This window comes from Geomonas edaphica, assembly GCF_004917075.1.
GTDB classification, from domain to species: Bacteria; Desulfobacterota; Desulfuromonadia; order Geobacterales; family Geobacteraceae; genus Geomonas; species Geomonas edaphica.
Genome location: NZ_SSYB01000001.1, coordinates 1,264,869 through 1,380,211 on the forward strand (window position 1 = coordinate 1,264,869; position 115,343 = coordinate 1,380,211).

A 115,343-nucleotide genomic window follows, 5' to 3' on the forward strand; every position below is an offset into this window, starting at 1 on the left:
CCCGCCGCGGACAACCCCTTCGGCGTCACCCAGAAAGGAAGCGAGCTCTGCTACCAGTGCCACGATGCTACGAAACTCAAAATGGGGGGAAGCGTCGAGCACGCCCCGTTCAGCGGAGGGGACTGCCTCTCCTGCCACAACCCGCACACCTCGGAGTTTTCCAAGCTCACCGTCCGTGACGGCAACGCGCTCTGCATCGGCTGCCACAAGGAAAAGGGGGCCGGAATGACCGCCCCGCATGCCGCCGTCACCACGGGGAAGGGATGCCTCTCCTGCCACAAGCCACACGCGGCAGGGAAGAAGCTCCTGGTCGCCCAGGGGGCGGATCTCTGCTACGGGTGCCACGCCAAGGTGAAGGAGAGCCAGTCCATGAGCGACGTGCACTTCCCATTCGCCGAGGGTGACTGCACATCGTGTCACAACCCGCACGGCTCCAACATCCACGGTATGGTCAAGGCGCGCATGGACACGGTCTGCTACGGCTGCCACAGCGACAAGGAGAGCGCATTCAAGAAAAACCACACGCACGCCCCAGTGCTAAACGGCAACTGCGTGGCCTGCCACGCCCCCCATGCCTCCGCCCAGGGTGCGCTGCTCAAGGCTCCCGCGGACGACCTCTGCGCGAAGTGCCACGCAAAGCTCATGGAGCAGGAAACCGGAGGCTCCAACCACGCACCCTTCAAACGCAAGAACTGCCTCGGGTGCCACGACTCGCACGCGTCCAACACCCCCGGGATGCTGGCCAAGAAACAGGAGGCGCTCTGCCTTTCCTGCCATCTGGACATAGAGAAGGGGCTCAAGGGCAAGGGGAGCAAGCACGCCCCCCTTATGAACGGAGGGGAGTGCACCAAGTGCCACAACCCGCACAAGTCCAAGCTGAACCGCCTGCTGCTCGCGCCGAGCCCGGACCTCTGCCTCACCTGCCACAAGCAGATCAAGGAGAAGATGGGGAAGGAAACGCCGCACCAGCCTGCACAGAAAGACTGCACAACCTGCCACCGGCCGCACTTCTCCGCTGAGGGGTCCCTTTTGGCCGAGCCGGTCAGGACCACCTGCAGCGAGTGCCACGACCTGAAGTCGGAACAGTTCGGCAAGGACCACCTGAACATCAACCCGGACGGGATCAACTGCGTGAGCTGCCACAACCCGCACGCGTCCAAGGACTCCAAGTTCTTCAAGGACACGCTCCATCCCCCCTTTGCGGCACGAACCTGCGACGACTGCCATATCGTCGAGAAGCGCTGAGAGGAGTCAGCAATGAAGCAACACACCGAGATACTCATCATGATCCTGCTCGCCCTGCTCTACGTCGCCTCGGCCGCGGCGCAGGATAACGCCCTTTTGATGTTCAAGCTAAAACCCGGTGCGACAGGTAAGGTCTGCATGGACTGCCACGTCAATATCCAGGAGACGGTGAAAAAGCCGTTCGTGCACACCCCGGTCAAGTCCGGCGACTGCACCGGGTGCCACAACCCGCATACCTCGTCCCACGGTAAGCTTCTCGCCGCCGATTCGAAGCAGATCTGCGCGCAGTGCCACGCCACTGTCATCCCGGCGGACGCACGCAGCAGCCACAAGCCGGTTGCCGAAGGAAACTGCATGAAGTGCCACAGCCCGCACGCCTCTGAAAACAGGTTCAACATGCTGCGCGCAGGCAACGCGCTCTGTCTCGACTGCCACAAGGCCATGGGCGACACCCTCGCCAAGGTGAAGCACAAGCACAGCCCCGTAACCACCGGCTGCCTCACCTGCCACCTCCCCCATGCCTCCAGCAAGGCGGGCTTCCTGCTCAAGGACGAGGTGCCGGCACTGTGCACCGGTTGCCACAAGGTGGACAAGCCGATCTTCATCAAGCAGCACATGAACTACCCGGTGGCCAAGGCGCGCTGCACCGCCTGCCACGACCCGCACGGCTCCGACATGCCGAGCCTCCTCTACAACAACGTGCACAAGCCGGTAGCCAGCAAGATGTGCAGCCAGTGCCACAACGATGCCACCTCAAGCTCGCCGCTTAAGACCAAGCGCAGCGGCTCCGAGCTCTGCAAGGAGTGCCACAGCGACATGGTGAACTCCACCTTCGCGAAGAACAAGGTGCACTGGCCCCTGCTGGGCAAGCAGGGTTGCCTCACCTGCCACAACCCCCACGCGGCGAAAGAGAAGGGGCTGCTCAAGGCGGATCTGATCACCGTCTGTGGCAGCTGCCACAAGGACACCATCCAGAGGCAGGAAAAGTCGCTCACCAAGCACGACCCGATCCAAAACGGGAACTGCATGGCCTGCCACGACCCCCACGCATCGAACAGCCAGTTCCTGACCAACAAGCCGTCCATCATAGACGTCTGCGGTAAGTGCCACGACTGGCAGAAGCACTCCACCCACCCCATCGGGGACAAGATCAAGGACAAGCGCAACAAGAACCTGACCATGCAGTGCCTGAGCTGCCACCGCGCGCACGGAACCGAATACAAGCACTTCATCCCGTTCCCGACCACGAGCGATCTGTGCACCCAGTGCCATGACCAGTACAAGAGGTAAATAGCCATGTCTCGAATCTTCATGAAATACGCCGTGCTCGGCTTCGTGCTCCTCGCTGCCACCGGCGCGGCGGGGGCGGAGCGGCTCAAGCAGGTGACCGCGGTCTACCTGGACGACAAGGGGGGGGCACTCGCCGCCCCCGAGGGGATCGTCTGCGATGCCAAGGGGGGGATCGTAGTCGCCGACACTGGCAACGGCCGCCTGCTGAAATACAGCTTCAAGGATGCCGGCATCTCCGGGGGAAGCGAGGTGAAAGCGCCGCAGCTAACCGTACCGACCCGGCTGCAACTCGACTCCAAAGGAGACATCTACGCCCTGGACGGCAAATTGCGCCGCATCGCCCACCTGAAGGGGGATGGAAGCTTCGTCGGATACCTTGACCTGCATGGCGTCCCTGCCCCCGACCCTCAGATACGCAGCTTCAGGGTAGGGGCAAACGACCAGGTCTACCTCCTCGACATCCTCGGCCGAAGGGTCCTGGAGCTCGACCCAAGCGGCAACTTCCAGCGCCAGCTCCCCTTCCCTGCCGAAGCCGGCTTCTGCTCCGACCTCGCTCTGACCCGCGGGGGCGACCTCCTGCTGCTGGACAGCCTCGCCTCCGTGGTCTACGCGGCATCCAAGGGTGGGATCGAATTCAAGCCGCTGTCCAAGGACCTCAAGGAGTACGTGAGCTTCGCCACCTACCTGACCACTGACAGCCGGGGCACCATCTTCGTTATGGATCAAAACGGCAGTTCCCTGGTGACCCTCGGACCTGACGGCACCTATACCGGGCGACTGCTCGCCCTGGGGTGGAAGGAGGGGCAGCTCTACTACCCCGCGCAGATCTGCGTGAGCGACGGCGGCCTTCTTGGCATAGCGGACCGGAACAACTCCCGCGCCCAGTTCTTCGAGCTCATAAAGTAGGACATGAGGGGGGGACTCGCCCCCTCGTACTGCGGAAAACGCAAAGGATTGAATTATGAAGAGACGCATGCTTTGCAATGGATGGTTCGCCATCCTCATGCTGGCCTGGGCCGCCACCTCATGGGCGGCCCCCCAGCCCGGCTTCAGCGTGGCCTTTCGGGCCTACCAGCAGCACGACTACCCCACCGCACTCCGGCTTTTCAAGGCCGACCACGGCGGAGACTCGTGCTACCTCCTCGGCATCATGTACTACAGGGGAGAAGGGGTCCCCGCCGACAAGAAGGAAGCGATCCGCTGGCTCACCGAGGCCGCGGAAAAGAATCACCTCCGGGCCCAGTACAACCTCGGCATGATCTACGACAAGGGGGACGGAGTCCCGCAGGACCTGAAAGAGGCGGCCAAGTGGTACCGCATGGGGGCGGAAAAGGGGCATGCACAGTCCCAGTTCAACCTGGGGCTTATGTACACAAACGGAGAAGGTGTCCCAAAGGATCACGTCGAAGCGGTCAAGTGGCTGCGCCTGGCAGCGAAGAAGGGACACGTCAACGCGCGCAAGCTGCTCAAAGTCATGGGCGAGAAGTATTGACCGCGGCAACGGGACGATGACCCCAAGGAGGAACGAGATGAAACATTTTTGCCTGGCCGCAGCCGTGCTGATGATGCTGGTGGTCGCCTCAGGATGTAACAAGGCCTACGGGATCGTCGGTACCTGGGCCAACCCGCAGGTACCGGAGACGGTCCATTTCAAGGCCGACCATACCGGGGTGTTCGTCGTGAAGGGCTACCCCTCGCTGCAGTTCACCTGGCAGGACGACAAAAACGGGATGGTGAGGCTGGACATAGCGATCCAGGGAACGGTGAAATCGCTTTACGGCAAGCTCGACAACGGTGCCTTCGTCATCGCGGGGAACGGGCAGAAGGCGATCTATCGCCGGCAGGATGACCAAAAAGGTTAAACGGCATGAAGGTGCCCACGAAATTTTTGTCCGCACTTCTGTTGGTTGCGGCCGGAGCAGGCAACGCCCTCGCCTTTCACAGCGGCGGGGTCGCCGCCTGCGACGGTTGCCACACCGTACACAACTCCTCTGGCGGGATGGCGGCAAGTACCAAAGGGTCGGCGAATCAGTACCTGCTGCAGGGCTCGGATCCGAGCTCGACCTGCCTCATCTGTCACTCCGGCGCCACCCCGACCGACAGCTACCGGGTGGCCACGAACCCACCGCCTCCCCTGGGGCTGCCGCCGGTCCAGCTGACTCCCGGGGGAGATTTCGCCTGGCTGCAGAAAAACTACAGCTGGGTCGACCCCGCCACCGGTCTCGCCGTTTCCAGCAGCGGTGATGCCCACGGGCATAACATCATCGCCAACGATTTCCTGTATTTCCAGGACGCCCGCAATGCGCTGGCTCCCGGCGGCACGTACCCGTCTGCGAGCCTCAGCTGCATCAGTTGCCATGACCCGCACGGCGGGTACCGCATTCTCGACAGTAGCGGCGCGGTGGCCAAGGGGGGCAAGCCGATTGCCGGTTCCGGCTCCTACGGCGCCCTCCCCACGGCAAGCGAGGCGGTCGGGAGTTACCGGATGCTGGCGGGAGCCGGATATGCGCCCGCCTCGTACCCCCTGGCTCCTTTCGTCAACGATCCGCCCTCCGCCGTGTCCCCCGCAACCTACAACAGGGCTGAGAGCACCTCGGATACCCGTGTAGCCTATGGCCGGGGCATGTCGGAATGGTGCGGCAACTGCCACGCCGGCCTGACGCACTCCTCCTACCCCGGCGACACGGTGGCAAACCACCCCTCCGGCAACAGCGCCAAGCTCCCGACCGACGTTGTCGCCACCTACAACGCCTACATCGCCACGGGAAACCTGGGGGGGACCGTCGCCAACGCCTACACCTCGATGGTCCCCTTCGAGGAAGGGACCTCCGACGCGACGCAACTCGCCATTGCCACCACCTCGACCGCCGGCCCTTCCGTCGACGACAACGTGACCTGCCTTACCTGCCACCGGGCCCACGCCTCCGCCTGGGACAGCGCAACGCGCTGGAACTGCGCCAAGGGGGTCTACCTCACCGTGGCAGGCTCCTGGCCCGGAATCGATGCCCCCACCCTGCAGGGTCAGTCGGGGCCCGTCTCCACCGGCAAGACCATGGCTGAATACCAGCAAGGGATGTATGGGAGACCGGCGAGCCAGTACGCGACCAACCAGTGGTCCCTGTGCAACAAATGCCACGAGAACGACTCTTACAAACAGTAAATTTCACGGCGAACTTTCTACCTGCTACCCGTCCGTTCCGTGCTCCTAAAACAAAGCGCCCCTTGATCGGGGCGTTTTTCTGTCTCAAGCGCACAGCCATACCTTCTCTTCGCTAACGCCTCAAGTTATAGCCGTTCTCCCCGATGAGTCCATCATCGGGCCGAGAGAGCACCTTCCTCTTGTTGCCGCGGGAAAGGGGACAGGCTATGCGAGGAATGAAGGCTGCCATCGCTTTTTTGCTGGTGCTGACTGTCGATATCGCCGACGGGAATGCGGGCTTCCATAACGGCGGGACCGGGGCCTGCGACGGCTGCCACGGTTCGCTGGCGGCTGCCGGTTCTTCCGCTTTGCAGCCAGGCACCACGACGAGCGAGATATGCCTGCGCTGCCATGCAGCGGCACGACCTGAAGACTACCAGGTCGCTACCAGTCCGGCCCCTCCCCACGGGGTCCCCCTCGCCTCGCTCACCCCCGGCGGAGACTTTGCCTACCTGACCAAGCAGTACTACTGGTCCGAAGCCAACGGAGCGCGCGCGGTGAGCCCGGGAGAGCGGCACGGCCACAACATAGCCGCGCCGGCTTACGGTTACTTTCCCGATGCAACACTCACCTCATCCCCCGGCGGGACCTACCCCTCGGATGCCCTTTCCTGCATCAGCTGCCACGATCCGCACGGCAACTACCGGGTAACCGACAGCGCAGGCACTGTAACGGCGTCGGGTAATCCGGTCATCGGCTCCGGCTCATATGGCGCCTCCCCAAGCGCCACAGATGCCGTCGGGAGCTATCGTCTGCTTGCCGGCAGGGGATACGGTACCAGGGGCACGAGCCACGAGTTCGTTTACGACCCGCCCATCGCGGTCGCCCCGCGGGAATACAACCGCGGCGAAGATAGCGGTGATACCCGGGTCGCCTATGGCAAGGGGAGCAGCGAGTGGTGCCTGAACTGCCACGGCGGGCTGTCCAACTGGCAAGGGAGCGCCCATCTGCACCCCTCGGGGGTCGCCCTTGGTGAGGCGATCGCGAAGACCTACAACCATTACGTGAAAAGCGGCGACCTGAGCGGCAACGAGAGCGGCGCCTTCACCTCTTTGGTCCCCTTTCAAAGCGGCGACCTGACCGACGTGCGGCAACTGGCCTCGATCACCACCTCCCACGCCGGCCCCAAGCCTGACGACAAGGTCATGTGCCTCACCTGCCACCGGGCTCACGCCTCGGCCTTCGACGCCATAACCAGGTGGGACACGAAGGAGACGGTCCTCACCGTGAATGGCGGCTACCCCGGCACCGATGCTGTCAGCCAGGGGAGCGACCCTGGCGCCGCCGGCGGAAAGACCAGGGCGGAGTACCGCGTCGCCATGTACGACCGCGCCCCGTCGCATTTCGGCCGTTTCCAGCGCAGCCTGTGCAACAAGTGCCACGCCATGGACTGACCCGGGCCGGGTCAGGCCGCAGTTAATGGCGGCATTGCCGGCCCGCCATGCTATAATGAGCGCCATGGCCCCCTTCCCTCCCATGAGACGGACGATGTATATCGCGTTGCGACTGGTTCTGCTGATCTGCGTTTCGCTCTGGCTCACGTTCATTATCAACCACAAGAACTACGACTACGTCCTCAACAAGACCCTGCTCAGTATCCATACCAATCTCAAAACATCCAAGCTCACCAGCGTCCTTCCTGAAGCCGTCGAGTCGATGCTGATCCAAAACCAGAGAGGACCGCTCCAGGAGCTTCTGGACCGAAATTACAGCATCTTCGCCCTGGTGGTCACGGACTGCCGCACCGACGCCCTTTATTGCCCGGACCAGAAGGTGTTGATGACGACCTCCCCCAACCTCCTCGTCAGGAAACTTCCCGCTCGTGAGAACCTGGTCAACTATCCCTTTATCCTGCTGCGCCTGCCCGTTCCCGCCGACGCGTCCCGCTCGCAGGCGCCTCGCCCCATCATCGGAAGGCTCTACACGATCAGCACCATGCCGGAGAGCTTCGCGGACGATTACCAGGAGTGGCTGAAGGATCCCTTTGGCGACTACAGCCTGTGGAAGACCTACCTCACCACCACGGTGAACAGCCTGGTAGCCGCCCTGCTGGTGTGGGTGATTCTGGAACTCTTCATCAAGATAAAGTTGATCCAGGGAAGGGCCGCTCTGGAAAGGGAGCGCATCCTCATTGCCAACGCAGACAAATATCTGCGCCGGATGGAAGACAAAGAGGCCCAGATCGCCGAGCAGGAAAAGGCCTCTTATGCCCAGTTCGAGGTCCTTATCGGCCGGATCAAGGAGCTAGAGGCCACCCTGCACCATGACAGGGAGCAGCAGCTCGCGGCCGAAGCGATAATCCATTCCATCGAACAGGAATGGCAAGCGCAGGTGGTGCAATTCAGGGAACAGCTGGAACAGACGGGCCGGGAAAAGGCCGCCTTGCTAAGCGAGGTGACACGATACCGAAGCGCATCGGGAAAGGAAAAAGAGGAGGCGTCGCGAACCCTCACCAACGCGATCTCAACCCCCTTCGAGAACGCACTGGAACGCGAGATCAGGGAAACCCTCGGTTCCGCGACGAAGGCGAAATCGGGGGCGTGGAGGGTGCTGCACCAGGTTGATGTTGCGGTGGGAAAAGAGGTGAGCCGGTTCATTGACAGCGTGGTGATCAGCAAGGACTGCATCACGGTGATCGAAGCGAAGAACTACTCCGGCAGGATCTTCGCAGATGGGGACGTGGAGAATACCGCTTGGCACTGCCAGCCAGGGAACCGCACAGCAGTGGCGATCAAGGCGAGCTGGGGGGTGAACCCGTACCACCAGGTACGAGAGTATGTGATGACCCTGATGAACGTCGTCAACACCCGTGGCAGTTGGCGGCTGCCCGTTTATGGAGTCATCGTCTTCCCCGGCGGGGCTGACCTCTCCGGGGTAGGAGAGCGGCTCGGCAAATTCTATCGGGTGACCAGCAGCGACCGGCTCATCGCCACCCTGGACAACATCGAAGCGGAGGCCCGTCGCGAGAATGCCCACACGAAAAGGCCCCAGCCGTTGCAGGTCGAGGAGTTGGTCCTGGGGCGTAGAACCGTGAAAAATACCGCAAAGCTTGCGGCAAGATGATCTGACACCTGCTCACTATCAGCGTATGGATAACAAAACGGCCAGTCAGCTGTTTCAGCTGACTGGCCGTGCTCACCACGCACGAGACCATCACCCAGGTGTACCAGAACCTACCCGACATCGAACTGTTCCGCAGCTTCGGTTCCGAGACTGAGACAAAATATTAAGAATCTGCAGTGTAGTGAAGTCACCCTCTATTGAATTCGAAAAAAGAAGCCGCAAATACTAAAATGACTTGAGAGAGAGGAGCTGTGTCTGTAATGATTCGTGGGCTCTTGATCGGCGTCCACCATCGTACTAATAGATGACAAAGGACGCGAGCCAACTAAGACAGAGTGAAGTTGACAACCATAAAACTGGTAGTATCAGTTTAGCAAACCAACCCCACCGTGAGGACTGGGGCGGATAGTATAGGGTCTTCCTTCAGGAAGATGGTCGGGCTGCCACCGAATTATCTGCCGGCAACTCGGCCTTTTTTCTGCCCGCACGAAGCGCAGCATTTTAGAGAGGAGCTCGCTAAGCCGAGGACAACACTGTCGGCAAGCCAACAACTCATCGGCGCAGAAATGGAAAAGTCCCGACGGCCGGCACCGATCCTCACCGTCAACGCCCCTGAAGTGGTGGCGACGCCCATATGCGAAGCCTGTCGACCATCGTGCCGGTGATTGACGGGCGGAGCTTTTCACCTCTTTCAACTGCCCCATCTTGCATTTATCCAACACTAGCCTCCCGGCCTCCCGACTGCTCGTAAATCTTGCAACTGTCACTACCCGGTGGCCGCCTAAGCCCCGGCGCAAGTCTCTACGTGCGTCTGGACAAGCCCTTGAGCTGTCAGTGCCGGACCGTGGAGAACGTACCGTTTCTGGGAACCAACGGGAGCTGCACCGGCAACGATGGAGGCATTATGTCCAGCTCCGCGCTCTGGACCTGGGATTTCCAAGCCAACGCGTACTGTATTCCCTTGCCCGGTTTGGAATACGCACAGGCAGCATGCGCCCCGTTTAGCTCCGATACGCGGACGGAAGGAGGTGAAGGTACATCCCGCTAGAAACGGGTTATGGTGACGTCACCGGAGGGGAAAGGGAAACGGGAAAGAGTAGTGCCAAGAAAGGGGGATACGATGAGACTGCCGAATCGGACGGAAGGAAGAAAGCCTATTGGCACCGGAAACGTGACATCGGTAGAGCATGGCTTCGCTCCCATGGCGGCAAAGCCCATGTTGCGCAACCTGCTGGCCATGCTTCTTTGTGTTTCCATGCTCCTGCTGGCGGTCGTGCAGGCATGGGGGTCTCCGGGGCGGATGGTCCTGGTAAACGGAAAACTCCATCGGATATTGAGGAACGCTTACTCCAACAATGAACTGAGATACGCCAGGGGGCACGCCGACGGGGACTGGAAGTTCGACTCCGAGAGCATAACCCTGCCGGCGTTCACCACGCCCTGGCCGAGCCGCACCTGGATCCCCAAGTACGGAACCAATGCGGATGCCGTTGAGACGTTTGCCGCCGAGGGACTGGCCGTCTTCGATAACAAGATCTTCGTCGCCTTTACGGCCGACGCCGACGGCTCGAATCACAGTGCGGGGATGGACGCCTACGTTGCCGCCTTTGATCTGACGCCGACCACCGACGCCCCGGACGGTCACTGGCTCCTGTTTCCCGGCGGCAAGGGTGGCGGCAACACGGAGGTAGTACAGTACAACAAGGTGGCCATCGGCTCGGCCCGCGTCGACACCCCGGCCAAGGGGTGGGGCTCGGGGGCGGCGATCACCGTGTGCGACAACCAGCTTTATCTCTTCACCAATAGCGGGGTCTATACCAGCGGCGACGGCACATCCTGGACCTATCACGCCGTCCCGTTCACCACCAACGCCCAGCACGAGCCGCTGGACGCGGTGACGCTCAACACGCCTGACGGCCAGAGAATCCTTGTGGCCTACGGTTACATATCCGGCCAGCACTACTATTACGATCACCTGGACGCGGTGGATTGGAACGGGAAATTCGGCTCGCAATCCCAGTCCAAGATTCACAACGGCTCCAATGACGGCGGCCTGTACGACCCCAGCGGGCACTGGAGAGGACGGGTATCGCTGTCGGTTGGAACCAAGGCGAAAGGGAACGCAGGGGACAACGAGGATCTGGCAGCCGGTGCACTCGCCCCCGCGGTACAGCTCTTCGGACAATCAGGGGAGCAGTTCACCGCTTCCAACCACAACCCGGCGCGTCATGCGGAGTACGTTTATACCTCCATCGACGGCGGCTGGGGGACCTGGACCTGGGACAGCACGCGGGTCAAGTACTTCGACCACGTAAATCCCAGCCTCATGGTCTATCCCTGGTCAGAGTTCAAGTGCAATTCCAGCTATCCCGACAGGCAGGCGGTAAGACAATATATCGCTCTCCTTGGAGGTTATAACTGGTGGATCACCGAGACTCCCTTCGCGTTTGGTTCCGATTTCCTGGTCCCACAGCACATCGACGCCGTTCCGGCCTGTACCTTCGTCGATACCGACGGCAAAACGAAGCCCACGCCTCCTCCCGCCGGGATCGAAAACGTCACGGAAAGCATCAGCAAGAAGTACTGGACCCTCGTCGGGGTGATTCTGGGCTCGCCCCCCTTCAGCCGCCAGGGGCTACCGGAAGGGAGCAACCTCATCGGCGAGCTCTCCGGGGTGGACTTCAACAGGAGCACGACGAACACCACTGAAACCACGACGGTAATGGAGAATACGGCATCGGTATCGGTCGGCAGGAAGATAACGGTGGGGCTTCTCGATATGTTGCATTTCAGCAGGAGCTTCGATGCAACCTACAAGCACACATGGGAGAAGGAGTCTGGAACCAAGTCGAGCGTGACGGTCGCAATTTCGGACGAACTGGGAACCGGAAAGCAGAATTACAACGTGATCGGCACCCGCGGCTGGGCGCTCTTCAGCGCACCCCACGTGTACGTGCAGAACTCGACGTTGTATGCCTACGATTACCGGACCGACGCCTCCATCGGGGGTACGGCGCTGATCGACCAGGGCACGGGCTACCAGATGGACCTGCAGACCATTTCCACCAAGGGCCGCCCGGACTACGTGCTGGAGGACTTTGATCTGCGGGATCCGGTCTCCAAAACCGCGGAGTACCCGGAGGGCACCAAACCGTGGTTCAAGGGGATGGGTTCTTTCAACTACGGCGACGTGTACGACAACGCCGCGAACCTCGATTACTGGATGGCGCCAAAAAATCTCGCCAACGGCGAAATCCTGAACTGGCAGAACGATGCCCGTTGGGAAACGAGGGCGGGGGACGGAGGCACGACGTGGTATCCGTGTAAATCCACGACTTCCACTTGCACCACCGACGTACTGGCCACCAGTTCCAGCAAAAGGACGATCGGCTACACCCTGGCCACGGAGAGCATGACCGGTTCGGGACACACCAACGAGATCCAGGTGAATGCCGGCATGAGCATGGGGGGGCAAGTCGGACTCAAGGGCTTCTCGATAGGGGCTGAGAACAACATCTCGGTCGGCTACGACGGGAGGTTCAGCTGGAACACCAAGACCACCACGGGGATCGGAACGACATTGGCGGCGTACGCCACGACCCCCGCCTGCTCGGACAGGAAGTGCTTTGACCGCATGAGGATCCGGACCTACTGGCTGCACCCGGTAGCAAGCGCTGCCGCGGAAGGCAAGGTCCCATGGGTTCCTACCGCCTACAGCAGCCAGTTGCCGTGGTGCCTCACCTGGAGAATCAGCATGGCTTGCCGTGTCGGCGAATACTGCGATGACGACGCCATCAGCATGGCGCTCTCCGCTCCCAATTCGTTCGGCGGCGGGATCAGCGGCACGGCCCTCCCTCCTGCCCGTGCGTTCGGCCGCATCGTCAACGGCACCGGCGGCAGCGATGGTGGCGCACCCTACAGCCACTATGTTGTCCAAGCCGGTCGCCTGGCTTGGACAGACGAGGATGGAAGGGAGCGGCGCATTCCTATGACTGCGGAACTCTTCGATCCCGCCAAAGGCGTCACCATCGAGGTCGCCAGCGGCTCGTGGTCCTCATCCGGGAATGGGTCCTGGCACCGCAGCGGGAAAGTCTGGAAGTTCCAAAGCAACCCCGGCGCGAAACCCAGCGTTAGTCTTAGCCTTGATTTCGGCTCGGCCACCTATGACCTCGCCATCGACAAGGCCGATTTCAACGGTCGCCTGCTGGCGGGCGTCACGCAAGCCAGGCTGGTGCTCGGAGTGAATCAACTGTACACCTTCTACACCGTCTTAAACCACGACATCAATCTCAGTTGGCGGTGGAACAAACCGGCCCCGGACGACCTCCGGGCGCATGTGACATCCTTTGAGGGGCGTTACGACAGCACCAACCAATCGGGGAAAATGTCGCTTGCCGGCACCTTGCCCGCCGTATTGCCTGACTTCGGCGACGTCGAAATCAACGTGAACGACCATCCGCTCGTCGTTCGGCTGATCACCATGGATGGGTTCCAGGAAGCCTTCGAAACCGGCGGGGTTTTCAAGTATGCGAAGGAAGGGGTGATCCTGGAGATAGATTTCGGGAAAAGGACATGGTCCGCGACCTTCAACGAGAAAGGGTTCCATAACCTTCTTGCGCCGCGGTGGGGTACGGTACGCGCGCGGTTCGTCGTGGGTGGCGTTCCCTGGCTGACGGAGGACGGTGCCGTCGTGGACTACAGCGCGCTCTTGGAGCTCCGCCACTAGGTGATCCGATCAGGAGGGGAGAGCCACCTGAACGTTCTCCCCTCCGGACTCGGTAAGGCACAGCCTCGCATCACTAGTCATACGGCAATTTCGCAGGGGAATCGACCATTACAGGATCAATTCAACAAAGAGAGGGGGCGACCGTCATATCCGAAGGGAAACCTCGAAAACCGGTGCACAAATCGACCAACTAGCCGCGCCAATTGTTAATTTGGATACCAAATCTACACATTAAGGGGTCAAAGTGACAAATCAGGGGCCAAAGTGACAAATTAGGGGTCAAAGTGACAGACTAGAGGGGTCAAAGTGACAAATTAGAGGAGTCAAAGTGCAGATTAGAGGGCAAAGTGACAAATTAGAGGAGTCAAAGTGCAGATTAGAGGGCAAAGTGACAAATTAGAGGAGTCAAAGTGCAGATTAGAGGGCAAAGTGACAGATTAGAGGGTCAAGTGATTCATTCGGGTGCTGATGCGCCCCCTCACCCCGGGTAAGTGCGGATGAGGGGGTAGAACTGTGGATTAAGGGTCAAGTTGAGACAGCTTAGACCAGGGTCCGAATTCATTAGCCCCACGGACTGCCCGCATCTTCAAATAGTTCGTCTTGGAGCGGTCCACGCCCGGCACCTCGATTCCTCTGCATCTATGGGAAGCGGTAAGCAGTCTCCAGTTTGCTTCGACCTTCGGGTCTCCGTCGCACCCCCAGATCTGGTATCCCTTTGCGGTCGCCACCTTGGTGGCCGAAGCAATAAGGTGACCGGTCTTCCGGTCGTAGGACAAGTCGAAGTCTTTTGGCGCAATGAGGTGGAGCTGAGCAGAGGGTGTGCTCGTGTGTGCGGAACCCAAAGACTCCAAAATTGTCGGGTCTTTGACGGCCAACAATTTCGCCACTCCGAAAAGGATCGTCATCTCCTGCTCGACAGCCTTCCTAATGGCATCGCACTCCTTCTGTTTCTCTGGATCGCCCTTCAATGATGCAGCGAAACTGGCCTCCAAACGTTCGTGGTTCTCCGCATATCTTTCCCTCGGCGAGAAGAGGGACATAAGGTACGCCCACTTATCCGGGGGCAACGCCTCCAGCGTCGCTGCGGATTTAATGATCAACTCGTGATTGCTCAAGTCGTTGAACGGCATAGCGCTAGACCTCCTTTGAGTTTGATTGGAGAAATCTTATCTAGTTTCCAAAAGATGGCAAGGGCACAGGCGATAACCATTTTCCTGCCGGTTCGTGTCCGCTTCGCTCGGGTCGCAGCCGGCGTTGTTGACAGGTCGCCGGGGGACACTGCTGATATTATGAGATTTAAAGTTGTTGAGTGATCCGGAGGAAGGAGATTCAGCGGAATGGACGGAATTAAATAAAAAAGGCACTCAGCTGAAAAAGCCAAGTGCCTTGTTGTGTTTTGGTTGCGGGGACAGGATTTGAACCTGTGACCTTCGGGTTATGAGCCCGACGAGCTACCAGACTGCTCCACCCCGCGTCATGAACAACTCGACCTTTATACAGTACCCGCCAGCTCAAGTCAATGTTTACATTGCCTGATCTTCTTTTTTCCTTGCTGGGAAGATGAAGTTGCCAACACGGCTGCGGGCGAATGATTATTCGCCCCTACGAGCCCTTCGCTTAATTACTTCTTTACTATAAGTCTTTGGCGAACGACTTCGAACAGGAAGATCCCGCCGGCGACGGATGCGTTCAGGGAGTTAACACCTCCCTGAAGCGGTATGCTCACCACTTCGTCACACCCCTTCCGGACCAGCGGACGGATCCCCTCCCCTTCCCCACCGATGACGAGGGTCACTCGGCCGGTGAAGTCCTGCTGGTATAGAGTGCTCCTGGCGGAACCGTCGGCTCCGTAGATCCAGAAGCCCGCTTTCTTCAGACTCTCGAGCGCTTGGGATATGTTGGTCACCTGCGCCACGGGAACGGTCTCGGTAGCGCCAGCGGAGGACTTCTCGACTACGGCGGTGACGCCTGCGGCGCGGTCCTTCGGGATCACGACGGCATGGGCGCCGGCGCAGGCAGCACTACGGATCAGGGCCCCCAGGTTATGCGGGTCCTGCACGCTGTCGAGTACCAGGATGAGCCCGTTCGGATTGCCTTCAAGTCCTTCAAGCACGTCGTCGAGATCGGCATAAGGAAACGGCTCGACCTTCAGGGCGACGCCCTGGTGGTGTTCGGTGCCGCATAGGCGGCTCAGATCGCCTTTTTCACGCTGGCGCACCGGGATCTTCTTTTCAGCGGCCAGTTTCAGGAGCTTCTCCAGGCGCTTGTCGGTGCTGGTGCCGGCTACGAAAAGTTCGAAGATCTTGCGTGAGCCCCTGACGGCTTCCATGACCGGGTTCAGGCCATATATGATTTCTTCTTTTGACATGGTTCCCTCAAAATAGGTGGAGCTTCCTCACATAATGGGGAAGCTCCTTCTGTTCTTCTTCGCCGTCCCTCAAGGGAACGGTGGTTGTTGATTGTCTGTACAAGCCGCTTCGCGCCCCTCCCTGTCCCTCCCCCTCCGGGGGCGGGAACCTTTGAGCAGAGCGCCGATTGAGTTTGGGCGAATGATCATTCGCCCCTACGGGTAAATCGGCTAGCCGGCTACGATCTCGTCGACGATCTTCTGGGCGGCTTCGGCAGGATTTTCGGCAGCGGCGATGGGACGGCCGATGACGAGGTAGTCGGAGCCTGCCTTGACCGCTTCGGCCGGGGTCATGATGCGCTTTTGGTCGTCGGCGGAGGCAAAGCTCGGACGGACGCCGGGGGTGACGACGAGGAAGTCCTTGCCGCAGGCTTCGCGGATGAGCCCAACTTCCTGCGGGGAGGCGACGACACCGTCGACGCCTGCGCTCTTGGCAAGTTTGGCCAGTTTCACCACCATCTCGGGAACCGGGAGATCGATGCCGATGCCGCGCAGGGTTTCCTCGTTGGAGGAGGTGAGCACGGTGATGGCGAGAACCTTCGGACGCGGCGTGCAACCGGAGAAGTTCTTGTCGAGGGTCTCCATGGTATTGTTCATCATCTCGTAACCGCCCATTGCGTGCACGTCGCAGAGCTGGACGCCCAAGTGGCCTGCTTCGAGGGCGGCCATGGCAACGGTGTTCGGGATATCGTGGTATTTCAGGTCGAGGAAGACCTCGCCGCCGCACTTCTGGATCATGCGGACCGCTGCGGGGCCGCAGGCGGTGTAAAGCTGCTTGCCGACCTTGAACATGCCGACGTGCTGGGAAAGGAGCTCGGCCCAGTACTGGACGTGACTGAATTCCTTGACGTCCATGGCAAAAATGATCTTCTTGATTGCTTCTTCTCTGGTCATCGATTTTATCCCTTAGACGATTTGGGCAGAGCTAGCCACGCCCTCACCCCTACCCCTCTCCCGAAGGGCGAGGGGATGTTATCTGTTTGAGTGTCAGACCTGCAACGCCTCTTTAACGGCTGCCTTCACCTTGGCTACGGCTTCGGCTATGGGCAGGATCTCCACTTCGCCGCTTCTTCTCTCTTTCAGCTCAACCTTGCCTTCTGCCAGCGTCTTGGCGCCAACCACAATCCTGAGCGGAATGCCGATCAGGTCGGCGTCCTTGAACTTGAAGCCGGGGCGCTCGTCGCGGTCGTCGAGCAGCACTTCCACGCCAGCTTCCAGGAGTTCGTTGTAGATCTGCTCGGACGCTGCCTTCACTTCGTCATCCTTCGCGGACAGCGCGGAGACGATGCAGTGGAAAGGTGCGATGGGGATCGGGAAGATGATGCCGTTCTCGTCATGGTTTTGTTCGATGCAGGCGGCGACGGTACGACCGATGCCGATGCCGTAGCACCCCATGAAGATGATCTGTTCCTTGCCGTTGGCGTCGAGGAAGCTCGCGTTCAGGGCCTTGGAGTACTTGGTCCCGAGCTTGAAGACGTGGCCGACTTCGATGCCGCGCCAGATCTCGAGCTTGCCGCTGTCGCAGCGCGGGCAGGGGTCGCCGATCACGACGTTCCTGATGTCGACGTACCCTTCCACGCTGAAATCGCGCCCGATGTTGACGTTCTTCAGGTGCATATCGGCGGCGTTCGCGCCGGTGACGAAGTTGTGCATCCCCTCCAGCGAGAGGTCGGCTATCACTTTCACCTTGCCGGCGAGGCCTACCGGTCCTGCGTAGCCGGTGGGAGCACCAGTCACCTTGAGGACGACGTCGTCCTCGGCCATTTCGATCTCGGCGGCGCCCAGGTGGTTCTTCAGCTTGATCTCGTTCAGGTCGTAGTCGCCGCGCAGCAGGGCAACCACCGGCTCGCCATCGGCGACGAGCACGAGGGTCTTCACCACCTGGGTCGCGTTGACGCCGAGGAACGCGGAGACTTCCTCGATGCTCTTCTGCCCCGGAGTGGCGATGCGCTCCATGGGACGGGGATCGGCGTGTTCCGCTGCCGCGCTCTTCCTGGTCTCGGCCTTCTCCATGTTTGCCGCGTACTCACAGCAGGAACAGGAGACGATGGCGTCTTCACCGGAGTCGGCAAGCACCATGAACTCGTGTGAGTAGTTGCCGCCGATGGTGCCGGTGTCGGCCTCGACGGCACGGAACCTAAGCCCGCAACGTTCGAAGATGCGGCGGTAGGCCTTGTACATCTTCTCGTAGGAAACGTCGGCACCCGCCTCGTTCACGTCGAAGGAGTACGCGTCCTTCATGATGAACTCGCGGCCGCGCATGAGGCCGAAGCGCGGGCGGATCTCGTCGCGGAACTTGCCCTGGATTTGGTACAGGTTAATGGGCATCTGCCGGTAGCTCCTGATCTCCTTGCGGATCAGGTCGGTGATGACCTCCTCGTGGGTCGGTCCCATGCAGAACTCGGCGTCCTTCCTGTCCTTGAAGCGCAGCAGTTCTTTGCCGTAGAAATCCCAGCGCCCGGATTCCTTCCAGAGCTCGGCCGGCTGCACGGCGGGCATGAGGAGCTCGATGGCCCCTGCCCGGTTCATCTCCTCGCGGACGATCTGCTCCACCTTGCGGATGGAGCGTAGCCCCAGCGGCAGGTAGTTGTAGATGCCGGCGGCGAGTTTCCTGATCATGCCGGCGCGCAGCATCAGCTTGTGGGAGATGACCTCCGCATCGGAAGGGGTTTCCTTAACGGTAGGGATAAAGTACTGGGAGTAACGCATAGTTCGACCTCTTTATGAATTTAAAAACGTTTTAAGCTTTCGACGTTGCCTTCAGGACTTCTTCAATGAGTGCGTCAGCCAGTTGGTCCTGGGGGACCTTGCGCAGGATCTCGCCGTGCTTGAAGAGAAGCCCCTCGCCCCTGCCGCCCGCTATGCCGAAATCGGCTTCGCGTGCCTCGCCGGGACCGTTCACCGAGCACCCCATGACGGCGACGGTGATGTTGCTCTCCACGTAGGCCAGGCGCCGCTCCACTTCCTCGGCGACCGGGATGAGATCTACCTGGCACCTGCCGCAGGTCGGACAGGAGACGAAGTTGATGCCGCGCTGTCTGATGCCGAGCGACTTCAGGATGTCATAGGCGACGCGCACCTCGTGTACCGGATCGCCGGTCAGCGACACGCGCATGGTGTCGCCGATTCCCTGGTGCAACAGGATGCCGAGCCCCACTGAGGACTTGATGGTGCCGGAGAAGACGGTGCCCGCCTCGGTGACGCCGATGTGCAGCGGGTAGTCGACCGCGTCAGAGAGTAGCCGGTAGGCCTCCAGCGTCCTCAGTACGTCGGACACCTTGATGGAGATCTTGATCTCCCGGTAGTTGAGCTCCTCGAGGATGCGGACGTGGCCGAGCGCTGACTCAACCATCGCTTCCGGGGTCGGGTGCCCGTACTTGACCAGGAGTTCCTTCTCCAGCGAACCGCCGTTCACGCCGATACGGATCGGGATTTGTCTTTCGGCGGCCGCCTTGACCACCTCGGCGACCTTCCAGCGCTCGCCGATGTTGCCTGGGTTGAGGCGCAGGCCGTCCACGCCGGATTCGAGCGCCTGCAAGGCGAGCTTGTAGTCGAAGTGGATGTCGGCGATGAGCGGCATGGGGCTCCCCGTCTTGATTGCTGCGAGGGCCTTTGCGGCATCCATGTCGGGCACCGCGCAGCGCACTATCTCGCACCCTGCCTCGGCAAGGCGACCTATCTGTTCCAGTGTCGCGGCAACGTTCCTTGTGTCGGTGGAACACATGGACTGAACCGAGCAAGGAGCGCCGCCACCGATCGGCACGTTTCCTATCATGATCTGCCGGGTGAGTTTTTTCATAGCGAGACATACTAGCTAAATCTATGGGGAAAAGCAAGGAGGATAACCCCTCCGCTGTTGCAGTAAAGGGGCTGCGACAGTCCGCAAATTCCCACGCCACTTATCAGCGGTGGGACTATACTGTGCCTATTGGAGGTAAAAGACACAGGAGGTAGCTGTCATGAGTAAACTCGATCTGCTCAATCCAACAAACAGCACAGTCATCTTCATCGACTTCCAGCCTCAGATGACTTTCGGAGTTGCAAGCATAGACAGGCAGACCCTTATGAACAACGTGATCCTGTTGGCAAAGGCCGCCAGGATCTTCCGCGTCCCCACCATCCTCACCACCGTCGAGACCAAGAGCTTCTCAGGCAACATGTGGCCCCAGCTCCTGGACATCTTCCCTGACAACGACATCATCGAACGGAGTTCCATGAATTCCTGGGATGATCCGAAATTCGTAGAAGCGGTGCAGGCAGCGGGGCGCAACAAGCTGATCATGGCCGCGCTCTGGACCGAGGTCTGCCTCGCCTACCCGACGCTCGATGCCATGAAGGCGGGGTACGAAGTGTACGCCGTGGAGGACGCCTCCGGGGGGACCAGCGTCGTCGCCCATAACGCGGCGATGCGTCGCATCGAGCAGGCGGGAGCCGTGCCGATGACTGCACTGCAGGTGATGCTCGAGTACCAGAGAACGTGGGCGCGCAAGGAGACCTACGACGACGTGATCGCGGCGGTGAAGGAGCATGGCGGCGCGTACGGCCAGGGGGTCGAGTACGCCTACACCATGGTGCACGGGGCACCGGCAAGCCGCACCGTTTCCTCGAAATAGTGAACGGCAGGCAAGGGATCAACCCCTTGCCTGCTTTTTTTCGGGAGGTGACGCAGATGAAGGGACCTGACCTGATTATATATAACGGCAGGATCAGCACGCTGGACGCCCAACGTCCCGAAGTCTCCGCCGTCGCGATCAGCGACGGCAAGGTGGAGGGTCTCGGCGGGGAGGAGCTGATCGCTGATGCAGACGAACATACGCAAAGGATCGACGCCGCAGGACGCCGGATAATCCCGGGACTGAACGACTCACATATCCACGTCATCCGGGGCGGACTCAACTTTAACATGGAGCTGCGCTGGGATGGGGTGCCGTCGCTGGCACTCGCCCTTGAAATGCTGAAAGAGCAGGCGAGACGGACCCAGCCACCGCAATGGGTACGGGTGATCGGCGGCTGGACCGAGTTCCAGTTCAAGGAGCGGCGCATGCCCACCCTGGAGGAGTTGAACCTGGCGGCGCCCGACACCCCAGTCTTCGTGCTGCATCTCTACGACCGCGCCCTGGTGAACCGGGCGGCGCTGCATGTGCTTGGTTACGGCAAGGATACGCCTGACCCGCCGGGTGGGGTGATCGAGCGGGACAGAAACGGCAACCCGACCGGACTTTTGATTGCGAAACCGAACGCCATGCTGCTATACGCGAGCCTCGCCAAGGGGCCGAAGCTCTCCTTCGAGGACCAGATGAACTCCACGCGCCATTTCCTCAGGGAGTTGAACCGGCTCGGGCTCACCAGCGCCATCGATGCGGGAGGCGGCTTCCAGAACTACCCGGACGACTACCGGGTGATCAACGAGCTCGCCGACCGGGGTGAACTGCCGCTGCGCATCGCATACAACCTCTTTACCCAGCACCCCAAAGGTGAACTCGCCGATTTTTCGGAGTGGGTGACCATGACGGGACCGGGACAGGGGGACGATTTCCTGCGCATGAACGGGGCGGGCGAGATGCTGGTGTTCTCGGCGGCGGATTTCGAGGACTTCCTGGAACCTCGCCCGGACCTCCCGTCGGATATGGAGGGAGAGCTCGTGCAGGTTGTACGACTTCTGGTCGAGAAGCGCTGGCCCTTCAGACTCCACGCCACCTACGACGAGTCGATCACGCGCTTCCTCGACGTTTTCGAGGCGGTGCACCGCGTGGTTCCTTTCGCAGGGCTCCGTTGGTTCTTCGATCATGCGGAGACTATCTCAGCCAGGAATCTGGAGCGGGTCGCCGCACTCGGCGGCGGTATCGCGACCCAGAACCGCATGGCCTTCCAGGGCGAATATTTCCTGGAACGCTACGGCGAGCGGCTCACGTCACACGCTCCCCCCATAAGGTCCATGCTGGAGATGGGGATTCCGGTGGGAGCTGGTACCGACGCGACGCGGGTGTCGAGCTACAATCCTTGGCTCTCGCTTTACTGGATGGTGAGCGGGCGAACCATTGGCGGAAGCATCCTTTACCCCGAACAGAACCGGCTGACCCGCATGGAGGCCCTCACCCTGTACACCCGCGGGAGCAGCTGGTTTTCCCAGGAGGAGGGGAAAAAAGGTTCCCTCGCTCCGGGCGCGCTGGCCGACCTCGCCGTGCTCTCGTCCGATTACTTCACGGTTCCCGAGGAGGAGATCAAAGGGATCGAGTCCGTGCTTACCGTCGTCGGCGGGAAGGTGGTGTACGGCGGAGAGGAGTTCGGCAACCTGGTCCCGCCCCTACCGGTGAGCCCGGACTGGTCGCCGGTGGGGCGGTACGGGGGGTATCACAAAGTGGATGGGCAAGCCGAGGTGCAGCCCCTGCATAGGGGGCACGCCCACACCTCGTTGCAGAGGGGATGGCGCTTCCCCCCCCCCAGATGCGACTGCTTCGTGTATTGAGGCGTCACCTGTGCGCGTAGAGACCTAGGAGCTCGGTCTGTGCCAGGATTTTTCCCCTCATGGCAAGGTCGAGCTCTTTTCTCGTGCTGTTGGAGGGAAGGTTCAGACGTTCGGAGAGTGCGTAGAGGCGGAAGTAGTAACGGTGCTGTCCGGACGGCGGGCACGGGCCGCCGTAGCCTTTGCGTCGCCAGCTGTTCATCCCCTGTTCGGCCCCGTGGGGAACGCTACCCTGCGCGATTTCCCTGGTGGCCGGATCGATATTCCAGAGCACCCAGTGCACCCAGGTCCCAGCCGGTGCATCGGGGTCGTCCACGATGAGGGCAAGGGATCTGGCTTCACCGGGGACTCCGGAGATGGCAAGCGGCGGGCTCGTGTCGGAGCCGTCACAGGTGAAGGCGGCCGGAATGCGGGCCGAGTGACTGAACGCGGAACTGGTCAGTTTCATCTGCGACATCTTTGCCTCCTTTGCCTGCAGCGGCAATGCGGCGCACAACATCCCCACCACAAGGAACAGCAGCTGCTTTCTCAGGCTGGCCATGGTCTCCTCCAAGGCTTAAATCTGTCTCGACTCGTCTCTCACCGACACAATGAGAGTTGCGCCAGCGTTAGTGTATCCCTCGGGGTCACCTATGCAAGGCAGAGTGGCAGCAATTCGGCGGTTGACACGGTTGGCTTTTCAATCTATGAAAGAAGGATGAAAAATACCAGCAAACCAAAGCATTTCACCGAGAACTCAAAACCTTCCCGCAAGGAAAACACTCCCGTTCCGAAGACGAAGAAGCTGGCAGCCAAGCCGGAACGGGCAGCGGCGGCCCCTTCCCGCGCAGAGAAACCTGCCCGTCCCGCAGCAGGAAAGCCACGCGACCAGCGAGAGCAACCCGCAGGAAAGACCTTCAAGAAGGCCGATGGCAAAGCGCCCGCCAAACAGGCAAAGGGGAAACCGGCGCGTCCGGTCGGTGCCAGGGAAGAGCGCCAGCCTGCGCTGCGTAGCGGCCAGGTGCTGGAACTCCAGATTATTTCAAACAACGAAGAGGGGTTCGGCATCGCCATCCACGAAGGGACCCGCGTTCTCATAGCTGGCGGACTCGCCGGTGAGACCGTCGTCGGGAAGATCACCTACGTCGGACGCAGGGAGTCCTTCGCCAACATCATAAAGCTTTTGAAGCGGTCGCCCGACCGCGCCCCCTCAGCGGCCTGCACCATGGGGAAGGCCTGCGACGGCTGCGGTCTCATGCAAATGCGCTACCCGGCCCAGCTCGCCTGGAAAAAGGAAATGGTGAGCCGCCAGATCCGCAGATACCCTTCCCTTTCCGGGGCCACCATACATGACGTGATCGCCTCACCGAGCGAGCTAGGCTACCGCAACACGGCGAAACTCGTCGTCGCCGGCAAGCACTCCGACCCGGTGATCGGAATCTACCGTCGCAACACGCACGACGTGCTGGAGATCGAGGACTGCGCGCTGCACCATCCGCTGATCAACAAGGTGGTTAAGGCCGCAAAGGCCGGGATCAAGAAGGGGAAGGTGCAGATTTACAACCCGAAGAGCGAGATGGGGCTCTTACGCTACCTGGTGGTGCGCGTGGCCGAGCCCGGCAACCAGGTGATGGTGGTCTTCGTGACCACGGACCAGGGCTACAACGAGATGCACCACCTGGCCAAGTTCATCCAGCAGGCAGTCCCCGAGGTCGCCGTCGTGGCACAGAACATCAACAACTCTACGGGGAACGTGATCTTCGGCCACAAGGACCGCTCCATAACGAAGGCGCAGAGTCTGAAGGCCTTCATCGGTGACAAGAGCTTCAACCTCTCGCCGCACTCCTTCTTCCAGGTGAACAGCGGCGCCGCCCGCATCATCTACGAGAAGGTGCGGGAGTTCGCGCGTCTCTCCGGCAAGGAGCGGGTGATCGACCTTTACTGCGGCATCGGCGGCATCTCGCTTTTCCTGGCGGACCAGGCACGTGAAGTGGTGGGGATCGAGGTCGTCGAGGCGGCCGTCGCCGACGCCACCGCCAACGCGGTGATGAACCGCGCCGACAACTGCAGCTTCGAGGCGGGCGATGCCGTGCATCTTATCGACGAGATCGGCGAAGAGGGGGGCGCGGACCTGATCGTGCTGAACCCGCCCAGGAAAGGGTGCGAAGAGAAGGTTCTAAAGAGCGTAGCGGCCATAAATCCTGCCCGTATCATCTACGTCTCCTGCTCACCGGAAACCCTGGCGCGCGACCTGGACATCCTGTCCCGTCTGGGGTACCGGACCCTCGAGGTGCAGCCGGTGGACATGTTCCCGCAGACGGTGCACGTCGAGGACGTGGCTCTCTTGGAAAAGGCACAAGACTTAAAGGCTTAACGCAAAGGCGCAAAACCGCCAAGACGAAAAGAGGTAAAAGACTGGCTTTGGGAATTTCTCGAAGCCTTTCTTTTGCTGTTGTTTTTCACTCCTGTTTATCTTCGGCGCGGCATCCTTCATTGTTTCTGAACATCTTTAACGCAAAGACGCGGAGCCGCAAAGACGCAGAGTATAGAGATGCCAGACTTGTTTTTTCCAGTTTAAGGTTTTCTTAGCGCCTCTGCGCCTTGGCGTCTTTGCGTTAAGTTTTTCGTCTTCAGACGAGGGTTTTATGGACCGGCTGATTGCGGCATTGAAGAGGTTCTTCCCGGAGCACCTGCACCCTTCCATCTTTCTGGTTGGCGGAATGGTGCGGGACGTCCTTCTGGGGGTGGATTGCCAGGATGTGGACCTCGTGGCTGCGGCTCCCGTCTCGGAGCTCACCGCGCTGGGGTTTCGCCTCGTCGAGTCGAAAAGCACCCCTAATATCTATTTCCGCTTCAAGGAGCCCTTCGGGAAGATCGAAATAACCTGGCTCCCGTCGCTCGACGCGCTCCCCGCAGACCTTTCCCGGCGCGACTTCACCGTGAACGCCATGGCCATGTCACTTGAGGGGCGGCTCGTCGATCCCCTCGGCGGCAAAGCCGACCTAGAAGGTCGCGTGTTGCGCTGCTGCTCCCCCGAAAGCCTTACCAATGACCCGCTGCGCATCCTGCGCGCCTTCCGGTTCGAATGCGAGGGTTGGCGGCTTGATGCTGAAGCGGAGCGGATCCTGAATGGACGCGACTGGACGGCATCCCTGCAGCGCATCCCGGTGGAACGGTTTTCCCAGGAGATGCTCAAGGCGCTCGCCAAGGATGATCCCTCCCGGTTCTTCCGCCGCATGCTGGAGTTCAACATCGGCGTCAACTTCCTCCCCGAGATCTTCAGAATGGCGGAGATTCCCGCAGGTCCTCCGCAACACCACCCCGAGGGTGACCTCTTCACGCATTCCCTGCAGGTGCTGGAACGGATGGCTGGACTGACACCGGCGCCCGTCGCCCGCTTCTGTGCCCTCTTCCACGATCTCGGCAAGCTCTACACGCCGCCGGAACTGCATCCCAAACACCACGGGCACGACACGCTGGGGGCCGAGCAGGTACCGGCCTTCTGCAGGAGACTGAGGCTACCGGTCGCACTGCAACGTGCGCTGCAGGCAACGAACCGGCTGCACAACAACGCTAATCGTTGGGAAGAACTGCGGGATTCGACGAAGATACGGCTCGCGCTGGATGCCATCAAGGGGGGGATTCAGGAGTTCCTACCTTTGCAGGTGGCGGCGGACTTTCATGCTTCCATGCCGGGGTGGGAGGTGGCGCTCGAGGTGGCTAAGTTGAACGCGGCGCAGTTGGGCATCGATCCGGCACTACTGGACGGTAAGGAAGTGCCGCCGGAGAAGTTGCAGCAGATCATCATGCAGCAAAGGGTGAGTCAGTTCAGGGTACGGATGGGGGGATGAAACCTTCCCTCACCCTGTCCCTCTCCCGTCGGGCGAGGGGACGCTTCTTGCTGCATTTCCGCAGAGGACAGCTTTCTCCCCTCCTTCTACCTTATCTATTTCGCATCGGCCGGGGTCACCGCTCGGTCATAGCCTAGTTTCAGAATCGAACTGTCGAAGATCATCTCGAACATGTGCTCGATCCTGAAAAAGGCGGCGAGAACGGTGGGGTCGAAATGAGCTGCCGGGTTGATCCGGTCGTCCCCGTTTCGAAACACATGGAGGGCTTCCTCATGGGTCATGGCCCCCTTGTAACTGCGGCGTGATCGGAGTGCGTCGTACACGTCAGCGACCTTAACGATGCGCCCCGAGATGGGAATCCGCTCACCCCTGAGCCGCTTGGGGTACCCGGTGCCGTCCCAGTTCTCGTGATGCGAGAGTGCGATCTCTCTGGCGATCCGAAGTCGCGGGGAATCGCCTATGATCTCGGAACCGTAGGCGGGATGCTGGCGTATCAGTTTCATTTCCCGCGGCGTAAGCCTTCCTTCTTTGAGCAGGATCTCGGTGGGGATGCGGATCTTGCCCACATCGTGCATCTGCGCCGAAATGGACATGTCGTTCACGAACTCGTTGTTGAACCCCATGTTGGCCGCAAGCGCGCCGGCGTAGCGGTTCACGCGGACGATGTGGCGGCCGGTATCGGGCTCGGCGGCCTCGCAGGCACGCGCGAGCGCCTGTATGGTGTAGGTGAACGCGTGCTCCGTCTCGCGCATCCCGTTGGAGACGGTCACCAGTGAACCGATCATGACGGCGGCACTGCGTAGAACATCCGCGTCGTACTCGGTTACCCTCCCCTGATAATTGAAGGCCTCTATTACCCCTTTCACGTCCCCGCTGATCCGGCAGCTTACGAAGTTCAGGATCGGCTCTTCCATCGCCTCAAGCACCTTGGGATGAAAAAAAGACTGGAATTCCTCGATGCTCGCGCAGATGTCGTTCCAGTTAAGCGCCACCACTTCGGCTCCACCTTCGACAAGAAGAAGGCTCCCGGCGTAGCTAGAACCAGGTTCGATGCTTATTGTCTCTGAGCGTTCAAGCAGTCGCTCGTCACGCAGATGAAATACCTGGCCGTTGCAGCAGGTGGCGTCGGGCCCTTCGTTGGCGATGAGGATGCCAGAAGGGCCGCGGCGGCCGTTTCCTCCAAGTAACTTGCCCAGCACTTCGTTGTATAGTTCGTCGCTGCTGAACTTGCGGCGGGTTAGATCGCGCAATGTGTCATCGGTGAGGGTGATGAGATCGAGGGTCTGTCTCAGCGCTAGTTGACACAGTTCAAGGGGCATGCGGCGATCCTCTCAGGCTTTGCTGCTTTGCTTTGTAAGAGTGGATTCTAGCTTACAGGTGGCATAGTGCAAGATTCGCCTGCTGCAGCCATCTGACTTGTCGGATTTTTCGGATCGGTATGACGGACTGGCTGCGTGCGCGCTAGCCTGCTAACAGGCAGGCGAGCTGACAAGCCGGCGGGCGACTGCGCGCCCAACGCGTAAAAAAAAAGGCCCGGCAGTTACGCCGGGCCTTTCCGTGCTACAGAGGTGATGCGATTAGGCCTTGGCCGCAGTCGCCTTCTCGAAACCAAGCTGGAACGCCTTCTTGTTCAGCTCCATGAAGGCTTCCGGAACACGGGCGAGAACTGCCTTCTCGGCCCCTTCCTTGCTGACCACGCCGGTCAGTGCCACCATGGCGCCCAGCGCCACGATGTTGGCAACGATCTCACGACCGACTTCGTTCTTGGCGGTGTTGATGATCGGGAAGGCAACAGTCTTGAAGTTCCCCTTGGGAAGCTTGGTCACCAGGTCGGAATCGACCAGCAGCACCCCGCCTTCCTTCAGGTCGTGGGAGTACTTGTCGCAGGCTTCCTGGGTAAGCGCGAGCAGCGCGTCGACGACGGTCGCCTTCGGGTAGTCGATCATGGTGTCGGAAACGATGACCTCCGACTTGGATGCACCGCCCCTTGCTTCGGGACCGTAGCTCTGCGACTGAACGGCCTGCTTGCCGTCGTAGATGGAAGCGGCTTCCGCCATGATGACGCCGGCGAGGATGAGACCCTGCCCGCCAGCCCCGGAAAATCTGATTTCATATCTCTGAGACATCTGAGGTTCTCCTCCTTTTTTATTTCTTGGCGCGCTCGATGACTTTCGCGTATTCGTCGGTGTAGTTCGGACGCTCTTCCTTGTACAGAACACCGGTCAGGATCTTGCCTTCAAGCTGCTCGGCAGTCATCTTCTCGGCGGCCTTGACCGGAACGGCGATGTCCTTCAGGCGGTTCATCATCTCGATAACCGACTTGAACTTGTTGCGGCGACCGTAGGTGGTCGGGCAGTCGTCCAGAATCTCGACCACGGAGAAGCCCTTGTGCTGGATCGCTTCCGCGATCAGCTTGTCGATCTGGGTCGCGTGGTACGCGGTGCCGCGGGCGACGAAGGTGGCGCCTGCGCCGATCGCCAGCTTGGCGACGTCGAACGCCGGGTCGGGGTTGCCGTACACGGTGGTGGACGCCTTGGCACCGGTCGGGGTGCAGGGGGAGAACTGGCCGCCGGTCATCCCGTAGATGTTGTTGTTCATGATGATGTAGGTCATGTCGATGTTACGACGGCAGGCGTGGATGAAGTGGTTGCCGCCGATCGCGGTACCATCGCCGTCGCCGCCCACGAGAATGACGTTCATCTCCGGCTTGGCCATCTTGACGCCGGTTGCGAAAGCGGCTGCGCGGCCATGCGCGGTGTGCAGGGTGCAGAAGTCCATGTAGCCCGGAAGACGCGATGCGCAGCCGATGCCGGAAACGATGGCGGTGTTGTTTTTCTGAAGACCAAGGGTGTCGATCGCGCGGATCAGGCCTTTCATGACAATGCCGTGACCGCAGCCCGGGCACCAGATGTGCGGCAGCTTGCCGGGACGGATGTACTTATCGTAATCAAAAGACATGTTACTTAACCTCCTTGATCTTTTCGAGGATCTGCCCCGGGTTGATCGGCTCGCCGTCAACGCGGAAGATGCCGTGGACCGCTGCCTTGCCTTCAGCGCAGCGCTTCACTTCGCCGGTGCACATGCCGAGGTTCATCTCCGGGGTGATGAATGCCTTCACCTTGCCGGCAAGAGCCGCGATCTGCTTCTCCGGGAACGGCCAGAAGGTCTTGATCCTGAACAGGCCAGCCTTGATCCCCTGCTTCCTCGCCTCGTTCACTGCAAAACGGGCGGAGCGGGAGGTGGAACCGTAGGCGACGATGGCGACTTCAGCGTCAGCAAGTTCGTACTCTTCGAACTGAACGATGTCGTCGACGTTGGCTTCAACCTTGCGCACCTGGCGCTCTTCCTCGGCCTGAACCCAGGCAGCCTTGGTGGTCGGGAAGCCGTCCTGCCCCTTGTTGAGGCCGGTCACGTGGAAACGGTAGTCGGTGCCGAAAGCAGCCAGCGGCGGTACGTCGCCGAAGCTCGTGTCGTACGGTTTGTACTCCGCCGGGGTGACGCTCGGAGCGGTCCTGTTGATGACTTCCAGTTCGCCCGGCTCCGGGAACACGATGCGCTCGCGCATGTGGGCCACGATTTCGTCCGGCATAACCATTACCGGGGTGCGGTATTTCTCGGCCAGGTTGAAGGCGCGCACGGTCTCTTCGAAGAGTTCCTGCACGGAAGCCGGGGTGAGGCAGATGGCCGGGTGGTCACCGTGGGTGCCCCACTTGGCGCACATGACGTCGGACTGGGAAGGGCCGGTCGGCATGCCGGTGGAGGGGCCGCCCCTCATGACGTTGACGATGACGCAAGGGGTTTCAGCAATGCAGGCGTAGCCGATCAGCTCCTGCTTGAGCGAAAGGCCCGGGCCCGAGGTCGCGGTCAGTACTTTAGCGCCGGTAAGGGAAGCGCCGATGACGGAAGCCATCGCGCCGATCTCATCTTCCATCTGGATGAATTTACCGCCGATCTTCGGAAGCTCGACAGACATAACCTCTGCCACCTCGGTGGAAGGTGTAATCGGATAACCGCCGAAGAACGTGCACCCGGCGTAGAGTGCCCCCTGTGCGGCAGCTTCGTTCCCCTGAAGGAATGCAACTTTTTTAGCCACTTTCTTACCTCCTAAGATTGTTTACGATACTTTGATTGCAAAATCAGGGCATCTAAGCTCGCACTGCATGCACTTGATGCATGCCTCAAGGTTCTTGACGCTTGCCACAAAACCCTTCATTTCCAAGACCTTGGTGGGGCAGAATTCCACACAGATGTGGCACCCCTTGCAGTACTTCTCGATGATCTCGATGTTAGCCGGTGTTTTCTCCATCAACGTAGCTCCTTTGACAAATTGCCCTCGCAGGCTGTGCAAATTGTGGGTATATAACACATAGTGTATACAAAATGCAAGTGCTCGAATTTACGCCCGAACCCTCACCTTTTGTAAAAAGGGGGTAGAGAGGGGAAACCTCCCTACCCCCTGGTAGTACCTGCTGCAGTTCTTTCTACTTCATGGAACCAACGAGTTCCTTAACCGCGGCGACGGACTTGTCCATCATCGCCTGCTCTTCTGCGTCGAGTTCGAACTCGAGGATCTGCTCGACGCCGTTCTCGCCCAGTACGCAGGGAACGCCGACGTAGAAGCCTTTCACGCCGAACTCGCCGTTCAGGTGTGCGCAGGTCGGCAGCACGCGCTTCTGGTCCTTCAGGATGGACTCCGCCATGCAGATCGCGGAGGAAGCCGGGGAGTAGAAGGCGGAACCGGTTTTCAGCAGGGCGACAACCTCGCCGCCTGCACCGCGGGTCCTCTTGACCATGGCTTCCATGACTTCCTTGGCCTTAGCCTTGTCCTTGTATTTCTTCTCGAGGAGTTCCATGACCGGGATCCCGTTCACAGAGGCATAACGGACCAGCGGCACCATATCGTCGCCGTGGCCGCCCAGGGTCATCGCGTTCACGTCCTTGACGGAAACGCCGAGTTCCCAGGCGATGAAGGTCTTGAAGCGTGCGGAGTCGAGGACGCCGGCCTGACCGATGACGCGGTTGTAGGGGAAGCCGGTGATCTTCTGGCACAGGGTCACCATCGCGTCGAGCGGGTTGGAGATGACGATGACGAAGGAGTTCGGTGCGTGGGCCTTGATCCCTTCCGCGACGGAGGTCATGATCTTGGAGTTGACCTCGATCAGGTCGTCGCGGCTCATGCCCGGTTTGCGGGGAAGACCTGCGGTGACGATGACGACGTCGGCGCCCTGGATGTCCTCGTAGCTATTGGTGCCCTTGAGGCAGCAGTCAAAGCTGTCAACAGAGCCTACTTCGGCGATATCGAGCATCTTGCCCTGCGGAAGGCCTTCCACGATGTCGAACATCACCACGTCACCCAGTTCGCGCAGAGCTGCGAGCTGTGCAAGTACGCCGCCGATCTGACCACCACCGATAAGTGCGATTTTCTTACGTGCCATGTTTTCTTCCTCCGTTAATAGAATGTGATTATCTTCCGGTGAAGCGAATCCTACGTTTACGCCTGTTAGTTGATCGAGTCAACGATCGCGTTCAGGGTTGCACTCGGACGCATCGCGGCCTCGGTCTTGGCATCACTCGGGTGGTAGTAGCCCCCCATGTCGACCGGCTTGCCCTGGGCGCCGATGAGCTCGGCGTTGATCTTCTCTTCGTTCTCCTGGAGTGCCTTCGCCACCTTGGCGAACTTGGCGGCGAGGCCGGCGTCCTTGGTCTGGGCGGCGATAGCCTCGGCCCAGTACATGGCCAGGTAGAAGTGGCTGCCGCGGTTGTCGATCTGGCCGACTTTACGCGCTGGGTTCTTGTTCTGATCCAGGAACTTGGTGTTGGCCACGTCGAGGGTCTCGGCGAGGAGCGCGGCCTTCTCGTTCTTGAAGGTAGCGGCCAGGTGCTCGAGGGAGACCGCGAGGGCAAGGAACTCACCCAGGGAATCCCAGCGCAGGTAGCCTTCCTGCTGGAACTGCTGCACGTGCTTCGGAGCGGAGCCGCCCGCACCGGTCTCGAAGAGGCCGCCGCCCGCGAGCAGCGGAACGATGGAGAGCATCTTCGCGGAAGTGCCGAGTTCGAGGATCGGGAACAGGTCGGTCAGGTAATCCCTGAGCGCGTTGCCGGTAACGGTGATGGTGTCCTTGCCGGCCTTTGCCCTCGGGAGGGTGAACCTCATCGCCTCGACCGGGGACATGATGTGGAGCTCGAGACCGGTGGTGTCGTGATCCTTCAGGTAGGTGTTCACCTTCTCGATCATCTGGGCGTCGTGTGCGCGGTTCTTGTCGAGCCAGAAGACGGCCGGAGCGCCGGTTGCACGGGCACGGCTGACGGCAAGCTTGACCCAGTCGCGGATCGGGAGATCCTTCGCCTGGCAGCCGCGCCAGATGTCGCCCTGCTCTACCTGGTGCTGGATCAGCACTTCGCCGGAGGCATCGACGACGCGCATGGTGCCGTTGAGCGGTGCTACGAAAGTTTTGTCATGGGAGCCGTATTCCTCGGCCTTCTGCGCCATGAGACCGACGTTGGAGGTGGCGCCCATGGTGGTCGGGTCGAACTGCCCGTTTTTCTTGCAGAAGTCGATGCACTCCTGGTACCACTCGGAGTAGCAGGTATCGGGAATCACGCACTTGGTGTCAGCGAGTTTGCCGTCCGGGGCCCACATCTTGCCGGAGTCGCGGATGACGACCGGCATCGAGGCATCGATGATGATGTCGTTGGAGGCGTGCAGGTTGGTGATCCCTTTGTCGGAATCGACCATGGCCAGCGGCGGCTGCTTGGCGTAGGTGGCCTGGATGTCGGCCTCGATCTCTGCCTTCTTGCCTGCCGGGAGCTTGTCGAGTTTCTTGTAGAGGTCGCCAAGGCCCAGGTCGGCGTTGACGCCGATCTCCTTGAAGGTCGCCTCATGCTTCTCGAAGACGTCCTTGAAGTAAACGGAGACGAAGTGACCGAAGATGACCGGGTCGGAGATCTTCATCATGGTCGCCTTAAGGTGCACGGAGAAGAGGATACCCTTTGCCTTGGCGTCGTCGATCTGCTCCTGGATGAACTTACGCAGCGCCCGAACGTTCATGAAGGAGCCGTCCAGCACCTCGCCAGCCTGCAGCGGGAGCTTCTCCTTCATCACGGTCACCTTACCCAGGTTGTCGATGAACTCGATCCTGGCGGTGGTGGCCTCTTTCAGGGTCACCGATTTCTCGGAGTGGTAGAAATCACCGGCGCTCATGTTGGAAACGTGGCTCTTGGAGTCGGAGGACCAGGCGCCCATCTTGTGCGGGTGCTTCTTGGCGTATTCCTTAACCGCCTTGGCAACGCGACGGTCGGAGTTACCCTCACGCAGAACCGGGTTTACCGCGGAGCCGAGCACCTTGGCGAAACGTGCTGCGAGCGCCTTCTCTTCGTCGGTTTTGGGCTCTTCCGGGTAGTTGGGGATGTTATACCCCTGGCTCTGGAGCTCGGCGATGGCGGCTTTGAGCTGCGGGATGGAGGCGGAGACGTTGGGGAGCTTGATGATGTTGGCTTCCGGCTTCTGAGTCAGCTCACCGAGGTAGGCGAGTTCGTCAGCGATCTTCTGCTCCGGGGTCAGGTTCTCCGGGAAGTTCGCGATGATCCTGCCGGCCAGCGAGATGTCCCTGGTCTCTACCTCGACGCCAGCCGCCTTGGTGAAGGCGTTGACGATGGGGAGCAGGGAGTAGGTTGCCAGTGCGGGGGCCTCGTCGATCTTGGTCCAAACGATCTTTGCATTAGTTGTCATGATCTCTCCTTGGTTTTTATGCAATGCACAAATACAAAATGGTGGGCAAAGCCACGCTGCATCGCCCGACATGGTGTTTTATCTGTCTGCGGGAGCCCGTCAACCGCCTGCCATCCGGGGCATCTGCCTCCCCTTCGCGGCGTCTCGCAAAATATATGAAGGATTATGGGATGTTAGCAGGATAACTTTGGATTTCAAATTTTGTATACAGTATACAAAACGTTTTTCACTGTCAAGGGAAAATCTGGAAGGAATCTCGTGAAGAAATAAATGGAGGTCAGCGTGAAAACGGGAGGGGGGTAAAGTGCGGAAGCCGCAGCGCACACAGGGGGAAAGGCCTGTTATTGCAGGAGTTTGCGCGAGAACACGGACAAGCGGACAACAGAGGCGTCCATAAAGAGTTGCGGAGGTCCTCTCACCTTCCTGGCACTAAGCGGCCGTCCGGAATCGTCTTTTTTTGATACCGACGAAATACCGTTTAAAAATATCGTCCTACACGGGGTTGGATCAGTGCAGCGGGTGCTCCTGGGCGTAGTGCCTCGCCTCGGCGTAATCGTCGCGCCCCAGGTTCCTGGGAACCCTTAGGATCTGGCCAGGCCAGATGTGCCGCGGGTCGCGGATCTGGTCGCGGTTGGCGCGATAGATCAGGGGCCAGAGATTCCTGTCGCCGTAGACCTCGGAGCGTGATGCGATAAGCGGGAGCGATTCCCCCCGACGCACCGACCAGGATGGAACGAGAACCGGCTCCTTGACCGGCGGCTTTGCTTTCTTCCGCTCAGCCTCGGCGGCCTCCTTCTGGGCCTTTTCGAGCGCCCGCGCCTTGGCGAGGCGTTCCTCCTCCATCTTGGCGAGCCGCTCCAACTCTGCTTGCCGCTGCTCTTCTGCAAGCCGGGCCTTTTCCTCAGCCAGAAGGCGCGCCTTCTCCACAGCCACCTCCCGAGCCAGGAGGTCCCCTTTGAGCAGGGTGAGCTGGAAGTAACGATCCGCCTCCTTGGACTCATCCTCCATCATGAAGGCGTCCCCCTTCAGGAACGCCTGAAGCACGCTGGCGTACTCGGCGGGGTACAGACGCTCTCCACCCTCGAACTTGAGCTGGTCAAGCTTGGCCGCGGCTTCCTCACGAAACCGCGGCGGCTGCGTTGCGCAGGCCGCCGCGGAAATAAGAAGCAGCAGGGTTATCAGTCGGGCCAAAAGCCTCAATGGCGGACGCCCCTTTATTGTTTGACGGCGAGACGGATACCCAGGTCGCGCAACTGCAGCGTATCGACGCCGGAGGGGGCTTCGGACATGAGGCAGGCGCCCTTCTGCGTCTTCGGGAAGGCGATGACGTCGCGGATCGATTCGGAGCCGGTGATGAGCATCATGAGACGGTCGAGGCCGAAGGCGATGCCGCCGTGCGGCGGGGTGCCGTACTCGAGGGCGTCCAGAAGGAAGCCGAACTTGCCGCGGGCGTTCTCCTCGGAGAGGCCGAGCATCTTGAACATCAGGGACTGCACCTCCTCCTGATGGATCCTGATGGAACCACCGCCGATCTCGTTGCCGTTCAGCACGAGGTCGTATGCCTTGGCGCGGCAGCGGCCGGGATCGCTCTCGACGTACTGCAGGTCCTCGTCCATCGGGGCGGTGAAGGGGTGATGCACCGCCGCCCAGCGCTTCTCCTCGTCGTCCCACTCAAGCAGCGGGAAGTCGGTGATCCAGACAAAGCGGTACTCGTTCGGATCGGTGAGCCCCATCTTGGCGGCCAGGTGGTTCCTGAGCTTGCCGAGGGAATCGTTGACGACCTTGGGCTTGTCGGCCACGAACAGGAGCAGGTCCCCTTCCTTGGCGTCAAAGGCCTTATCCATGGTGGCGATCTCTTCCGGGGTGAAGAACTTCGCGATCGGGGACTGCCACCCTTCCGCGGTCATCTTCACGTAGGCGAGCCCCTTGGCGCCGTAGATCTTGGCGAATTCGGTGAGGTCGTCGATCTCCTTGCGGCTCATGGAGCCCGCGCCCTTCACGTTCATCCCCTTGACGATGCCGCCGCCGTTCACCACGTCCGCGAAGACCTTGAAACCGGAGTTCTTGACGATGTCGGAGAGCTCGACGAGTTCGAGACCGAAGCGCAGGTCCGGGTTGTCCACGCCGAAGCGGCGGATCGCCTCCTGGTAGGTCATCCTCTGGATCGGGAGATCGACCTTCACGCCGCGCGCCTCGGTGAAGATGCGGGCCATGAGCCCCTCCATCACTGTGATGATGTCTTCACGGTCGATGAAGGACATCTCGCAGTCGATCTGGGTGAACTCGGGCTGGCGGTCGGCGCGCAGGTCCTCGTCGCGGAAGCAGCGCACGATCTGGAAATAGCGGTCGAAACCGGAAACCATGAGGATCTGCTTGAAGAGCTGCGGGGACTGCGGCAAGGCGTAGAAGTCACCCTTGTTGATGCGCGAGGGGACCAGGAAGTCGCGGGCGCCTTCGGGGGTGGACTTGGTGAGAAACGGGGTCTCGAGTTCGAGGAAACCGTTGTCGGTCAGGTACTGGCGGGTCAACTGGGCGACCTTGGAGCGCAGGATCATGTTCTGCTGCAGCTGGCCGGTCCTCAGGTCAAGGTAGCGGTACTTGAGGCGGATGTTCTCGTTCACGTCGACAAAACCGTCAAGCGTGAAGGGGAGCGTCTTGGAGGGGTTCAGGAGCTTGCACTCCTTGACCAGCACCTCGACCGCGCCGGTTTTCATCTTCGGGTTCACGGTCCCTTCCGGGCGGGCCGCCACGGTCCCTTTGATGGCGAGGACGTACTCGTTCCTGGCGCCCTCAGCCTTTCCGTGTGCGTCGCCGTTTCTTTCCGGGTCGAAAACCACCTGGGCGATACCGTCCCTGTCGCGCAGGTCGACGAAGATGAGACCGCCGTGGTCGCGCCGCTTGGAGACCCACCCCATCAGGACCACATCCTGACCGATGTGCTCGGCCCTCAACTCGCCGCAATAACTGGTTCTCTTCCAATCGCCCAGAAAATCTATCATGTAAACCCTCCTTGGTTTTATCTGCAGGGAAATAAATCGCGTAACTATAACTAAAAAGAAAATTTGCTTCAACCAAAAAGGAGCCCGCGGCAAGCCCTTTTAACAGGCACAGCGCGCCTCACGCGCGTCAGCGGAGCCAGATGCAGAGGCAGAAAAAGCCCGGCAGAGATCTCTGTCGGGCCCTTGAGGGTGGTTCTGGTAAAGGTCTATTCGGAGCCGCGCATCGATACGTAGGCGGAGCAGCGCTTCTGGGCGAAGTCCAGGTGCTCGAGCATGGCGCCGCGGGCACCGTCGGCGTCCCGGTCCCGGATCATCTCGTAGATCTTCAGATGATGGTTGAAGAGCAGGCGCTGATCCTCCTCGGTTAGGTAGACGGCGCGCCAGACATCGCGCTGGAATTCCTGCATAGCCTCGAAGATGCTCTGCATCATGTGCGACCAGACCACGTTATGGGTGGCGCGCGCCACCAGCATGTGGAAGTGGGCGTCGAAGTCCTCGGAGTGCTTCAGATCCTCGAGGTTCTTCCTCATCCCGTCGATCACCGCCTCGATACGCCTGATGTCCTCGGGGAGCGCACGGGTGGCCGCATACCAGGCGGTCCAGGATTCCATCCCCTTGCGCACCTCGATAACGTCCAGCGCGCGATCCCCGTCGATGCGGATCAGTTCGGTGAGTGGCATGGCCGCCGTATTTTCCACCAGGGAGCGCACCAGCGTCCCGCCCCCCTGGTAGGTCTCGACGAGACCGGAGGAGGTGAGGATGTTCAGCGCCTCGCGCACCGAGGGGCGGGATACCCCGAACATCTCGGCCAGTTCGCGCTCGGGAGGAAGCTTCTCTCCCGGGTTGAATTCACCCGCCAAAATGGAGCTGCGGATCTGCTCGGCGATCTGCGTCGATACCTTTTTGGGTTTAATCGGCGTAAATTTCATGAAGGCACCGATACTACATTAGATAAGCTAAGGCAACATAATTTTTGGGCTCTAGGCGCGCCGATGGCGTCAAATTGACGCACCTGACAGCGGCTTTTGGAGCCGGCTTCCACCCCTCTCTCAAGCGTCCATACTCATCTGCAGAAGCTCGGTCAGGTGGATCACCTTGACCGGCGGGGTCGCCTCTGAGAGTGCCTTTTTGAGCTGCAACAGACAACCGGGGTTGCTGGTTACGAGGTAGTCTGCGCCGGTCTTTTGTACGTTTAAAACCTTGCGCGAGAGCACCCGGTCCGACATCTCCGGCTTCTCGATGTTGTAGGTACCCGCCGACCCGCAGCAGGCGTCCGCCTCGGGGAGCTCGCGGAAGTCGATCCCCGGTATGAGGTTTATGATGGTGCGCGGCTGGCTGCGAATCCCCTGGCAGTGCGCAATGTGACACGGGTCGTGGTAGGTCACCTTTACAGGGAGCGGTTTCAAGAGCTCCTTAAGGGCGCCCGCCTCGCCGGCCAGAACCTCGGATATGTCGCGCACCTTGGCGCTGAAGGTGGTCGCCCCCTCCTCCCCGTCCAGGTGATGGCCGTACTTTTTGAGCTCGGCGCCGCAGCCGCCGCAGTCCGTCACCACGAAGTCGAGATCGTGCGATTCAAAAAGGTCCGTGTTGAAGCGGGCCGCGTCCTTCAGCCCCTCTATGTCATGCCCCAGCATGTTGGGTGCGCCGCAGCATTTCTGGTCCTTTGGCGTCACCACCTTGTACCCGAGGGCGGAGAGGAGGTTGACCGTGGCAAGACTTGCCTCGCTGAAGATGAGACTCATGACGCAGCCGAGGAAAAAGCCGGCCGTCCCCTTCTCCTTCCCCACCGCGGGGGTCACCTCGCTTATGGTCTGGCGCAGCGGCGCATCGGGGAGTTTCGGGAGGAGTCCCTCCATGCGGCCCAACGCCTCGGGGAACATCTTCAAAAGCCCAAGGGAGCGGACCACCTTCTGCAGGCCGGTTTTCTGGTACAGCCTGAGCGGCGCCGTGGCGGCCTCGAGGCGGTCCGGGTGCGGTACGAGCTTTCTGAGGACCATGTCCTCCATGAAGGAGAGCCCCTTCTCGTTTTTCCGCTCGCAGCGGAACTCGGCGACCAGTTCACCTGCGTTGACGCCGCAGGGGCATGCCGAAGCGCACGCCTGGCAATCGAGGCAGAGCGAGACGTACTCGAGGAACTTCTCGCTCTCCACGAGTTCCCCTTCCTGGAACTTGCGCACCAGCGCAACGCGACCGCGCGGCGAGGCGGTCTCCAGGAAGGTCTCCTTGTAGGTCGGGCAGTGCGGCAGGCACATGCCGCAGCGCATGCAGTTGATGAGTTTTACGTAATCCATGATGGCCTCTTTATTTGCTGAGCTTACCGCCAGTCCGCCAGTCCGACTGGTCCGACTGGTCCGACTGGTCCGACTGGTCCGACTGGTCCGACTGGGTCCGACCGGTCGCCGCTGGCGCCTGCCTAGAAGATCTTCCCGGGGTTCAGGATCCCTTTGGGGTCGAACGCTCCCTTGATGCCGCGCATGACACGCAGCCCGGACTCGCCCACGAGCTTCGGCAGGTATTTCTTCTTGGCAACCCCTACCCCGTGCTCGCCAGTAATGGTCCCCCCCATGGCAATGGTCGCCTCGAAGATCTCGCCGAACGCCTGGTGCGCCCTCTTGATCTCGTCCGGGTTCCGCTCGTCGGTGAGGCAGGTCGGATGCAGGTTGCCGTCGCCGGCGTGCCCGAAGGTGCCGATGAGCAGGTCGTATTTCTTCGCGGTGTCCTGGATCAGCTTCACCATCGGGGCAATGCAGCTCCTCGGCACGGTGGCGTCCTCGAGGATGGTGGTGGGACGTACGCGGGCCAGTGCGGAGAGCGCCACGCGGCGGGCGGTAGCGAGCTTCAGCGCCTCCTCGGGACTCGCCGCGGTCTGGAAGAAGGAGCAGTGGTGCCGTTCGCAGATGTCCCTGATCCCAGCCGCGTCCTCCTCGACCTGTGCCGGGTGTCCGTCCACCTCGATAAGGAGCACGGCGTCCACGTCAAGTGGAAGGCCTACCTTCGCGTAGTCCTCGACGCACTTGATGGTGGTGCGGTCGAGAAACTCCAGCGTCGCCGGGATGATGCGTGCCGCGATGATGTGCGAAACTGTGAGCGCGGCCTGCTCGAGCTGCGGGAAGTGCACCAGCATGGTCTTCTTGGTCTGCGGCTTGGGGATCAGCTTCACGGTGACCTCGGAGAAGATGCCCAGAGTCCCCTCGGAGGAGACGAGGAGCTGGTTCAGGTTGTACCCCGCCACGTCCTTCACCACCTTGCCGCCGGTCTTCAGGATGTCGCCGTTGGCAAGTACGGTCTTCAGTCCCATCACGTAATCGTCGGTGACGCCGTACTTGAGCCCCCTGAGCCCCCCGGAGTTCTCGGCAACGTTGCCACCCATGGTGGAGATGTTCATGCTACCCGGGTCGGGCGGGTAGAAGAGCCCCTTCGCCTCCACCTCGCGGTGCAGGGCCGAGGTGATCACGCCGGTCTCGACGGTTGCGGTCAGGTTCTCCTCGTCGATCTCGAGGATGCGGTTCATCCGGCTGGTCTGCAGCACGACCCCGGCGTCGAAGGAAATAGAGCCGCCGGAGAGGTTGGTGCCGGAACCGCGCGGGGTGACCCTGATGCCGGAACCGTCGCAAAGCGCCAGGACCCGGGCGATCTCTTCCGTGCTCTTAGGAAGCACCACGACGCCCGGCCTGCTCTGCAGCTCCGGCGTAGAATCGTAGCCGTAGCAGGCAAGCGATTCTGGGTCCGAAAGGGTATATTCCGCTCCGACTATCTCAGCGAGCGCCTTTATGAAACTGTTTTCCATGGCAATCGTTCCTTTCTTGCCGGGACCGCCTCAAGGGCATCAGTCCCCGGGTTTTGTGGTGAACCGCCAGAACCTGCCGTCAGTGCAGGAAAAGAGGCAGATAGTATGGTGCGACGAGCGCGGTGAACACGGCCGCGATGGCCATGGCGACGCCCCCCATCGCTCCGGCTGTTTCGTTTTCGAGAAGGGCCACGGCGGTCCCCTGCCCGTGCGAGACGGTGCCTAGGGCGAGGCCGCGAGCGACCGGACTTTTAACACGGCAAAGCGACAGAAGCGATGGCCCCATGATGGAACCGATCATCCCGGTGGCGACCACGAAGGCTGCGGTGAGACTCGCCTCGCCGCCGGTCAGCCGCGAGATCTCCACCGCTATCGGAACGGTCACCGACTTGGGTCCCAGGGAGAGGAGCACACGCTCGTCGAGTCCGAGTCCCCTTCCGGCAACGAGGGCGGCGGCCATGGTCGTCAGGGACCCCGCGACGACGCCGGACAGCACCGGGAGGGCGTGACTTTTGAGGACCCGGCGGTTGTGGTACAGCGGCAGTGCAAGCGCGACGGTGGCGGGTCCCAACAGATAGGTCATGACATCCTTCGCCGGCCGATACTCCTCCAGGGTCAGACCCGTGGCCTGCAGGAAGGCGATGAGGGCGACGGTGCTGAGAAAAACCGGGTTCAAAAGCGGGTGCCGGTAAGTGAGAAAAAGCCAGCGCGTCGCCAGATAGGCCCCTATGGTGAGCGCCACGAAAAGGATGAAGAGAGGGAGGTTGCTCACGGCTCCCTCCTTTTTTGCAGCAGTTGCACGGACATCCCGGTGACCGCCACGCCGAGCGCCGCACTTACCAGGAGGATGACAAGAAGCTCCAGGCCGCTTTGGCGCACAAGCGAGCCGAAGGACATGAGCCCCACCGAGATGGGAATGAAGAAGAAGGCGAAATGCTTGAGGAGGAACCCGCTAGCGGTCTCGATGTAGCGAGGTGTAACGAGGCCTGAGGTCAGCAAGGCGAACATGATCAGCATTCCCGCCACGTTACCCGGCAGGGCAAGATGCAGCACCCCGACCAGGTACACGCCGAGGCGAAAAACCAGCCACAACAGCGCGGTTTGCCAGATTATGTTCAGGAGGGTTCTTGCCATCGAGATGCTGCCTCTTGTGTGGCATCCGTCCCCTGCCGTCACGAAAGAAAATGGCGCGGGGAAGGGACGGACGGTAATGCAAATCTGCTGTAGTCGCCCGAAAATCCCCGGGAGGAATTCCTCCCGGGGAAGACTGCCGACTTACGGGATCATCCAGGGGAATACGTAGGCCTGCAGCGCCACGATGCATCCCATCACGGTGGTGAGGAACAGGGCGTGCTTCAGGGTGAAGCGGAACAGGTTCCCCTCTTCGCCTACGAGGCCGGTGGCGGCACAGGCGACGGCGATGGACTGCGGGGAGATCATCTTACCCATGACGCCGCCGCTCGTGTTGGCCGCGCCGGTCAAAAGCGGGTTCATGCCGAGCTGCTCTGCGGTCACCTTCTGCAGTCCGCCGAAGAGGACGTTGCTGGAGGTGTCGGAGCCGGTCAGGAAGACGCCGAGCATGCCGAGGAACGGAGACAGGAACGGGAAGAGCGCGCCCGCTTTCGTGAAGGAGATGCCCATGCTGGTGGTCATGCCGGAGGCGTTCATTACGAAGGCAAGGCCGACAACGGAGGCGACGGTGACTGCGGGCCAGCGCATGTCGTACAGGGTCTTGCCCAGTACCTTGAAGAAGTCGGCGATCCCCACACCGCAGATGAGGGCGGAGATGATGGCTGCGATGAGAATCGCGGTACCTGCCGCGGACATGAAGTTGAAGGTGAACTTGGCGGCGATCTTGGCGGGAAGCTGGTCGGAGAGTGCCTTGTCTAGCGCCTTGAACTGCGCCTTGTCAACCGCTTTGGATTCGACGATATCCTTCTGGAGTTTCTGCAGGTCCTTCTGTTTCTTATCCACCGCGTCGAAGGCGGCGAGGCGCTCGGCGGTCAGCACCGCTTTCCCGGCAGGAAGGCTCTGCTCGATCACGAGGAGTTTGTCCTCCAGTCTCTGCAGCTCGGTGAGACCTGCGGCGAGTGCCGCCTGTCTGGTGTCGGCGGGAGAGAGAGAGGCTGCTTGTTTGGCTGCTTCCTCCTTCACTGCGGCAACCTTCTTCACCCCGTCTTCGGGCTTGGAAACCTTCTTAACGATGGCGTTATCGAGTCCGGCGATCGGGAGCACCACCTTACTCTTATCAAGGGAGGTCTTGAGCGACGGGATGCCCCAAACAAGGACCATGATGGTCAGCGCCAGGTAGGGAGCCCAGGCGCGGAAGACCTGTGCACCGGTGTAGTCGTGGCTTTCCTTGCCGGAAAACTCCGGCTCGTGGTCGAAGGTCCAGACCGTGGCAGGCTGCCAGAACTTGAGCAGGATGACGAGGGCGGCCAGGGTGGCAAGCGATGCGGTCACGTCGGGGAGGTAGGGGCCAAGGTAGCTCGCGGTACCCCACTGAACACCGGCGAAGGTGACACCGCAGACGATGATCGCCGGGAGCACCTCGAGGGTCTTTTTGAGGCCGCACATGATGATGATTACGTAGAACGGTATGAACACGGAGACGAAGGGAAGCTGGCGCCCGACCATGGTGGAGAGTTTCATCAAGCCGCCGTCGTCGTACCCCATGACGCCGGCAAGCGCGACGACCGGAATCCCGATGGCGCCGAAGGCGACCGGTGCGGTGTTGGCGATGAGACAGACCCCCGCGGCATAGAAAGGCCGAAACCCGAGACCGACAAGCGTTGCGCCCGCGATGGCGACCGGCGTGCCGAAGCCCGCCGCCCCTTCGATGAAGGCGCCGAAGCAGAAGGCGATCAGGAGGGCCTGCAGGCGACGGTCACCGGTCAACCCGGCCAGCGAGGCACGGATGACCTCGAACTGCCCACCTTTCACCGTTATGTTGTAGAGAAGGATCGTCGTGATCACGATGTAGAAAACGGGGAAGAGGCCGAAGGCGGCGCCGTGGAAGGTGGCAAGCCCTGCCAGCTTGGCCGGCATCTGCCAGACGAAGATGGCGATGGCGACAGCCGAGGCGACTGCCAGCGGCCCCGCCTTGTGGGCCTTCATCTTGAAGACGGCAAGACAGACAAAGATGACGACGAGAGGGATGGCGGCAACCAACGCCGACATCGCGATACTTCCCGCGACGGGAGTGTAGCTCTGGATCCATGGCATGACTGTAGTTCTCCTTTGATTCGTGATGCTGGTATGGGCGGCAAAAAGATTGCGATTACGGGTGCATAAAAATCATCAAAGCAGCGCGGCAGCGTCGGTAAGGACTAGAGACCCTGCGCCTAAAAGCCAGGAGAACCGGCCAATCAAACCAGGTTATACGTTTTGGTCAGGCCAATTAACCACCTTTTTATAACAGTGTCAAGTTTTTTCGTATTCAGCGACTAAATGGCTTTACTTACGCTTTTTTTTGGACTAAAGTGCATTGGCCTTTTGGTAATATAAGTTATTTCATATGCCTTTTACGGGGGCTCCCGAACGAACGTATGACATAATAATAGAACAGCGTCGTGGCAGTTTAAAACGGCTTTAGCGACGTGGCGCCTGTGATGCTGTCCTCCCAGGCGGCCCCAGAGGCACGGCAGAGCATAAACTAGATGGAGGGAAGTCAGCATGTTTGAGCAATTCAAGACCCGGGCGACAGGGGTTGGCGCCGAGGTCCATCGTGTCGTCACCTGCAGGGACGCCGTCGACTTCATCCTCGGTTTCCTGAAAAAGGAAGGGGTGTCCGATCTATCCGGCAGCTATGCCGTCTGGGCCGATGGGCCGTTTCTGCGCGGCGTGGACCGCGAGCTTCTAAAACAGGTCCCCGGGCTCTCCCTCGAGGTAACCAGGGAGCGCGCGGCACAGGCGAAGATCGGCATCAGCGAGATGAGCTTCGCCGTCGCCGACACCGGTTCGCTCGTGCAGGATCAGAGCGCAGTCGACCAGCGCCTCGCTTCATCCCTGACCGGCATCCACGTCGCGGTTGTCCCCTCCGCGAATATCGTCAGCGACAAGACAGCCCTCTTCTCCCGCATCTCCCCGAAGACAAGCAGGTATATCGCCTTCATCACCGGCCCGAGTCGCACCGCCGACATCGAGCGCGTGCTCACCATAGGCGTGCACGGCCCCGAGCGGCTCATCATACTCTTTGTCGACGAACTGGGAGGTGCTGCGTAATGAAGAAGGAATTCAAGGCATCCATCAACCGGGCGCTCAACGACGCCAACCTCACCGGGGCGCTGGGCAAGTTTTCCGAGGCCTACCGGGTGAACCGGGCGAAGGCGTACGATGGGATCGACTTCGAGGCGCTGCGCGGCCGCATTGCCGAGGCGAAATCATCGGCGGCCTGCCACCTGGACGAGGTGGCGGAAGTATTCAAACAAAACGCCGAAGCGCTCGGTGCCAAGGTTTACCGGACCAGCGACCCGGAACAGGTCAAGGAGTACATCCTGCAGGTCGCGCGTGACAACGGCGTGAAGAGCGTCGTCAAGTCGAAGTCGATGGCGAGCGAGGAGATCCACTTGAACAAGGCGCTCCTCAATGCGGGGATCTCGGTGGCCGAGACAGACCTCGGCGAATGGATCATCCAGCTCGCCGGACAGACGCCGTCGCACATGGTCATGCCTGCCATCCACCTGACCAAGGAGGAGGTGGCGGAGATCTTCAGCAAGGAGGTCGAGGAACGCCTGGACAGCGATATCCCGCGCCTGGTCAAGGTGGCGAGAAACGAGCTCCGCCCCAAGTTCCTCGCCGCGGATATGGGGATCTCTGGAGCGAACATAGCCGTCGCCGAAACGGGTAGCATCGTGCTCGTCACCAACGAGGGGAACGCGCGGCTTACCACCACCCTCCCCCGCATCCACGTGGCCCTCGTCGGGGTGGAAAAGCTGGTTGAGAAGTTCGAGACGGTGGTACCTATCCTCGACGCGCTTCCCAGGAGCGCCACCGCCCAGCTCCTCACGAGCTACGTCTCCATCATCACCGGCCCGTCCCCGAACGACGACGGTTCGCTGAAGGATCTGCACATCATCCTGATGGACAACCGGCGCACCGAGATGGCGCGCGATCCCAAGTTCAAGCAGGCCCTGCAGTGTATCCGCTGCGGCTCCTGCCTGAATGTCTGTCCTATCTTCCGCCTGGTGGGGGGGCACGTATTCGGAAAGATCTACACCGGCGGCATCGGCACCATCCTCACCGCCTGGTTCGATGAGCTGCAGAAATCCGAGGAGATTCAGGGGCTCTGCATCCAGTGCGGCAACTGCACCGAGGTCTGCCCGGGAAAACTCGACATCCCCGAGATGATCCTGGAGATCAGGCGCCGGCTTGTCCTGGAGAAGGGACAGCCCCTGGCACAGAAGGCGATCTTCAGCGTGGTCAACAACAGGAAACTCTTCCACGGGATGCTGCGCGCCGCCTCGGTGGCGGGTAAACCGTTCACCTCCGGGAAGTTCATCCGCCACCTGCCCCTCTTTCTTTCCGACCTCACCGACGGCAGGAGCCTCCCCGCCATCGCGGAGAAACCATTCCGGGACATTTTCCCCGAAATCCGGCAGCCCAAAGGGGGGGAGAAGGCGGTATTCTACGCCGGCTGCCTGATCGACTTCGCCTATCCCGAGACCGGCATCGCCCTCGTTAAGCTCCTGAACAGGGCGGGGATCGAGGTCCTCTTCCCCGAGGAACAGACCTGCTGCGGGGCACCCGCCCTGTACAACGGGGCCTACGAGGTCGCAGCCCACAACGCGGTCGACAACATCAAGGCACTCCTGGAGGTGGAGGCCAAGTACGTCGTGTCCGCCTGCCCCACCTGCACCGTCGCACTGGCACATGATTTCGCGAAGACCCTGCAGGACCAGGGACGCAGCGAGTGGCTGGACAAGGCAAAGGAGCTCGCCGAAAAGACGGTCGACCTATCGACGCTGGTGAAACGCCTGGTGGAAGAGGGACGACTCAGTTTTGAGGAAGGGGAGGACCTGGGGAGGATCACCTATCACGACTCCTGCCACCTAAAGAGGACGCTGAAGGTGTCGCAAGAGCCACGCGAACTGCTGCAAAAGGCGGGTTACGAACTGGCCGAGATGTACGAGTGCGACATGTGCTGCGGCATGGGGGGCTCCTACTCGATGAAGCTCCCCGAGATCTCCGCCCCGATCCTGAAGCGCAAGCTGCATAACATCAAGGAAACCGGGGCCGCGCTTGTCGCCATGGACTGCCCAGGTTGCGTGATGCAGATCCGCGGCGGATTCGACCAGGACGGCGAGACGGTTCGGGTCCGGCACACCGCCGAACTCCTCGCGGAGCGACTCAAATAGAACTTCAGACGCCGAAAATGGAAAAAGCCGCTCAAAAGAGCGGCTTTTTTCGTTACAGCGGTGTGCGAAACGTTCACCCTTTAATCTTGGCTTCCTCCGGTTTCGCGAAGATGGCTTTGACTGCGCCGATTACCAGCATGGCTGCAGGCACCAGTTGGCCTGCTACGATGACTGCTGCAAACCCCATGAAGGCCCAGACCAGGAGGCCAGGCTCGTCCGCCTGTGCACCGTTGGCGGCAAATGCCGTTGTTGCAGATGCGGCTGTTGCGATGATCGTATTGATATATGTTCTCGCTCTCATGACATCCTCCTTTTGGACCTGTCGTTTTCTGCTGACTTACGATTAGCATCAAACATGCCAGCCCTTCAAAAAGAGTATGCAAAGAGTAAAAATTCAGTTAAAACAATCACTTAACAACAAGAAGCGCGGACCGACCACAGAGCGATTGAGCAGTAAGTTGTATGTTTTTTCCATACACCTCGCACCGCCCCGGAATGCCTTACACCGGTCATCCAGCGTAAGTGGCCGGGATGACATGCGAATCAAACTGACAGGAGGGTGTATATGCGCCGCATGCGGGGCGGTTGATGGTGTAGTAAAAACGGGAGTGTCTCCGGTGTGCCCCCTTCTCCGTCTATTTCGCCTTGACCATTTCCACCTCGATGTTGATGACGACCTCGTCGCCTACCGCAACGCCACCGGCCTCAAGCATCTTGTTCCAGATCAGCCCGTAATCCTTCCTGTTGATCGTCGTCGTTGCCGATGCCCCTCTTCGGACGTTTCCCATCGGGTCCTTGATCTCACCACTGAGGCCTTCCACCTGCAGCACAACCGGCCTCGTGACGCCATGCAGGGTCAGGTTTCCCGCAAGTTTGAACGCGCCACCGGCTCCCTTCATGACACCGGTCGACACGAAGGTCATGGTCGGATATTTGGCCACATCGAGAAAATCAGGGCTTTTGAGGTGAGCGTCCCTTTTGGCAACCCCGGTATCGATCGAGGTCGTATCTATGGTCACCGTGGTAGAAGACTTCGTGATGTCCTTGTCGTCTACGTTGACCACGCCGGAAACCTTGCCGAAGCCCCCCTTGACGTTCGATACCATCAGGTGCCGCACTTTGAACCCCACGCTGGTATGCTCCGGATCGATGTTCCACGTAGACGCGATGGCAAATACCGGTGCCATGATGAGAAACGCTGCGGTAAAGAAGCCCGCCACTCTTTTCATAGCTGTTCTATGCATCGTGTTCCTCCTCTTGAACGAAATGACGTTGATACACCATGGAAAGAATACCATTTCGATCCTATTTGTCCAAATGAAAGAGAAGAGAGAGTGTGGCTCTGAAGAGAAGGCGGGGGAGCGATCTGGCGGGTAGATGAGACAGGTTTAGCTGCGTCTGGTTGCGGCTTCAGCGAGGGTCAGGCGGTGCCTGTCCTTCTTTCCTCGCCGCTGTACGTCGTGTTGCGCTGTGCGCGTACGGGGTCGACACCGATGCGGACCCATCCGGATCTACGCCGGAATCGGGTTATGGCGCCGCTCTTGATCAGGGGCTCCAGCATGAAGTCTTTTACGTAGTCGTACCTGTCGTCGTTGTAGCTCACCTGAATGAGCATAACGGCCTCCATTGTGAGGAAAAGTCTGTCGTCGTTCGGCGATGCGCGCTGCGAGAAATCCTGACCATGCCACGGGAACTTTTAACACGGTTTCCTCAAAAAGTCCAAATTTAACGTATCAGGATTAACGCATATGTACCGCCAACCGCACCGCCAGAAACGACAACAGGGGAAGATCATTGATCTTCCCCTGCTTTGTATCGGATTGGCATTCACAACCTTTAAAGGAAAAGACTTCTATTCTCCCAGATAGGTGTAGGACTGCAGCGTCTTGTCGAGAAGCTCGAGGAAATGACTGCTCTCCTCGATGGAGACCTTCTGCAGCGAGACGTCCTTCTCCAGGTTGTTCCTTACCCGCTTCAGGATCTCCTGGGCGTCGTACTGCACGTACTTCAGGCTCTCCCAGGTCGCGTCACCGGTGATGACCGTATCGATCTTGTAGTTGGTCTTCTTGTTGAAGGTGATGTGCACCGCGTTGGTGTCACCGAACAGGTTGTGCATGTCGCCCAGGATCTCCTGGTAGGCGCCGATCAGGAAGAAGCCGATGTAGTACTGCTCGTCCCCCTTGATCTTGTGCAGCGGCAGCGCCTTGGTCCTGCCGTTTTCGCCCACGAAGCTGGTGATCTCGCCGTCGGAATCGCAGGTGATATCCGCGATGGACGCGAGGACGTCCGGCTTCTCGTCCAGGCGCTGGATCGGCACGATCGGGAAGAGCTGATCGATGGCCCAGGAGTCCGGGATGGACTGGAACAGCGAGAAGTTGGCGAAGTAGGTCTGCCTCAGGCTCAGCTGGAAGTTCTGCAGCTCGTCCGGGATCGGCTTCATCTTTTCGACGATGGAGTTGATCTTCCTGATGATCTTCGAGTAGATCCACTCCGCATTGGCCCGCTCGGCCATGTTTAGGTAGCCGAGGTTGAAGAGGCTCACCGACTCCTGGATCAGCTGGATGGTGTCGTGGTAATCCTCGCGCAGGGAGTGCTTGTCGATGCTCTTGTAGATGTCGACCAGCTTCTTGACCGTAGGAGAGAGTTTCTCCGTCTCGGTCAGGATGAACTCGAAGTCCGGCATGAGCGTCTGGGTGTTGTTGTTCAAAACGTCGGTGATCAGCACCGAGTAGTGCGCGACCGTCGCGCGCCCCGACTCGGAGATGATGTTCGGGCAGGGAACACCGGCATCTTCACAGATGTTCTTCACCTGGTAGATGACGTCGTTCGCGTACTCCTCGAGCGAGTAGTTCACGCTGGAGAAGTAGCTCGATTTGGAGCCGTCGTAATCGACCCCGAGACCGCCACCGATATCGAGGAACTCGAGATCGACGCCGAGCTTCCTCATTTCGGCGTAGATCCTTGTCCCCTCGATGAGGGCGTTCTTGATCTTGTCGATCTTGGTGATCTGGCTCCCGACGTGGAAGTGCAGGAGCTTCACCGTGTTCAGCATGTCGTTTTCACGGAGCATGTCGATCGCGGCGATGATCTCGGAGATGCGCAGGCCGAACTTCGCGTCCTCGCCGCCGGAGGTGGACCACTTGCCGATCCCCTTGGAGGAGAGCTTGACGCGGATGCCGAGCTTCGGGGTGATCCCGGTGCGTTTAGCCACCTCGACTATCTTCTCCAGTTCGAAGAGCTTCTCCACCACGATGGTGATGTCGTAGCCCACGCGGGTGGCGAAGAGGACCGTCTCGATGAACTCGGTGTCCTTGTAACCGTTGCAGATGATTGGGAGGTTGCTGCCGGTCACCATGGAGATGGCGGCGACGAGCTCCGGTTTGGAACCGACCTCAAGGCCAATGTTGTACTTCTTGCCGAAGTTCGCGATCGCCTCGACCACCTGGCGCTGCTGGTTCACCTTGATCGGATAGAAGGTCTGGTACCTGGCCGGGTAGTTGTTGTCGTGAATGGCGTTTTTGAACACGCGGCTGATCGAGGCGATACGCCCTTCCAGGATGTTCATGAAGCGCAGAAGGATCGGCGGCTTGATCTTTCTCTTGATCAGGTCGTCGACCAGCACCTTGAGATCGATCGAGTATTTGGAATTGGGGGTCGGGTGCACGCAGACGTTACCCTTCTTGTTGACCGAGAAGAGCTCGGCGCCCCAGTTATCGATGTTGTAGGTCTTGGAGGAATCGTTGATGGTCCATTTAGCCATTTTCAGTTCACCATGTGCAGCAAAGTGGAGTGTTGACAGTCATCACGACAAGCGGTTCTTGAAGTCTTCATAGCCGAAGCTGCGCACGACGCGCAGTTCACCGGTTTCCGGCTCATAGGTGCAGATATGCGGCAACTGGATGCCGTTAAAAGTGGTGGTCTTCACCATCGTGTAGTGCGACATGTCCAGGAAGGCGAGTTTCTCACCCGGGACGAGCTTATGGTCAAAGGACCAGTCGCCGATGACGTCGCCGGCAAGGCACGAGGGACCGCCCAGACGGTAGTCATGCTCCTTCTCACCGGGTAGGTACCCCTCCTGGATCTCGGGACGGTAGGGCATCTCCAGGATGTCGGGCATATGGCAGGTGGCGGAGACGTCCAGGACCGCTATGTCCACCTCGTTGTGCACCACGTCGAGCACCTCCGAGACCAGGATGCCGGTGCCGATGGCGATCGCTTCCCCCGGTTCGAGGTAGACCTCGAGGTCGTATTTCTCACGGTAGTAACGCACCAATTCGACGAGGGCATCGATGTCGTACCCCTCGCGCGTGATGTGGTGCCCTCCCCCCAGGTTCAGCCACTTCATCTGCGGCAGGAACGCGCCGAACTTCTCCTCGAAGACCTTGGAGGTCCGCTCCAACGGCTCGAAGAGCTGCTCGCACAGGGTATGAAAGTGCAGGCCTTCGACTCCGGCCAGGGATTTCCCCTCGAACTCCGAGTGCAGGATCCCCAAGCGCGACTTAGGTGCCGCCGGGTCGTAGATCGGGGTGTGCCCCTCGGAATGCCCCGGGTTGACCCTGAGCCCGACCGAGACACGACCGGCGTACTCTTCCCACATGGGACGGAAACGCTCCAGCTGGTTGAAGGAGTTGAAAACCAGGTGGTTCGAGGTGGTGAGGAGCTCCGCCACGTCGCTTTCCTTGAAGGCTGCGGAGAAGCTGTGCACCTCGCGGCCGAATTCCTCGCGACCAAGGCGCGCCTCCCAGGGGGAGCTCGCGCAGATCCCGTGCAGCGTCTGCGCGATGACCGGGAAGACGCTCCACATGGAGAACGCTTTCAGCGCCAGAAGGATCTTGGCGCCGCTGCGCTTTTGCACCTCGTCGAGTATGGCCAGGTTGTGGCGCAGCCGCCCCAGGTCGACCACGAAGGCCGGCGACGGGGCGAGCCGCGTCATCTCTTCTACGTGCAGCTTGGTCACTTACAGTTCCGCCCAATCGCCGCCGTCGACTACGACGGTGGGAAGGCCCATGGGGCCCAGAGTCTCGATGAACGCTTCCGGATCGAACTGTTCCATGTTGAACACGCCCTCGCCGCGCCACTTGCCGGTCAGCATCATGATGGCGCCAACGACGGCGGGGACGCCGGTGGTGTAGCTGATGGCCTGGCTCTTCACCTCGCGGTAGCACGCCTCGTGGTCGCAGATGTTGTAGATGTAGACCTGCTTCCTCTTGCCGTCCTTGATGCCGCGGGCGATGACGCCGATGCAGGTGCGCCCCTTGGTGAGCGGCCCGAGGCTCCCCGGGTCCGGCAGAACCGCTTTGAGGAACTGCAGCGGCACTATCTTCTGGCCGTTGAACTCCACCTCGTCGATGCGGGTCATGCCGACGTTTTGCAGCACCTCGAGGTGCTTCAGGTAGTTGTCCGAGAAGGTCATCCAGAACTGTGCCTTCTTGATGGTCGGGATGTGCTTCACCAGCGATTCCATCTCCTCATGATACATGCGGTAGATGTTCATCGGGCCGATGCCGTCCGGAAAGTCGAAGACGCGCTTGGTGTTAAGCGGCGCGGTCTCGACCCAGTCGCCGTTCTCCCAGTGACGGCAGGGAGCAGTGACCTCGCGGATGTTGATCTCCGGGTTGAAGTTGGTGGCGAAGGGCTGGCCGTGGTTCCCCGCGTTGGCGTCGATGATGTCGATCTCGTGCACCTCGTCCAGGTACTCCTTGGCGGCGAGGGCGGTGTAGACGTTGGTAACGCCCGGGTCGAAGCCGGAGCCGAGAAGCGCCATGAGCCCCTTCTCCTTGAAGCGGTCCTGGTAGGCCCACTGCCAGCTGTACTCGAACTTAGCGGTGTCGAGCGGCTCGTAGTTGGCGGTATCCAGGTAGTCCACGCCGGTGGCGAGGCAGGCGTCCATGATGGTCAGATCCTGGTACGGCAGCGCCACGTTGATGACGAGCTTGGGCTGCTCGCGCTTGATCAGCTCGATCAGTTCAGGCACGTTGTCGGCATCCACCTGGGCGGTGTCGACCGGAAACTCTATCTGGTCCGCAATGGCGCGGCACTTGGATTCGGTACGGGAAGCGAGGGTAATGGCGGTGATCACGCCGGTTGCCTGAGCGCACTTGTGGGTAACTACGCCACCTACGCCGCCTGCGCCGATAATCAATACTTTGCTCATTTGACTTATTCTCCTCTGTTCAATAGTAAAACGTTGGGGGTGTCACAACCCAGAGCAGCTTTGCCGCGCTCTTTCCCACATTCTTCACAGCATGTTTGCGGTCCGAGGAGAAGTAGAAGCATTCTCCCTTGTCCACCGTGTACAGCTTGTCGTCCAGCCTCAACTGCACCTTGCCGGAGATGACGAAGCCGAACTCCTCGCCCTCGTGGATTGGCTGTTCGTCCATCTCACCGCCGGGATCAAGCGTCACCAGCACGGGGTCCATCTCGCGGTTCTGCGCCCCCGGCACCAGGAGCTCGACCTTGACGCTGTCCCCATCGTCCGTCGCCTGCACGCGTGCATCCTTACCGAACACTATGTCCTGGTCCGGCTCCTCGCTGAAGAACTCCTGCATGCTTATGCCAAACACATCCACGATGTCTTTGAGAGTCGCGATGGACGGCGACGTGGCGTCGTTCTCCAGCTGAGATATGAAGCCCTTGGTCAGATCTGCTCGGCTGGCCAGCTCTTCCTGAGTCAGCGAATTGGCCATCCTGAGCCTCTTCAACCTCTCACCGATTTTCAAGCAGCCTCCCCGGTTTAGTAACAGTAAACCTTTTGTATTTTGGCAATGTATTGCCTTACCCGTATTTTGTCAACAAAAAGTTTAGTAATGGTATACTTCCTGTTTAACATTAAAGGTTCATTAATTTTCACGATTCACGAATCGGCTGATTTGACGGAGGTTTACAGGATTGAACGGCCACTCATAGCGTATACAGAGAAGGGCTTTCCGCCGCGGCAGCGTGGTGGGCGCAATCCTGTGGCCAACCCAGCCGAAGCCGTCTTTAACGTATACCGGTTCACGCTAACTAGCTGTTGAGCCGTCACTTTTTTTGTGCTACTAATCGTAATTCGGCACCCTTCCCTCCTGTGCCGGTCACACTCCAGACAGAGGAAACAGCATGAACCTTTTAGATGGAAAGAAATGCGCTGACAGCCTGATCGCAGGAATAGCAAAGCAGGTCGCGCGTCACGTCGACGCCGGGCTCAGAAAACCGCACATGACCGTGATCCTGGTAGGCCACCACGCCCCGAGCGAATCCTACGTCAAATCGAAGATCACGACCTGTGCGCTCTCCGGCTTCGACAGCAACTTGATCCGTCTCCCCGAGACGGTAACCGAGAAGGAGCTCCTCGCCCTCATCGCCGAGATCAACGAGGACAACTCCACCGACGGCGTCATCGTGCAGCTCCCGCTTCCCAAACAGATAAATGCGCAGCGCGTGATCAACGCCATCTCCCCAGAAAAGGACATCGACGGCTTTCACCCCACGAACTTCGGCAGGATGGCCCTGGGGCAGAAGGCGTTTCGCCCCGCGACGGCCTACGGCATCTGCAAGCTTTTACAGTTCTACCAGGTGCCGGTGGCAGGCAGACACTGCGTGGTGATCGGGCGCTCCAACATCGTCGGCAAACCGATCTCCATCATGCTCTCCAACGACTTCGACATCGGCAATGCGACGGTCACCCTCACCCATATCGAGACACCGCGCGAACTGCTCATCGAGGAGACCCGCCGCGCCGATATCGTCATCGTGGCGGTCGGTATCCCAGGGTTCATCACCCCGGACATGGTGCGGGACGGGGTCACCCTGATCGACGTGGGCATTAACCGCCTGGAGAACGGCAAGCTTGTCGGCGACGTCGCCTTTGACGCGGTCGCCCCGAAATGCGAGTGGATCACCCCGGTCCCCGGCGGCGTGGGGCGTATGACCGTCGCCGCACTCATGATCAACACACTCGCCGCCTACCAGAACAACTTCGAACTGGCTTAACGGCTGAACACGTTCAACGTTCAACGTTCCTACTTCTCCACACATTGCTAAGGTTCATCCACAGAATTTCGGAGAGCGTGGCGTGTTGACCGATGGGCAGTACACGTGCCCTAGCGTCCCCCCTTTGCGAAGGGGGGGGGGGATTTGCCTCTACCCACGAAAGCAAATCCCCCTAAATCCCCCTTTGCAAAAGGGAGACTCTACCAGCGGCAGGTTATCACGAACCGGCAACAAAAAAGGGTCCCGGCATTTCTGCCAGGACCCTTTTTCTGTAACAGCACGAAACCTTCTTCCTTTATCCTGCCGTTATCCCTTTTATCCCCGTCATCCCTGTTAATCGCCTTAGAAAATGAACTGGGAAATGGTGTAGGCGACCACGGTGGAGACGCCCACGCCGATCAACCCCGGGATCATGAAGCTGTGGTTCAAGAGGTACTTCCCGATCCTTGTGGTGCCGGTACGGTCCATATTGATGGCGGCGAGATCGCTCGGGTAGAAGGCGAAGAAGAAGTAGGCGTAACTTGCCGGCATGAGCCCGAGGAGCAGCGGAATCGGAAGACCGAGGGCGAGCCCCAGGGGGAGCGTGATGGCAAGGGTGGCCGCCTGGCTCTTCACGAAAGCGGAGATGCAGAAGGTCGCAATGGCGAAGGTCCAGGGGGCCAATTTAACCATGATGCCGATGTTGTCGATCAGGTACTTCTTGTTTGCGGTGATGAAGGTATCGCTCATCCAGGCAATGCCGAAGATGGAAACGACGGCGATCATACCCGCGATGAAGACGCTGGAGTGGGCGATGTCTTTCGCTTTTACCTTGGCGGCGAAGAGGATGAAGGCGCCGTAGGCAAGCATGATGAACTGGACGACGGTGGTCATCGGGATCGGCTTCTTGTCGGCCGCCAGCGGCAGCAGCCACGGACAGCTCGCCATCAGGATGATGGTGCCGACGCCGGCGAAAAAGAGAGCAACAGAAACCTTGGCGACGGTGGAGATCTTCTTGTCCAGGGTGGTGACATCCGCGTCAAGCCCCTTGCGGAACTCGGGGTCCTGAAGGCGCGCCTGGAATTCCTGGTCCTTGTCGAGCTCCAACCCGCGGTTGAAGCTCCAGGCCGCTGCGGCCAGTACGCCGATTATGCCGGCAGGCATGGTAACCGAGATGATGTCGATGAGGGTCACGGGGTGCCCGGCCTTCGCCGCAAATCCCAGGAAGAAGGTGACTGCTGCGGCCACGGGGCTCGCAGTGATCCCCATCTGTGAGGCCACGCTGGAAATCGCCATCGGACGCTCCGGACGGATCTTGGTCTTGATCGCGACATCTGAGATGACCGGAAGCAGGGCATAGACGGCGTGGCCGGTGCCGCAGCAGACGGTCAGGAAGAAGGTACAGAGCGGGGCGAGGATGGTGACGTACTTCGGATGGGCACGCAGCAGCTTCTCCGTGAGCTGTACCAGGTAGTCGAGCCCCCCCGCCACTTGGAGCGTAGCCGACGCGGTGACGACGGCCAGGATGATGAGCATAACGGCGATCGGTGGCTCGGACGGGGCGCTACGGAAACCGAGCACCAGTACCGACACGCCGAGACCGCCGATCATCCCGAGCGCCACGCCGCCTTTGCGGATGCCTATGAGCACCGCACCGAGGACGAGCACGAATTGGATCCAAAACATCGCTGCCATGACAACCTCCTTTGTCGCACCTGGTTAGCTGTTGCGCGAAGCCGTCGCCGGCGCCGCGTTCATTATCTAACCCTGGTAGAGCAGGCTTGATGCCAAAATCCAACTTTTACCTATACCGCTGTAATCACAGAGTAAAAACGCCATTCGGAGAGACAGGACAACAAAAAATGCCATAACCTGGGGCTATGGCATTTTCAACTACAGCAAAAAGATGTGTGGAAATTCAACTACATACTAAACGATAACATTTTTTATCATTATAACCGCAGGTTATTCCGGTTCATTAGAGCCCCCAGCCGCACAACAGCCGATTACCGTCGGTTTCAGGAATGCATCATCTTGAGCCGCTTACTGAGGGCCGGCTGCGAGATACCTAAAAGGCGCGCGGCGAGCGTCTGGTTGCCGTTGGCTCGGGCAAGCGCCTCCTGCACCAGGAAGGCCGCTGCGTCGCTGAAGGTGGGGAGCTCATCGAAGCCGCTGAAGGGATTTTGTTTGGGAGGTGCCGCTGTCGAGGGACCTGCCTCGGACTGTGCGGACTCGACCGCCTTCACGAAGCTGTCCATGGAGAGCATCCGGTCGCGGTGCACGCTCACCGCATCGTAGACCATCGCCCGTAACTCCCTAACGTTCCCGGGAAAGCCGTAGGTGGAGAGAAACTGGGCAAGCCCCTTGGGAGGGGTCGGCTTCTTCTTACCGAGCGCCTCGGCGGCCTCGGCGAGGAAGTGATCGAGCAGCAGCGGGATGTCGCCGCGCCGCTCCCTGAGCGCCGGTATCTGCACCCGGTGGGTGCGCAGCCGGTAGTAGAGGTCGCGGCGGAATTTCCCCTCCCCCTCCTTCGCCTGCAGGTTCTGGTGCGTCGCAACGACGACGCGCGCCCTCAGGCGTTTCGGAAGGTCGCACCCGAGCGGAAAGTACTCACGCTCTTGTAAAAGTCTGAGGAGCTTCACCTGGGAAACAATGCTCAGGTCTCCGATCTCGTCTAGAAAGAGCGTACCGTCGGCCGCCTCCTCCACCATGCCGCGCCTTGCCTGGTCCGCGCCGGTGAAGGCACCGCGCACATGGCCGAAAAGGGTGTCGGCGAAAACGGTATCGTCGAGCCCCGCCACGTTCACGGTAACGAGCTTGCCGCGGCAGCCGCTCAGCCGGTGCACCGCTTGGGCGATCAGTTCCTTCCCTACCCCGCTCTCGCCCGTGATGAGCAGCGGTTGCGGACTCTTCGCCACCGCCTCGATGTAGGAAAAAACGTCCAGCATGGAGCGGTCGCCGGTCACGATGGCGGAAAAAGCCTCCGGGTGTGAGAGCTCGCGCGTGATGAGGCGGTTCGATACCTCCTGGAACTCTGCCTTCATCTCCACCATCCGGATCGCGCGCAAAACGCTCCCTACGATGCGCTCCTCCTCGTCGGTCTTCACGCAGTAATCGAAAGCCCCAAGCCTCATGCAGCGCACCGCCGTCTCCAGCTGGTTCAGGCCACTCAGGATGATCACCGCGGTGTCGGGATAGTGCTCCGCGATCTGGGCCAGCACCTCTTCGCCCGAGAGGTGCGGCATGGTGAGGTCGAGCATCACCAGCCCGATGCGCTTCTCCCCCAGTATGGAAAGCACCTGGCGGCTGTCGCTGCAGGTGGTGATGTTGCTGATTCCGCCCGCGGTCTCCAGGGTGAGCGTCAAAGAGCCGAGCCAGTCGGGCTCGTCGTCGACTAAAAGGACTCCGAAATCGGGGTAGAGAGTCTCGCTCAAGCGTTTTCCTCCTTGTGATAGGCGGGAAGGGTCAGGGTGACCGTGGTGCCGCTGCCGTCCGACTGGAACTCGAGGGTCCCGCCGTGTTCCTTGACGATGCCGGCGGAAACGGAGAGCCCGAGCCCGGTCCCCCCCTTATCCTGCTTCGTGGTAAAAAATGGGTCGGTCAGGCGCGACAGGTGTTCGGGCGCGATGCCGGTCCCCTCGTCGCGCAGCTTGAGAACCACGGCGTTGCGGAATGCGTCGTGCCAGGTGACGAGCTCGATGCCGCGCTCGGAATCGGGCAGCGCCTGGCAGGCGTTCAGGATCAGGTTGACGAGCACCTGTTCGATGCGCTGCCGGTTGCCCCGCACCCGAGGGAGCCCTTTCCTGTAGCCGACGCTGAAATTGCGGGTTGCCTTGCGGATGGTCGGTTCCACGAGACGGACCGCCGCCTGCGCCGCCTGGTTCAGGTCGATGACGTCGTTGCCCCCCGTCGTGTCCTGCCGCGCGAAATCCTTGAGGTCGTCCACGATCCTCTTGATGCGTTTGCCGGCGTCCTGGATCTTCGCCAGGGACTTGGGCACCTCCTGGCGCATGCGGGAGTACGGCAGACCGCCACAGGTGAAGTCGCCGTTTTCCTCGTAGTAGCGCTCCAGGATCTTGGTGGCGTCGGTGTGGAAACGTTTCAGGATCGGGGCTTCCAGCAGGATGATGCCGGTCGGGTTGTTGATCTCGTGCGCCACGCCGGAAACGAGGACGCCGAGCGCCGCCATCTTGTCCGCCTGCACGAGCTGCTGCTGGTTCAGGCGCAGCTCCTCCTCCACCTGGCGCCTCTCGGCGACTTCACGGGTGAGGTCGGCGGTGCGCAGCGCCACCTGCCGGTGCAGCGTCCGGGACCAGAGAGCGAAGCCCCCCAGAAGCAGCACGAGCGGCACCACGACGACGGCTGCGTACTTTATTATGGTCCACAAGTCGATGGGGGTCGTGTCGACCACCCCCAGCCACTTGTTGTGAATGGCGTCGTACTGGCCGGTCTTTTTGAGGATGGCGAGCCCCTCGTTGAAGCGCGATAGCAGCTCGGCGTTCCCCTTGTCCACGGCGTAGCAGTAGCGCTGCGTAGCGACGTTACGCACCACTGGGATCAGGTTGGTGAGCTTCAACTCCCGGATCATGTACATCCCCGGGACGATGGCAACGACGGCGTAGTCGATCTTGCCGGACGCGACGAGGCGCATGGCGTCCGCAGGGGTCTCGGTCAGGGTAAGCCGGGCCCCGACCCCCTTGCGGGTCAGGTAGTCGTGCATGATCCCGCCGCGGTGCACCGCCACGGTCTTCCCCTTCAGTTCCTCCAGGGTGTTCACCGAGGCGTTGTCCCTGCGACCGAAGATGGCGTGGTTCACCACGGCGTGGGGGACGGAGAAGTCGACCTCCCGGGAGCGCTCCTCGGAATAGGACATCCCCTCCAGTACGTCGACACGTCCGGTCTGGAGCGCGTCGCGCATCTCCGCCCACCCCCCGAGACGGAACTCAACCTTCATCCCCATCACCTCGGCGATGGCGCGGGTCAGATCTACGTTGTAGCCTGCGGGCTGACCGGAACGGTCGATGAACTCGTAGGGTGGGTAATCGCGGTCCCCGCCGACCACTACGGTACGGGTGTGAGCGGCGGAGGCCGCCCCGGCCGCGAGGAGTGCGGTGGGGACGGCCAGAAAACAAAGGACTAAAAGGGCGAGGAGGCGCCCACTACCCTGCAAAGGCGGGGAGAGCAGTCGCCCTAGTGTGACGCGCAAGCGGCTGGTCCGAAGCGGACGTCTTTCCATGGTCTCATTCCGGCACGGGGGGTGCCTGTTGGTGCTCTTCCCCGGTATCGATGCCCGCAAAACGAAGCAGTTCAGCCTCGACATCCTCAGGGGTTCCCGGTTCCTCGAAGCTGATCCTTCCCGCCTTGCCGGCGCGCAGCTCGCGCAGGAAGGTCTCGGCTGCACGGTGCACGTCCACCACGCCACCGCTCATGATACAGCCAAGGCAGCGCCCCACCGCCTCGATCACCTCGTGAGGGGACTCCGGGAGCTCGGCAAGCTTGTAACGCTCCTTCACGAGCTCGGGGTAACGACGCATCATGTACGCGGCGGCGAAGACGCCGACGTTGGTGTAGTCGAGGGCGTTGGCGCCGATGGCCCCGCTGGCGGCCAACCGGTAGGCGCCCCCCTGGTCGTTCATCGCAGGCCAGAGCAGCCCCGGGGTATCGAAGATGAGGATGCCGTTGTTGAGAGGGATCTGCTGCGGGCGCATGGTCACCGCCGGGCGGTCCCCCACCTTGGCGATGCTTCTCCCCGCCAGGGTGTTGATGAGGGTCGACTTGCCCACGTTCGGGATGCCGACCACCATGGTGCGGATCGGGTAGCCCGGGTTGCCGCGGTGCGGCACGAGCTGCTTGCACAGCTTGACGAGGCTTTTCGTCTCCGGGATGTTCTTCGCGACAAGCGGCAGTGCGCGCACGCCCGCGCTCTTCTGGAAATGCTGCACCCACGCCTTCGTGACGGTGGGGTCGGCGAGGTCGTTCTTGTTCAGCACCTTGATACAGGGCTTGTTCCGGCGCACCTGCTCCAGCAGGTGGTTCGAGCTGGAATAAGGGAGGCGGGCATCGAGCACCTCTATGATCAGGTCTATCTTGCGGACCAGTTCCGAGATCTGTTCGAGCGCCTTGCTCATGTGGCCGGGGTACCATCTAATCGTCATCTGCACTTCCCTTGCAAATCAAAAATTGCGACACAAGGCGACAACATAGCACAGGTCCCGCTCAAAATGCCATAACCGCTTAGATAAGGTTCGCCTTCTCATGTGTGCCGCCACGCTTCCGCATTAATATTAACCCGATTGACTGCAGTTTCCATCGAGGCTAGCATTGCCCTGGTTAAAAAAGACCAATTTTGCGGAAAGGAGCAGGTTTACCGGCGGCGCGAGGACGCCGCGGCGGGAGAGAAAGCGATGAGAGAACTACTGGCGGAGGCGGTCAGGCTGGTGGTAGGCGTTGAAAGAAAGAGCGAGACCCTTTATCGAAGAGGCGCCATGGCGACGGAGGATCGCCACAGGAGCTTTTTCCAGCGGCTCGCGGAGGAACAGTCGCGGCGCATAGAGGCCCTGCTGAGGCAGCTTCCCGAGGCGGAGGCGACGGTACATGAGCCGGGGGTGTCCCTGTCATGCCTTGCCGCCATATCGGAAAGGGGGACGGCGCCGGGCAACCACCTGCACCAGGCCATGCTCGACAAGCGCTTCAGCATCGACCTTTACGCCACCTTCTGCCGGTGCTTCAAGGAACCCGGCCTGTGCAGGCTTTTCGAAACGGCGCTGGTAGGCGCCCGCAGGGAATTCAGGGTGATCACCGCCGAGTACCTGAAAGGGGGATGTCGCAGCGACGCGGCGGCGACATCCCGTCCTCAACGACGCAGCCACCAGCGCGGCGAGCTCCCCAACTGCGCCCCCAACCGTCACTCACAGCTATTCTTCGCCATGCAGGACAGCGGCAGGCCCTCCCGCATCGGTTGACGGTCAGGCTGCCTCGGGAGCGAGCCGGGGCAGCCTCCTCCCGTTGATCCTCAGGACGAGCCCCGCAGCCATCAGGCAGATCACCCCCGACAGCAGGAAGGCAACCATGTAGTCGCCCAGATAGGTGCGCACCGTGCCGGCGAAGGTCGCGGCGAGGGCGGCTCCCACCTGGTGGCTCGCGAAGATCCATCCGAACATCACCCCAACGTTCTCCCTGCCGAAGGATTCGGCGGTGAGGCGCACCGTGGGCGGCACGGTGGCGATCCAGTCAAGCCCGTAAAAGATGGCGAAGGCGGAGAGGCTCCACTGCGGCCCGGAAAGGGCGAAGGGTAGCCCCAGAAGCGACAGCCCGCGCAACCCGTAGTACCAGCAGAGGAGGTAGCGGCTGTTGTAGCGGTCGGAGAGCCACCCGGAAAGGGTGGTGCCGAACAGGTCCAGAATCCCCATGAAGGCCAAGAGTCCCGCGGCGGCGACCTCCGGGATGCCGTGGTCTACGCAGGCGGGAACGAGGTGCGTGCCGATGAGGCCGTTGGTGCTCGCTCCGCACACGAAGAAACTCCCGGCGAGGAGCCAGAAGTCGGTGCTGCGGATGCCGCGCTGCAAACCGCCTATGGCTATCCGGAACGGGTTTTCCCCGGGGTCGTGTTGCGCGAAAGCCGCCTCCTCCTCGGCGCCGTAGCGTGACACCCCGACCTCGTGCGGGTGGTTGCGCATGAGGAAAAGCACCAGGGGGAAGACCAGGAGAGCCGCGGCGGCGGTGGCAAAGGCCGCGGAACGCCAGCCGTGGTGGTGCGACAGCCGGGCTAAAAGCGGCAGAAAGAGGAGCTGTCCGGTCGCGGAACTCGCGGTCAGCACCCCGAGCACCGTCCCCTGGGACTTGTGAAACCAACGGTTCACCACGGTGGCGCTCAGGCTGTAGGCGGTCATCCCGGCCCCGCACCCGACCAGCACGCCCCATATCAGCACCATGTGCCACGGGCGCGTCATCAGCGTCGTGGCGCTCACCCCGAGGGCGAGGAGAAAGAGGGCAACGGCCATGGTCCGGCGCACCCCGATCCTGTCAAAGAAGGCGGCGGCGAAGGGTCCCATCAGCCCGTACAGAAGCAGGTTCACCGAGACGGCCAGCGAGATGGTCGCCCGTGACCAGCCGAACTCGTGCTCAAGGGGGACGATGAGGATCCCCGGCGTGGACCTGATCCCCGCCGTGACGAGCAGGGTCAGGAAGGTCACCCCCATGATGAGCCAGGCGTAGTGAAGTTTTCGCGTCTCGGCCATATCTCCCCCCTTACCCGGTCTCGCCGGGCTCATCGCCTGCCTCATCGTCCCCGGCACTTCCCTCCAGAGCAATCGCCAGTGCGCCCAGTTGCCGCACTCCCTCGGCGCCGAGCTTTTCCTCGATCAGTTGCTGCGCCTGCAGCCAGTACGGCTGAGCCTTGGCCACCGCGGCACGCCCGGTTTCACTGAGGCTCACCCCGCGCTCCCTCGGGTCGGGCGAAGGAGCCCCCTCAACGAACCCCGCCTGCTCCAGCGCCTTGAGGTTGCGCACCAGCGTGGTCCTGTCCAGCGTGAGCATCCTGGCAAGTGCGCTTACGCTCACCGCACCCGCACGCGACAGGTTGGCCAGAACCGAATACTGGGTCACCTTGAGGCCGGAAGGCTGCAGGGCATCGTCGTAGATCCTCGTGATGGCGCGCGAGGCGCGGCGCAGGTTGACGCAGCTGCAGACGCTCGCCCTGTCACTCGCCCGTCGATCCTCTTTCATGGCTCTCTCCTTGCCGCACTTCTCGTATGCGTGCATATACACGCATATACCATCAGCGGATAAAACAGGTCAAGGTTCTTCTTCAGGTGCGGGTCATTCCTCGCCCCGCAGGGCCGTGAGAGCCATTCTTCTTTGCGGCGCCCCCCCGCCGCCGGGTGAAAACATGGTACAGTTAAACCTTTTGCGGCCTTGCCAAGGAGTGCGCCGCAACCGGTAGCGACGTTTCAAGACTCATTGCCCTATTCAGCACGGAGAAGAGACCATGTCGACCCTGGCCGATCATTACCAACCGCTTCCCGGAACCGAGGAGCTCCCGACCCCACCGCTCGAAGCCATCGAACTGCTGCGCCTGCGCCGGGGCACATCGTACCGCCCGCGCACCCGTCACCTGCTTCCAGGCGGCTGGGCGAGGTACACTAACCGTCTCTTCCTGGAGACGAGTCCCTACCTCTTGCAGCACGCCCACAACCCGGTCAACTGGTTTCCTTGGGAAGACGAGCCCTTCGAACTGGCGCGGCGACTGAACCGGCCGGTGCTGGTCAGTATCGGTTATGCAACGTGCCACTGGTGCCACGTAATGGAAGAGCTCTCCTTCGAGGACGAGGCCATTGCGGAATACCTGAACCGCAACTTCATCGCCATCAAGGTGGACCGCGAGGAGCGCCCGGACGTGGACACGGTCTACATGACCGCGGTGCACGCCATGGGACTGCAAGGGGGATGGCCGCTCAACGTCTTCGTGGCGCCCGACCGCCGCCCCTTCTACGGCGGTACCTACTTCCCCCCCGACGACTACCCCGGCGGGCTCGGCTTTATGACCCTCTTGCGCCGGATCAGGGAGAGTTTCGACGCCACGCCGGACCGGGTAGCCCGCGCCGGCATCCAGCTCACCGAGGCTATCAGGAACATGCTCGCCCCCCCGGAAGGGGAGCCCTCCCAGCAGGCACTATCCCTCGAGCGGGCGGTGACACTGTACCGGGACCGTTTCGACGAACGAAGCGGCGGGCTGACCGGCGCCCCCAAGTTCCCGAGCTCGCTGCCGCTTCGCCTTTTGCTGCGCCACTACAAAAACAGTGGCGACAAAAGCTTTCTCGCCATGGTCGAGCTGACCTTGAGGCGCATGGCCGCCGGCGGCATCTGCGATCAGGCCGGCGGCGGCTTTCACCGCTACGCCACGGACACGGCGTGGCAGGTGCCGCACTTCGAAAAGATGCTCTACGACAACGCCCTCCTTACCTTCTGCTACCTCGAGGGATACCAGGCGACGGGGGGCGCCGCCTTCGCCGCCGTGGCGCGGGACATCCTGCACTACCTCGAGCGCGACATGCTCGCCCCCGGCGGCGCCTTTTACAGCGCGACCGACGCGGACAGCCTGAGCGCCGGCGGGCACCGCAAGGAAGGGGCTTACTTTACCTGGACCCCGGACGAGCTGAAGGAAAGCCTGGGCGAAGAGCGCGGCCTTCTCGCCGCGTACTGCTTCGGAGTGACCGCGGGGGGGAACTTCGAAGGGCGCAGCATCCTGCATCGGGACAAGGAGCTCCCGGAACTCGCCAGGGAGTTGAATATCCCCGAGAAGGAGCTCACGTTGGCGCTTGCCGATTGCAGGGAGGCGCTTTGCCGCGCACGCAACAAGCGACCGCTCCCCTTGCGGGACGAGAAGATCCTCGCCTCTTGGAACGGGCTCGCAATCTCCGCCTTCGCGCGCGGCGGCCTGCTCCTGGATAACCCGGAACTGGTCCGGAGCGCCGAAAGGGGAGCCGGGTTCGTACTCGAGCGGATGACCGGCAACAGCCGGCTGAGCCACAGCTATCAGGAAGGTGAGGCGAAAGGTGAAGGGTTCCTCGACGACTACGCCTTTTTCATCGCGGCGCTCATCGACCTCTTCGAAGCAGGGGGGAGCCCGCGCTGGATAGAGCAGGCGCTCGAGCTCACGGCAACGGTGCGGGAGGATTTCGAGGACAGGGAGCGCGGGGGCTTCTACATGACCGGCCCGCGCCACGAGGCCCTCATCTCAAGGGAGAAACCGGCGTACGACGGGGTCGTCCCCTCGGGAAACTCAGTCATGGTGATGAACCTCCTGCGGTTGCACACCATGACCGGCAACGACGCCTTGCTCCAAGGGGCGCGCCGCGCGTTGGACGCCTTCGCGACGCAGCTCGAGAATGCGCCGACCGCCCTTTCCGAGATGCTGCTCGCCGTGGACTATCTGCTGCAAACGCCCAAGGAAATCGTGATCGTAGCCCCGCGGGAAAGGCCCGAGGCCGCAGCCCCATTGCTGGCTGCGCTCAGGCGCGCCTTCGTCCCGAACCGGGTTGCTATCGTCGTATGCGAGGGGGAAGAGTTCGAGCGGGCGGCGCAGCTCGTGCCGCTTCTGGAGGGAAAGAAGGCGCAAGGGGAACAGGCGGTGGCATACCTATGCGAGAACCGTAGCTGCCGCCGTCCCACGAGCGACCCCGAAGAGTTCTACCGGCAACTCGCTCAAGGCTAGGTCACCCCTTCTTCCAGTAGGGCGCCTTGACCGGCATGATCCAGCGCACCCCGCCCCTTGGGTCCTCGGTGTCCCCGAGGTACCTCGGGATAAGATGGATGTGCAGATGCATCACGGTCTGCCCGGCCGCAACGCCGTCGTTGATGCCGACGTTGAAGGCATCCGGGCTCCGATTGGCGATCAGGTGCTCGCGAACCCGCCCAAGCAGCTCCCAAAGGGCCGCCTGCTCTTCCCCCGTTACCTCGAAGAACGAGCCGACATGCCGTCTGGGTACGACGAGGGCGTGCCCCGGAGTCACCGGGAAACGGTCGTAGAAGGCGACGGCAAGGTCGTTTTCGAGAAGGATCTCGTTCGGGTCAAGGCTGCAGAAGGGACAGGCGTTTTTTTCGGGCATAGTCGTGATTGAAAAGAGGAGGCGATCTTTAGATGAACTCGATGTTGCTGGCGGCCTGGGTAATCACAAACACCTTCTCGTTGTTGCTGTCCGGATCGCAGGGAAAGACGATGAAGGTCGCCCGCGCCGGCGAAAACCCCTGGGTGTAGCCGATGAGCGTCTCGCCGTCCTTAAAGGAGACCCGAATCTTCTTCCCCATGCCAACCCGTTCCACGTCCAGCCGCTCCTGGTACTCCGATCTCCCTTCGAAGCTCTTGACAAAGAAGATCGCCTTCAGCGCCCCCACGTTGATTTCGTGCCGTTTCCCGCTTCCCGATTCGGTCAGGTGAAAAAGCTCCTTGTTGGCGGCCAGGTCCTCGGTAGTCCCCTTGGCCAGCCTGCCGTCGGCATAACGAACCACGATCTTAGCTATCACTTCGGATTCTCCTTCCTCTGCGGCAACTGTCAGAATTCACATTAAAACATGGTAGGTTATCCTACTACCATAAAATTCGAATAATTTGAAGAAGTTTTGAAAACAAGCCGCCACGGCTCCCCGACGGTCACCGCACTACAGCCAGTGACGCGGGTAGGAGCGGTGGTAAACGACGTTGTTGGTAAGACAGGCTACGGCGAGCAGGATCAACACCCCGGTTAGCACCGGGAGAATGACGAAACCGAAACCGGCCGCCCCCTGCACGCCGATGAGTGCGGTGGCGCCTCCGGGAGGATGCGTCGTGTGGGTGAGGTTCATGAGGAAAATGGAGATCCCGACCGCGAGCGCCATGGTAAGTGGTGTCGAGCCCAAGAGGGCGACCACGCCCACCGCAACCAGCGCGGAGAGGAGATGTCCACCCACCAGGTTGCGCGGCTGCGCGAGCGGCGATTCGGTGGCCCCGAAGAGGAGTACGGCCGAGGCGCCGAGCGAGCCGATGAGGAGCGGGTGGCCAAGGAGTCTCGTCACCTCGGCGATGGCCAAGAGCCCTGCGGAGGAGCTGACGAAACTCCAGAAGGCGTAGCGCAGCGTCATCGGCGCCCGGATGCCCCTGATCGGCGCGCGACATCTCCTTGGGACCCTTGCCAGTCTCTTGCGGATGGCAACGTTTCGGCGCATCACCACCGAGAGGCGTCGTTTCATGAAATGTTTTCCTCCTGAAGGGAATAAAAAAAGGGGCAGGGGTTTCCCCCTGCCCCCGGGCAGTGCGGGTTATTTACCCGCAAAAGGGTCCTTGATCTCGTTCTCGGGCTTGAACATGAGCTTCTTCACGCCACGGTTGTTGACGTACTTGGTAAGTTCCAGGTCGACCTTGGCCGGCACGTCCACACCGGCCTTCGCGAGCATCTCCCTCAACAACTTATCGGCGGCGGCCGCGTGCGTCGAGGCGTCTGCCAGCACACGCTGCGCCTCGGACGGGTTGTGGAAGCCGATGGAGTTCTCTGCGCCGATGAAGATCACGCGGTAGAACGCCTCCTCGTAGTGGTCCTTCGCCTCGGCGTAAAGGTTCTTGTCCGGGGTCTTGCCGAAGGACTGCGCCTTGTTCGCCATCTCGAAGAGTTTCGCCACGGTCGCGGTGGCGTAACCTGCACGGATGTACTGCGACATGACCTTGTCCTGGATGGCGTAGACCTTCTCGCGCATCTTTTCAGGCGACTCCTCGTGGCACTGCTTGCAGGCCTTCAGGTCGTTCTTCAGGGGGCTCATGATGCGGTGGTCGGAGACCTTCTGCCCGTTCACCTCGGTCGAGGGCATGTGACAGTCAGCGCAGGTCACACCCGCCTGCCAGTGCACGCTGTTGTTGGAGAAGAGCTCGAACTCAGGGTGGCGGATGAAGGCGAGCTTGAAGCCTGTGACGCTCTGGGTCCACTCGCCGCTGGGCTTGTTGCTCCTCAACTTCTTGATGATGTTCTCGATGGTGATGCCGCCCCACTTGCTCCCGTCCCAGGGGAAGAAGACGTCGGTCGACTTCATGTGCTCATCCTTCGGGATGCTGTAGGTGACGTGGCACTGGGCGCAAGCCAGGGTACGCAGATCCTGCTGGGTGAGCTTGGACTGGTCCACACCGAGCTTCTCAAGCCCCTTGCCGAGGGTGAAGCCGCGGGAGATCTTGAGGGTCATGGTGCGGTTGTCGTGACAGTCGATGCAGGAAACGCCGAGGGTCTGGTTCTCCTTGGGGATCTTGCCGCGAATTTCCTGGTAGGGTTTCGCGAAGTAGTCCCTGCCGAGCTGCCCTGCGAGCGCCGGGGCGTAGGGGGTCTTGCAGGTGAGGCAGGAGCCGCCCGCCTTGTAGCGGCCCGGGTCGACCTCGAGCTGGTCCTGTACCATGTAATAATGGCCGCGCGGCTCCTTGTACTCGGAACCAAAGGCCCAGCCGTTGTAAAGGAGCGCGAGGAACGGGTACTCGTCAAGCTTGTCCGGGTTCTCCTCCCCCACGTCCCACCCCTTCTTGTACCTGCTCTTCCCTGCCGGGGTCGGCTCGGAGGTCTGTTTCCAGAGCTGGTACTGTTTCGGGTAGAGCTTGCCCCACTCGGCCGGATCGACGGCGCCGTCGGCGATCGCCGGGCGTGCATCGGTGACGTCGACCTTCTTCGCTGAACAGCCGAATCCGGCCAGTGCCAGTCCCGCAACTGCCGTGACGACACATCCTCGCAGCATCTTCATTACGTTCTCCTGTCGTTGTGATTTTCCCCCGGCAGCGCCGCCGCAGGAGGGTAACGGATACGGTGATAAGAGCAGCGAACGTGCCAAACGGCACGTTCGCGTAACATACGGATGTAGCGTTGGATGCGCGGCGAGGGCCCCGGTCGGGGCGTGGCGGGGGGGTAACACGTCGTTACCTAACGGTAACGCTTCATCTTCTTCCAGAGGGTCTTGCGGGAGATCCCCAAAAGCCGGGCAGCCTCGGTGCGGCTGTCACCCGCCGCCGCAAGCGCCTGCTCGATCAGCTCGGCCTCCCGATCGTCCATGCGCTCGGCGAGCAGCGATCCCTTTTCCGCCCCGGATGGATGCTGAGTTCCCGCCACCTCCGCACTCCCCCTCAACTCGGGAGGAAGGTCGTCGACGCCGAGGGTATCGCCGCTGCAGAGCGCGGAAGCACGTTCCATGGCGTTTTTAAGCTCCCTCACGTTGCCGGGGTAGCGGTGCGCGAGCAGGACCTCCTTCGCCTCCCGGGAGAGCCTGAGCGCCGGGCGCCCCATCTCCCTGCCGAAACGTTTCAGGAAAAGACCCGCCAGGGGGAGGATGTCCTCGAGCCGGTCCCGCAGCGGAGGGAGCTCGACCGGGATCACATTCAGACGGTAGAAGAGGTCCTCACGAAACTTGCCGTCCGCCACGTCCTGGCGCAGGTCGCGGTTCGTGGCGGCCACGATGCGCACGTCCACCTGGATCTCCCGGTTCCCCCCTACCCTCTCCACCGTCCTCTCCTGCAAGACGCGCAAAAGCTTCGCCTGGGCGGCAAGCGGCAGCTCGCCGATCTCGTCCAGGAAAAGGGTGCCGCGGTGCGCCTGTTCGAACTTCCCCTTGCGCTCCCTGAGCGCACCGGTGAAGGCCCCCTTCTCGTAGCCGAAGAGTTCCGACTCGATCAGGCTCTCCGGGAGTGCTGCGCAGTTCACCTTGATCAGGGGCGCCCCGCTGCGCCTGCTTTTCGCATGGAGCTCGCGGGCGACGAGCTCCTTCCCCGTACCGCTCTCGCCGGTGATCAGGATGGTGGAATCAAGGTGCGCCGTGGAGCGGATCATCTGGAAGACCGGCTGCATGACCGCGCTGCGGCCGATGAGCCCCCCTAAGGAGACCTCGCTCAAAAGCTGGTCGCGCAGCTCCGAGTTCTCCTCCTTCAGGTGCTCACGCTCGGTGATGTCGCGGCTCACCATGAGGGTCCCGACGAAGCGGTCCTCCGCGTCCCGGATCGGATAGTAGCTGTTCTCGAAGATGCGCCCCTTGATCTCCAGAGGACGCGTGTGGTAGGCGAGGGTACCGGCTCTCAGGCTATCCAGGAGGACGCCGATGCGGGTACGGGCGGGTGGTGGGTGTATGGAGAGGAGGTCGCGCCCGAGGAAGTTCGCGGCGTCGATGCCGCGGATCTGCTCGGCTGCCGCGTTGACGCAGACGATCGTGTTGGTGTGGTCGGCGAAGACGATCCCCTCGCCCATGCTGGTCAGGATCGCCCTGAAAATCCCCTCCGTGCCCCCTGCTGCATCTGCCACGCTGCCTCCTGTTACCTTTTGGTAACAGCGATAATAGCTTCGTGGTGTAGCGGCGCCTTGACCGATGTCAAATCATGGGGATTTCTGCTCCCAGGGGGGCGACCGTTTTCCCTAGGGCAGACTAGGGGAGTGAAAAATAGAAGGTAGCACCGAAACCCGGCTTCGCCTTGCAGTCGATCGTGCCGCCGTGGCGCTCTATGATCCGCTTGACGGTCGCAAGCCCGATGCCGGTCCCCTCAAACTGCTGCGCGTTTTCAAGACGCCGGAACGCCTCGAACGCCTGCGCGGCCTCGGCCTCGTCGAAACCGATGCCGTTGTCACGGACGAAGAAAAAGGCGCCATCGTCGCGCCGCTCAAGCCCGACCTCGATCCGCGCCTCCGGGCACAACCCGGCGTACTTCCAGGCGTTCTCCATCAGGTTCTGCAAGACGACCCGCAAAAGTCCGGCATCGCCGCGCGCCATCAGCCCGTCGGCGATGACGAAAACCGCCTGCCGCCGCGGCTCGCGTGCCCTGAGCTCCGCCGCCATGTCTGCGGCAATGGCAGTGAGATCGACGTCGGCGGGGACGAGTTCGTTCCGCGCGATGCGCGCGAACCTGAGTAGCGACGCAATGAGCCCCTCCATTTTCGCCGTTGAGGCGAGGATCACGTCGGTGTAGGCCCGCGCTTCTTGGGCGTTTTCGGCAAAGCTCTCCTTCAACAACTGGCAATACCCGGACACCGCGGTAAGTGGGGAACGCAGGTCGTGCGAAACGGTGGAACAAAAGGCATCGAGATCGCGGTTCACGGCGGCCAGTTCACCGCTTCGGAAGGAGAGATCGCGATTCATTTCAATCAGGCGCCGCTGCGCCAGGTCGCGCTCGGCGATGGCCATGCGCAGTCTCCTCGCCCCGAAATGGATGCCGGCCATGCCAATCCCCCAAAGCAGCAGGAAACTCGCGGCGTTCAGTTGGTAGGTCTTTTTGGCGATGTCCCACAAGGGGGCCATGGGAACCGCGACGCTCAGCCCGCCGCGTACCCCACCCAACCGGCACCCCTGTTTTTGATGGCATCTAAGGCAGGCCTTCTCTGTCTTGAGCGGCCTCATCAGCCTCAGGTAGCTCCCCCCTGCCATGTGTACCACCATGCTCTCTTCCTCGGAACCGCGCTCGAAGGCAAGCAGGGCGCCCCGCTCCCAGTCATCGGCGCGGTTTTCAGGACGAAGCGGAGTGAGACTGGTGATGTGCCCCTTGACGCCGAACGAATCGGAGGCGAGATCGAACACCAGGCGGCTCATGTACGAGGGGTTTACCAGGGTGAGGTGGCGACCGGAGGTGGTGACCACGTCCCTCTCCGGGATCCCGGAGAGGTAGGGGTTCGGCTGGATACGGTCGCAAACCGGCACGTACACCGCACCTGAGGCGGCGTTCCAGTGCCGGTAGACCAGGTCGCGCTGAAAGTTGCTTCTGGCCTGGGTGCGCGCCGTTTCGGCGGCCTGCGACATTTCATGGTGGTAGTTGAATACCAGGAGGGTCGCGATGACCAGGGTCCAGCCGGCCGCGAGTCCCCATGTGTAGATGGTCAAAAGCTGAGGTGTCGTGAAGTGAGCCTGCCTCCTAGCATGGTCCATCCCCCCTCCTATCCGGCCACCCGCATCGGCCGCGGAAAAGTGTCAACGGTACAGCTTGTGGCAGGAAGCAGGGACATGCATTGACCAAAGTCAATAGAAGCACGTTAAAAATGGAGGCCCTTCTGGAGCGAGGCCTCTGAGGGGAAAGCGCCGGGAGGGATCTTCCCCCCCGGTAAACTAGCGGCCTGCCACGGTGGAACGCGCCTTCATTACCTCGTCGCGGTCCTCGGCCGTAATGATGATAGTCGAGCAGCTCTTGTTGTGCTCGGTGACGGTGGTGTTGAAGGTGGCCCATTGTGCCTTCAGCTTTTCCACATTCTTGCGGGCCGCCTGCACCAGTTTGTTGTGCTCCTCGCTCAGACGGTTGAAGGGGCCGACCTTGGAGTCCTTTGCCTCGAGTAGCTTTTTTCTCTGTTCCTGAAGTGATGTGGAGCGCTTCGCTACTTCCGCAAGCTGGGCCTTGTTCCGCGCGATGTCTTCCTCTAGCCCCTTACGCAGCGCCTTGATCTTCGCTTCGGACTCAAGACACATTTTGTATTGCTCCCTCGTCGTGTCCACGGGGGCACCGCTTGTGCCTTTGACCTCTTTGACCGGCTCCTGCGCAAGCGTCGCACCATCCACCGACGCCACTTTCACCGCGGGAGTTTCCGCCGCCGCAGGCTCGGAAGCGAGCGCGGGGCGCACCAGAAGAGATACTGCCACAAGCGCGAACAACAAGCGATACATCACACACCTCCTCGATATCATTGCATTAAAAATTGATCGCGATGGTTTTCTCGCTACAAAACGACCTAGTTTTCAGCCGGGGTTGCCTCCGCCTGGGCGAGCAGTTCGCGCGCTAAAGCGTCGTCGGGATCCAGCATCACCGCCATCTTCAGCAGCTCCAGCGCCTCTTCCCTGTGCCCCAACTGCAAACAGGCCTGCCCGAAATCGCGACGCAAGTTGGGCAGAGACGAGTTCAGTTGCAAAGCGGTCGCGTAGTGCGTTACGGCCTGCTCGTCCCCGAGGCTCGCCAGGAGGTTCGCTAGGGCAAGATGTGCCTCAGCGATGGAGGGATTCGCCTCGAGCGCCTTCTCGTAGAGTGCACGCACAACGGGAGCGTCGCTCCCAAGCGCCCGCTCGATGGAGGCGAGACCGTAGTAAGCCGGCGCGAGCTTGTCGTTTAGCGCGAGGGCCTCGGAGAACATCTTCCGCGCCGTTTCCAAATCGTCCTTTAGCAGGTAGACATATCCCAGGTTCACCTTCACAAGCGGTGCCCCGGGATCGAGCCTTAGGGCGTGGTTCAGATGTTCCATGGCCTCGTCGACACGGTCCGCCCGAAGCAGAGCCGCCCCGTAGTTGCTCTGGCAGTTCACGTGGGAGGGAACAAGCTTGACCGCCTGTTCGTAAAGTGTCAGGGCCTCTTCGTTGCGTCCGAGATCCTGCAAAAGGACTGCGTAAGTGTAGAGAGCACCGAAGTGGTGCGGAGCGTGTTTGATGGCCTCTTTAAGTACTGACTCGGCGTAGTCGTAGATGCGCAGGTCATGCAGCGTGTCGCCGAGCTTGTGCAACATGTGCGCGTTGTCCGGCGCAAGCCCCACGGCGATCTCGAAGCAAACGGCGCTTTCCTTTACGAACCCCTCCCTTTTCAGGAGATCGCCGAACGAGACCAGAAGCGCAGTGACATCACCCACCCGCACCGTGACGACGTCTTCGTGCAGCAGGTTGGCCAGTTCCATAGCGACGATGCGGGAGATGCTCTCACCGGTCTCAGCGATGTGTGCGCTCAGGGCACGCAGCCCCTGCACCGCCTCCTCGACTGCGCCGCTGTCGGCCTTTGCGGCGGCCGTGAAGAAAAGGGCCAGGAAGTCGTTCGCGTCCCTTTCCGTCATGGCCTGGTAGGAAGCCAGCGCGGGCTCCACCTCGCCGCGCACGTGCATCGCCAGCGTGGTGATGAAGTTGGCATCGACGACCTGCGTCGCGGTCTTATTATCTTGGTTTCCGAACATCCTGCTAAATATGCCCATGATTTTCCCCATGCTTGAGAAGGACAAGCCGCGCGTGAGTCTAATTGCGCCGCAAAGGTAAAGGATTCTTTACTCTTTGGCAAGAGTTTGATGCAGTTCGGCGAGGTAAACGTCTCTTTTTCAGCCTGCTCAACGAGGAACGTGGATAGTCGCCCCCAGCGTTGTTTTAATGATAAAGACGGAAGTCAGCGGAAAAAGACGGAGGTTAGTGGATAAAGATGCAGGTTAGTGGACAAAGACGTAGGTTAGTGGATAAAGACGCAGGTTAGTGGACAAAGACGAAGGTTAGTGGATAAAGACGCAGGTTAGTGGATAAAGACGCAGGTTAGTGGACAAAGATGCAGGTTAGTGGACAAAGATGCAGGTTAGTGGACAAAGATGCAGGTTAGTGGACAAAGATGCAGGTTAGTGGACAAAGATGCAGGTTAGTGGACAAAGATGCAGGTTAGTGGACAAAGATGCAGGTTAGCGGAGTAAGCTAGAAATCACCGGTAAAGACGGGCATCAGTGGGTTTCACGACTTTCTCCCCCTCCCTTTAAGAGAGGGGGAGCTTTGGGGATACGCCAGAGGTTCTGTTTCCGGCGCTACTCGACCACGATACTGATGGTGTTTGCCCAGTCGCCGGCTCCCGCCTTACCTACTAATCTCGCTCTAAGGGAGTACCTGGCTCCCTTCTTGAAGCCGGTGAGGACCCCTTCGAATTCGGGGAATCCGCCTTTGTATTGCCAGTTCTCCTCAGTCGAGGGGTCTCCCTCGGTGCACCAGATCTCACAGAACACCGCTCCCCTGGTAGGTGGCACTTTGAACTTGAGCTGCGTCGACGCCCCCTGCTCCACCACCCAACCTAAAGGCTGCGCGGGGGGGTGCAAGGTACGGGCGGAGCCGGCACCCCGTGGTATTCTCAGCTCATACCCACTTTTCCTTAACGATTCTTCGTTCCCCTGGCAATGAGATTGGATATGGTGTCCCATGGCGTAGAGGATCCCATCGGTCTCTTTGCGGGTGGCATTACGCAGCTTGATCATACTACGGCTTTTGTCCTGGGCGCCCTCAAAGGCGATCTTGAGTTGATTGTATTTCTCCTCAAGTTTTTCCGGCGACCCGTGCTCGGGGAAAACCCCGAATTCCGGGTTCCCTTTGGTGGCTTGGATGATCACCCCAACTTTCAACAGATACTTGGGGTCGGACAGGTGGTCGTAATTGAGGACGAGACTTGCTAACATGGCTGCTGTCATATTTGCCCTCCTTCGAGGTTGGTTGGTGGCGGCATCCCCTGGGGCAACCATACTACATTAACAGCTTCACATTTCAACCCGACACAGTTGAACTGCCTCCCCCCCCCGCCGATCGCTGCTTCCCACTTGCAGCCAGTCCCCTTTTACAATAAAATAAAATAGTTTTAATCTTTCATCGTAAGGGGGGGCCATGACCTGGGAGCTGCACGTCGCAGAGGCCGAGAATCTGCTTTCATCTTCGCGTTTACCTTCGTCAACGGAACTGATCAGCCTGATCAAGAGGGTGAACCCTACCCGCCTTCAGCTTCATGACGAGGACCGGAAACGAGGGTACCGCCTTAAGAACGCACTCCAGAATCTGTTGTTGGAAAATTACGGAGAGGCCTTCCACCTTGCCCCTCACCCCTGCGCACCGGACATCGTGCTGATAAAGCACAACACCCTTCCTTCTATCGACGCCTGTCATGCGGTAATGGGTGTCTTTTCTGAGAACGCCCTGCGTACGGTCGCCGTCCCCGAAGCGAAACCGCAGACGAAGTCCCCCCGGAAAGATAAAGTGACGGCAGAGACGCCCGCCTCCCCAATGGATGTAGTCAGGCAGGCGCAACGACTCCTCGATGAATTCGACTACTCGCAGGCGGAAAGGCTCCTTTGCGACATCCGGATAGAGAACAACCGGCACCTCCCCGCCCTCCTCAGGGCGGCGACGATGCTGTTGCAGGATATGGGGGCCTACACAGCCGCCATCCGGACGCTGCTGGCGCAGCCCAGGGCCGTGTTGAGGGACACGGCGGTAAGGGAACTCATCGCCCTCGCCTACCACCGTAACGGCATGCCCCAGGAGGCCCGTGCCCTCTTCGACGGCCTCCACGCCGTCGACCTCGGCAAGAACGCCCTTTGCGCCTACGCCGACATCTCCTTCAAGGACGGCAACCTCGCTCACGCATGGCATCTTCTGAAAGAGGCGGACGAAAAGGAAGGCTTCATCGTCGAGCACGCCGCCTTGATGAGCAGCGTCGAGACGGCGATGCGCCGGGAAGCGCAGCCCTGGGTGCAAAGGGCCGAGGAGGCGCTGACCCTGAACGACATGGAGCAGGCCGAGGCGCAGAGCCGTGAGGCACTAGGCCGGTGTCCCTCGCTGCAAAGGCCCCGCGAGATCATCGCCATGGCCGCCGCGAAAAGGGAGGCGGAGAAACTGGCCGCGCTCTGGCGGCGGTTGGAGATGAGCGAGCCCGGCCCGAAGAGGCTGGAGCTGTTGGAAACGCTGCAGGAACATGACACGAAGGCCCAAGAAAGGATCGCTGGTTTGATCGCGGCGGAAAAAGCGGCCATAAAGAGGTACCAGGTTGAGAGCAAGCTGGAAACGCTCCGCAAGGAAGCTGAGACGCGGAAATGGCAGGAATGCTACGACATCATCGAGTGGCTCTCCCGCCAGGACGATCACTCCGAAGCGTACCGCGAAGCCTGCGGCGTCTCGCCTTATTTCTCGGTCTTACACCAGAACAGGCGACTCCAGAAAGTTTCCGGAAAGAGCGCGCGGGAGGCCTGGCTCAGGTTCGTGGAGGCGAAGTCGGCGTTTGAGACGGGGAAACTGGAAGGATGTTTCGAGATCATGGAGGAGATCAGGGACTACTTCGGGCACTGCCCGGAATTCGCGGAACCGTACCGCATGATGCTTGAGCGCGAACAGGAAGCGGCGAGAAGCGAAATCGCACTTCTACTGGAACAGGCGCAAAGTGAACATGCGGACGCGGTGCGGATCGGCACTATCTTCAACCGGATCAGGAAGAGGATGTCGGTTCTCCCCGAAGAGGAACGAAACGCACACCTAAAAACAATGCGGGAACGCCAGTCCCTGTTAGAGACGGAACCAGACGGGGATGAGCTGGTAAGTGCGTATGCGGTGTGCAGACTGTTCGGAAACCTTCAAAGGGCCTCTTTACTGCGTGAACACATAGCCGACGAGACTTCGCTGAAAAAGGTGGAGGATGAAGTCGGGGAACTGTTTAAGATCGAGAGGAGCGGCTTGACTCTGAATTTTTCCAACGATATGCCGGTCGACCTGACGTCGGAACCGGCACTCGCCTACAGAGGATCCACGGACCGCCACATCTTTTTGACTGGAATGAAGTATTTCATCCTCGTCGACCTGCACGAGATGAGCGCCACGAGATTCGATTCGATCTACCTGACCGGGGGGCATCTAGTCGATGCACTTCCCGCGAAGGGCATTTTCCTATTCAGAGGCATTACTGAGACAAACTATGTCGTCCGTGCCGAGCTCACCGCTTCAAAATGGGCGATCACGGCGCTGTTCGACGTCTCAGAAGCCTTTTTGCTCGAAGAAGGGGCCACCGTCGTCGACATCTACTTAAGCAGCGATAGAGAGACCGACTACTACCTCAACATAAAGTACGAGGACGGCTCGAGACCAGGGAAAATGGGGCGGATGCGCGTGAGGAGCAGAAACGGCATGGCGGACACCGTGCAGATAAAAGACGAGCCCGTGATCTACAGTAAGCGCCTTTCAAGCGCACCGGACAGGTTCATCATAGGCGCAACAGACGAAACGAGAATCTGCACAAGAAACCTTACCTACGACTTCATCATGGGGATGACGCCTGATATATGGGAGGTCGACGAAGAGAACAGGCACATCTACTACTTCTACAGTCACATACTGAAGAGGGTGGACTTCAAGTTCGACGACTACACCGAATTCCCCGAATCGCCCGGGTGCTTCTTTTTCAAGATGAACCACAGAATCCTCGGGGTATCTCCGACCACGAACACCGTCATGATCGCTTTCAAACAGAAAGCGGCGTTGTATGATTTCGGCACCAACGAGTTATCTGTCCCCTTCCCGTTCAGTGCAATCGTATCCACAAGGCCGGCAAGAAAGTGGTACTGCTTCGATTACAGCGAAGAGCGACGGGAATTGACACTCAAAGACGTGACGCGGGAGGTGCGCTCACTGCTAGCATGGAAGCCCCTCCCTCTCGGGGGAGGAAGGAAACGGACCGCGGAGGAAGTCCAGGAGGCGTACGGGATGCTTTACTTCGGGTATACCTGTGAAGATCCCCCCGAAGACGCTGAAGGTGAAACCGGGGCTTGCGATGAAGCGTCGTGACATCAGGCTTTCTTGACGTATTCGGACTTCAACTGCATGGCGCCGATGCCGTCGATCTTGCAGTCTATGTCGTGGTCGCCATCGACGAGACGGATGTTGCGCACCTTGGTGCCGACCTTCACCACGGAGGAGGAGCCCTTGATCTTTAGGTCCTTGATCACGGTGACCGAGTCGCCGTCCTGGAGCACATTACCGAAGGCGTCACGGACCACGCTGTCGCTTTCCGCGCTCTCGGACTCGGCCTGGGGCCATTCGTTGCCGCACTCGGGGCAAACGTAGAGCGCGCCGTCTTCATAGGTGTATGCGGAACTGCAGGATGGACATTTGGGCAGGGTTGTCATCGGAATCCTTTTGAAGTGTGAGATTTGGTGCGAAACGAAAAAACCCCGGAAGCCGTCGTGGCCACCGGGGTTTGAAATTTTTGGAGCGGGAAACGGGGTTCGAAAGGCCTCCAAGGGTAGAGAGCCACTCAAAAAAATATGTATAATATTAGACAATTACAGATAGCCACCTGAATCTTCAGTGTGTCTAAAGTCCATTGCAGTACAGCGTAATTCAGGTGAAATTATCGGGTATAGCAACAGTTCGGATACAAGGTGTTTTCCCAATAGCACAAAAGACGTGGGCAAGGCAAGCAAGAATGGGACTCAAACGAAATTAACTCTAATACCAAGTTCTGTTTCTTTTTTCATCAGGCCAGTATGGTCCCACAGCAGCAGATCAAAGTAAGCACGTTGGTCAGCCGGAATAAATTTCTTCATCTGAACGAATGCCTTAGTTATTTTAGGTTTTAACGATAATAAATCCTCGTCAGTTATTATTATGAATTTTATTCCAACTTTCTGGCCCGCACTGCATGCAGCTAAGAGCAACCTAATGTCTGCAAGATCTTTCTCAAGATTGCACTCCACATCACATATTGATACATACCAGTATTCATCTATGTATTCGCTTGCTTCTATCATGGTAATGTAGAGATTGAAATTACCCTCACTCTTAGGCAATTGAAACGATACTTTCTCTTCATTTACTGTCTTTTGGAAGTTACCATGCTGCTGCAAGTGTCCATGCATAAGAGTGCAAATACGTTTAAATCTATTTTTTACTGTGTCTTTTGAAACTAAAATTGGTTTTTTAATAGATCCTTCCAAGACAGAATTCAATTCTTCTTTAAGCTTAGAGACTTCTGCTTCAAGCGATTCAGTTTTATTTTCCTGAAAAGTAGGCAACCTATCAAGAATAGGATTGTCCGGTCGTAACGGTTCGTTCATTATGTCTTCAAGAAACTTGTGCAATCGTTCTTGGAAAAGCTTACTCCCTTTTGCTGTAGTACTGTAGGTTATAGTACGGTATTCACGCAAGTCAGAAGGAACATCCTCCAAGGTTTGTGCAATCATAATCGTACGAGGGGACAAAGCGTGTCTAACTCCAAGCTCATAAAATACATTCGGATTTTGCCCTGTTAAATCAGCAATTACTACATGCGAGCCTAGGATGTTTTCAAATATGTCCTTTATAAATGAACCTGCATGATTGATATCGTCTGCTCTTATTACTTTTAACTTCAAAGAGGAAGACTCAACCGCTGGCTTAATCACATAATCTAGAACTTCTTTAAACTTTTCATATATTTCAGACCCATCTTTCCCAATTGGAGATATCACAAAACATACCTGCTCCCCTGAAGAGCTATCAGTTTTAGTTGTCCTCTTCGCTTTCCTGGTTGCCATCTCCCCCCCCCGGTGCAGTCATACGGTAGCTTGTAAACACAAGCAGTTTCATATACCATCTATCATTGTATTTTAAAACGATTAATTTGAGGTCTTTATGCTTGCTGTTGAAAAATGGGCGCAAAATAAGGCACCGTTCATTGCTCTGGTTGCCCCTTCCATAGCTGCTTTTGCCCGCGAACTGCCCGACATGTTTAGAAACTTGAAGATGCATCAGCTCGCCAACCATAAGGCCACCTTGCCTCACCTACCTATGTGGTATGACCTATACAAAAATCATCGCCAATACTGCGAACCATTCCAGAAGATGCTTGTCGATTCATCTGCACTTGCTGAACAGCTAATTGCCTTCGGTTCGTCTGTAAAGGAACTGGCCCAAAACAAAGAGGAGCTTAACGGCTATAAGTTGACCGAAGCTGATTTGGCAGAAGGACAACTGTTTTGGAAGGAACTTTTAGACTTATCGTTTCATGAAATGCGCTTCGATTTCGGGAATCTTCCATTAGATAACCATATTGCTGCCAATTTCGAGCTATACCTATCAAAGCATAAGATGGAACTTTCGTTCGTCTTCCTCGTGTTTACTCCATGTTTTATCCTTTACAAGATGTCTCCTAGCAAATTGTATCACAAAGCCCGGATTGGCGATGTTAGTTCAATAGACAAGATTTTACGTATAGACCCCCTTATGCTTCATGATCCAGCCATTGGCTATCAGATACAAAAAATCCGACTCTCCGGCAAGCTAAACACTTATCAAAACCTTGTCGACGCCCCATTAAAACCTATCAAAGCTAAACTAACAAACGGCAAGATCAAAGCTTCAATGGCAACGCTAATTTCTATAATAGCTGATGGAATCAAGCAACCACTGACCTCGATCGAAATTAGAAATCTCTTCGATGCCGTTGCTCAGGATGCCGACAAACGCGACATTGATACCTGCCTCCCTGATAGTCCAGAAGCATTATCAAAGTCCATCCAGAGAAAACGGTCTTCCTGGCAACCACTTCTCTCGCCGGACAGTAAAAAGTCAAAGTAGTGTCCGGGTTGTTTCTCCCCCTTAAGCGTACACCACCTCCTAGGAATTCCATTTCTCTTAGGAGGCATCATGAAAAACCAAACCGTTACTTCTGTTGGCCATTTCCCCACCCCTGCAGATCGTACCCACTTTGGACAGGTTTTTCCAAACATTCATGCCGGGGTTGCCGGCTCAGCCGGTAGCCCTGGCAATCCCTCGGAGCAACTCCCCTGCATGGCGGAACCTGTAACACGCCATGCGCTAATGCCATCTGCACAAGATTTCAAGTATCTCCTGTGCGGCTTCGACTCCCTGGACATCGGCCTTTTCGTAGAATGGGGAAACGATTGGCCTGTTGTTCTTCGAACCCTCCAACAACTCAAAGACCACGCGAAAAAGCTCGGGGAAGTTGTTGAAGAAACCTTCCTGGGGAGAAACTACGTCATCTTCCCCAACGGCAAAGGCGACAACTACGCCTTCCACCTTCAATTCCCGGAGTATCATCTCTACATTGCCAAGTCTGAAAAATTCACGTCCTCTCCGAACGTCTATCTTTCAATCAACTCAAGAACCATGTGGGGGAAAGGCATAGCCTACGCCCTTGACCTGGCTGCAAAGGACGTCAGTTATTTCGGTGGGAAGATTGTAGAGGTGCTTCCTAGCCGCCTTGATCTTTGCACCGACTTCAAGTTATCCCCTGGGCTGTCCCTCCCCTTCTTAGAAACACACGCCGTCTGTCGCAGTCGGGACGTCAGACCCATCATAAAGGGCGGCGTCCTTGAAACCTGTTACTTCGGCTCCCCGGCTGCACCGATCCGCATTCGGATTTACAACAAGGGGAAAGAGGTCCTCAAAAAAGGTGAAAAACTATGGTTCGCTGAAATGTGGGGTACCAATGACCTTGAAGACATTTGGAGGGTCGAGTTCCAACTTCGGCGAGCTGCCTTGAAGCAATTCAAGATCAACGATTTTCCAGATCTCTGGCGAAGGGCCGGAGGGGTCTGGAAATATCTGACTGAAGACTGGTATTCCCTACGGTCACCGGATAACGACCGCCAGAACCGGCGCACTGTCCATCCATGGTGGTTGGAAGTGCAAAACTGCTCTGATCGTCTTGGCAATGGGCAGCATATAACCCGTGATTTCAGCACAGGCGCTCAAGCCTCGGCGTTGTTTTACATCGCCCATATTGCCGGTTGTCTCCCCGCCTTCGCAGTTAGGACCGGAACCAGGGATTACAAAGAAGCCATCCTCGGACTCGGCAAGGCATTATATGAACATTGGAGCAGAAGGGACTTCGACAAGGAGTTTATCAAACGCTCTATCAAACTGGGACACGCCGTCGGGGGTGATTGCCATGAGTAACCCCGAAGTGCTGACCGTTGAGCAGTTTGCAGAAAAGATGATGGTGTCCCGCACCACCGTATTCGGCTGGCTGAAAAGCGGGGTTTTAAAGGAAGGCGTCCACTATATCCGACTCGGCCGAATCCTCCGCTTCTGCTGGCGGGAGGCCCTTTTCTTCCAAGGCCAGCAGAAGCCGCCCACGGAGGATGAAGGCCGCGCAGCGCCGCCGCCGGTGCCACGGAGTGAGCACGATTCACAGCGAGGCGAAGCCTCGGTCCCAGGCCCGGGGTTGACTTTCGGCAGGGGCGCAGCCCCGGCCGTGAATCTCGACTATTGAACATTAGAGGAAATGCCGCTATTCTCCGCGATGGACTTAGACACACTGAAGGGAGGGTAACGCCATGAGGACATAACATGAAAATAAAGAAAGGCACTATCAGCATTGATGCACCCGCAAGGGGAACAGGCAGCATAAAGCGGCGCAAGGAATCGAAAAAACTTTACGTCGACTTCTACTACTTCGGGCAACGAATCACCAGGTCAACAGAGCTCGATGACACCCCGGCAAACGAACGGCGGGTACGTGATTTCCTAGACCGGATTCACCAGCGCATCGAAGATGGGATCTTCCGCTTTGCAGACGCTTTCCCTGGCGCCTCAGAGCATGAAAAAGCCCACTTCACCATGCTGGAAGGCAGGGAGTACCGACCAGAACCGCATCAGGTTCTTTTTGGCGAGTACGTGAAGGAATGGATGGAGACAATCTTCCCCTCATTCAGCTCACCGACGAAACGGAACGATTACCGGGAAGCAATAGAGACGAAGATCCTCCCCCACTTCAAAAACGTCTCTTTCTACCAGATCACCAGCACCACGGTTTTCAAGTTCACCGACTCCCTTCTTTGCACACGGGGAGAGAACAAAGGGAAACCACTCTCGACAGCTCGGAAGATGAATATTTTGATGCCGTTTAGGGCGATCTGGAACGACGCCTGCGACCATTACCGCTGGGTGCTGAAAAGCCCCTTTGACAACCTGAAGAAGAGACTGCCAAAGACCGAGAAGAAAGAGCACGTCGTCATTCGGTTCGATGAATGGCTCCGGTTCCTTGATCACCTACCCTCTTTCTATCAGCCGGTGGCCGAGTTCATGATCCTGACCGGCATGATCCCTTCCGAAATGGGAGGGTTGAAGAAAGAAGACATCGACGGCGATTACATCAACGTCAAAAGCTCTTTCGTTCTAGGCCAAGACAAGCAGAGCCTAAAGACTGCGTTCAGGAAGCGCCAAATCTTCATCACCAAGGCATTGAGGAAACGCCTCGACGCAATCCTGAACCGCTCCGATTCCTCCTATGTCTTTACCATGGAGGACGGCGCACGTTTCAACAGCTCCCGCTTCTGCAAGGTCTGGAAAAAAGCGGTGGACGCTGCCGGGATCACCTACGTTACTTCCTACTCGGCGCGACACTCCTTCGCAGCGTGGAGCCTCCTGGTCGGGATCAACCCGCTCCGGCTCGTCAAGCTCATGGGTCATGCATCAAAGCAGATGGTCTATGAGGTATACGGGAATTATGTGGAAGGGCTGGAAGAGGACGGGGAAAGAATCTTCGACTACCTGGGGCGCGACTTCGTTATACCCCAGAATAGAAAATCCCCGATTCCGTTTGGGGACAGAACCGGGGACAGTTTCGAAAGGTTCGCTCTAACTACCTGAACCTATTGTTGTTAAATGGAGCGGGAAACGGGGTTCGAACCCGCGACTTCAACCTTGGCAAGGTTGCACTCTACCACTGAGTTATTCCCGCTCAACGAGAGACCGTTTTATAGCAAAACAGGCCTACCCAGTCAACCCAAAAAAACCGTCACGCGAGAATATTTTTGCAGCGGCGCGAAAAGCTTCGAAAGCTCGTGGTTTTCGCGGTGCCGCTCCCATGGCCCTTCCGCACACCATCTACTTTCCGGTGAGCACCTTGCGGATCGTTTCGTAGATCTCCTTGGGGACGAAGGGCTTCATCAGGTTCCCCTTCGCTCCCGCGTCCAGGGCGGCCTGGATATCGCTGTCGAAGTCAGAGGCGCTGGCGACGAGCACACGGGCGTTGGGATCTATGGCGACCAGCTCCTTGGTGGCATCGATACCGTTTTTGTCTGGCATGTAGATGTCCATGATCACGATGTGCGGCCGCAGGGCTTTGTACTGCTGCAGCGCCTCGTCACCGGTCGCCGCTTCTCCGACCACGGTGAAGCCGATCTGCTCCAGCACGGCGCGCAGCACCTGACGGAAAAAAAGCTCGTCGTCCACGATAAGTATCCTGACGTCCTTTAAAGCCATGCACACCCCCGCTTGATGATCAGCTACCACATTCATTTAGCATGTTTCTAAAGCAATTTCCACTTTGCAATGACAAAATTTCCTCATGGTGCGCAGCTAAATAGCCGTTACACGCTCCAAGTTTATGTGATCATCCGTGTCGATATACTGCGGCAAGGGCATGACTGCTGTAGTAATGACAGATCCTGCGGAAATTGAGAGGAACGAGCAACCGGTCAAGGTCGTCGCTGCAGTAGCTTTTCCTTCGGCCATCGCATTCGGGGTAATGGCGCAGCACGGACGTGCAGGGCGTCTCGTCGCTACTTCTGTTCACCTCGATGAGGAAAAACCCGCCAGGTTTCAGGTTGAGCACCACGTTTTCCAGGTACTGTCCCCTCTTCTCTCGGGTCGCAATGATGTTGAAGACGTAGGTCGAGAGCACCAGATCCACCCCAAGTTCCGTCTGCGGCAGGTCTCTGACGGACAGAAGCCCCGCGAGCCTGGACGACCCGGGATGCAGAGAAAGCGCCTTGATCTGTTCCGGGAGGTCCGCGGCATAAACCTGGAACCCCTGCTCCGCGAGGTAAATGGAGTTGCGCAGAAGCCCCGCGCCGTAATCGAGGACCTTCCTGACCCCGGCGAGGGTGAAGAATCGCGCGTAGCGCATCACGCTGGTGGCGGCTCGGGTCATGTCCAGCTCCCTGTGAGGCAGTGTGGTCTGGATGCACGGGCTCGCGCCCGGGACAATTGTATAGCAAAAGAGGGAAAGATTAAGGCGCACAAATGCCACTACCGCGTTTACGAAATTTGAAGAAATGGGTTGACACGGAAGCGGGGCGTTATTATTATCACAACCTGTAAAGGGGAGTAGCTATCGGCCGGAGAAATGGCCGACCTCTGGTTCGTCAAGACGGTGGCAACACCCGGACCCGAGGATAATCTTTTAAGAAAACAGCAAGACCTTTACCTGTAGCGAGTCATTCGCCATGGGTAAAGGTCTTTTTTTTTACCATGAACCGGCGCAGCGGTGCTGTAGCGGCGCCTCTTGAAACGGGCAAATACCCGTAAGGAGTGAAAAAAATGCACCTCGAACAAAAACAACAATACGCGACGGTAGCAAAAAGAAAAACGATGAGAAAGAAGAAGGAGATCCAGAAAAAGGGTACACCGGTCCTGAAAAACGTGGTATCGCTCAGGGTGAGCGATCAGGAGAAACGGCTGTTGGAGCGACTTACCAGGGCCACGTCCCTGAACGTGTCCGACCTCGTGCGCGAGGCGATAGGTTTCTGGCTCGCCAAGGGACGCGGGCGCTCCGGCACGACGAACAAGGGATCGCGCCCGTCCCTGGTGCTCGCCGGGAACTAGAACTGAACTTTCTGAAACAACCACCAAGGAGACAACACCAGATGAAACGACAATTCGCCAAAGCCTTCGCAGTATTCGCCGCAGTCCTCATGCTGAGCGCGACGGTGCTGGAGACCAGCGCCCATGCCCGCGCCGGCGGCGGGCGCTCCATGGGAAGCCGCGGTACCCGCAGCTATTCCGCGCCCGCTTCCTCGTACCGGCAGTCCGCCCCTTCCCAGCAGCAGTACTCCCCCTCCCCGATGCCCGGCGGAATGCAGCAGCCTTCCGCGGGCGGAGGCTTTCTGCGCAGCATGGCGGGCGGCATCGCCGGCGGCCTTTTAGGCGGCATGCTCTTCAGGGGGATGGCCGGGGCAGGCGGCATGGGTTTCGGCGGCGGCGGGATCGGCCTCTTCGAAATCGTGCTTTTGGCGGGTATCGCCTACCTCATCTTCCGCATGGTGAAAAGGCGCCGCAGCGAAACGCCGCTTGCCAGCGTGCCGGGCGGTTACGGGTACGATCGCCAGCAAGGGTACGGGGGGCAGGCCATCCCGGCCTCGTACCATGTCGAGGAGCCGGCACGTGACGACGTGCAGACCGGTCTCTCCCATCTGCGCCAGATGGACGCGGGCTTTGACGAGAACCGTTTCAAGGACCTCGTCATGGACAACTTCTTCAGGATCCAGGGTGGCTGGATGAACCGTGACCAGCAGGCGCTCTCCCCGCTTTTGACGCCTGAGATGCAGGGGGTCTTCAAGGAGGACATCGAGCGGCTGTTGCGCGAAGGGCGCGTGAACCGGCTGGAAAACATCGCGGTGCGCAGCGTGGAGCTGGCCGAGGTGTGGCAGGAGGCGGGCCAGGATTACATCACCGCCCTCATCTACGCGAACCTCCTCGACTACACGACCGACGAAAACGGCACCGTGGTGACCGGGAGCAAGACCGAGCCGGTGAAGTTCGAGGAGTACTGGACCTTCACGCGGCCGGTCGGTAACAACCCCTGGCGCCTAGGCGCGATAAACCAGAAATAGGACACCACTCCGGTTCCGAAAAAGAACGGGCGTCTTCTGCTGAAGGCGCCCGTTTCTCGTTTGGAGCTTCCACTGACCGTAACGTCATCTTCCCCCACCCCCTTGCCCCCTCCCGCAAGGGGAGGGGGGACCGTGAGGCGTCTTCCGGAATTCTCGAAGAAACACGCTCGCTTTCCCGAACGGCTAGATTTCACCCCGCCTCTTCCGCAGCCTTCATGATGGCGGGGACGTCGAGGATAAGCGCGACGGAGCCGTCGCCCAGGATGGTCGCCCCGGACATCCCCACCACCTGCTGGTACATGCGCCCCAGCGACTTAATCACCGTTTGGTGTTCGCCAATCACCCAGTCGACGACCAGGCCGACCCTTTTTCCCTCCAGTTGGCAGATCACCACCTGCTGGATCGACGGTGCCTTCCCCTCGATGCGGAACATCTGCCTGAGCGGGACGTAGGGGACGATTCTCTCGCGCACGAGCAGTATGTCCCGGCCGTGATTCTGTTCCATCTCCTTTTCGGTAAGGAGGATGCACTCGTCCACCATGGAGAGCGGCATGACGAAGCGGTCCTTGCCGATCTGCACCAGGAGGCTCTCGATGATGGCCAGGGTGAGCGGGATCTTCAGGGTGATCGAGGTGCCGCGTCCGGGTTCGCTCTTCACGTCGATGCTGCCGCGCAGCCCCTCGATCGCCTGTTTCACTACGTCCATGCCGACGCCGCGTCCGGAGACGCTGGTGACCTTACTCGCCGTAGAGAAGCCGGGGGCGAAGATGAGCTGCCAGATCTCCCGGTCCGACATCTCGGCGTTCGCCGGGATGATCCTGCGCTCCACCGCCTTCGCCCTGATCGCGTCGACGTTCAGTCCGGCGCCGTCGTCGCGGATGGTGATGAGCACGCTGTCGCCGGAATGGAGCGCGGAGAGGTGGATGTTGCCGGTCCTCGGCTTCCCCTTCGCCTCCCGCTCGGCCGGGGTCTCCACGCCGTGGTCGATGCTGTTACGGATGATGTGCACGAGCGGATCGTTCAGCTTCTCGATCACCGTCTTGTCCAGCTCGGTGTCGGCCCCCTCGGTGGTCATCTCGATCGTCTTGCCAAGTTCGCCGGAGAGATCGCGCACCAGACGTTTGAACTTCGAGAAGGTGGCGCCTATGGGGAGCATCCTGATGTCCAGCGCGTTGTCCCTCAGGTCATTGGTGAGCCGCTCCACCTCCTCGGCCACCGAGACGAGCTCCGCGTGCTTCTTAAGTTCCTGGGCCACCATGGAGAGACGTGCCTGCACCGTGACCAGCTCGCCAACCAGGTTCACCAGGACGTCGAGCTTCTCCGCGCTTACCCGGATGCTCGAGGTGGCCTCCTGGGACTGGACCTGGGACTGGCGCTCCTGGCGCACCTCTTTCACGTGCTGCTGCTCGATGAGGGCAGAGTTGATCGCGGCCGCGTCGACAAGCCCCGCCTCGAGCGCCAGCTCCCCGATCCGCTTTTGTCTCCCGAGCAGCTCGTCCATCTGCCCGGGGGTGAGGTCACCACGCTCGATGAGGATCTCACCCAGTTTTTTGTAAGTCCCCTGTTCCTGCCTGGTGCCGTCGTCGATCACCGTTATGTTCAGCTCGCAGGAGTCCTCCACGAAGATGAAGACGTCCTCGATGGCGTTACGCCCCGCAGCTGTGGTGAGGATGATGTCCCAGAAGAGGTAGCAACGCTCCGGCTCCAGGCGGTCCAGGCTCTCCATGTTGCAGGTATGGGCCACGATGTTGCACGGCCCGAGTTCCTGCAGCTCGCGCAGCAGTGCAAGCGGGTTGCCGCCGGTTGAGAAGGTCTCCGCCTCCGGCTTGAAACGGATCCGGTAGGTGACGAGCGCTTCCGGCGGGTCTTCCGCCCCATCCTCCTCGACCGGGTCCGCGTCCTGGCTCTCGACCGGCGCGGGGACCATGGCCCGAAAGCGTGCGATAACCTTCTCGTTGAGCGCCGGGTCGGCCGGAACGCCGCTTTCCGACGCCTCCAGCATAGCGAGGATGCGGTCACGCGCGGCGAGGCTCAGGTCGACGAGTTCCCTGCTCACCGCCAGCGCCCCGTTCCTGACCAGGTCGTAGACCGTCTCCACGTTGTGGGTGAACGATGCGATGTCGTCAAAACCGAACATGGCACCCGACCCCTTGATGGTGTGCATGGTCCTGAAGACGCGGCCGACGATGGCCAGGTCCTCCGGGTTCTCTTCCATCTCCAGCAGCGCCTCTTCGAGATCGGCAAGAAGTTCCCGCGCCTCGTCCTTGAACGCCTGGGCAAAATCGTCGCTCATCGGGTCACCCTCTCGTTCGGCTCTAGCCAGATGCAGGTTCCCTCGGCATCTACTACGCACCCCTTGAGCCGGTACATCCCCGCGGTCCGCGCCACCTCGACCAGCGACTCGCTCTCCTGTTTCATCTTAAAGCCCATACCGCGTTCCACGGAGGTACGGTGGCAACTGCACAAAAGCTGCAAGCCGGTGGCATCGATCTCGGTCACCCCGGCCAAGGAAAGCTCTACATCGCGTCCAGGCGCGAACGCCTCAAGGAAACGCTCCTTCAGTTCGGCCGCGTTCGCCACCGTCATCGCACCTTGCACCGCTACCAGAGTGCGGTCCTTCTTTTTGGTGATTTTCACGAGCTGAGAGCCCATGCTCGCATCCTCCTTGACCGGCGGCGATTGCCGGGGAGCGGCACCGTCGTGGGCCGCTCCCCCTCCCCTTCGTCTAGAACCTCTCGAAGTCGCTGTCACCGTCCATGTCACTCATGATGAGGTCGTGCCCCATCGCCTTTTTGGTCTGCAGTCCGTTTTTCTTGATCCCCTTCACCTCCGCCTTGCCGGCGGACTTGGTGAGCGGCTTTGGTGCCGCCGGCAACTGGCGTGCCGCGCCGTCCACCCTGAAGAAGGCGATGGTCGACTGCAACTGAGCGGACTGCGAGGAGAGCTCTTCGGCAGTGGAGGCCATCTCCTCGCTCGCCGAGGCATTCTGTTGGATCACCTGATCGAGCTGCTGGATCGCCTTGTTGATCTGTTGCGCGCCGGTGTCCTGCTCCTTGCTGGAGGCGTTGATCTCCTGCACGAGCTCGGCGGTCTTCTGGATGTCTGGGAGGATGGCGGAGAGCATCTCGCCCGCCCGCTCGGCCACCTCGACGCTGGAGACGGAGAGCTCCGAGATCTCGCCCGCCGCCACCTGGCTCCTCTCGGCGAGCTTTCTCACCTCGCTTGCCACAACGGCGAAGCCTTTGCCGTGCTCCCCGGCGCGGGCCGCCTCGATGGCGGCGTTTAAGGCAAGCATGTTGGTCTGGCGCGCGATCTCCTCGATAATGGAGATCCTCCCCGCAATGTCCTTCATCGCCTGCACCGTTTCGGAGACCGCCTTGCCACCCTCCTTGGCGTCCTCAGCCGATTTCACTGCGATCTTCTCGGTCTGCTGGGCGTTGTCCGCGTTCTGCTTTATGTTGGCGCTCATCTCCTCCATGGAGGAGGACGCCTCCTCGGCCGCCGCCGCCTGTTGCGAAGCCCCCTCGGACATGGACTGCGCGTTCGCCGAGAGTTGCACGCTGCCGGAGGCGACGTTGTCCGCTGCCATCTTCACCTCGGTGACCACCTCGGTGATCTTGCCCACCATGGCGGAGAGGGCGCGGATCAACTCGTCGTTGTCGCTTCTCTCCCTGAGACTCACCATGAGGTTACCCACGGAGACCTCCTTGGCCGCCTCGGTGATCTTGTTGATGGCGTCTACCAGCATGTTCAGGTTGTTCTTGATCAGGTTGTACTGCCCCTTGTACTCCGCGGTGATGGCGGGTGGCATATCCCCTTTGGCGATGCGGTCCACGTAACCGGCGGTCACCATGAGCGGGTTCACGATGTTGGTCACCGTGTCGTTCACGCCGACCACGAGCTTGTTCCAGCCGCCGACGAAAATCGTTGCGTCGGCACGCTTGTCCAGTTCGCCGTCCGCAGCCGCCTGGATGATGATGTCGGTCTGCTCCAGGAGCTCGTTCATCATCTTCACCACGGCGTTCAGGTTGTCCTTGATGATGTTGTACTGACCCTTGTACTCGGTGACGATCTGCGGCGGGATAACCCCCTTGGCCACCTTGTCCACGTAGTCCGCGGTCACCATGAGCGGGTTTACGATGTTGGTGACGATGTTGTTCACCCCGACGACCAGTTCTTTCCACCCTCCGACGAAGAGTTCAACGTTGGCGCGCTCGTCCAGTTTCCCTTCGGCCGCGGCCCGGGTCACCTTGTCTGCCTCGGTGAGGAGGTTGTTCATGATGTCGATACAGTTGTTGAGGTTCAGTTTGATCTCGTTGAAGTCCCCGTTGTAGTTGTCCGTGATCCTCGGCGGGATGTCCCCCTTGGAGATGCGATCCACGTACTCCGCCGCCACGTTCAGGGGGCCGATCACCGCGTCCAACGTGTCGTTCACCCCCTGCACGATCTTGCGGAAATCACCCTCATGCCTGGAGGCGTCGGCGCGGGTCGCCAGTTTGCCGGCCACGGCCGCCTCGACGAGCACGTTCGCATCGGCGATGAGCGCCTTGAGGTTCGTCCGCACCTGCTCGATGGTCTCGTTGATGAAGGCCTTCTTCCCCGGGAACTTCTCGAGTTCCGCTTCGAAGTTGCCGCGCCCGAACTCTGCTATGCAGGCCATCGCCTTCTTTTTCACCGCGATGTGACCGCTCACCATGTTGTTGACGCCCGTCGCCATGTCGCGGTAGACCCCCTGGTAGTTGCCCGCAGCAATCTGAACGTCGATGTCACCCAGGTCGTGCTGTTTCGACATGTTATTCATGTCCGCGATCAGGGCGGCCAGGGTGTCTATGCAGACGTTGAGGTTGTTTTTGATTTCGTTAAAGTCGCCGTTGTAGCTGTCAGTGATCCTCGGGGGGATGTCCCCCTTGGAGATGCGGTCCACGTACTCCGCCGCCACGTTCAGGGGTCCGATCACCGCGTCCAACGTGTCGTTCACGCCGGAGACGATCCTTTTGAAGTCTCCCTGGTGTTTCGAGGCATCGGCGCGGGTGGCGAGTTTGCCGGCGACGGCGGCCTGGCTCAGCATATCGGCATCAGCCACCAGCGCATGCACCGCGTCGATACAGACGTTCAGGTTGTTCTTGATCTCGTTGAAGTCGCCGTTGTAGCTGTCCGTGATCCTCGGGGGGATGTCCCCCTTGGAGATGCGGTCCACGTACTCCGCCGCCACGTTCAGGGGACCGATCACCGCGTCAAGGGTGTCGTTCACGCCTGCCACCACCTTCTGGAAGTCCCCCTGGTGCCTGGATGCGTCGGCGCGGGTGGCGAGCTTCCCTGCGATGGCCGCATCGGAAAGCATGTTCGTGTCCGCCACGAGGGCTTTGATCGACTCGACCATCTTCTGCATGGCGACCATCACGCTGTCGCCGTGCTTGTCCTTCAAGTCGATGGTGACGCTCATGTCCCCCACCGCCACGCGGTTGGCAACGTCGCCCACCTCTTTGGGGTCGGCCCCGAGCTGACGTTGCACGATTCTCGTGATGAAAAGTCCGAAGCCGACTGCGAGCGCTACACCGACCACGATGAGGATCAGCATGATCTTGGTGGCGGTGTTCGCCATTTCTGCGTTGCCGTCGGCGGTAAGCTTCGCCTGTTTCAGCTTGGCGTCCACCAGCTTGTCGATGGAATCCTGCTCCATCCGGGAGAACTTGGCGCCGTCCCCCTCCATCAGTATCCGGGCCTCGCCGTCCCTGCCGGTCTGGGCCAGCCGCACGATCTGATCGATGATGGGATCATACCCGGCACGGGCCTGCTTGAACTCCTGGAAGAGCTTGCGCCCCTCATCGGTGAGTATGGTCTTCTCGAAGTCCACGGCCGCCTTGTCCAGTTCGCCGCGCAGCGTTTTGATTCTCTCGATCTTCGCCTGCTCTTCCAGCGGCGTCTTGGCGGTGAGGAGGTCCCTCAGGTTGACCCTGATGCGCTGGAAGGAAGTGGAGACGTCCTGCAGCTGGGCTATGGGGATGGTGATTCTTTCGTAGAGCTTTGCGTCGGCAGCCTCGATGCCGTGAATCTCCCTGATGCCGAAATACCCGACCAACCCAGCGATGACGGCGATGGTGATGAATCCCGTCATCAGTTTCGTGCCCAGCTTCAAATCGTAGAACCACTTCATGACTACCTCCTTGACTGTGCGTTATCCGACAAGACACCGTTAACCGAATCCGTATCGGCTCGAAATTGCAATTAACTCAGGCTGTTTCCGATCTCTGCACCACCTCAAGCGTCCTCAAGAGCACCTCGAGCCCACCATCAAGAACCGGCTCGTCATGCCCCGAAAATATCTTCCTTATCTTGAGCCCACACAGCCTCTGCAGGGCGGCGCGGTATTCTTCCGTGTAGCTCCCCCCCTCGCCTCTCACCCGCACCGGCGTATCGCCGGAGAAAAGGGCCTCCGCCGCGGGAGCGTACAGACAGATGGAATCACTGGAATGCCCGGGGGTATGCAGCACCTGCAGGAAATCGTCACCGGCCCGTATGAACTGCCGGTCGTGCAGCACCTCGTCAACCCCTGGCCCCTGCCGGTAGGCGAGCACCCGGCAGCCAAAGGCCGACCTGACAGCAGGCAACCCGGACGTGTGGTCGAAGTGGTTGTGGGTAAGTATCACCTGCTCGACCGGCTGTTTCCCGAACCCCGTCGAAATCGCCCGTATCTCGTCGAGTATGTAGTCGTCCGCCCCCGGATCGACGAGCGTATTGACGTCGTCCATGCGGTTCCAGCCCCCCAGGATCAGATAGGAGCAGCAACTGTAGGTCGCGGGACTCTTCTTCAGGGGAACGATCTTCAAGACTTACCCTCCGATCTTCTTGAACAACTGGGCGTCGGGGACCACCTGCTCGAACAGGTGGGACACCTCGGGGGGGAGCTTCTGTGTGTTTTCCGTGGCGAGATACCCGCCGGGTGCCAGGGCTTCGTAAAACATCCTGAAGACCTCAATGCGCTCGCTGTACTGGAAATGGAGCAGCACGTTCTTGCACACGACCAGGCAGTAATCACCTCCGGGCGCTTTCAGCGAGAGGAGATCATGGTACTGGAAGTTCACCCGGTCGCGCAGCAGCGGCACAACCCGGTAGCGGCCGGCCTCGTCTGCAGGTTCGAAGTACTTGTTGAACAGGTTGACCGGGGTACGTTGCAGTTCTTCGTAGGGGTAGGTGGCGGCGGTGACGATGTCGCCGAAGTGGTTGGCGCTGTCGTAGTCGGTAGCGTCGATGCGCAGGTTCTTGAAGCCGAAGGAGTTCATCTTCTCGGCAAAGATCATGGCGACGGTGTAGGTCTCCTGACCGAGTGCACACCCCGCGTCCCAGATCTTGATTCGGCTCCGCCCGGAGGCGTAGGGAATCATGTGGTCGGCGGCGTGCTCGAGGGTCGGCTGGTCTCGCATGAAGAAGGTGAATGCCATTTATGCTCCATATTACAAGACGTAACGACAGCTTCAGTAACTCCCATACTCACATCTATCGGTCCAGCAGCGTCACAACTGTATATGCCTATTGACCACAAAAACATTATTTTCAACCAATACAACAAGAACCTTCTGCTTGACGTTTTTCAGCTTAAATTAATAGAGACTACTGCCGAACAGTATCTGTGCGGCCCCACACATAAAGACAGGAAGACTATGGAAAACTCAGGACACCACGAGGAATTGCAACGGCTTTGCGCCGTGGTAGAGAGGGCGAAACGAGACTGGGAACAGACTTTCGACGCCGTCCCCGACCTCATAACCATCATCGGCGAGGACCACTGCATCAAGCGGGTGAACCGCGCCACCGGCGCTCTCCTCGGTGTCCACCCGCGCGACCTGGTTGGGAAGAAGTGCTACGAGGTGATGCACAGCTCCGACACGCTCCCACCCGGCTGCCCCGGGGCGCTCGCCATGGCATCGGGTACGGTGCAGCAGGCGGAATTCGAAGAAAAATGGCTGCAGCGTACCTTCAGCGTGACCGCCTCCCCCATCCGCGACGACGCCGGGCGCGTCACTTCGTGCGTGCATGTGGCCCGCGACGTCACCGAGCGGAAGCAAAAAGAGGATGCCCTCACCGCGAGTGAGCGCTTCCTGCGCGCCATCACCGACAACATCCCCGGGATGGTCGGCTACTGGGACCGGGAGCTGCGCTGCCGTTTCGCCAACCAGGCGTACCTGCAGTGGTTCGGAAGAAGCTCAGAAGAGATGATCGGCATGACCATTCACGAGCTCTTAGGGGAGGAGCTTTTCAAAAAGAACGAGCCCTACATGCTGCGTGCCCTCGCCGGGGAGGTGCAGCATTTCGAGAGGACGCTCACCAGAACCGACGGCCGCGTCGGCCACACCTGGGCCCACTACATTCCGGACGTGGTGGACGGAGCGACGCGCGGCTTCTTCGTCCTTGTAACTGACGTGACCGAGCTGAAGCTCGCCGAAGCGGCGAAGGCGGAACTGGAAGGGCGGCTGCAGCAGGCGCAGAAGATGGAATCGGTGGGGAGGCTCGCCGGCGGGGTGGCCCATGACTTCAACAACCAGCTCACCGTCATCATGGCCTACGCCGACATGGGGCTCGAGTCGCTCGACGCGTCGGACCCGCTTTACCCCATGCTGCAGCAGATCGCCCGGGCGGCCGAGCGCTCCGCCGGCCTCACCCATCAGCTCCTCGCCTTCGCGCGCCAGCAGCCGGTCACCCCGAGGGTACTCGACCTGAACGAGACGGTGCGGGACATGATGAAGATGCTCAGAAGGCTCATCGGGGAACACATCCACCTCACCTGGCGCGAGTCCGAGGAGCCGTGCCGCGTTAAGATAGACCCCACCCAGGCGGACCAGATCATAGCCAACCTGTGCATCAACGCGCGCGACGCCATCGCCGACTACGGTGAGATCAGGATCGAAACGGGGACCGAGACCGTCGGCGCGGGAAGAGGCGACCGGGATATCCTCCCCGGCGACTACGTGTACCTTGCCGTGCGCGACAACGGCTGCGGCATGGATCAGGAAACGCTCAGGCAGATCTTCGAGCCCTTCTTCACCACGAAGGAGCTGGGAAAGGGGACCGGGCTCGGGCTCTCGACGGTGTACGGCATCACGAGGCAAAACGGCGGCTTCATTGAGGTCGAGAGCAGCGCCGGACGGGGGACGCGCTTCACCATCTACCTGCCAAAGTGCCGCGAGGAGGCGAAGGCTTCCCACGCCGCAGCTGCCAGGCACGACGCGGGAGGGGCGGAGACCATCCTCCTCGTTGAGGACGAGCCGAGCATCCTCGGCATGGCGCGGGATCTGCTCGAGCAGAAGGGGTACCGGGTGCTGGCGACGCACTCGCCTGTCGAGGCACTTACCGCGGCGGCGCAATGGGGAGGCGAGATTCACCTGCTTTTGACCGACGTGATCATGAAGCAGATGAACGGGCGCGACCTGGCGCGCGAGCTCGCCGCCCGGCGCCCCGGCATCAAGTGCCTTTACATGTCCGGTTACACGGCGGACGTCATCGGGCATCACGGCGTCATGGATGACGACGTCCGCTTCATCGGCAAGCCGTTCAAGGCGACCGAGCTCGCCCGCCGGGTGCGCGAGGCGCTCGACGCGTGACAATCGACGCAGGCGCCTCTTACGTCCCCCTTGGCAAAGGTCTTCAGGAAATTCCGGGGAAGACGCCTTTCAGATAACCCGTATCCTCTCTTGCTGAGAACGGTGCCCTTAGAGCTCCCCCCTTTGCGAAGGGGGAGGGGGGGGATTTGCCTCTGTTCCCTGTATCGCCGGTTGAAAATTGTTGCAATCACCAAAGTTGGAGGCATCTGGCGTTTGATCCCGCAGTGTGTGCAATAAACTCCTCAGTTGGTGCTTGCGTGTAATGGCAAGGCTAAATCCCCCCTGCCCCCCCTTCGCAAAGGGGGGAACGTTTGGCCAGCTTACTGCTTCGAGGCAACACATACCTGCTTCCCCGGAATTTCCTGAAGAACCTTCGCAAAGGGGGGAGCGCGTGGGCACCGGTTACGCTTCGTGGCCACAGTGACTAAAAAAGCCCCGCCTCCACAAGGGAGACGGGGCTTTTTCGTGTCTGAGCTACCGAGCTTCGGTTACTTCTTCGGCTCGTCCTTCTTCGCCACGGTCATGGCGTCGTTCAGGATCTTCACGCCGGCCTTCGAGGCGGCGATGGAACCGGTGAGCGACTCACGGGCGAGGTCGGGATTGTGGAAGCCGTCGGAGTTCTCCGCGGTCCAGTATTCCCAAAGGACGTGCGCTTCCTCATGCTTTGCGCGCGCCTCGTCGAGCACCGCCGGGGAGACCCCCATCCTCTGCGCCGCGGCGTAGGTGTCGATCAGCTGACCGAGCCAGTACTCGGCCTTGCGCATCTTGCCCTTCACGTAGTTCTGCACCGCATCGATCTCGTAAGCCTTCTTCGCCACGCTGTCCTTCGGGTGGCAGCCAAGGCATGCCTCCTTCACGTGGTTCTTCGGACGGATGACACCGTGGGTGGAGAACATCTTGCCGTCCTTGCCCTTATGTTTGGGCATGTGGCACTGGTGGCACTGAACACCCGCCTTGTCGTGCACGCTCCCCGCGTAGGTCTCCGACTCGGGGTGCTGGAACTTGATCAGGCGCGCGCCGGTGATGGCGTGCTTGAAGTCGAAGAAGTTCAGCTCCTGGTAGTGCTTTAACAACTGCAGCGAGTTCTTCAGCGGGAAGTGGTTGGTGCGGATGTCGTCGTACTTGACCGGCTTGCCGTCGCTCCACTGGGTGCCCGCGTTGCAGTTGTACTCGACGTGGCACTGCGCACACATCATCCTGGAGTCGGTTTTCTGCATCACGCCGATCTTTCTGAAGCCGCGGAAGTCGATCACCTTCAGGTCGGTGGCGCCGTTTTTCGCGAAGATGTTACCCTTAGGGTCCTTCTCTATGGCCTGAATCAGGGCATCGCGCACCACGCGCGGCTGGGTGCCGTGCGGGTCGTGGCAGTGCACGCAGCCGAGCGGGTTGTTGGTGTCCTTGGCCACGTCGACGACGTTGGAGCTGCGGTCCCACTTGGCGCGCGGGTCCTTGTCTCCCATGAACTTCCACTTGAGGAGGTGATCCGAGGTCTTGCACTGGATGCAGGTGGCGTTACCCGCCATGGCGGTTTCCGGGAGCTTCTTCCCGGTGTCGGTCAACACGTCCCAGGTCTTGCCGGTCGAGGTGACCCCTTTCCACCCCTCCTTGAACTGGAAGCGCCCCCCCTGGAAGCGGTCCACGGCGAACTGGTCGATAACCATGAAGGCGTGGCCGCGCGGCTCGTCATGCTCGATGGTGAAACCGTGCCCGGCGAGAAGCTTGTCCTGCATCGGCGAGCGGCCGGTGGGGGTGCCCTTCTCCTTACGCGCCGGAGCCTCGTAGTTCACCTCGAAGAAGCTGTCGTACTGACTCTTGTGGCACTTGCCGCAGAGCGCGGCGTCGATGAGCGTGACCGGCTTGTTCTTTTCCGGGTCGCTCATGTGGGCGTCGAGCTTGTCATGACAGACCTTGCAGGAGAGCTTCGCGTGCTTGCTCCCCTCCTTGAGCGCCTTCACCTCGTCATGACAGTCGTAGCACTTGGCCCTGCCGTCGTTGGCGACCTGCACCGGCTTGCCCTTCGCAGCCACGGTCAGGGCGGGGATGGACAGAAGCGCGATGGCTCCTGCTACTGCCGCCGTCACAGCCAGATTCTTCTTGAGCATGTTTCCTCCTTTTTCAGGGTTTATGGGGAGTGATCCCTCTAGACACCTCATTGCAGCGCCTCCAGACGAAAGCGCAGGTATTCATGCACGAATTGGTCGGGAAAATATTTGACCAAAGTCAATTTTTGCCGGATTTTCCTTACAGCTTGAACCTTCCCACTATGCGCTCAAGGCCATGGGCGACCTCGGTCAGCTCGCCTGCGGTCCCGGCGCTCTCGTGCGCCCCGTGGGCAGTCTGCTGCACCACGGTGGTCACGAGGTGGATGCTAGAGGAAATCTCGCCGGTGGTCGCGGTCTGCTCTTCGGCAGCCGTGGCGATCTGGTTCACCTGGGCGGTGACTTCATCCACCTGCCCCAGGATGTGGTGCAGCGCCTCTTCGAGCCGTGCGGCCTCATCGACCCCGCGCTCGGTCTGCTGCACACCCTGCTCCATCGACGAGATCGCCTCGCGGGTCTCCGCCTGCATGGTCCGGATCATCTCGCCGATCTCCTTGGTGGCGCGCGTGGTCCGCTCGGCGAGCGCCCGCACCTCGTCGGCGACGACGGCGAAGCCGCGTCCCTGCTCTCCCGCCCGGGCCGCCTCGATGGCAGCGTTCAAGGCGAGGAGGTTCGTCTGGTCCGCGATGTCCTCGATGGTGGCGACGATGGCGCCGATCTGTTCGCTTCTCTGCCCGAGGGACGAAATCGCCCCGGCGTTGTTCCGGGTCAGTTCGCCGCGCTCCCTGATCCCGGCAAGCGTCGCGGTGAGCACCGTGAATCCCTCCTGGGCGGTCACGGTGGCCACCTTGGAGCTTTGCGCGGCAAGGTGGCAGTTGCGTGCTATGTCGCTCGCGGTTGCAGCCATCTCCTCGGCCGCCGTGGCGACCCCGACGGTCTGAGCCGCGGCCGCCTCGGCGGCGCCGGAGATGGAACCGGCAGTGGCGTTCAGACGCTCAACACCCCCCGAAAGCCGGTGGGCCGAAGCGGCGATCTCGAGGATGATGGCGCGCATGCTGCCGATGAACCGGTTCAGCCTGCCCGCCAGCTCGCCGATCTCGTCGCTGCGGCTTCCCACCTCGATGGTGCGGGTCAGGTCCCCTTCCCCGTCGGCAAGCTCAGCCACGCGCTCGCACAAAAGGCCCAGCGGGGCGAGCAGTCTTTTCAGCACGAGGACCACCACGAGAAGGCCGGCCACCAGAAAGGCAGCACCGATCATGGCAAGGACAATAAACTGGCGGCGCACCGGGGCCGCGACCTCGTCTCGGTCCGCGGTGACGCAGAGGTACCACCCGGTCGAGGGGACGCGGGCGTACGACATCATCCTCTGCGTTCCCTGGTAGCGGTAGGTCAACTGCCCGGTCTCACCGCCGGAGAAGCGCCCCTCGATCCCGGCGAAGTCGGGGGAGAGCTCCTGCAGTTTTTTCTTCATCGCGAACCCTGCATCAGGGTGGGCGAGGATCTTCCCCTTGCCGTCGCTCAAAAAGGCGTACCCGGAGGAGCCGAACTTGAGACCTAGCACCGTCTTGGTGACGAAGTCGAGGTTCACGTCGGAGCCGTAGACGCCGACCGGGGTACCCTGATCGAGGATGGGGCTCACGAAGGTGATGATCGCCTTCCCGGTGGAGGCCGCGATGTACGGGTCGGTCACCCCGGTTTTTTGCTCAGTTTTCCCCTGGGCGTACCAGGGGCGCTTGCGCGGGTCGTAGTCCGCGGGGGGCTTCCAGTCGTCCGAGTAGATCACGCTGCCGTCCTCGAAGCCCGGGTGCGTCTTCGAGAAGCCGCCGGCGGCGTTGTGGGTCTTGATTGCGTTGGCCGCGTACGCGGGATTTCCGTGATGAAGCGCCAGGTCCTTCGCACCGGCGTCCACCACGGCGAGTTTGTCCTGGATCCAGATATTGAGGTTAGCCGCGTTGTCCTTGGCGAGGACGACCATCTTGTCCTCGAGCATGCGCGACATGATGTTGCCGGAACTGACGAAAGCGGCCGCCACGAGGGCGGTTGTTGCAATGGCAAAGACGATGACTACCGTAAGGTAAACCTTCATTCTCAAGTTCATTGTGCTTCCTCTGTTTTGGGTGGGATGTGAATCAGGAGTTAACCCAAAAAGTTTTATCGGTAGTCACAGCGGCAACTTGAGACGTTATGAGTTTACCTTCTGTTATTGAGGTTGCAACAGTGAGAGAAAAACTTGAAGGCGATTCGGCCTATGACAGAGTAAAGGCGGCGGGATTCAGTACTTTTGGCGGCTGTGACAGCATGACAGCTCGCGCGGAGCGTAATGAAAAGGGACCGGTTTTCGAATTTCCTGACGGCGGCGGGCCGGAAAGTAAGCGCGCCGCATGCAGTAGATCTCTTCCGAAGGGGGTCAGGCGGAGGCGGGAAAGGATGAGCCGTTTAGGGTCTCCCGGATGGTCCCGAGCAGTTCGGCCGGTTTGACCGGTTTCGGGAGATAGGTCCCGCTGCCGGCAAGCCCGCTCTGCGACATGACGTCGGCGGGGTAGCCGCTCATGAAGATGACCGGCAGCCCCGGTGCGAGCTGCCTTACCTTCTCGCCTAGCAGCCTGCCGTTTAACCGCGGCATGATCACGTCGGTAAGCAGAAGCCTTACCGTGCCCGACTCCTTCTCGAACACGCGCAGCGCCTCCTCACCCTCCCTCGCCACAAGCACGCGGTAGCCGTGCTGCTCGAGGAGCATCTGCGTCATCCCCCGGACGGTCCGGTCGTCCTCTACGAGGAGGATGGTCTCGCTCCCCGTGCTCCTGACAAAAGCGGCGGACGCCGTCCCCTGCTCCGTTTGCACACCGCAAAGGGGGAGGTAGATGCTGAAGCTGGTGCCGGCGCCCGGCTCGCTTTTGACCCGGATCAGTCCGTTGTGCTTCCTGATGATGCCGTAGCTCGAAGAGAGGCCGAGGCCAGTCCCCTTCCCCACTTCCTTGGTGGTGAAGAAGGGTTCGAAGACCCGCGCCTGCACCTCCTTGTCCATCCCGGTCCCGTTGTCGGCGACCACGATCACAGCGTAACTCCCGGGCGGCAGGTCATCGTCCCCAAGCTCCATCGTCGCCGTCGTGATGCTCAGCACCCCGCCGCCGGGCATGGCGTCTCGGGCGTTCACCGCGAGGTTGATGAGAACCTGCTCCACCTGCCTGCGGTCGGCACAGATGCAAATCGGCGCCTCGCAAAGACGCACCACCAGCTCGATCTCCTCGGTGATCAGCCGGGAGAGGCTCTTGTGCAGGTCGCCGACCACGAGGTTCAAGTCCACGGCGTCGAGATGCACCTCCTGCTTACGGCTGAAGGCGAGGAGGCTCCTGGTCATCTCGGCGGCGCGCTCGGCCGAAATCATGATCTCCCCGGCCATGGAGGCGGCTTCGCTACCCGCGCCGTTTAACTGGATCAGCGAAGCGTACCCGGCAATGACGGTGAGGATGTTGTTGAAGTCGTGGGCGATGCCGCCTGCCAGGGTGCCGATCGCCTCCATCTTCTGGGATTGCCTCAACTGCTCCTCGAGGAGCTTATTTTCCGTGACGTCCTTGATCAGGCAGGCGGCCCGGTCGACGCGCCCGGCGTCGTCGCGGATCGGTGACATGGTGACCAGGAGGTTGCGCACCCCCTTGTCCGGGTAGTGGTAGGTGTCCTCGTAGCTCACCTCTCCTCCGGCCAGGCATACCTCGAGCTGCGCCCTGATCCGCTCGAAGGTGGCGCTGCCGATCACCTCGGGGAGGGTCCTTCCCACCACCTCTGAGAAAACGCTGCCGCGCGCTTCCAGATAGGCCCGGTTGGCCATCAGGTAGCGGTAGTCGCGGTCGAAGACGTAGATCATGTCGCCGGTGCACTCGAACGCCTTCCGGTACTCGATGAGACGGTTCTGCGCACGCTTTAGCTCCTCGACCTTCTGCTGCAGCGTGCGGTTCACGCTGACCAGCTCCTGGTACATGGAACGGTGCTCCCCACCCGCCGGGTAGGAGAACATCCCGTATTCGGTGTTATCCAGGTGTGAAAACGGCATGCTCCCTCCACGTGGGCAACTTCATTACGGCACGGAAAACTCTGGCACCTTACCTACGGAAGGCGCCACGTCCCCCACAAGACGCCTAAAAGCGCGAGGCAGGCGCAATTAACCAGCACGGTGACACGGTACAGGCGCAAAAAGGGCGCCTTCTGCGACTTGTGGTGCAAGAGCCGCTGCGCCAGCGCGGCGCCGGGCCACCCCCCGAAGAGCGAAGCGAGGTGCAGGGTGCGCTCGCTGATCCTGCGCCGGTTGCCGCGCGCCGCATGCTTGTCGACGGCGTAGACGAGAAAGGTCGTTAGGCTCACGGCGCTGTAGCAATAAAATATGGGTAAGGGAATGAGGTCCAGCCGTACGAGTACGAAGGTTAAAAGCAGAAAGGCGAAAGGGAAAAGGACGGAGCGCGGACGACGCCCTCCTCTTGGGTCGGCGTTTCCCATCACCGGTCACTCCGGACTACAGTTGCTTCTAGGTTAAGCGGCATGTGAACATCATCCGGTTTCGAGTTCTCCGCGGACGATGCCACGGAGGGTGAGGCGGGTAAAGAGCGGGGCGGGGCAGGCTGTTGTACGTTTCCGGCCAGGCCAAGGTACTTATACAAGATGGCCGAACCAGATTCAAGAATTATTGTAGGAATAATTCCTACATGGTTTCCCTGATCGAAAAAGAGTGCCTTTCAATTTAATAACTACAAAAGCAGGAAAATCCGTGGCATAATCCCTGTTGCTTGCTCCAAGGTCTCACCCCGGAAGAAGGTTTGACAGTCCGACGAAGACAGCGTTCCCGATTTATCTAAAGAGCATCCTGATCTTTCCGAAGATTCACAGTAGCACCGTCATCCTGTTGCCTGAGGTTTGCTGCCAATGACAGAGTTGCGACAGTTCTACAGGGCTCCATCGTCCAGGAAGGTGGAGTTGCTCCACCGCGGTGAGCGCCACGAAGGCTGCCTGGAAAACATCTCCTTCAACGGTGCCCTGATCCACCTTGGCGGCACCCTCCCCTCCCTTGCCGTCGGGACCGGCTGCCTCTTGCGTATCCACATGGACCCGACCCCGGTGCCCCGCTCCCCGCTGCAGATCTGGACCGAGGTGGTGCACGGGCAAAACGGGCTCTTCGGCCTCAAGTTCGTGGACCACGACGCCGAGGGGAGCGAGTGCATCGCGCTTCTCATGGAGTTGATCCGCGAGGAACCGGGCCAGAATGCGGACCAGTTGGACCGCATCCGCGGCTACCTCTGCGACTTCTGCGGCACCCCCTGACCGACCCGTTTCAGCTCACACCGCCCTAACCCAGCTCTCACACCGCCGGCAGGGTGAAACTGAAGACCGATCCCCTACCCTGCTCGCTCTCCACACTCAACGTACCGCCGTGCGCCTGCACGATGTGCTTCACGATGGAAAGGCCAAGGCCTGTGCCGCCGTTGTCGCGGCTTCTCGCCGCATCCACCCGGTAGAAGCGCTCGAAGAGCCGGGGGAGATCCTGCTCCGGGATGCCGATGCCGCTGTCGCGCACGAGGATGCGGACGAGCTTCCCCTCGACTGCCGCGTCCACGCTCACCGTCCCACCCCGTTCGCTGTACTTGATGGCGTTGTCCAAAAGGTTGATGAGCACCTGTTCTAGCCTCGCCCGGTCCGCGAGGACGACCAGCGACGCGGTCCCATCCAGGCAGGTGAGGGTGATCCCCTTCTCCTCGCCCCGTTGTGCTACGAGTAACAGCGCCCGCTCGACCGCTTCCTTCACCGGCACCCGCTGCGGGTTGAGCGCCACCTCGCCGCTTTCTAGCTCCGAGAGGGCGAGGAGGTCGCGCACGAGGCTCGAGAGGCGCTCGGCGTGGTTCAGGATGATCTGCAGGAAACGCTCGCCGCGCTCGGGGTCCTGCGCCAGGGCGCCGGAGAGGAGCGTCTCGGCGTACCCCTTGATCACGGTGACCGGCGTTCTCAACTCGTGGGAGACGTTCGCCACGAAGTCGCGCCGGATGCGCTCCACCCTTTTCAGCGCGCTTATGTCGTGAAAGACCGCCACGGCACCCATGAGCGCTCCATCCTGCAGGAGCGGCACCCAGTGCACCAGCGTCTCCGTCCCGCCGGCCAAGGAGATCTCCTGGGTCTCTTCACGCCTTTGGGCGAGCACCTCGCGGCAGGCCGCATGCAGGTCTGGGTGGCGGCTGATTTCCAGAAGGGGGCGTCCGAGCACCTGCAGCCCGGTGCCGAACATGGAGCAAAAGGAGGGGTTCACGAGGGTCACCACCGCGTCGCGGTCGGTCACCATCACCCCCTCGCCCATCCCCTCGAGGATGGCGTCCAGGCGCCCCTTTTCCGAGGAGAGCTCCTCGAGCTGCCGCTCGATCTTCTCTGACATCTCGTTCATGACGCGGGCGAGCTCGCCCAGCTCGTCGTTACTCTGCACCGCGACGCGGGTGCCGAACTCGCCCCGCCCGATGCGGTTGGCCGCGGTAGCAAGCCGGCTCAGCCGTCTCGAGTTGATGTTGGAAAGAAAGTAGGAGAAGAGAAGCGAGGCGAGGACGGCGCAGGCGAAGGTTGCACCGAGGCTTCTTCTGAGGCGCTCCTTGGCGAGCTCCAGCTCGGAAAGCGGCAGCGCGAGGCGGATGACCCCTTCCTTTCCGAAGGAGGCGGCCACGTAGATCATGTCGGTGCGCAGGGTGGCGGAGTAACGGACCGAGCTGCCGATGCCGTCCTTCAGCGCCTGCATCACCTCGGGACGGTGCCCGTGGTTTTCCATGCTCCCCCACCCCGCAGGGGCGACCTCGGAATCCGCGGCGACACGGCCGTCGGCCGCGATCACGGTGACGCGGGAGCGGATCGCCCGGGAGAGCGAAGCGGTCAAGGGGGGCGCGTCGCGGTCGAGGTCCTTTATTTCCTTCAAAGCCATGAGCGACGCCGCACGCGCCTGGTCCTTAAGATGCTCGCGGGTCGCCTGGGTCATCGAACTCTCGAGGCTTTCGGAGAGGTAGACGTAGAGCCCGGCCCCGAGGAAAAGAACGAGCGCCAGGTAGGATGCCATCAGCTTCCAGCGAAAGCCCCCTCTCATCCCTCCTCCAGCTTGTAGCCAAAGCCGCGCACCGTCTTGATCATCTCCCCGGCGCTACCTAGCTTCGTGCGCAGGCGGGTCATGTGCGTATCGACGGTGCGGGTGTCGCCGACGTAGCTGTATCCCCAGACGTTTTGCAGCAAAAGCTCGCGGCTTTGCACGCGGCCGATACGCTCGGCAAGATTCATGAGGAGCTTGAACTCCGTTGAGGTGAGGGTCACCTCCTCGCCGGCGACCTCGACCCGGTGCCCTTCGGTGTCGATGAAAAGCCCCCCCACCGAGATGTTGGCGCTCTTTGCCCCCTGCTCCGTGCTGCGCCTAAGCACCGCACGCACCCGGAGCATCAGCTCGCGCGTGGAGAAAGGTTTCACCACGTAATCGTCCGCCCCCATCTCGAAGCCGACCACCCGGTCGATCTCCTCCCCCTTGGCGGTCAGCATGATGATCGGGATCCCGGAGGTCTGCTCCGCCCCCTTCAGGATGCGGCAAACCTCGGTCCCCATCATCCCCGGGAGCATCAGATCCAGAAGGATCAGGTCAGGCCTTAGGCGCCTCGCCTCGGCGAGCCCGAGGCTGCCGTCCTCCGCGAGCACGCAGCTGTACCCCTCCTTCTCCAGGTGGAAGGCCACCAGTTCGGCCAGGTCACGTTCGTCCTCAATTACCAGTACCGTCGGCATGTTCCTCGATCCTTTCTTTACGTATCAGGGCGATTGCACCGCATATTCAACGACTGCACCGTTAAAGTCAACGACTAATGAAACCGCCGTCCGACGTGCCGCTGCGGCGCGGCGCGGGAGGACAATTAAATTAGTGACGTTTAACTTTTGTCGGCTATACTGCTCCAGGTGTCGGTCAGGCGACACCCATACATCAACGCGTCGAGGCGGCGATGGCCAAGAAAATCAGCGACTATGGCATCATCGGAAACATGCAGTCGGCGGCACTTGTCGGTCAGGACGGCGCCATCGACTGGCTCTGCCTGCCGCGCCTGGACTCCCCGAGCGTCTTCGCGGCGCTGCTCGACGAGGAGCAGGGCGGCACCTTTTCGATCACCCCGGACGGGGAATGGGATTCCCTTCTTTCCTACGAGGAGGACAGTAACGTCCTGGTCGGGAGATTCCGCACCCACGGCGGCAGCTACACCCTCACCGACTTTCTCACCATCCCCGAGCCAGACGCAGCCGGGGGAGAGCGCGACTTCGTGCTCCTGCGCCTCATCAAAGTGGAGCAGGGGACGGTCGACGTCCGTGTCCGCTTCGCTCCGCGCTTCGACTACGGCAGGAGCGTTCCAGAGTTTGCCCACTTCCCCGGGCGCGGCGTGGTTGCCGCGGCGGGGGGTGCGTGCCTCGCCCTCTCCTCGACGCGCACCCTGACCGTGCATGCCGGGGAAGTCGCGGGGATCTGGAAGCTTCGCGCCGGGGAGCGGGCGGTACTTCGCCTGCATTACGGCGCGCGCGAGCCGGATCCCCTTCCCGAGGGGCGCGCCGAACAGCTCCTGGTGCAAACACTCGCCTTCTGGCGCGACTGGCTGCACGAAAGCGGCACCGGTTTCTACAACGAGTTAGGGCCGCACCGCGTGCCGGTGATCCGCTCGCTGCTGACCCTCAAGCTCCTCTGTTTCGAGCCGCAGGGGACCATGGCGGCCGCGGCCACCACCTCGCTTCCCGAGGAGATCGGCGGGGTACGCAACTGGGATTACCGCTACTCTTGGGTGCGCGACACCTGCATGGCGCTTACCGCGATGTTCGAGGTGGGACACGTCGAGGAGGTGCAGGGGTACCTCGACTGGCTGGAGCAGGTGATCAGAAAGGGAAGGCGCGACGAGCTGCAGGTGATGTACCGCATGGACGGCTCCTCGGACCTTGCAGAGGCGTCGCTGCCGCATCTGCGAGGCTATCGGGACTCGCGGCCGGTGCGGGTGGGGAACCTCGCCGCCCGACAGAAGCAGTTCAGCATCTACGGCCACGTGCTGATCGCAGCCCATCTCGTCGCGAGCAGAAACCGCGGCATCGATCCGGAACTTTGGCACGGGCTGACCCTCATGTGCGACTTCGCCAGGGACCACTGGCGCGAGCCGGACTCGAGCATCTGGGAGATGCGCGGCGGGACGCGCCACTTCGTCCACTCGAAGGCGATGTGCTGGGTCACCCTGGACCGTGGCCTGCGCATCGCGCGGCACCTGGGGCTTCAGGCCGGCTCCGGCTGGGAGGAGCCCTTGAAAGAGATCAGGGGCGAGGTGTTGGTCCGCGGCTGGAGCCCCCGCATGCAGTCCTTCGTGCTCAACTACGACAGCGAACTCCTCGATGCAAGCGCCCTCCTCATGTCGATCAACGACTTCATCGCATACGACGACCCCATGATGCTCGCGACCGTCGACGCCCTGCGCCGCGACCTCGCCCTGGACGGTTTCCTCTACCGCTACCAGGGGGACGACGGCCTCCCGGGCCGGGACGCCACCTTCCTCGCCTGCACCCTCTGGCTCGTCACGAACCTCGCCAAGCAGGGGGAGACCGAGGAAGCGGACCTGCTCCTTTCCCTGGTGGACCAGGTGGGGGGACACCGCCACCTCCTCGCCGAGGAGTACGACCCTATGTGGCAGGAGCAGCTCGGCAACTTCCCGCAGGCCTTCAGCCACGAGGCGTACGTCGTCGCGGCGACCGCGGTGGCAAACGCGCGGGCCGACGAGCGGAGAAAGCCGCTTAACGAGCAGGTGCTCGCCCCTGACTCCTCCAGCGGACCCGCGCCGGAGGTAGAGGAGATGGCGGCCCTTGCCGCCGAGGCGGCCGCCACGTTGGCCTCCCCCCATCCCGACTACCGGCCCCTCATCGAAAGCGGCATGCAGGAGCGCCTCACCGCGCTACTCTCCAGCCTGGCGGTTTTCCCCCTCGAGCGCCTGCAGGGAAGGGAGGAGCAGATCTCCTTCTGGTGCAACCTGCACACCCTGCTCGTCCTTTACGGCATCCTCTCCCTCGGGGTGCGCAGCTCGGTGCAGGAGGTGCCGCGCTTTTACCGCAGGGTCGGGTGCCGCATCGGCAAGGAGGAGTACAGCGCGGAGGTGGTGCTGCACGGCATCCTGCGCGGCAACCGTCCGGCACCTGGCCGGCTCATCCCACCGCTCCCACCGGGCGACCCGCGCCTTGCCCACGCGATCCGTCCCGGCGACCCGCGCGTTCTTTGCGCCGCCTTCACCGGCACGGTCTCCTCCCCCGCCATCACCGTTTTGTCGCCGCGCGCCCTAGATAGCGACCTGGACGCCGCAGTCCGGCGCTACCTGGAGCGCGAGGCGCACTTCGATCTCGCGGGGAGAAGGATCGTCCTGCCGCGTCTTTTCCGCTGGTACGACGACCTGGGAAGAACCGAGCACGACGTGGCCGTGCTCGCGGCGGGCTTCGCCGCGGAAGAGATCGCGCAGGAGATCAGGGAGCACCCGGAATCCTTCCGCCTTGAGTACGCGCAGTACGATTGGCGGCTGTCCCGCAATGAGGGGGAAATGAGATGAATAACGTGGTGGAAAGGGTCGAGGTGAAGGCGTACCGCATCCCGACCGAGGAGCCTGAGTCCGACGGCACCTGCCTGTGGGACGAGACAGTGATGGTCGCGGTGCACCTTTACAGCAAAGGGGTGCGGGGGTTCGGCTACAGCTACGCGCACGTCTCGGCGGCGACGCTCATCCGCGACCGGTTAGGGGAAATCGTGCGCGGGCGGGACCCCTTTGACATCCCTAGCTGCTGGCTCGCTTTGAATGGTGCCCTGCGTAACCTCGGCGACGCCGGCATCGGCATGATGGCCGTCGCCGCGGTGGACGCGGCCCTCTGGGACCTGAAGGCGCGCCTTCTCGAGCTCCCGCTCGTCTCGCTCATCGGGGCCGCGCGCGAAAGCGTCCCGGTCTACGGCAGCGGCGGCTTCACCTCCTTGACGGTCGAGAAACTGCAGCGCCAGCTCGCCGGGTGGGTGGAGCGAGGCATAGGCCGGGTGAAGATGAAGGTGGGACGCGACGCCGGGGCCGACCCGGAGCGCGTCGCCGCGGCGCGCCGGGCGATCGGCCCGCACGCCGGGCTCATGGTGGACGCAAACGGCGGCTATGCGCGCAAGGAAGCGCTGCGCCTTGCCCGCATCTTCGCCGAACAAGGGGTCACCTGGTTCGAGGAGCCGGTGCCGCACCGGGACCGGGAAGGGCTCCGCCTCGTCAGGGATCTCGCCCCCGAGGGGATGGAGGTCTCCTGCGGCGAGTACGGCTTCAACGCGCGCTACTTCCTCGACCTTTTGCGCGACGGCTGCGTCGACGTCATGCAGGCCGACGCCGCCCGCTGCGGGGTCACCGGCTTCCTGGAGGCCGCCGCCCTCTGCCGGGCATGGCAGATCCCCCTCTCCTCGCACTGCGCCCCCGCCCTGCACCTGCACCTTTGCTGCGCGGCGGCGCCGGTGCGCCACCTTGAGTATTTTCACGACCACGTACGGATCGAACGGATGCTCCTCGACGGGGTCATAGAACCCCGCGACGGCGCCCTCTTCCCCGATTTGTGGCGCCAGGGGCACGGCCTTTCCCTTCGGGAGGACGAGGCAAAGCGCTTCGAGATCCGACCGCTGTAACGCCGGGAGGAACCATGAGCAAAAGGGAAGCAAACGAGAGCGAGCTGCAAAGCATGAACGCGAAGGCCCTGGAGGCGGCGCTCAGGGAGGCGGTCGACGGCGAGGTCCGTTTCGACAATACGAGCCGCGCCCTCTACGCGACCGACGCCTCAAACTACCGCCAGATACCGATCGGCGTGGTGCTCCCGAAAACGACCGACGCCGTGGTGCGGACCCTGGAGGTCTGCCGCCGGCACGGCGCGCCCGTCGTCTCGCGCGGCGGCGGCACCGCCCTATGCGGGCAGACCTGCAACGCCGCCGTGGTCATCGACCACTCGAAGTACCTGCGCGGCATCCTGGAGATCGACCCGGAGAAACGGACGGCGCGCGTGCAGCCGGGTGTCGTCCTCGACCAGTTGCGGGAAGAGACCGAGAAGTTCCACCTGACCTACGGCCCCGACCCCGCCACCCACACCCACAACACCTTCGGCGGCATGATCGGCAACAACTCCTGCGGCATCCACTCGGTGATGGCCGGTCGTACCGCGGACAACGTCATCGAGATGGAGGTGATCACCTACGACGGGGTGCGCATGAAGGTGGGAGCGACTCCCGAGGAGGAACTCACCCGCATCATCGCGGCAGGCGGGAGGCGCGGCGAGATCTACGCCGGACTGCGCAGCCTGCGCGACGACTACGCGGAACTCATCCGGCGCCGCTACCCGAAGATCCCGCGCCGGGTCTCCGGGTTCAACCTTGACGACCTCCTCCCCGAGAACGGCTGCAACGTGGCGCGCGCCCTGGTCGGGACCGAGGGGACCTGCATCACCGTCCTCGAGGCGACGGTGCGCCTCGTGCACTCCCCGCCGGCACGCACCCTTTTGGTGCTCGGCTACCCGGACGTCTTTTCCGCCGCCGACCACGTCACCCAGCTGATGGCGTTCGAGCCGGTCGGGCTCGAGGGGCTCGACGAGCTCCTCATCCATTTCATGAAGAAAAAGAAGCTGCACCCGGAGGACGTACAGCTCCTCCCCGAGGGGAAGGGATGGCTTCTGGTCGAGTTCGGCGGGGACACGAAGAAGGACGCCGACGCCAAGGCGCGCCGGGCGATGGATAAGCTCGGCCGTCAGGCGAATCCCCCCTCCATGAAGCTCTTCACCGACGCGAAGGAAGAGAAGATGGTCTGGGAGGTGCGGGAGTCAGGCCTTGGTGCCACGGCGAACGTCCCGGGGGTCCCTCTTGGCTGGCCGGGATGGGAGGACGCCGCCATCCCCCCCGAGAAGCTCGGCCCCTACCTGCGCGAGTTTCGCGCCCTCCTCGACCGGCACGGGCTCATCGCCTCGCTCTACGGCCACTTCGGCCAGGGGTGCATACACTGCCGCATCTCCTTCGACCTCTTCACCCACGAGGGAGTGGCGAACTTCATGGCCTTTCTCGACGAGGCGACCGACATGGTCGCCCGTTACGGCGGCTCCTTCTCCGCGGAGCACGGCGACGGGCAGTCGAAGGCTATGTACCTGGAGAAGATGTACGGCCCGGAGCTCGTCGAGGCGTTTCGCCGCTTTAAGGAGTTGTGGGACCCGGAGTGGAAGATGAACCCCGGGAAGGTGGTCGAGCCGTACCGACCCGACCAGAATCTAAGGCTTGGCACCGATTACAACCCGTGGCAGCCCGAGACCCGCTTTCGCTACCCGCACGACGACGGCAGCCTGCCGCGCGCCGTCTTGCGCTGCGTCGGCGTCGGCAAGTGCCGCCGCGACCGCGACGCCTTCATGTGCCCTAGCTTTCTCGCAACCTTCGAGGAAAAACACACCACCCGTGGACGCGCCCGCGTCCTTTTCGAGATGTTCCGGGGCGACTTCCTCTCCGACCGGTGGCAAAGCGCGGAGGTGCTCGACGCGCTCAAGTACTGCCTCTCCTGCAAGGGGTGCAAGACCGACTGCCCGGTGAACGTCGACATGGCGACCTACAAGGCGGAGTTTTTGTACCACCACTACCGGCACCGGCTGCGCCCCCTTGCCGCCTACTCCATGGGGCTCATAGGCATCTGGGGCGCCATCGGGGGGAGGTTTCCCGCCCTCGCCAATTTCGCTGGGCAGACCCCGGGTCTGTGCGCGATCACCAAGGGGGTCGCCGGGATCGCGCAGGAAAGGAGCATGCCGCGCTTCGCCGAGGAGAGCTTCACCTCCTGGTATAAAAAGACGGCGCACCCCGCTTCCGAGGGACGCCCGGTCCTTCTCTACCCCGACCTTTTCAACGACTGTTTCTTCCCCGAGACCCTGAAGGCGGCCCTCGAGCTCCTGAGGCGTTACGGCCTGCGGGTGATCGTCCCTGAAAAGCGCCCCCCCGCGGTACGCCCCCCCATCGACTACGGCATGCTGGACTACGCGAGGAAAAAGATCCTGCAGGCGGTCGACGAGCTGCATCCCTACGTGCGCGACGGGATACCGGTCCTCATCCTCGAGCCGAGCACCGCGGCGGTCTTTCGCGACGAGCTTCCCGAGCTCTTCCCGGAGCACGAGGACGGCAAGCGGGTGAGCGCCCTCACCTTTACCGTCGCCGAGTTCATGAAGAAGGAGGGGCTCGTCCCGCCGAAACTCCAGGGGAGGATCCTGTACCACGCCCACTGTCACCAGAAGGCGCTTTTGAACCCCGAGGCGGCCCGGGAGCTGATCGGGAAGATGGGGCTTCTCCTCACCGAGCCCCAGAAAGGGTGCTGCGGCATGGCCGGCTCCTTCGGCTTCGAGAAGGAGAAGTACCAGATCTCCATGCGCATCGGCGAGCTTGGCCTCCTCCCCGCGGTGCGCGACGCGCTCCCCACCGACTACATCGTGGCGGACGGCTTTTCCTGCCGCACCCAGATCCTGCAGGCGACCAGCCGCAAGCCCATGCACCTGGTCGAGCTCATGCTCCTTGCCCTGAAACTGCGCACCCCCATGTAGGCACGCGTCCTACATATCATTAGGACCAGCGTCGCTAGCTCGACGCCCTGGCACTGTGTTAAAGTTCGGCCCTAAGCTTTCAAAGTGTCGGCGCGATGGTACAATCACTGTCAGAAACAGGAGATCACGGTTGTCACACAGAAGGCTCGCTCTCATTCCTTTCGGAGCTACCTTGAGATTCATCCGCACAGCCATTACTTTGCTCTCTCTTGCCATCGCCCTTCCGGTTTATGCCGAGGAGCATCATAAATTCACCGAACTGCCGGGGACACGCGCCCTCATCAGCCAGCTGCGTGCCGGCGGCTTCGTGCTTTTCATGCGCCACGGATCGACCGACAGCAGCAAACCAGACCAGTTCCCCCTTACCGACCTAAACGACTGCTCGAAGCAGCGCCCCCTGATCGAGGAGGGGCGCCAGGTTGCCCGCTTCCTTGGGGAGACACTGCGCCGTGGGAGGATTCCCGTGGACGAGGTCTACGCGGGACCGCTTTGCCGGACGAAAGAGACCGCACTTGCCGCCTTCGGGAATTTCAAGGTAAATCAGAAACTGATGACCACGACGAACCTCACCACCGAAGAAAAGGGTCCGTACCTGGATGAGCTAAAACGCCTGCTCTCGTCCCCGGTAGCAAAGGGGAACCGCGTCCTGGTCACGCACGCGCCCAACCTGGCCGACCTGATCGGTTACTTCCCGGGCCCCGAAGGGGTCATCGTAGTCTTCCAGCCCATGGACAACGGCCGTTTCAACTACCTCGCCACCATCCCCCCCGCCGCCTGGGCGAAACTGATCAAGTAGAGGGGAGTAGTTTCCGTGCGTGTCTACCGACCCACCTTTTTCGCCATGTTCTTCCTGCCGGTGACCCTGGTCCTGGTCGCCATTTCCCTATTTTCCATCTGGACCCTCGCGACGGTGAAGCAACGGCACGACCTGCGGGTGGCCGAACTCGCCGGAGACCTGAGCGGCATTGTCCGGGCCGCGGACTTCGATGCCCAGATGTACGGCATCCACCACCAGCTCGACACCCTTCTCGAGAAGGCGCAGCTCCATAAACTGGACGAGGCCCAGCTGTACCGAAGCCACGTAGAGGTGGTGGACCGGCTCTCGGCGATGCGCAGCAAACTCGACCTGATCCAGAAAAGCGTACGGGGACAAAAGCTGCAGGTGACTGAGCTCGCGCAACTGGAAGCGGACTTCGTCCGCTACCGCAACGACATCATCATGGCCACCGACGCCATCGCGGTCGACCCGGGGCAGGCGAAAAGATACCTGAAGCTCGCCACCGGTGAATACCTTGCCATCACCGAACACTCACAAAAGATCGTCGGACTACTCGCCGACCACGCCGTGCAAAACGGCAAGCGCTTCAACGATCGGCTGGAGGATTTCTCAGGGAAGGCGCTCGCCGCCAGCATCATCTTCATGGCTGCTGCCGCCTTCTCCTGGTTTTTCGCCACCCGGCGCCTCACGCGCCACATGACCCTCATCTCCACCGGCCTCGATGACCTCGCCGGCG

90 protein-coding genes and 2 tRNA genes (2 of these 92 cut by a window edge) are annotated in these 115,343 nt (G+C 60.6%); 32 read left to right on the forward strand and 60 right to left on the reverse strand.

Translation table 11 applies throughout. The features are described from left to right. The 9 genes from E8K79_RS05495 to E8K79_RS05535 all read left to right on the forward strand — a co-directional run. Positions 1 to 1,245 carry the 3' portion of a cytochrome c3 family protein gene (locus E8K79_RS05495; protein ID WP_136513821.1) on the forward strand. Its footprint begins 729 nt before the window's first position, so the window shows 1,245 of its 1,974 coding nt (coding positions 730-1,974); the start codon falls outside the window, past its left edge; the stop codon is at positions 1,243 to 1,245. Between the two features lie 12 nt (positions 1,246 to 1,257). After that, positions 1,258 to 2,535 (forward strand): cytochrome c3 family protein, encoded by a 1,278-nt coding sequence (locus E8K79_RS05500; protein WP_136513822.1) that lies wholly within the window; start codon positions 1,258 to 1,260, stop codon positions 2,533 to 2,535. Positions 2,536 to 2,541: 6 nt separating this feature from the next. Beyond that, positions 2,542 to 3,441, forward strand: a complete 900-nt coding sequence (locus tag E8K79_RS05505; protein ID WP_136513823.1) for an NHL repeat-containing protein — start codon at positions 2,542 to 2,544, stop codon at positions 3,439 to 3,441. Between the two features lie 55 nt (positions 3,442 to 3,496). Beyond that, entirely contained in the window at positions 3,497 to 4,027 is a 531-nt protein-coding gene (locus E8K79_RS05510; protein ID WP_246043728.1) for a tetratricopeptide repeat protein, read from the forward strand. Between the two features lie 37 nt (positions 4,028 to 4,064). Beyond that, the gene (locus tag E8K79_RS05515) at positions 4,065 to 4,397 is read left to right on the forward strand and encodes a hypothetical protein (protein ID WP_136513825.1); all 333 of its coding nucleotides are present in this window, start codon (positions 4,065 to 4,067) and stop codon (positions 4,395 to 4,397) included. Positions 4,398 to 4,423: 26 nt separating this feature from the next. Further along, positions 4,424 to 5,695 (forward strand): cytochrome C, encoded by a 1,272-nt coding sequence (locus E8K79_RS05520; protein WP_342782491.1) that lies wholly within the window; start codon positions 4,424 to 4,426, stop codon positions 5,693 to 5,695. Positions 5,696 to 5,901: 206 nt separating this feature from the next. After that, the gene (locus E8K79_RS05525; RefSeq protein WP_136513827.1) at positions 5,902 to 7,128 is read left to right on the forward strand and encodes a hypothetical protein; all 1,227 of its coding nucleotides are present in this window, start codon (positions 5,902 to 5,904) and stop codon (positions 7,126 to 7,128) included. Positions 7,129 to 7,222: 94 nt separating this feature from the next. After that, entirely contained in the window at positions 7,223 to 8,797 is a 1,575-nt protein-coding gene (locus E8K79_RS05530; RefSeq protein WP_162604602.1) for a nuclease-related domain-containing protein, read from the forward strand. Positions 8,798 to 9,917: 1,120 nt separating this feature from the next. Beyond that, positions 9,918 to 13,523: a hypothetical protein gene (locus E8K79_RS05535; protein WP_136513829.1), complete on the forward strand. Its 3,606-nt coding sequence runs from the start codon at positions 9,918 to 9,920 to the stop codon at positions 13,521 to 13,523. 518 nt (positions 13,524 to 14,041) lie between these two features. Here E8K79_RS05535 and E8K79_RS05540 read toward each other — a convergent pair. The 6 genes from E8K79_RS05540 to ispG form a co-directional block, all read right to left on the reverse strand. Next, positions 14,042 to 14,653: a hypothetical protein gene (locus tag E8K79_RS05540; RefSeq protein ID WP_136513830.1), complete on the reverse strand. Its 612-nt coding sequence runs from the start codon at positions 14,651 to 14,653 to the stop codon at positions 14,042 to 14,044. 267 nt (positions 14,654 to 14,920) lie between these two features. Next, a tRNA-Met gene (locus E8K79_RS05545) sits at positions 14,921 to 14,997 on the reverse strand. Positions 14,998 to 15,144: 147 nt separating this feature from the next. Then, positions 15,145 to 15,891, reverse strand: coding sequence for a 23S rRNA (guanosine(2251)-2'-O)-methyltransferase RlmB (gene rlmB, locus E8K79_RS05550; protein ID WP_136513831.1), 747 nt, complete (start codon positions 15,889 to 15,891; stop codon positions 15,145 to 15,147). Between the two features lie 210 nt (positions 15,892 to 16,101). Further along, positions 16,102 to 16,824 (reverse strand): orotidine-5'-phosphate decarboxylase, encoded by a 723-nt coding sequence (gene pyrF, locus E8K79_RS05555; RefSeq protein WP_136513832.1) that lies wholly within the window; start codon positions 16,822 to 16,824, stop codon positions 16,102 to 16,104. A 93-nt stretch (positions 16,825 to 16,917) separates the two neighbouring features. Next, positions 16,918 to 18,639: a proline--tRNA ligase gene (locus E8K79_RS05560; protein WP_136513833.1), complete on the reverse strand. Its 1,722-nt coding sequence runs from the start codon at positions 18,637 to 18,639 to the stop codon at positions 16,918 to 16,920. Positions 18,640 to 18,670: 31 nt separating this feature from the next. Further along, positions 18,671 to 19,729: a flavodoxin-dependent (E)-4-hydroxy-3-methylbut-2-enyl-diphosphate synthase gene (ispG, locus tag E8K79_RS05565; protein ID WP_136513834.1), complete on the reverse strand. Its 1,059-nt coding sequence runs from the start codon at positions 19,727 to 19,729 to the stop codon at positions 18,671 to 18,673. A 160-nt stretch (positions 19,730 to 19,889) separates the two neighbouring features. Here ispG and E8K79_RS05570 point away from each other — a divergent pair, with 160 nt between their 5' ends. Both E8K79_RS05570 and E8K79_RS05575 read left to right on the forward strand, forming a co-directional pair. Beyond that, positions 19,890 to 20,543 (forward strand): hydrolase, encoded by a 654-nt coding sequence (locus E8K79_RS05570; protein ID WP_136513835.1) that lies wholly within the window; start codon positions 19,890 to 19,892, stop codon positions 20,541 to 20,543. Positions 20,544 to 20,599: 56 nt separating this feature from the next. Further along, positions 20,600 to 22,396, forward strand: a complete 1,797-nt coding sequence (locus tag E8K79_RS05575; RefSeq protein WP_136513836.1) for an amidohydrolase — start codon at positions 20,600 to 20,602, stop codon at positions 22,394 to 22,396. Positions 22,397 to 22,400: 4 nt separating this feature from the next. Here the strand turns inward: E8K79_RS05575 and E8K79_RS05580 are convergent, their stop codons facing one another. Further along, positions 22,401 to 22,934, reverse strand: coding sequence for a YbhB/YbcL family Raf kinase inhibitor-like protein (locus E8K79_RS05580; RefSeq protein ID WP_198419775.1), 534 nt, complete (start codon positions 22,932 to 22,934; stop codon positions 22,401 to 22,403). A gap of 156 nt (positions 22,935 to 23,090) precedes the next feature. Here E8K79_RS05580 and rlmD point away from each other — a divergent pair, with 156 nt between their 5' ends. Beyond that, positions 23,091 to 24,746 (forward strand): 23S rRNA (uracil(1939)-C(5))-methyltransferase RlmD, encoded by a 1,656-nt coding sequence (rlmD, locus tag E8K79_RS05585; RefSeq protein WP_246043729.1) that lies wholly within the window; start codon positions 23,091 to 23,093, stop codon positions 24,744 to 24,746. A gap of 271 nt (positions 24,747 to 25,017) precedes the next feature. Next, a complete protein-coding gene (locus E8K79_RS05590) occupies positions 25,018 to 26,223 on the forward strand; it encodes an HD domain-containing protein (RefSeq protein WP_136513837.1) in 1,206 nt (401 codons plus the stop codon). Positions 26,224 to 26,318: 95 nt separating this feature from the next. Here the strand turns inward: E8K79_RS05590 and E8K79_RS05595 are convergent, their stop codons facing one another. The 15 genes from E8K79_RS05595 to E8K79_RS05665 form a co-directional block, all read right to left on the reverse strand. Then, positions 26,319 to 27,542 carry an HD-GYP domain-containing protein gene (locus E8K79_RS05595; RefSeq protein WP_136513838.1) on the reverse strand — a complete coding sequence of 408 codons (1,224 nt, stop codon included), beginning with the start codon at positions 27,540 to 27,542 and terminating at the stop codon, positions 26,319 to 26,321. A gap of 258 nt (positions 27,543 to 27,800) precedes the next feature. Next, complete coding sequence (locus tag E8K79_RS05600) at positions 27,801 to 28,349, reverse strand: 2-oxoacid:acceptor oxidoreductase family protein (RefSeq protein ID WP_135871174.1); 549 nt, start codon at positions 28,347 to 28,349, stop codon at positions 27,801 to 27,803. A 19-nt stretch (positions 28,350 to 28,368) separates the two neighbouring features. Beyond that, positions 28,369 to 29,181: a 2-oxoacid:ferredoxin oxidoreductase subunit beta gene (locus E8K79_RS05605; RefSeq protein ID WP_129126502.1), complete on the reverse strand. Its 813-nt coding sequence runs from the start codon at positions 29,179 to 29,181 to the stop codon at positions 28,369 to 28,371. A 1-nt stretch (position 29,182) separates the two neighbouring features. Further along, positions 29,183 to 30,316 carry a 2-oxoacid:acceptor oxidoreductase subunit alpha gene (locus E8K79_RS05610; protein ID WP_136513839.1) on the reverse strand — a complete coding sequence of 378 codons (1,134 nt, stop codon included), beginning with the start codon at positions 30,314 to 30,316 and terminating at the stop codon, positions 29,183 to 29,185. Between the two features lie 21 nt (positions 30,317 to 30,337). Then, positions 30,338 to 30,529 (reverse strand): 4Fe-4S binding protein, encoded by a 192-nt coding sequence (locus E8K79_RS05615; protein WP_129126504.1) that lies wholly within the window; start codon positions 30,527 to 30,529, stop codon positions 30,338 to 30,340. A gap of 175 nt (positions 30,530 to 30,704) precedes the next feature. Then, a complete protein-coding gene (gene mdh / locus E8K79_RS05620) occupies positions 30,705 to 31,658 on the reverse strand; it encodes a malate dehydrogenase (protein WP_135871171.1) in 954 nt (317 codons plus the stop codon). 65 nt (positions 31,659 to 31,723) lie between these two features. Continuing rightward, the gene (locus E8K79_RS05625; RefSeq protein WP_198419776.1) at positions 31,724 to 33,952 is read right to left on the reverse strand and encodes an NADP-dependent isocitrate dehydrogenase; all 2,229 of its coding nucleotides are present in this window, start codon (positions 33,950 to 33,952) and stop codon (positions 31,724 to 31,726) included. Between the two features lie 507 nt (positions 33,953 to 34,459). Further along, the gene (locus E8K79_RS05630; protein ID WP_246043730.1) at positions 34,460 to 35,143 is read right to left on the reverse strand and encodes a LysM peptidoglycan-binding domain-containing protein; all 684 of its coding nucleotides are present in this window, start codon (positions 35,141 to 35,143) and stop codon (positions 34,460 to 34,462) included. A 23-nt stretch (positions 35,144 to 35,166) separates the two neighbouring features. After that, the gene (aspS, locus tag E8K79_RS05635) at positions 35,167 to 36,951 is read right to left on the reverse strand and encodes an aspartate--tRNA ligase (RefSeq protein ID WP_136513841.1); all 1,785 of its coding nucleotides are present in this window, start codon (positions 36,949 to 36,951) and stop codon (positions 35,167 to 35,169) included. 206 nt (positions 36,952 to 37,157) lie between these two features. After that, the gene (locus tag E8K79_RS05640) at positions 37,158 to 37,880 is read right to left on the reverse strand and encodes a FadR/GntR family transcriptional regulator (protein ID WP_136513842.1); all 723 of its coding nucleotides are present in this window, start codon (positions 37,878 to 37,880) and stop codon (positions 37,158 to 37,160) included. 120 nt (positions 37,881 to 38,000) lie between these two features. Beyond that, positions 38,001 to 39,242 carry a (Fe-S)-binding protein gene (locus E8K79_RS05645; protein ID WP_136513843.1) on the reverse strand — a complete coding sequence of 414 codons (1,242 nt, stop codon included), beginning with the start codon at positions 39,240 to 39,242 and terminating at the stop codon, positions 38,001 to 38,003. Between the two features lie 122 nt (positions 39,243 to 39,364). Then, positions 39,365 to 40,738 carry an FAD-binding oxidoreductase gene (locus E8K79_RS05650; protein ID WP_136513844.1) on the reverse strand — a complete coding sequence of 458 codons (1,374 nt, stop codon included), beginning with the start codon at positions 40,736 to 40,738 and terminating at the stop codon, positions 39,365 to 39,367. Positions 40,739 to 40,817: 79 nt separating this feature from the next. Then, positions 40,818 to 41,510, reverse strand: coding sequence for an LrgB family protein (locus E8K79_RS05655; RefSeq protein ID WP_135871160.1), 693 nt, complete (start codon positions 41,508 to 41,510; stop codon positions 40,818 to 40,820). Next, a complete protein-coding gene (locus E8K79_RS05660; protein ID WP_135871158.1) occupies positions 41,507 to 41,872 on the reverse strand; it encodes a CidA/LrgA family protein in 366 nt (121 codons plus the stop codon). Before E8K79_RS05660 ends, E8K79_RS05655 begins: the two co-directional genes overlap by 4 nt. Before the next feature lie 141 nt (positions 41,873 to 42,013). After that, positions 42,014 to 43,963 carry an L-lactate permease gene (locus E8K79_RS05665; protein ID WP_136513845.1) on the reverse strand — a complete coding sequence of 650 codons (1,950 nt, stop codon included), beginning with the start codon at positions 43,961 to 43,963 and terminating at the stop codon, positions 42,014 to 42,016. A 450-nt stretch (positions 43,964 to 44,413) separates the two neighbouring features. Between E8K79_RS05665 and E8K79_RS05670 the strand changes: the two genes are divergently transcribed. Together E8K79_RS05670 and ldhH are read left to right on the forward strand one after the other, a co-directional pair. Further along, the gene (locus tag E8K79_RS05670) at positions 44,414 to 44,962 is read left to right on the forward strand and encodes a lactate utilization protein (RefSeq protein ID WP_136513846.1); all 549 of its coding nucleotides are present in this window, start codon (positions 44,414 to 44,416) and stop codon (positions 44,960 to 44,962) included. Continuing rightward, on the forward strand, positions 44,962 to 47,094 hold the full coding sequence (ldhH, locus tag E8K79_RS05675) for an L-lactate dehydrogenase (quinone) large subunit LdhH (RefSeq protein WP_136513847.1): 2,133 nt from the start codon (positions 44,962 to 44,964) through the stop codon (positions 47,092 to 47,094). Before E8K79_RS05670 ends, ldhH begins: the two co-directional genes overlap by 1 nt. Before the next feature lie 73 nt (positions 47,095 to 47,167). Here the strand turns inward: ldhH and E8K79_RS05680 are convergent, their stop codons facing one another. The 7 genes from E8K79_RS05680 to E8K79_RS05710 all read right to left on the reverse strand — a co-directional run bounded on the left by E8K79_RS05680 (position 47,168) and on the right by E8K79_RS05710 (position 53,813). Beyond that, the gene (locus E8K79_RS05680; protein WP_136513848.1) at positions 47,168 to 47,395 is read right to left on the reverse strand and encodes a hypothetical protein; all 228 of its coding nucleotides are present in this window, start codon (positions 47,393 to 47,395) and stop codon (positions 47,168 to 47,170) included. Positions 47,396 to 47,729: 334 nt separating this feature from the next. After that, positions 47,730 to 48,338 carry a YceI family protein gene (locus E8K79_RS05685; protein WP_136513849.1) on the reverse strand — a complete coding sequence of 203 codons (609 nt, stop codon included), beginning with the start codon at positions 48,336 to 48,338 and terminating at the stop codon, positions 47,730 to 47,732. Between the two features lie 176 nt (positions 48,339 to 48,514). Further along, positions 48,515 to 48,709 (reverse strand): GSU3473 family protein, encoded by a 195-nt coding sequence (locus tag E8K79_RS05690; protein ID WP_135871146.1) that lies wholly within the window; start codon positions 48,707 to 48,709, stop codon positions 48,515 to 48,517. Between the two features lie 237 nt (positions 48,710 to 48,946). Next, on the reverse strand, positions 48,947 to 50,854 hold the full coding sequence (gene speA / locus E8K79_RS05695; protein ID WP_129126519.1) for a biosynthetic arginine decarboxylase: 1,908 nt from the start codon (positions 50,852 to 50,854) through the stop codon (positions 48,947 to 48,949). 42 nt (positions 50,855 to 50,896) lie between these two features. Then, positions 50,897 to 52,027, reverse strand: a complete 1,131-nt coding sequence (gene nspC, locus E8K79_RS05700; protein ID WP_407925473.1) for a carboxynorspermidine decarboxylase — start codon at positions 52,025 to 52,027, stop codon at positions 50,897 to 50,899. Between the two features lie 24 nt (positions 52,028 to 52,051). Further along, positions 52,052 to 53,248, reverse strand: coding sequence for a saccharopine dehydrogenase family protein (locus tag E8K79_RS05705; protein ID WP_136513851.1), 1,197 nt, complete (start codon positions 53,246 to 53,248; stop codon positions 52,052 to 52,054). A 19-nt stretch (positions 53,249 to 53,267) separates the two neighbouring features. Then, positions 53,268 to 53,813 (reverse strand): helix-turn-helix domain-containing protein, encoded by a 546-nt coding sequence (locus tag E8K79_RS05710; RefSeq protein ID WP_135871140.1) that lies wholly within the window; start codon positions 53,811 to 53,813, stop codon positions 53,268 to 53,270. Between the two features lie 379 nt (positions 53,814 to 54,192). Here E8K79_RS05710 and E8K79_RS05715 point away from each other — a divergent pair, with 379 nt between their 5' ends. Beyond that, entirely contained in the window at positions 54,193 to 55,065 is an 873-nt protein-coding gene (locus E8K79_RS05715) for a bifunctional 5,10-methylenetetrahydrofolate dehydrogenase/5,10-methenyltetrahydrofolate cyclohydrolase (RefSeq protein ID WP_136513852.1), read from the forward strand. 342 nt (positions 55,066 to 55,407) lie between these two features. On the opposite strand, the gene E8K79_RS05720 is transcribed toward E8K79_RS05715, so the two are convergent. The 4 genes from E8K79_RS05720 to ylqF form a co-directional block, all read right to left on the reverse strand. Further along, on the reverse strand, positions 55,408 to 56,739 hold the full coding sequence (locus tag E8K79_RS05720; RefSeq protein WP_136513853.1) for an anaerobic C4-dicarboxylate transporter: 1,332 nt from the start codon (positions 56,737 to 56,739) through the stop codon (positions 55,408 to 55,410). A gap of 323 nt (positions 56,740 to 57,062) precedes the next feature. After that, the gene (locus tag E8K79_RS05725; protein WP_135871133.1) at positions 57,063 to 58,478 is read right to left on the reverse strand and encodes a sigma-54-dependent transcriptional regulator; all 1,416 of its coding nucleotides are present in this window, start codon (positions 58,476 to 58,478) and stop codon (positions 57,063 to 57,065) included. Then, entirely contained in the window at positions 58,475 to 60,280 is a 1,806-nt protein-coding gene (locus tag E8K79_RS05730; protein ID WP_136513854.1) for a transporter substrate-binding domain-containing protein, read from the reverse strand. Before E8K79_RS05730 ends, E8K79_RS05725 begins: the two co-directional genes overlap by 4 nt. A gap of 4 nt (positions 60,281 to 60,284) precedes the next feature. After that, on the reverse strand, positions 60,285 to 61,199 hold the full coding sequence (gene ylqF / locus E8K79_RS05735) for a ribosome biogenesis GTPase YlqF (RefSeq protein WP_136513855.1): 915 nt from the start codon (positions 61,197 to 61,199) through the stop codon (positions 60,285 to 60,287). A 249-nt stretch (positions 61,200 to 61,448) separates the two neighbouring features. On the opposite strand from ylqF, the gene E8K79_RS05740 reads away from it, so the two are divergent. Then, positions 61,449 to 62,006 (forward strand): hypothetical protein, encoded by a 558-nt coding sequence (locus E8K79_RS05740; protein ID WP_136513856.1) that lies wholly within the window; start codon positions 61,449 to 61,451, stop codon positions 62,004 to 62,006. 3 nt (positions 62,007 to 62,009) lie between these two features. Here the strand turns inward: E8K79_RS05740 and E8K79_RS05745 are convergent, their stop codons facing one another. Together E8K79_RS05745 and E8K79_RS05750 are read right to left on the reverse strand one after the other, a co-directional pair. Then, complete coding sequence (locus E8K79_RS05745) at positions 62,010 to 63,281, reverse strand: MFS transporter (protein ID WP_136513857.1); 1,272 nt, start codon at positions 63,279 to 63,281, stop codon at positions 62,010 to 62,012. Between the two features lie 10 nt (positions 63,282 to 63,291). Beyond that, positions 63,292 to 63,768, reverse strand: a complete 477-nt coding sequence (locus E8K79_RS05750; protein ID WP_136513858.1) for a MarR family winged helix-turn-helix transcriptional regulator — start codon at positions 63,766 to 63,768, stop codon at positions 63,292 to 63,294. Between the two features lie 262 nt (positions 63,769 to 64,030). Between E8K79_RS05750 and E8K79_RS05755 the strand changes: the two genes are divergently transcribed. Then, entirely contained in the window at positions 64,031 to 66,256 is a 2,226-nt protein-coding gene (locus E8K79_RS05755; protein ID WP_136513859.1) for a thioredoxin domain-containing protein, read from the forward strand. 1 nt (position 66,257) lies between these two features. On the opposite strand, the gene E8K79_RS05760 is transcribed toward E8K79_RS05755, so the two are convergent. From E8K79_RS05760 to E8K79_RS05800, 9 genes are all read right to left on the reverse strand, one after another. Beyond that, positions 66,258 to 66,650, reverse strand: a complete 393-nt coding sequence (locus E8K79_RS05760; protein WP_136513860.1) for an HIT family protein — start codon at positions 66,648 to 66,650, stop codon at positions 66,258 to 66,260. Positions 66,651 to 66,678: 28 nt separating this feature from the next. Further along, positions 66,679 to 67,065, reverse strand: coding sequence for a DUF6982 domain-containing protein (locus E8K79_RS05765; RefSeq protein WP_136513861.1), 387 nt, complete (start codon positions 67,063 to 67,065; stop codon positions 66,679 to 66,681). Between the two features lie 135 nt (positions 67,066 to 67,200). Further along, the gene (locus E8K79_RS05770; protein WP_135871116.1) at positions 67,201 to 67,767 is read right to left on the reverse strand and encodes an HPP family protein; all 567 of its coding nucleotides are present in this window, start codon (positions 67,765 to 67,767) and stop codon (positions 67,201 to 67,203) included. 69 nt (positions 67,768 to 67,836) lie between these two features. Then, positions 67,837 to 69,288 (reverse strand): ammonia-forming cytochrome c nitrite reductase subunit c552, encoded by a 1,452-nt coding sequence (locus E8K79_RS05775; RefSeq protein ID WP_136513862.1) that lies wholly within the window; start codon positions 69,286 to 69,288, stop codon positions 67,837 to 67,839. Positions 69,289 to 69,464: 176 nt separating this feature from the next. Continuing rightward, positions 69,465 to 70,829: a sigma-54 interaction domain-containing protein gene (locus tag E8K79_RS05780; protein WP_281276048.1), complete on the reverse strand. Its 1,365-nt coding sequence runs from the start codon at positions 70,827 to 70,829 to the stop codon at positions 69,465 to 69,467. A gap of 121 nt (positions 70,830 to 70,950) precedes the next feature. Beyond that, the gene (locus tag E8K79_RS05785; protein ID WP_136513863.1) at positions 70,951 to 72,438 is read right to left on the reverse strand and encodes an ATP-binding protein; all 1,488 of its coding nucleotides are present in this window, start codon (positions 72,436 to 72,438) and stop codon (positions 70,951 to 70,953) included. A 177-nt stretch (positions 72,439 to 72,615) separates the two neighbouring features. Next, positions 72,616 to 73,164 (reverse strand): hypothetical protein, encoded by a 549-nt coding sequence (locus E8K79_RS05790; protein WP_136513864.1) that lies wholly within the window; start codon positions 73,162 to 73,164, stop codon positions 72,616 to 72,618. 65 nt (positions 73,165 to 73,229) lie between these two features. Continuing rightward, positions 73,230 to 74,444: a tetratricopeptide repeat protein gene (locus E8K79_RS05795; protein ID WP_136513865.1), complete on the reverse strand. Its 1,215-nt coding sequence runs from the start codon at positions 74,442 to 74,444 to the stop codon at positions 73,230 to 73,232. A 585-nt stretch (positions 74,445 to 75,029) separates the two neighbouring features. Continuing rightward, positions 75,030 to 75,680 carry a hypothetical protein gene (locus E8K79_RS05800; protein ID WP_136513866.1) on the reverse strand — a complete coding sequence of 217 codons (651 nt, stop codon included), beginning with the start codon at positions 75,678 to 75,680 and terminating at the stop codon, positions 75,030 to 75,032. A 190-nt stretch (positions 75,681 to 75,870) separates the two neighbouring features. Between E8K79_RS05800 and E8K79_RS05805 the strand changes: the two genes are divergently transcribed. Then, positions 75,871 to 78,810: a tetratricopeptide repeat protein gene (locus tag E8K79_RS05805; RefSeq protein ID WP_136513867.1), complete on the forward strand. Its 2,940-nt coding sequence runs from the start codon at positions 75,871 to 75,873 to the stop codon at positions 78,808 to 78,810. A 2-nt stretch (positions 78,811 to 78,812) separates the two neighbouring features. Here the strand turns inward: E8K79_RS05805 and E8K79_RS05810 are convergent, their stop codons facing one another. Both E8K79_RS05810 and E8K79_RS05815 read right to left on the reverse strand, forming a co-directional pair. Then, positions 78,813 to 79,151: a zinc ribbon domain-containing protein YjdM gene (locus tag E8K79_RS05810; RefSeq protein ID WP_135871100.1), complete on the reverse strand. Its 339-nt coding sequence runs from the start codon at positions 79,149 to 79,151 to the stop codon at positions 78,813 to 78,815. Between the two features lie 306 nt (positions 79,152 to 79,457). Next, complete coding sequence (locus E8K79_RS05815; RefSeq protein ID WP_136513868.1) at positions 79,458 to 80,540, reverse strand: hypothetical protein; 1,083 nt, start codon at positions 80,538 to 80,540, stop codon at positions 79,458 to 79,460. A 97-nt stretch (positions 80,541 to 80,637) separates the two neighbouring features. Between E8K79_RS05815 and E8K79_RS21480 the strand changes: the two genes are divergently transcribed. The 4 genes from E8K79_RS21480 to E8K79_RS05835 all read left to right on the forward strand — a co-directional run bounded on the left by E8K79_RS21480 (position 80,638) and on the right by E8K79_RS05835 (position 84,621). Continuing rightward, positions 80,638 to 81,582, forward strand: a complete 945-nt coding sequence (locus E8K79_RS21480) for a hypothetical protein (protein WP_246043731.1) — start codon at positions 80,638 to 80,640, stop codon at positions 81,580 to 81,582. Positions 81,583 to 81,651: 69 nt separating this feature from the next. Continuing rightward, a complete protein-coding gene (locus E8K79_RS05825; protein ID WP_136513869.1) occupies positions 81,652 to 82,926 on the forward strand; it encodes a replication initiation factor domain-containing protein in 1,275 nt (424 codons plus the stop codon). Then, positions 82,919 to 83,242 carry a helix-turn-helix domain-containing protein gene (locus E8K79_RS05830; RefSeq protein ID WP_136513870.1) on the forward strand — a complete coding sequence of 108 codons (324 nt, stop codon included), beginning with the start codon at positions 82,919 to 82,921 and terminating at the stop codon, positions 83,240 to 83,242. Before E8K79_RS05825 ends, E8K79_RS05830 begins: the two co-directional genes overlap by 8 nt. A 77-nt stretch (positions 83,243 to 83,319) precedes the next feature. Continuing rightward, positions 83,320 to 84,621 (forward strand): Arm DNA-binding domain-containing protein, encoded by a 1,302-nt coding sequence (locus E8K79_RS05835; RefSeq protein ID WP_136513871.1) that lies wholly within the window; start codon positions 83,320 to 83,322, stop codon positions 84,619 to 84,621. Between the two features lie 16 nt (positions 84,622 to 84,637). Here the strand turns inward: E8K79_RS05835 and E8K79_RS05840 are convergent. The 3 genes from E8K79_RS05840 to E8K79_RS05850 all read right to left on the reverse strand — a co-directional run bounded on the left by E8K79_RS05840 (position 84,638) and on the right by E8K79_RS05850 (position 85,906). Then, a tRNA-Gly gene (locus E8K79_RS05840) sits at positions 84,638 to 84,712 on the reverse strand. Positions 84,713 to 84,858: 146 nt separating this feature from the next. Further along, positions 84,859 to 85,236, reverse strand: coding sequence for a response regulator (locus E8K79_RS05845; RefSeq protein WP_135871098.1), 378 nt, complete (start codon positions 85,234 to 85,236; stop codon positions 84,859 to 84,861). A gap of 130 nt (positions 85,237 to 85,366) precedes the next feature. Beyond that, positions 85,367 to 85,906: a class I SAM-dependent methyltransferase gene (locus E8K79_RS05850; protein WP_136513872.1), complete on the reverse strand. Its 540-nt coding sequence runs from the start codon at positions 85,904 to 85,906 to the stop codon at positions 85,367 to 85,369. A gap of 440 nt (positions 85,907 to 86,346) precedes the next feature. On the opposite strand from E8K79_RS05850, the gene E8K79_RS05855 reads away from it, so the two are divergent. Further along, positions 86,347 to 86,580, forward strand: a complete 234-nt coding sequence (locus E8K79_RS05855; RefSeq protein WP_246043732.1) for a ribbon-helix-helix protein, CopG family — start codon at positions 86,347 to 86,349, stop codon at positions 86,578 to 86,580. A 41-nt stretch (positions 86,581 to 86,621) separates the two neighbouring features. Then, positions 86,622 to 87,587: a Tim44 domain-containing protein gene (locus E8K79_RS05860; protein WP_136513874.1), complete on the forward strand. Its 966-nt coding sequence runs from the start codon at positions 86,622 to 86,624 to the stop codon at positions 87,585 to 87,587. Positions 87,588 to 87,777: 190 nt separating this feature from the next. Here E8K79_RS05860 and E8K79_RS05865 read toward each other — a convergent pair whose 3' ends face one another. The 5 genes from E8K79_RS05865 to E8K79_RS05885 form a co-directional block, all read right to left on the reverse strand. Then, complete coding sequence (locus E8K79_RS05865; RefSeq protein WP_136513875.1) at positions 87,778 to 89,880, reverse strand: chemotaxis protein CheA; 2,103 nt, start codon at positions 89,878 to 89,880, stop codon at positions 87,778 to 87,780. Beyond that, complete coding sequence (locus E8K79_RS05870) at positions 89,877 to 90,239, reverse strand: STAS domain-containing protein (RefSeq protein ID WP_136513876.1); 363 nt, start codon at positions 90,237 to 90,239, stop codon at positions 89,877 to 89,879. The genes E8K79_RS05865 and E8K79_RS05870 overlap by 4 nt, the downstream gene beginning before the upstream one ends. Before the next feature lie 73 nt (positions 90,240 to 90,312). Further along, the gene (locus E8K79_RS05875; protein ID WP_136513877.1) at positions 90,313 to 93,741 is read right to left on the reverse strand and encodes an MCP four helix bundle domain-containing protein; all 3,429 of its coding nucleotides are present in this window, start codon (positions 93,739 to 93,741) and stop codon (positions 90,313 to 90,315) included. A gap of 76 nt (positions 93,742 to 93,817) precedes the next feature. Then, the gene (locus E8K79_RS05880) at positions 93,818 to 94,414 is read right to left on the reverse strand and encodes an MBL fold metallo-hydrolase (protein ID WP_136513878.1); all 597 of its coding nucleotides are present in this window, start codon (positions 94,412 to 94,414) and stop codon (positions 93,818 to 93,820) included. Between the two features lie 3 nt (positions 94,415 to 94,417). Next, positions 94,418 to 95,026 carry a CheR family methyltransferase gene (locus E8K79_RS05885; RefSeq protein ID WP_136513879.1) on the reverse strand — a complete coding sequence of 203 codons (609 nt, stop codon included), beginning with the start codon at positions 95,024 to 95,026 and terminating at the stop codon, positions 94,418 to 94,420. A 219-nt stretch (positions 95,027 to 95,245) separates the two neighbouring features. Here E8K79_RS05885 and E8K79_RS05890 point away from each other — a divergent pair, with 219 nt between their 5' ends. Beyond that, positions 95,246 to 97,183 carry a hybrid sensor histidine kinase/response regulator gene (locus E8K79_RS05890; RefSeq protein ID WP_136513880.1) on the forward strand — a complete coding sequence of 646 codons (1,938 nt, stop codon included), beginning with the start codon at positions 95,246 to 95,248 and terminating at the stop codon, positions 97,181 to 97,183. Between the two features lie 488 nt (positions 97,184 to 97,671). Here E8K79_RS05890 and E8K79_RS05895 read toward each other — a convergent pair whose 3' ends face one another. From E8K79_RS05895 to E8K79_RS05910, 4 genes are all read right to left on the reverse strand, one after another. Next, positions 97,672 to 99,285, reverse strand: coding sequence for an ammonia-forming cytochrome c nitrite reductase subunit c552 (locus E8K79_RS05895; RefSeq protein ID WP_136513881.1), 1,614 nt, complete (start codon positions 99,283 to 99,285; stop codon positions 97,672 to 97,674). A gap of 139 nt (positions 99,286 to 99,424) precedes the next feature. Continuing rightward, positions 99,425 to 101,320, reverse strand: coding sequence for a methyl-accepting chemotaxis protein (locus E8K79_RS05900; RefSeq protein WP_136513882.1), 1,896 nt, complete (start codon positions 101,318 to 101,320; stop codon positions 99,425 to 99,427). Between the two features lie 309 nt (positions 101,321 to 101,629). After that, entirely contained in the window at positions 101,630 to 103,270 is a 1,641-nt protein-coding gene (locus E8K79_RS05905; RefSeq protein WP_136513883.1) for an ATP-binding protein, read from the reverse strand. A 53-nt stretch (positions 103,271 to 103,323) separates the two neighbouring features. Then, positions 103,324 to 103,578 carry a DUF1294 domain-containing protein gene (locus E8K79_RS05910; protein WP_246043733.1) on the reverse strand — a complete coding sequence of 85 codons (255 nt, stop codon included), beginning with the start codon at positions 103,576 to 103,578 and terminating at the stop codon, positions 103,324 to 103,326. 555 nt (positions 103,579 to 104,133) lie between these two features. Here E8K79_RS05910 and E8K79_RS05915 point away from each other — a divergent pair. Further along, the gene (locus E8K79_RS05915; RefSeq protein WP_136513885.1) at positions 104,134 to 104,529 is read left to right on the forward strand and encodes a PilZ domain-containing protein; all 396 of its coding nucleotides are present in this window, start codon (positions 104,134 to 104,136) and stop codon (positions 104,527 to 104,529) included. Between the two features lie 37 nt (positions 104,530 to 104,566). Here E8K79_RS05915 and pnpS read toward each other — a convergent pair whose 3' ends face one another. Both pnpS and E8K79_RS05925 read right to left on the reverse strand, forming a co-directional pair. Then, positions 104,567 to 106,318 carry a two-component system histidine kinase PnpS gene (pnpS, locus tag E8K79_RS05920; RefSeq protein WP_136513886.1) on the reverse strand — a complete coding sequence of 584 codons (1,752 nt, stop codon included), beginning with the start codon at positions 106,316 to 106,318 and terminating at the stop codon, positions 104,567 to 104,569. Next, positions 106,315 to 106,995: a response regulator gene (locus tag E8K79_RS05925; RefSeq protein ID WP_136513887.1), complete on the reverse strand. Its 681-nt coding sequence runs from the start codon at positions 106,993 to 106,995 to the stop codon at positions 106,315 to 106,317. Before E8K79_RS05925 ends, pnpS begins: the two co-directional genes overlap by 4 nt. A 212-nt stretch (positions 106,996 to 107,207) precedes the next feature. Here E8K79_RS05925 and E8K79_RS05930 point away from each other — a divergent pair, with 212 nt between their 5' ends. The 5 genes from E8K79_RS05930 to E8K79_RS05950 all read left to right on the forward strand — a co-directional run. After that, positions 107,208 to 109,817: a glycoside hydrolase family 15 protein gene (locus E8K79_RS05930; RefSeq protein ID WP_136513888.1), complete on the forward strand. Its 2,610-nt coding sequence runs from the start codon at positions 107,208 to 107,210 to the stop codon at positions 109,815 to 109,817. Next, complete coding sequence (locus tag E8K79_RS05935) at positions 109,814 to 110,908, forward strand: enolase C-terminal domain-like protein (protein ID WP_136513889.1); 1,095 nt, start codon at positions 109,814 to 109,816, stop codon at positions 110,906 to 110,908. Before E8K79_RS05930 ends, E8K79_RS05935 begins: the two co-directional genes overlap by 4 nt. 14 nt (positions 110,909 to 110,922) lie before the next feature. Next, the gene (locus E8K79_RS05940) at positions 110,923 to 113,829 is read left to right on the forward strand and encodes an FAD-binding and (Fe-S)-binding domain-containing protein (RefSeq protein ID WP_136513890.1); all 2,907 of its coding nucleotides are present in this window, start codon (positions 110,923 to 110,925) and stop codon (positions 113,827 to 113,829) included. Positions 113,830 to 114,001: 172 nt separating this feature from the next. Beyond that, positions 114,002 to 114,625 (forward strand): histidine phosphatase family protein, encoded by a 624-nt coding sequence (locus E8K79_RS05945; protein ID WP_136513891.1) that lies wholly within the window; start codon positions 114,002 to 114,004, stop codon positions 114,623 to 114,625. 15 nt (positions 114,626 to 114,640) lie between these two features. Further along, on the forward strand, positions 114,641 to 115,343 hold the start of the coding sequence (locus tag E8K79_RS05950) for a PAS domain S-box protein (protein ID WP_136513892.1). The gene runs 4,493 nt beyond the window's last position; 703 of the gene's 5,196 nt are visible here — the first part of the coding sequence; the start codon lies at positions 114,641 to 114,643; its stop codon lies off the right edge, out of view.

Bases quoted from the DNA above. Each gene is read 5' to 3' on its own strand.
- E8K79_RS05500 (WP_136513822.1), top strand. From the start codon at position 1,258: ATGAAGCAACACACCGAGATACTCATCATGATCCTGCTCGCCCTGCTC.
- E8K79_RS05505 (WP_136513823.1), top strand. From the start codon at position 2,542: ATGTCTCGAATCTTCATGAAATACGCCGTGCTCGGCTTCGTGCTCCTC.
- E8K79_RS05510 (WP_246043728.1), top strand. From the start codon at position 3,497: ATGAAGAGACGCATGCTTTGCAATGGATGGTTCGCCATCCTCATGCTG.
- E8K79_RS05515 (WP_136513825.1), top strand. From the start codon at position 4,065: ATGAAACATTTTTGCCTGGCCGCAGCCGTGCTGATGATGCTGGTGGTC.
- E8K79_RS05525 (WP_136513827.1), top strand. From the start codon at position 5,902: ATGCGAGGAATGAAGGCTGCCATCGCTTTTTTGCTGGTGCTGACTGTC.
- E8K79_RS05530 (WP_162604602.1), top strand. From the start codon at position 7,223: ATGTATATCGCGTTGCGACTGGTTCTGCTGATCTGCGTTTCGCTCTGG.
- E8K79_RS05535 (WP_136513829.1), top strand. From the start codon at position 9,918: ATGAGACTGCCGAATCGGACGGAAGGAAGAAAGCCTATTGGCACCGGA.
- E8K79_RS05540 (WP_136513830.1), bottom strand. From the start codon at position 14,653: ATGCCGTTCAACGACTTGAGCAATCACGAGTTGATCATTAAATCCGCA.
- rlmB (WP_136513831.1), bottom strand. From the start codon at position 15,891: ATGTCAAAAGAAGAAATCATATATGGCCTGAACCCGGTCATGGAAGCC.
- pyrF (WP_136513832.1), bottom strand. From the start codon at position 16,824: ATGACCAGAGAAGAAGCAATCAAGAAGATCATTTTTGCCATGGACGTC.
- E8K79_RS05560 (WP_136513833.1), bottom strand. From the start codon at position 18,639: ATGCGTTACTCCCAGTACTTTATCCCTACCGTTAAGGAAACCCCTTCC.
- ispG (WP_136513834.1), bottom strand. From the start codon at position 19,729: ATGAAAAAACTCACCCGGCAGATCATGATAGGAAACGTGCCGATCGGT.
- E8K79_RS05570 (WP_136513835.1), top strand. From the start codon at position 19,890: ATGAGTAAACTCGATCTGCTCAATCCAACAAACAGCACAGTCATCTTC.
- E8K79_RS05575 (WP_136513836.1), top strand. From the start codon at position 20,600: ATGAAGGGACCTGACCTGATTATATATAACGGCAGGATCAGCACGCTG.
- E8K79_RS05580 (WP_198419775.1), bottom strand. From the start codon at position 22,934: ATGGCCAGCCTGAGAAAGCAGCTGCTGTTCCTTGTGGTGGGGATGTTG.
- rlmD (WP_246043729.1), top strand. From the start codon at position 23,091: ATGAAAAATACCAGCAAACCAAAGCATTTCACCGAGAACTCAAAACCT.
- E8K79_RS05590 (WP_136513837.1), top strand. From the start codon at position 25,018: ATGGACCGGCTGATTGCGGCATTGAAGAGGTTCTTCCCGGAGCACCTG.
- E8K79_RS05595 (WP_136513838.1), bottom strand. From the start codon at position 27,542: ATGCCCCTTGAACTGTGTCAACTAGCGCTGAGACAGACCCTCGATCTC.
- E8K79_RS05600 (WP_135871174.1), bottom strand. From the start codon at position 28,349: ATGTCTCAGAGATATGAAATCAGATTTTCCGGGGCTGGCGGGCAGGGT.
- E8K79_RS05605 (WP_129126502.1), bottom strand. From the start codon at position 29,181: ATGTCTTTTGATTACGATAAGTACATCCGTCCCGGCAAGCTGCCGCAC.
- E8K79_RS05615 (WP_129126504.1), bottom strand. From the start codon at position 30,529: ATGGAGAAAACACCGGCTAACATCGAGATCATCGAGAAGTACTGCAAG.
- mdh (WP_135871171.1), bottom strand. From the start codon at position 31,658: ATGGCACGTAAGAAAATCGCACTTATCGGTGGTGGTCAGATCGGCGGC.
- E8K79_RS05625 (WP_198419776.1), bottom strand. From the start codon at position 33,952: ATGACAACTAATGCAAAGATCGTTTGGACCAAGATCGACGAGGCCCCC.
- aspS (WP_136513841.1), bottom strand. From the start codon at position 36,951: ATGATAGATTTTCTGGGCGATTGGAAGAGAACCAGTTATTGCGGCGAG.
- E8K79_RS05640 (WP_136513842.1), bottom strand. From the start codon at position 37,880: ATGAAATTTACGCCGATTAAACCCAAAAAGGTATCGACGCAGATCGCC.
- E8K79_RS05645 (WP_136513843.1), bottom strand. From the start codon at position 39,242: ATGGATTACGTAAAACTCATCAACTGCATGCGCTGCGGCATGTGCCTG.
- E8K79_RS05650 (WP_136513844.1), bottom strand. From the start codon at position 40,738: ATGGAAAACAGTTTCATAAAGGCGCTCGCTGAGATAGTCGGAGCGGAA.
- E8K79_RS05660 (WP_135871158.1), bottom strand. From the start codon at position 41,872: ATGGCAAGAACCCTCCTGAACATAATCTGGCAAACCGCGCTGTTGTGG.
- E8K79_RS05665 (WP_136513845.1), bottom strand. From the start codon at position 43,963: ATGCCATGGATCCAGAGCTACACTCCCGTCGCGGGAAGTATCGCGATG.
- E8K79_RS05670 (WP_136513846.1), top strand. From the start codon at position 44,414: ATGTTTGAGCAATTCAAGACCCGGGCGACAGGGGTTGGCGCCGAGGTC.
- ldhH (WP_136513847.1), top strand. From the start codon at position 44,962: ATGAAGAAGGAATTCAAGGCATCCATCAACCGGGCGCTCAACGACGCC.
- E8K79_RS05680 (WP_136513848.1), bottom strand. From the start codon at position 47,395: ATGAGAGCGAGAACATATATCAATACGATCATCGCAACAGCCGCATCT.
- E8K79_RS05685 (WP_136513849.1), bottom strand. From the start codon at position 48,338: ATGCATAGAACAGCTATGAAAAGAGTGGCGGGCTTCTTTACCGCAGCG.
- E8K79_RS05690 (WP_135871146.1), bottom strand. From the start codon at position 48,709: ATGCTCATTCAGGTGAGCTACAACGACGACAGGTACGACTACGTAAAA.
- speA (WP_129126519.1), bottom strand. From the start codon at position 50,854: ATGGCTAAATGGACCATCAACGATTCCTCCAAGACCTACAACATCGAT.
- nspC (WP_407925473.1), bottom strand. From the start codon at position 52,027: ATGACGCGGCTCGCCCCGTCGCCGGCCTTCGTGGTCGACCTGGGGCGG.
- E8K79_RS05705 (WP_136513851.1), bottom strand. From the start codon at position 53,248: ATGAGCAAAGTATTGATTATCGGCGCAGGCGGCGTAGGTGGCGTAGTT.
- E8K79_RS05715 (WP_136513852.1), top strand. From the start codon at position 54,193: ATGAACCTTTTAGATGGAAAGAAATGCGCTGACAGCCTGATCGCAGGA.
- E8K79_RS05720 (WP_136513853.1), bottom strand. From the start codon at position 56,739: ATGGCAGCGATGTTTTGGATCCAATTCGTGCTCGTCCTCGGTGCGGTG.
- E8K79_RS05730 (WP_136513854.1), bottom strand. From the start codon at position 60,280: ATGGAAAGACGTCCGCTTCGGACCAGCCGCTTGCGCGTCACACTAGGG.
- ylqF (WP_136513855.1), bottom strand. From the start codon at position 61,199: ATGACGATTAGATGGTACCCCGGCCACATGAGCAAGGCGCTCGAACAG.
- E8K79_RS05740 (WP_136513856.1), top strand. From the start codon at position 61,449: ATGAGAGAACTACTGGCGGAGGCGGTCAGGCTGGTGGTAGGCGTTGAA.
- E8K79_RS05745 (WP_136513857.1), bottom strand. From the start codon at position 63,281: ATGGCCGAGACGCGAAAACTTCACTACGCCTGGCTCATCATGGGGGTG.
- E8K79_RS05750 (WP_136513858.1), bottom strand. From the start codon at position 63,768: ATGAAAGAGGATCGACGGGCGAGTGACAGGGCGAGCGTCTGCAGCTGC.
- E8K79_RS05755 (WP_136513859.1), top strand. From the start codon at position 64,031: ATGTCGACCCTGGCCGATCATTACCAACCGCTTCCCGGAACCGAGGAG.
- E8K79_RS05760 (WP_136513860.1), bottom strand. From the start codon at position 66,650: ATGCCCGAAAAAAACGCCTGTCCCTTCTGCAGCCTTGACCCGAACGAG.
- E8K79_RS05770 (WP_135871116.1), bottom strand. From the start codon at position 67,767: ATGAAACGACGCCTCTCGGTGGTGATGCGCCGAAACGTTGCCATCCGC.
- E8K79_RS05775 (WP_136513862.1), bottom strand. From the start codon at position 69,288: ATGAAGATGCTGCGAGGATGTGTCGTCACGGCAGTTGCGGGACTGGCA.
- E8K79_RS05785 (WP_136513863.1), bottom strand. From the start codon at position 72,438: ATGGACCATGCTAGGAGGCAGGCTCACTTCACGACACCTCAGCTTTTG.
- E8K79_RS05790 (WP_136513864.1), bottom strand. From the start codon at position 73,164: ATGTATCGCTTGTTGTTCGCGCTTGTGGCAGTATCTCTTCTGGTGCGC.
- E8K79_RS05795 (WP_136513865.1), bottom strand. From the start codon at position 74,444: ATGGGCATATTTAGCAGGATGTTCGGAAACCAAGATAATAAGACCGCG.
- E8K79_RS05800 (WP_136513866.1), bottom strand. From the start codon at position 75,680: ATGACAGCAGCCATGTTAGCAAGTCTCGTCCTCAATTACGACCACCTG.
- E8K79_RS05805 (WP_136513867.1), top strand. From the start codon at position 75,871: ATGACCTGGGAGCTGCACGTCGCAGAGGCCGAGAATCTGCTTTCATCT.
- E8K79_RS05810 (WP_135871100.1), bottom strand. From the start codon at position 79,151: ATGACAACCCTGCCCAAATGTCCATCCTGCAGTTCCGCATACACCTAT.
- E8K79_RS05815 (WP_136513868.1), bottom strand. From the start codon at position 80,540: ATGGCAACCAGGAAAGCGAAGAGGACAACTAAAACTGATAGCTCTTCA.
- E8K79_RS21480 (WP_246043731.1), top strand. From the start codon at position 80,638: ATGCTTGCTGTTGAAAAATGGGCGCAAAATAAGGCACCGTTCATTGCT.
- E8K79_RS05825 (WP_136513869.1), top strand. From the start codon at position 81,652: ATGAAAAACCAAACCGTTACTTCTGTTGGCCATTTCCCCACCCCTGCA.
- E8K79_RS05830 (WP_136513870.1), top strand. From the start codon at position 82,919: ATGAGTAACCCCGAAGTGCTGACCGTTGAGCAGTTTGCAGAAAAGATG.
- E8K79_RS05835 (WP_136513871.1), top strand. From the start codon at position 83,320: ATGAAAATAAAGAAAGGCACTATCAGCATTGATGCACCCGCAAGGGGA.
- E8K79_RS05845 (WP_135871098.1), bottom strand. From the start codon at position 85,236: ATGGCTTTAAAGGACGTCAGGATACTTATCGTGGACGACGAGCTTTTT.
- E8K79_RS05850 (WP_136513872.1), bottom strand. From the start codon at position 85,906: ATGACCCGAGCCGCCACCAGCGTGATGCGCTACGCGCGATTCTTCACC.
- E8K79_RS05855 (WP_246043732.1), top strand. From the start codon at position 86,347: ATGAGAAAGAAGAAGGAGATCCAGAAAAAGGGTACACCGGTCCTGAAA.
- E8K79_RS05860 (WP_136513874.1), top strand. From the start codon at position 86,622: ATGAAACGACAATTCGCCAAAGCCTTCGCAGTATTCGCCGCAGTCCTC.
- E8K79_RS05865 (WP_136513875.1), bottom strand. From the start codon at position 89,880: ATGAGCGACGATTTTGCCCAGGCGTTCAAGGACGAGGCGCGGGAACTT.
- E8K79_RS05870 (WP_136513876.1), bottom strand. From the start codon at position 90,239: ATGGGCTCTCAGCTCGTGAAAATCACCAAAAAGAAGGACCGCACTCTG.
- E8K79_RS05875 (WP_136513877.1), bottom strand. From the start codon at position 93,741: ATGAAGTGGTTCTACGATTTGAAGCTGGGCACGAAACTGATGACGGGA.
- E8K79_RS05885 (WP_136513879.1), bottom strand. From the start codon at position 95,026: ATGGCATTCACCTTCTTCATGCGAGACCAGCCGACCCTCGAGCACGCC.
- E8K79_RS05890 (WP_136513880.1), top strand. From the start codon at position 95,246: ATGGAAAACTCAGGACACCACGAGGAATTGCAACGGCTTTGCGCCGTG.
- E8K79_RS05895 (WP_136513881.1), bottom strand. From the start codon at position 99,285: ATGCTCAAGAAGAATCTGGCTGTGACGGCGGCAGTAGCAGGAGCCATC.
- E8K79_RS05900 (WP_136513882.1), bottom strand. From the start codon at position 101,320: ATGAACTTGAGAATGAAGGTTTACCTTACGGTAGTCATCGTCTTTGCC.
- E8K79_RS05905 (WP_136513883.1), bottom strand. From the start codon at position 103,270: ATGCCGTTTTCACACCTGGATAACACCGAATACGGGATGTTCTCCTAC.
- E8K79_RS05915 (WP_136513885.1), top strand. From the start codon at position 104,134: ATGACAGAGTTGCGACAGTTCTACAGGGCTCCATCGTCCAGGAAGGTG.
- pnpS (WP_136513886.1), bottom strand. From the start codon at position 106,318: ATGAGAGGGGGCTTTCGCTGGAAGCTGATGGCATCCTACCTGGCGCTC.
- E8K79_RS05925 (WP_136513887.1), bottom strand. From the start codon at position 106,995: ATGCCGACGGTACTGGTAATTGAGGACGAACGTGACCTGGCCGAACTG.
- E8K79_RS05930 (WP_136513888.1), top strand. From the start codon at position 107,208: ATGGCCAAGAAAATCAGCGACTATGGCATCATCGGAAACATGCAGTCG.
- E8K79_RS05935 (WP_136513889.1), top strand. From the start codon at position 109,814: ATGAATAACGTGGTGGAAAGGGTCGAGGTGAAGGCGTACCGCATCCCG.
- E8K79_RS05940 (WP_136513890.1), top strand. From the start codon at position 110,923: ATGAGCAAAAGGGAAGCAAACGAGAGCGAGCTGCAAAGCATGAACGCG.